The sequence below is a fragment of the Paenibacillus farraposensis genome, assembly GCF_020736845.1.
In the GTDB taxonomy this organism is placed as follows: domain Bacteria; phylum Bacillota; class Bacilli; order Paenibacillales; family Paenibacillaceae; genus Paenibacillus; species Paenibacillus farraposensis.
This window is the reverse complement of record NZ_JAFFQR010000043.1, coordinates 173,015-264,173: the sequence shown is the minus strand read 5'-3', so window position 1 is coordinate 264,173 and position 91,159 is coordinate 173,015. Positions and strand designations below refer to the sequence as shown.

Here is a 91,159-nt window from a genome sequence, read left to right as displayed (position 1 = left end):
ATATACCATGCCTGTATCATATCGGATGCCAAAGGAATTGTCTTCCTTATAATGAGTCGTGGTTTCCCACGCCTTCATCCCGTTTTCTCTTAAGCCTGTGATGGTGATCCCATGCATCTTGGTGGATTTTCCCAGTGGATCATATCGATCGATGAACTGTACGTATAACTGCTCTTCAGGCAGGTACACCCGCTCAGCTGGATAGTCCTCTGTATGCCCAAATAATTGCAAACCATTGCTTAAAACCTGTGTACGCTTGCTGTTTCCTTTAAGTCCTGTTACGGCAATATGACCGCCAGACAGCTTACGTACGGCTGCAATGTCTTTGCCTGCCCCCAAATCCAAATGTACATTGCGGATATCACGACCATATACATCTGCTTCCACCCCTACCGGGCCATCTGATCTGTTCATTAGTGCATAATATCCATTATGGCTACCGACCAGCCACCCTGAGCTCACTCCGGACGTTGTTCGGTTCCACTGTATAACGCCATCTTCCGTATATTTAAGCACAGTGAAAGTCTGCTCCACACGGTTCAGAGAGGAGACCAGAAAGCCTCCGTCTGCAAGCGGTTCCAAACCGAGCCGAGATTGCTGTCCATGGGATATCAGACCCTCTGTTTGTAACGTTTTAGACCATACGACATTCCCATCGCTATCCAGTCGTGAAGCCCGCAAATCCTGTGTCCCGTTCGGTTGAGTATAGTCGATCAAAAATAGCAAGCCACCATCTGACGTTTCACGCTGCACTCCCCTGCTGCCCGTTCCCGGTTGCACGTTCAAATCCTGCTGGTGCTTCCATACGTTCTGCAGAGAGCTGTCCAGTTTACCATATGTAACATGGGCTACACTTGCCTCTGTGTCGTCATCGACATTCAGAACTAAAAATCCGCCTTTTGCCGTGGGCTGGATGTAATCGTAAGCGTTTTCCGTATCCTTGACGCTTCCAATCGCTGCACTGGTTTCAATCTCGGCTTGCTTGGGTACAAGCGCCGCAGACACCTCTGATGCATAGGACGGTGAAGCACTATATCCCATCACACATGCCACCAAAGCAATTCCTGCTGCCCATGAATATACACGTGTACGTAGAAATCGGTTTTGTATCATCTTCAAAACGTTCCAGCTCCCTTCATGACTCTACCTCAGAGATGTTCATAAACCTTGGATGTAATTAGACTACAGACGGTTTCGTTGCCATTTGGAACGGTTGTCACGTGGGCACGGAACTTCAGATGATGCTATACACTCATGAGTTATATATTTACCTCTTCAATCCCGAGCCTAACATTTGAAACTCCATAAGCAGACTACTCAGAGACTTTTCAGCGCTGAATACACGTATATTCTTATTATTTCAGTGCTTGGCAAAGTAGTTGTCACATGCTTTAACGCAAGAATAGAATAAAAGTTTCCTTTTCTTCAAAAATAATAAAGCCCTGCCAGGCAAAAGGAATAAATACACTAATTGTATTTCACCTTTCTGATGTGCAGGGCTTCCAAAACGAATGCCAAATGCTATCTATAGATCAACGGTCTGAAGCGCTTGACTGCGCTGAGTATCCCGTTCAAGGATCGGTTTTAAATATCGGCCGGTATACGACTCTTCAACTTTCACGAGCTGTTCCGGTGTTCCGGTAGCCAAAATCGTTCCACCGCCGCTTCCGCCTTCCGGGCCCAAATCAATCAAATAATCGGCTGTTTTGATCACATCCAGATTATGTTCAATAACCAGCACCGTTTCTCCTGAATCAACCAAACGATGCAAAACCATCAACAATCGGTCAATATCGTGAACATGCAGACCGGTAGTCGGCTCGTCCAAAATATAGATCGTTTTGCCTGTGCTGCGACGATACAACTCAGAAGCCAGCTTTACACGCTGAGCTTCCCCTCCTGAAAGGGTAGTCGCAGGCTGACCCAGCTTGACATACCCCAATCCTACGTCCATCAACGTCTGAATCTTGCGATGAATCTTCGGAATATTTTCGAAGAACTCTGTCGCATCCTCGACCGTCATCTCCAGCACATCGGCAATACTTTTACCTTTGTATTTAACCTCAAGGGTTTCCCGATTATAACGCTTGCCCTTGCACACTTCACAAGGAACGTACACATCCGGCAGAAAGTGCATTTCGATCTTGATGATGCCGTCGCCTTTACAAGCTTCGCAGCGGCCGCCCTTAATGTTAAAGCTAAAGCGGCCTTTTTGATAGCCCCGGACCTTGGCCTCATTGGTTTTTGAAAACAGATCGCGAATATCATCAAATACCCCGGTATAGGTCGCAGGATTGGAACGTGGCGTGCGGCCGATCGGAGACTGGTCAATATCAACGACCTTATCGACATGTTCAAGCCCGCGAATCTCCTTATGTTGACCTGGACGCACCCTCGCCCGGTTCAGATCACGTGCCAGCGTCTTTTTAAGGATTTCGTTTACCAGCGTGGACTTGCCAGAACCTGATACGCCAGTAACAGCTGTGAAAACACCTATCGGGAACTTAACATTCAAATTTTTGAGATTGTTTTCCTTCGCACCGCGAACCTCCAGCCATTTGTCCGTAGGCTTGCGCCGTTCAGTGTTGACCGGAATAAACTTGCGTCCGCTCAAATACTGCCCGGTCAAGGAGTTCGGGTCCTCCATGACTTCCTTCGGGGTCCCCTGGGACATGATCGTCCCACCATGAATTCCTGCGCCTGGCCCAATATCAATGATATAGTCCGCCGCCATCATCGTATCTTCATCATGTTCCACCACAATCAGCGTATTTCCGAGATTCCGCATATGCTCCAGCGCACTGATCAGGCGGTCATTATCCCGCTGGTGCAAGCCGATGCTTGGCTCGTCCAAAATATACAGCACACCCATTAGACTTGACCCGATCTGTGTCGCTAGCCGAATGCGCTGTGCCTCACCACCGGACAACGTTCCTGCCGAGCGGCTTAATGTCAAATAATCCAGGCCGACATTAACCAGGAAGCCTAAACGGCTGTTAATTTCTTTTAAAATGAGATTGGCAATCGAGCGTTCCTTCTCGCTCAGCTCCAGCGTTTGGAAAAAGCGGGCCGCTTCAGTGATGGACAAATCCGTTACATGGGCGATATTTTGTCCCTGTATAGTCACCGCGAGAGTTTCTTTCTTCAGGCGATGTCCCTTACAGGTGTTACATGGCTTGGCACTCATGAACCCTTCAATAAATTCACGGATGCCATCCGAAGCTGTATCCCGATACCGACGCTCCAGATTCGGAATGATTCCCTCGAAGGTCACATAGGCTTCCTTACGTTGACCAAAATCATTTTCGTAACGGAAACGAATCTTCTCGTCAGCCGTCCCGTATAAAATGATGTTCATTTGCTCTGCGGTCAATTGGCTGACAGGAACATTCTGCGGAATATCGTAATGCTCGCATACCGACTGTAAAAATTGCGGATAATAAGTGGAAGTTCCACCGCTCCATGCCTGAAATGCTCCTTCTTCCACACTTTTTTCAGGATCAGGAATAAGCAAATCAGGGTCCACTACCATTTTGGCTCCTAGTCCGTCACAATCAGGACAAGCGCCGAACGGATTGTTAAAAGAGAACATTCGGGGGGACAGCTCATCTATGCTGAAGCCGCAAATCGGGCACGCAAAATTAGAGCTGAAGCGCAGCTCTTCTTGCCCTATAATGTCTACAAGCAGTTGACCACCTGACAGTTTCAAGGCCGTCTCAATGGAGTCGGATAAACGCGCACGCACATCCTCCTTGACCACGATCCGGTCTACGACCACTTCAATCGAATGCTTCTTGTTCTTCTCCAATTCAATCTTTTCTGACAGCTCACGCAACTCTCCATTGACACGTACCCGCACAAAGCCTTGCTTCGCTATATCCGCGAACAGTGTTTTATGCTCGCCTTTGCGTCCCGAAACCAACGGAGCCAAAATTTGCAGCCGTGTCTTTTCGGGATACTGCATGATGCGATCTACCATCTGCTCAACTGTCTGTGAGGTGATCTCAATGCCATGTTCAGGGCAATGAGGGTGACCTATACGGGCAAACAATAACCGCAGGTAATCATAAATTTCTGTAACCGTGCCGACGGTAGAGCGCGGATTCCGGTTGGTGGTTTTCTGATCAATAGATATCGCAGGTGACAGACCTTCAATGGAGTCGACGTCTGGCTTCTCCATCTGCCCGAGGAACTGACGCGCATACGCCGATAAAGATTCCACATACCGCCGCTGTCCTTCCGCATAAATCGTATCGAAAGCCAGAGACGATTTACCCGAACCGCTAAGTCCGGTCAGAACGACAAACTTGTCACGTGGAATAGTCACGTCAATATTTTTAAGATTATGTGCCCGTGCGCCTTTGATGATGATGCTTTCATTCGCCAAATGTTCCATCTCCTTAGCTTAGTTCATGTCGTGCTATGTTCCATTGGGGTATGGTCAAGTGATCTATCGCAAAGAGAACGACCACATGGGCCGCCCTCATTATTGTTAAAGCCATTCAAGTATTACATTTTCAAGGTACTTTCGATTCTAGCTTATTCTCTCCTGTTTAATCTGCCCGCAGTTCCAGCAAAGCGTCACGCAACTCGGCGGCTCGTTCGAACTGCAGATTTTTGGCGGCGTCCTTCATTTCTGCTTCCAGACGCTGGATAAGCGACTGACGCTCCTTTTTGGAAAGTTTACCCGCCTCATGAGGCAGGTAATCATTCTTAGCTTCCGCCACCTTGGTTGCTTCAATGACATCCCGAATCTTTTTGCGAATCGTTTGAGGGGTAATTCCATGCTCTTCATTATACTTCATTTGAATCGCACGCCGGCGTTCGGTTTCTTTTATCGCCTTATCCATAGATTCGGTAATCTTGTCACCGTACATAATAACAAGACCATCACTATTCCGTGCTGCCCGTCCAATCGTCTGGATCAAAGAGCGTTCGGAACGCAGGAAGCCTTCTTTGTCCGCATCCAAAATTGCAACCAGAGATACTTCCGGTAAATCCAGACCTTCCCGCAGCAGGTTGATCCCGATCAGCACATCAAAGGTACCCAGACGCAGATCCCGCAAAATAGCCATCCGCTCCAGGGTCTTGATCTCAGAGTGCATATATCGGACCTTGATACCTACTTCTTTTAAATAGTCCGTCAAATCCTCAGCCATTTTCTTCGTGAGCGTGGTAACCAGTACCCGTTCTTCACGCTCGATGCGAAGCCGTATCTCATTAATGAGATCATCAATCTGTCCCTTGCTCGGCCGCACCTCAATAACCGGATCAAGGAGACCGGTAGGACGAATAATCTGCTGCACCATCGTATCGCATTTTTCCAGCTCGTAGGGACCTGGAGTTGCCGATACGTAAATAATCTGGTTGACCTTATCCTCGAACTCTTCAAATTTCAACGGGCGGTTATCCAGCGCAGAAGGCAGGCGGAAGCCGTGCTCCACCAGCACATTTTTACGTGCCTGGTCACCATTGTACATGGCCCGGATCTGTGGCAGCGTAACATGAGATTCGTCAATGACGACCAGCATATCATCCGGGAAATAGTCCATCAGCGTATATGGCGTTGCCCCCCGCTCGCGGAATGTCAGCGGACCAGAGTAGTTCTCGATCCCGGAGCAAAAACCGACCTCTTTCATCATCTCGATATCATAGCGAGTACGTTGTTCCAAACGCTGTGCTTCCAGCAGCTTTCCTTGCTCCTTCAGCTTCGCTAGTCGCTCTTCAAGCTCACGCTCAATGTTGACTAGCGCCACCCTCATCGTATCCTCATGGGTAACGAAGTGAGATGCCGGGAAAATAGCCACATGCTCACGTTCACCGATCAATTCACCCGTGAGCACATCAATCTCGGTAATCCGTTCGATCTCATCTCCAAACAGTTCTACCCGTATAGCATGCTCCCCTTGGGAAGCCGGGAAAATCTCAATCACGTCCCCCCGTACACGGAAAGTACCCCGCACGAAATTGATATCGTTCCGCTGATATTGAATATCGACCAAGCGGGACAAAATCTGATTGCGGGGTTTCTCCATACCGACTCTAAGCGAGAGCAGCAGGCTTCCATATTCTTTCGGCGAACCCAGACCATAAATGCAGGAAACACTCGCCACGATAATTACATCACGCCGCTCAAACAAAGAACTTGTGGCAGAGTGGCGAAGCTTATCAATCTCCTCATTGATGCTGGAATCCTTCTCAATATACGTATCAGAAGACGGAATGTACGCTTCCGGCTGGTAGTAGTCATAGTAGCTGACAAAATAATCGACAGAGTTATTGGGGAAAAACTCCTTGAACTCACTCGCCAGTTGGGCAGCCAAAGTCTTGTTATGCGCAATAATCAATGTAGGCCGATTCAGCTTGGCAATCGTTTGGGCGATGGTAAACGTCTTACCCGTTCCCGTAGCACCCAATAGCGTCTGATGCTTCTTTCCTCCTGCAATCCCTTCGACCAGTTCAAAAATGGCCTGAGGTTGGTCGCCTTGAGGTTGGAATTCCGACTGAATATCAAAAGTCTTGTTGCTAACAACGATATCACTCATTGCCCTGCATCACCCTTATCGTCTAAAATGAAAACATCATGCTTCTACACCAGTCGACCTGGAACGTCTTTGCCTGTTACTCTATGTCAATATTTCCCGAGCAATGATACTTGGGAAATTTGGTTATATAAGAATGTTTGTTCCCGTATTATACCTCTTTCTTACCGTGGATGCAAACGATAAGTCTTGAATAGGAGTGAATTGTATTTTGGATATCACCATCGTATTGGGCATCATCGCAGGAATCATCGCATTAATCGGCGGTTTCGTATGGGAGGGCGGAGAATTTTCAGGACTGCTTCAGGGTACACCGGCTCTGATTGTATTTGGTGGAACCTTCGCCGCCGTCGTTATTAGCTATCCCGCCTCCAAGCTGAAGACCATACCTACTGCTCTTCGGATGGCGTTTAGCCGTGAGGACAACTCTACCGAGCAATATATAGAAGATTTGGTTTCCATGGCTGCCACCTCCCGCCGATCCGGCGTACTCGCGCTAGAGCGTATTTCCTCGGAGCATCCAAACGCCTTTTTGCGTGAAGGTCTCCAACTGGTCATCGACGGCACCGAGCAGGAGCAGATCAAACAGATATTAGAGCTTGAGTTAGATACGATTGAACAAAAGCATGAAGGATATGCCAAAATATTTGAATCCGCAGGTGGCTATGCTCCTACCATGGGGATTATTGGTACTGTAATGGGTTTGATTCATGTGCTGGGCAACCTGACCGAACCTACTGCGCTTGGACCGTCCATTGCTGTCGCTTTTATCGCAACACTATACGGCGTTGCCAGCGCCAATCTGATCTTCTTGCCTATCGCTTCTAAAATAAGAGCATGCAGTGAACGAGAAATCATCATCCTCGACATGCTGCTGCAAGGCATTATGGCTATTCAGAATGGAGAGAACCCGAAGCTGGTACGCAAAAAGCTGGAGTTCTTTATCCGCTCAGAACAGAATCAGGATCGCAAACCGCTGCGGCGCACACGCGTAGAAATCACCGCTCCAAAGGAGGACTCATTCCATGAGAGCGCGCAATAAGCGCCGTGGGCGTCAAGAAGGCGGAGGCCATCATGACCGCTGGATGATTACCTATGCAGATCTAATCACCCTGCTGCTCATTTTTTTCGTCGTAATGTACGCCATGAGCAGCCCGGATGCCAGAAAATATGAGGTCGTCGTTCATTCCCTCCAGGATACGTTCCGCAAGGGTGATTCTATTTTGGAGCAAGGCTCGGGTATCACGGGGACTGCGGATCACTATACGAGCAAGAATCCACCCGCGGCCAAACAGCAGACATCTGCTAAAAAAGATGCAGGCTCAACCAAGCTGACCACACGTGAGCAGGCATTCCGCAAGCAGGAAAAAGAGCTGCAAAATCTCATGGGTGTCATTCAAAAGTATATTTCGGAAAACAAATTGGAAAACCAGATTTTCGTAGCAGATCAACCGCGCGGTATTGTCATTACGCTGAATGACCGCTTTTTATTCGATCAAGGCAGGGCTGCACTCAAGCAGGGCTCTGCCAGTACGCTATCCAAGCTGGCCAGCTTGTTCAGGGATTTGAAAACACCGATCAGCATCGAGGGACATACGGACAACATCCCGTTCACCCGTACCACGAACTCATCCATCTATAAGGATAACTGGGAGTTGTCCGGTGCGCGAGCGTTATCCGTGCTCCGATTCTTTCTGGACAAGGAACATCTATCGCCCGCCGGATTTCAGTATGCAGGTTATGCAGAGACCCGACCGGTAGGCGACAATAGCACCGAGGCTGGACGACAAAAAAACCGCCGTGTCGAAATCACTGTACTGCGTCAGCTTCAACAGTAAATACCAAAAACCTCCCAAGCCACGTTATTACGTGAACCGGGAGGTTTGTTTAGATACATCTTATCATGTTGCATGGCTTCCGCTCTGATGTAGAACGCAAAACAATAAACCGTACGAACAACGTGTAAAAGAGCGGCGTACAAGATACATCTAGAGATTTTTTGGGTTTACTCTATTTTCTCACTATGTATAGAAGCCAAGGTGAAGTTAAATAAATCTTGTCATGCTGCTCGTAAAATCAATAGGATAAGACAAGCTCATGTTGCTCCTCTTGTATTTGTGAACTTTTGGATATGCTAGGTTTAAAATAGCTACATTTCCAAGTGCCGTACTTATTAAGGAGCCAATCCAACTCCATGGACTTCATTAACACTCTTCGATCCTTTAATCCCACCTCGTTCGCCAAATCATTTAATTCCTGTCGCTTTTCTTCGATGCAGTCCTCCAATTCTTGCAATTTCACTCAATAAACCTCCTATTCAGTGTGGTATTTACATTTATTTTACAAGCTGATACCTTTCCGACAGGTTAAAAATATAGTACATCCCATTTCATCCCTTTAACGGGATAAATGAAAAATGCCGATCCATTGGATCGGCTTAGAGAGTACATAGATAAACAAGCATCAAACCTTTTAATAACGCCTAACAACCAACACCATGTGCAAATAAGGTTATCTCGTTCACTAGATGACTAAGGCTACTACTAAGTCCTATAAACAGCATGAAGAACATTGCTTTTCTGTGCATTGCTTAGTACCTCCTCCATAATATACTGATACTCTGCTTTCTGAATTGTGGTAGCCGCATGTCTGTACTTTTCAAATAAAGCAGTACCTTGCACAAAATTTGGCTTATCATTTATTTTCAAATAGGTCCTTAAGCTCTTCAGTACATAGTTAATTCCTGCTGTATTATTAGAATAGTTAAAATGATATATAGCAATCTGATGAAATAAATTAGCACATATATCTAGACTTGAAGATTGTGGATAGTAACTATCATATAATGCCGAAACTTCATCAACACCCTCTATTTCTTGAGAAAACTCAATAAGCGTATCATTTATTGAGAATCCATATTTATTAGCTGATTCTAATATAGTCAACAAACCAGGTATTATTTCTGGGGGGTTTTTTTTCAAAAATTCTTCATAAGGATGTAGGCTATTAACATCACCCATAAGCATTTGGAGATTAAGTTTGTTAGCCTCAGCCCAAACTTTAAACCTTTGCACCTCTTCTTGACCAACTTCATCCAAGTCATCAAACCAGCTTAAATCTTCATAGTAACGAATATATTCCATAGCCTCTTCAAACAATCCTTGCTTTTCCAAAGCAGCACTTTTGATTAGATAGCCCTGTCCATAATAAACTACCAAATGTCGATCTGTGTTAAGTGGTTTCTTATCTGATTTATTTTTACCTTTATAAACTTTTAATGAGAGGATAGTAGAAGTAACACCTCTTAATTCATCAGCGTATCTCTCAGCTTCTTTCCATTGATGAAGGTAATAATATATATTAGCTATCTTTAATAAACCATCTAATTGATAATCTACCGACAAACGATTCCTAAAGGGTATAAACCTCAAAACTGCCTCCAGGTTCGTTTCTAAATTTTCACTTACTGAAATTGAAAAAATCTTATAATGACTGATTGCCAATCTCTCAGAATGCTGATACTTCTCATTTTCAATGACACATTCATAGAAAGGAATTGCCTCTCTTAACTTCCCTTCTTCATAAAGCTCTTCTGCCAAAGAAAAGATTGTAGGAATGTGGTTAAGATCCTCCATTAATCGAGACAGTACTTTCTCCACACACCGCAAGTTTCCCACTTCAACACAACGTATAAGAAACGGCTTAACTCTTTTCCAATGAGGTCTTCCATCATAAAAACATTCATCAACGTATAGGTCATACAACCAGTCCTCTGGATAATTAAGCGCTTTAGTAATTAAGTCCATTTGTCTCACAGAGATGGGTTTAGGCGGATTGCCGTTAAGCATAGCACTAAATATACCCCGATTAAGCCCCGTGGCTTGTCCAAAACTATTAAACGTATAGCCACCAAGTTTTAATTCTTTCTCAATTTCCGAACGAATTGTGGTTGCTTTTTCCAATAAAGACACCTCCCGGCGTATTCAGATGATTTTAAAAATCACCCTCCTCGACAACCGATTACAATATACTAGAAATTATATGAATAAAATGGATGATGGTCAACCCCTTTTCTACACTGTTTTAATATATTATGGAATTTAATGTTTATTTAACAGTCCCTACAAGGACTTAATAATGAATTATTTAGGCAATTTAATTACCTCCACGCCTGATCTACCTTTGTCTACACTCATAGTATAGGAGTGTGGATGTCGATGGAAACAACGAAACTCATAGGAACAAAAATCCGCCAATTTCGAAAATTGCGTGATATTACACAAGAACAGCTTGCAGAAGCATCCGATTCAACAGGTTCATATATCGGGAAGTTAGAGCGTGGCGAGGTCAATGTGCAGATCAAAACATTAGAGAAAATAGCCGAGGCACTGAACACAAATGTGTTTGCATTTTTTGACTTTAATCCATATGAAGAATTCAAAAGTCAGCCCTGGATATGGGGATGTATTCATATCCTCTCCCAGCAGAGTGAAGCGGAGCAAAATAAAGCTTATCGCATATTAAAGGAACTGTTTGCCTCTTCTGAGAACGAGCTTTCAGAGAATAACACCGATACCCATGATGCACATGGGGAGTTTTAATTTTCGTTTGATTAATATGCATGTAAAATTAAAAGAGCTGTGTGATCTTCTACTCTAGGTAGAGGAACATAGCTCTTTTTGCTCTAAGAAGTCATTTGCCTGATGTTATTTTCCACTGTTTTTATCACTTTTTCATATTCTAACCGTTGTTCTTCGGTTGAATGATCCTTATATTTCTCAAACAATAGAGTGATTGACTTGATATAGTAAGTCTTATCATTTAACTGTGAGGATGCTTTTAAACTAATCAGCATACTATCTATTGCCTCAGTATAGCTCCCTTTATTAAAATAGTATCGACTAAGTTCAAGAAAAAAACGAGAATAGTTCAACATATTAAAATCCAAAGGATAATAAGAAATGTCTCCACTTAGTTTTCTAAATCCATTAATCTGGTCAGAAAACAAAATTAATATATCTTCTATTGAAAAATTGAATGCATTAGCCGATTTCACAATAGTTAACAGACCATGTAAAATTTCTGACGGATTATTTTTAATTAGTTCAACATAAAAGGGAATACTAGCTTGATCTCCCATTAAAATTTTTATATGCAAAAGGTTAGCTTTTGCCCACATTTGAAATTTCAGCGCTTCCAACCTTCCTATCTTATCATTAGGTACCAGATAGGTTAAATTATAATAATAAGGAATTGTTTCTAAAGCCTCTTTATATAAACCTTGTCTCTCCAAAGCACTTCCTTGCAATAGGTATGATTGACCTAAGTAAACGATTAGATGTCTCTCTGTATCAAGCTCCTTGATTTTGTTATTATTAACTTTTTTACTAGCATACTGCTTATAAACATTTGTAGCTAATATTTTCAATTCTTCAGTATAGGTCATAACCTTTTCAAACTTCTGAAGTTGTAAATAAGTATTTGCCAGCATTAATAGTGCGTCTAATTGATAATTTACAGGTAAATTCCTGCGGAACGGAGCAAACTTTATAGCTGCTTGATGATTATTATCAAAATCAGTATTTAGAGAATGACAAAACAAACGATACTGGCTGATTGCAAGCCGTTCTGAGTGATAATATCTTTCGTTCTCTATCACACACTCATAAAAAGGTACAGCTTCCTCTATCTTGCCTCCTTTATGTAGCTCTTCTGCAAGTTCAAATATCGTCGACACATAGGACAAGTCCTCCGTTAGCCTCCACAATACCTTTTGAATACAATCCTTCCTCCCTAACTCCATACAACGCAATAAAAAAGGCTTGATCCGTTTCCAGTGCCCTTTTCCCTCGTAAAAGCACTCATCTATGTACAACTCATACAGCCAGCCCTCGGGATATCCCAATGCCTTGGTAATAAGGTCCATCTGCCGAACAGAGATCGGCTTGGGCGGGTTACTGTTAAGCATGGCACTGAATGTGCCACGGTTAATACCGGAGATTTTACTAAAACTGCTGAAGCTATAGCCTCTTTGTTTCAATTCTGTCTCTATCTTCGAGCGGATCGTAGGTGTATGTTCCATTTCAATCCCCCTCAATAAGTTTTAGACATATCATAAGTGATACTTTATATGAGAACTCCATACTATAAAAAATTCATTCCAATACAAAATCACGTAAATAGTGAAATATATGGTCTATATTCTCACTTTAATTTATGATGCCTTAGATAGAAGTCTTTTTTAACGAATCCCGTGATAATTGAAAAGTTGAATGAAGTACATAACGTTTAAACCCTTCATCCAATATAAATTGAACCTGTGGATCGGATATAGTTAGTTGGACAGATAAAATGAGGGCAAGTTGAATGAAAGCAATAACGAAGGAGCGAAAAACTGGAGATAAAAAAAGAACCGGCAGAGGAGGCTTCCCTGAAAAAAATAAAAACGCTCTTGGGGAAATTGAACTTCCCCAAGAACGCGAATGAAGCTAATTACTTTTTCTTCTGAGATACTTGGATGCTGCTGCTGCAACAATCACAAATACCACTATGGCAAAATAATGATATGAATCAGGGCTGCCAGCATTGTTAAAAGCTTTGACAATCGCATACAATGCCACCAATCCAATGAGACCGACAACGAACTGAATACTTCTTCGTACTGGTTGCTTTGAACGCTTAAATATAAACAGAACAGCAACAAAGCCCAAAAGAGCATATAACATCAGAAAAGCAGTGACAAAAAAAATGGGGTTCATATTCACCTTCCCCTTCTTTTACATTATATACAATATTATAGTAAAAGTAGGTATTTAGCCAAATTTTAGTTCGAATTAACTGTATAATAAATAGCTGGCAGCCAATGCAGATTGAGCGTAGTACCGCGTGAACCGTTATAGTTGTCTAAACTTGAAGCGACTAAATCAGTTCCCAAAGAAACCAAAGCAGCTGCGGCACTGGCAGCCCAAGGTATAGGATTAGGACCCATAATACCACCTATTGAAGCAGCAAGACCTGAGACAGTCAAATATCCTTTAGATTGTTGTTTCAACGAAAAGGACAGTTGTTTGGTTTCGCTTTGTGACATCGTTATTGCTACTCCCCACCAATACGAGTTCGAGGAAGCATTAGGTGTGATTACGTTTGGCGTTTGAATCGGTGCTTGTCCAGACGGAACGATCGTTTGGTTCTCAACGTCTAATTTAGTTTGTCCACTTTTGAGAGATTCGTTGATGATCTGAACACCACTAGCAATATATTCATAAGCTTCATTAGAGACACATCCTTGCCAGCTTCGTCAATGTAGAGTAGACCATCCGCACCCGGTTTAATATATTTTTCCAAGCCTTGGGCAGCTTCCAGATTCTTTTGCAATGTTGCCGTATCGAGATGTTGTAAAGTTACTATAGGAGATTGGCTTTGTTCTTGAAAAGAGTAATTTACATTTGAACTTGCAAAAATTGCACTCGGCGTGACAACAGCCCCTAACAAACTAAAAGATAAAGCGGTTGCAACCAGTTTATTCTTCTTCATAGATAATTCCTCCGATTCAAGATATTTTTTCAGACTAGTGAAAATGAGCCAATTGTTTTAAATCATACTCACGGTTATTTATTTTACCTATCCCCCTTCCCACTAGCTCTAAAGAAATTATAGTTCTTGATGTGTTACAAAAACGATTGCAATAAACATATCATTTCTTTTTTTACAAAATAATCAATAAAAAAGACCAATCCCGTAAGATTGGCCTAATCTGACTGCATATGATTTTGGAAACTCTCAATATTTCATTAATACGAAGTATGATAAAAAAAGAATGGTTGCGTTAAACACGGAGCCTTCTAAACCATTCCTTATGGAATCTACTCAAAAATTAACCCTTCGTCCAGCCGCCACCGACAGCGATCACGACCCCGTGTATGAAACGGGAATCCTTAGACGCAAAGTTTTTCAATCTTCCCTACCGTACTTTGTCCTTTTGAATTAGCTCATAATAGATGCGTGCAGGCTCTGATTCCCCAGTGGATAAAATGTATTCAGCCAATGGGGCACACAGCTTTTGGAGGTAGAAGGAATATAGCAGCTCGGCCGTGTCAAAATGAATGTTTAACACCTGCTTCATCAGTCCTTCAAATTTGGAGTAATCCAATTCCTCCGGGGTAATGTCAAACGGGTACTCAGGAAATGTTTTTCTCTGAATCTCAACAAATTGTTCACCAAGTTTCAGATGATTGCCTGATCGGGCAGCCGAGAAATTCATCATAAAAAAAGATATAAAATCTGTCTCACGGTCACTTAACCCGTAATACTCACACCAGCGCATGAACATCAGCGGTTTTACCATACTTAAATCCCCTTTAACAAAAACTATTATGAATCACACAAAATCCAACAGACCCCATCATATGTAATATATAGGTTAAATCTCATTTTAAATTATGATTCCTTAAACGAATCTTGCTTTTAAACATATCCCCTTATTTCATATCCCTCTCCTTGGGGATACACAACAAAAAAAAGACCTGCTTAACATCTTCATGATGCTAACCAGGTATTCCCAAAAAATCCTCATATTCATATTTATTCTTATTCTCTTCATAGCTGACAGATCACAGGCTGCATGTGAATACATAGGCGGGCGGGACGTTGCAGTTTACCTTTTTAATCTGGATATCGCCAAAAAAGGTGCGGAAAAAATGATGTTTGAGCTTGCTGTACTGGAACGTAATAAATTTGCCTTCCTGCCCCAAAACCTCGGCTGTTTGTCCCAAAATAAGACTGGATAATGCGGCTGGCAAGCTGGTAAAAGGGAGTCCTGACACAATATAATCCACCTTGGAGACCCCATATTGCTGCATATACTGTGCTACATGTTCGGCTGATCCGTGAATAACGTGTACCCGCTCCAGGTGTCCGTACTTGCTTTGTAATGTTTTGTAAAACGATGCATTGGCTTCAATCACCAGAAGTCGTGTTTCCGGTCGCTTGTGTAAAATCAGCTCTTTCGTAAACACACCGGTACCTGCGCCATACTCAATAATACACGCTGCTTTGTCGAAGGAAATTGGTGTGGTAATTTGCTTGGCCAGCTGTCTTGAACTGGGGATGACAGCGCCTACGCTGCGCGGATGCCTAATATACTCTCGAATAAAGTGAATTGCATTCATCTTGTCCTCTCCCTGCTTTGCACTTGATAGCATATGGTTCGTGAATGTATGATATTTCTTATTCATTGTATACCGATGAGAATAGTCATTTCAAGCAGGCTACCGTTTGAATACAAATAGAGAGCAGCACCTTATTCGACTCCAATCCAATAAAGACTACTCTCTCAAAACATCTATTTTTCTATCGTATCCAGGCTTGCGCTTTTTTCTGCCTTCGAAGCCTGTCTGGCTTGGTGTCGCCGAGCACCGATGTGCATGGCAACAATCCGGTAGATCGAGGCTGCCTGTATGGACACGGCCCAGCTTGCATCTTCATCCGGTGCAAGCACAATGCCCAGTTGGTGATGATCGCCATCGTACATGCCGCGCTGTACAAACTTGATTTCGCCTTGAAGATTGCGTACCTCCAGCTTGCAAAAAGCTGAATTGATTCGCAGGGCCTGGTGCAGCTCGGCACGGCTATTCACAAGCACGCCGTTCACCCTGTAAATGACCTCGCCCGGCAGGATGCCCATCGCCTTCGCCGGACTTCCTTCCAGTACAGCAAGAACACGCATTCCCTGCTCCGGATGGACGAACATCGGGCTGAGACGGCTTTCCTCGATGGTGCCATACCAGATCAGCGCCTCATGGGCGAGGAAGGAAAATAACGCTGCTAATAGCATCAGCGGACTCCACCATGCAGCCAGCAGGCTTAGCAAAAGCAAAGCCACGCTGTACAGGAGCAGGCGGTTTGACGTAAGCACCGCCTTGTGTCGTGGCAGCTGGCCCAGCGTCACGCTGCTAAAGCCCATCAGGACTGGCAAGGCAGCCAGCATGTATCCGGCCCCGGCATCGCCGCCGAATAAAGGTGTCCAGGGCAGCATAAAGCCTCCCTGAACGGGAACCAACAGCAGCAGCGGAATCGGCCAGAGGTCTTCCATCCGGTAGCCTCCAACCAACCTCCCCCGTTTGCCCTCAACAAACAGCGGAGCGGCAGCCTTTCCCCCTTGCCAGCGAACCAGCAGCGCCTCAGCCACGTGCAGCGCAGCGACGAGCACCAGTAATGCCGGGATATCCAATCCACGGATGGCTGCAATCGATGTGCCGAGCGCTCCGTCAGGCTGCCAGTCATTCGCCACATTCAGGGCGAATTGAGCGACACCCAGCAGGCCTACCGAGTAGGCCAGGCACAGGTAACGGACGCGTATAAGCATAAGCAGCAGTGTGGTCACCCACAGGCACACGATGGAAGCCGGGCTCAGATGCACGCTGACGAACATTCCCAAAGCGGATAGCACCAGGCCGGCGATCAAACCGCTCCATACGACACGCCAGGTTTGTCCTGCCCAGCTATGTATTCTGGTATGGAACAGCCTGCGCTCCAGCAGCATTTGCCGACGATAGCCAAGCGCGACAATGAGTATCGAGATATAGTAAAACGGCTGTAAAAGCAGATACAAGCAAGCATTCAGAACGCTCCATCCCCATTGTAATGCCCATTCCAAGTTCATTCACACTCCTTATGCCCCTGGCCCGCTGTATAGCGGATCACGTACATTTCATATCCATTTATTTTATATGAAATTACCAACGTAGGGAAGACAATCCGACAGACTGCAAATAAATCCCAACAACAAAGGAGGCTGCTTCCAGCCCCCTTGTTGTAGCCTCACTATTATTATTTCGCTGTGCTCGTCTTCATTTCCTTCCGAATCTCTTCAATCCCCTTCTTGAGTTGATTATCGTTTTTCGGATCACGAATTTTTGCAACCAGCTTGGTTTCCATCGCCGCCGCGGTCTTCGCATCGATGATGCCGCTAGCCTTCAGCTTCGCCTGTTTTTGGAAAGCAATCACAGCGTTTTCTGTCGCTTTGTCGAAATAGCCGTCTTCACGGCCCGGTTTGTAGCCCAAGCCTTGCAGAATCACTTGTGCATTTTTTACATCACTACTGTTCATGTTGTATTTCAAGGACTTCTCTTTGCTCAGCGGTGCTGCTGTGAAGTATTCAGGCTGCTCCACTGCGATATCCGGCTTAATCCCTTTTTTATGAATCCACGTTCCATTCGGCGTTAGCCATTTGGCAATCGTGATTTTGAGCAGGCTGCCGTCGCCCATCTGCTTGTCATAGCTGGTTTGCACCGTTCCTTTACCGAAGGAGTTTTCCCCGATCAGTACTGCACCAGCGGATTGCTGCAGAGCACCTGCCAGAATTTCGGACGCGCTTGCGCTTCCTTTATTCATCAGGAGCGTCACCGGATAATTTTTGCTTGAACCTTTGGATTTCTCTTCTTCACGCTTCTGGTTCTTGTCTTCTACTTGTACAATCGTTTTGCCAGAAGGTACAAATTGCTGTGCAATATTAATGACGACTGATAGCACGCCGCCGGGGTTATTACGCACGTCAATGACGAGTCCTTTAAGCCCTTGCTTTTCCAGCTTCGCCAGCTCTTCTTTGAAGCGATCTGCTGTATTCAGGGAGAACTGGGTGATCGTAATCACACCCACGCCGCCGCTTTCCATATGGGCTGTGACGGTCTCCATATCAATGTTGTCACGGGTAATCGTGTATTCGAGCGCATCAGGAGAGCCGCTGCGCTGGATTTTCACCTTAGCCTGACTGCCTTTAGGTCCACGGATTTTGGAAACGGCCTTGTTCAAATCCATTCCATCCAGTGTTTCACCGTTAACAGACAAAATAATATCTTTAGAGCGAAGCCCCGCCTTCTCGGCCGGAGAACCTTTAATCGGTGTTACGACGACAACTTTCCCGTTTTCCGATGCTACCTCGGCACCAATCCCGGTGAAAGAACCTTCAATGGACTGTTCAAACTGCTGTGCCGTTTCTTTGCCCATATAAGAAGAATACGGGTCGCCTAGCGACTCCATCATACCGTTGATGGCTCCATCCACCAGCTTGGTACGATCCACGTCTTGATAATATTGTCCCTGGATCAGGTCCATGGCTGTCTCAATCTTACGGATATCACTTCTGGAGGCGGAACTACTGCCAGTCACACTTGCCAGCAGTCCCTCGCCCAGAGCGCTATTCCCCACTGTCGCCGTTCCAGTATAAGCAAAAGTGAGCAGACTGCCGCCAAGCAGCCCGATCACCATCAAGAGTACCGCTGTACTTTTTTTCAACATCTAATCGTCCACCGCCTTCTCTTTATCTTGTACCCTTTTCCGTCACATCGATTATCCATTCACGAAGTATACGTTTAGCTTGTACGGAATATGTTAATTGTATCCTACTCTGTGTCTCAATGCACATGTTCTTCATCAGATATAGACCATTATAGCAAAACCCTATCTACAACCGCATTGGTTATAAATAGGGCTTGCCTGATCTATTATAAATAGTTCATCGGATTTACAGGTTTGTTATTTTCGCGCACCTCAAAATGACAGTGGGGTCCTGTGGAATTGCCTGTTGAACCCACCTCTGCAATTTTTTGACCGCGTTTTACCGTCTGCCCTGTATGAACCACTGTACCGCCATTGCGAATATGGCCGTATAGGGTCCATAACCCGTCTCCGTGGTCGATTACAACCGTGTTGCCATAGCCGCTCCACCATTCAGCAACGATAACCACACCGTCTTCGGCTGCGTGAATATCGGTTCCCTGCGGAGCCGCCATATCAATGCCGGTGTGGCCTTTAAGCTTGCCGGTAATCGGATGTACACGCATGCCAAAAGTGGACGAGAGCCGGTAATGAGCTACAGGCGAAGCCAATGTGCCTGTTCCGCCCGTATACGTGCTGGCTGCCGCATGACTGGAGTTCGGGCTACCGCCCGATGACGAAGCATATCTTCTGGCTTCAGTCGCACGTGCAGCCGCTCTGGCGCGTGCTGCTTTGGCAGCCTGTTCCGCTCTAAGCTTGTTCTTCTCCTGAATCAAACCTGCACGTTTGCCCGCGAGGGCTATTAGCATATCATTTTGCTCTTCACTGATTTCATCCGACTCCGCAATATCGTGATCATAGCCAGCGATCAGTCTTTGCTTCTCTTTTTCCTTCGCACTCAGTTCTGCCTTGGCATCCTGCTTGAGCGCATACAGCCTCTTGGCATTTTTGTATTCTGTGTCAAGCTGTTTCTTCTTGCTTACGACCAGAGCCTTGTCCCTTTTATGCTCGTCAAGCAGAATTTGATCCTGTTCGACGATCGTTTTCAGTGAATCGATCCGGCTCAAAAAGTCACTAAAGCTGGTCGAAGACATAAGCACGTCCATATACGAGACGGTTCCATCCGTATACATCAGACGCACGCGCGTTTCCAGCATTTTTTCCCGTGACTTGATGCGATCAATCGCCTCGGCTAACTCTTTTTTCGTCGCACGCAGATTATCTTCGGTTTGATCGATCTGAACGGCTACACGAGTCAGTTGATCACTGACACTGTTAATCTGATCAAGTACAACTTTCAAGTTTTGCACCGTTTTATTTTTGTAATGCTGGGCATATTGTTTATCTTGAGCAGCCTTTTCCCGTTGTTGCTTAGCAAATTGGGTCTGCTTTTTCAATTGGTTCAGTTGTGAATTGATTTCGCTCATGCTTTTGGCATATCCGTCAGAAGGCTGAATCAGCAGTGCAGCTACCAAGGTAGCGGCCAGCAAAGATCCTGTTTTCTTCAACTTGCAATCCCCATCCTTTACCGCAATATAACACCGGGCTTCCCCGTTCTAATTGATATCGATTATGACGCTCACCAAATAAATCTTTATACCTTTAAAAACTTGCGCATGGACAGGGTACTACCAATAATGCCGACCAGCATCCCCAAAATAACCAGCAAAGCGCTCAACTGAATCCAAATACCTTCAAGCGGCATCAGCTTCAACATACTTAGTGCGATATCTCCCTGTACGGCCGCTAGCAGACGATAGTAGCCTGTGAATAAAATAGCCACTGTAATGAGGGAACCAATGAGACCAATCAGCGCGCCTTCGATAAAAAACGGCCATCGTATAAAAAAGTTGGTCGCACCGACCAGCTTCATAATGCTAATCTCTCTGCGTCGTGCCAATATCGTTACACGAATGGTATTCGAGATCAGGAACATGGACATAATGGCCAGTCCGGTTACAAATATAAAGCCAACATTACGGATCAGCTTGGTAATCGTAAAGAGCGTCTCTACCGTGCCTTTTCCATAACGCACCTTCAAAATCGGTTTCTCTGGATGTACTGTATTCAGCTTCTCAATCTTCCCGGCCACAAATGGAACCGTCGTCGGTTCGATAACCTCTACCACAATTTTATCTGGCAGCGGATTACTGTCCTTATCAAAACCCTCCAGCAGCTCTTTGCCGCTGTCTCCCAGATCTTTGCGCAGCTCTTCCAATCCTTGAGCCTTCGTCACAAAGGCCGTTTTACTGATTTCCGGCATGGCCGCGATTTCCTTTTGCAGCGTTTCACGCATGCTTTGATCCACATTCAGCTCCAGAAATACGTTAATTTCGACCTGACTGTCTGCTTGATCAGCCAGAGAGTTGACGTTGAGCACCAGCATGATGAACACGCCTAATATAAGCAGTGACACGATAATGGAGGTAATGGATGCTATAGACATCCAGCCATTGCGGAATATGTTTTTGAAACCTTCCCGCAGATGACGCAAGAAGGTATTAAAAGTCATATCCGTACTCCCCTCTTACCTGGTCTCTTACGATATTGCCATTTTCGATGGCGATAACACGTTTGCGCATGGAGTTCACGATGTCCTTATTGTGTGTTGCCATCACAATGGTCGTACCCCGGAAATTAATTTCGTCCAGCAACTGCATGATTTCCCACGATGTTTCGGGGTCCAGATTCCCTGTTGGTTCATCGGCAATGATCACCGAGGGATTGTTCACGATGGCCCGTGCAATCGCTACACGCTGCTGTTCCCCGCCGGAAAGCTGGGCAGGCTCACGGTTCATTTTTGCTTTCAGGCCGACCAGTTCGAGCACTTCCGGTACCCGTTTGCGAATCAGCTTCTTGGGGGCCTCAATAACCTCCATTGCAAAAGCTACATTTTCATAGGCCGTCAGACGCGGCAAAAGCCGAAAATCCTGAAAAATGACGCCGATGTTACGGCGAACATACGGAATTTTACGCTGCTGGAGCTTCCCGATATTAAATCCATTGACTGAAATCTGCCCCTTGGTCGGTACTTCTTCTCTATAAATCAGCTTCATAAAAGTCGATTTCCCCGCTCCGGACGGACCGACTATGTATACGAATTCATTGCGGTCAATTCTGACCGATACTCCCTGAAGTGCGTGGGTCCCGTTAGCGTAAGTCTTCCACACATCCTGCATTTCAATCACTTGATCACTTCCCGCTGCTTAATCATATTACGTAATAACCTAATGTACATTCGACATATTCCATGCATTTCCTTCGTATTTCATCATACCGTTTATCATTGTAACAAATTTGTTACCTAAATAGTACCGAAAGTTTTATGTACTTGCACATATACATGAATATGATGGCATACGAATGCGTTATCAAGCTTACGAGACAGGAGACAGCTGCATGATGAAAAAAGTTCATTTATCTGTTATTTGGATCTGGGCCGGAATTCTGGCACTGGCTACATTGTGGGGAGGGCTTCATCTGTACGGCGACAGACAGACGCTGCCGGAGGGGGTAACGGTCGGAGGAGTTAATATCGGAAACATGGATAAAACAGCCGCTCTCCGCCTGCTGGACAAAAAACTGGATGCCTTGCAGCAGCGCCCTCTGATCTTGAAGGACCATGACAGCAGCGCGCAGGATATCAAACTTGCCCTCGGGGAAGCAGGAGTTACCTATAAAGCGGAGGCATTCCGCAATGCCGTGAAGGCGCTCGGCTCGAAGCATCTGTGGACTCGTGTACAGACACGCTTTACCTTTGCAAAGGAATGGTCTGTCACGCCCGTCCGGCAGAGCACGGCCTTAAAAGCCCGATTGGGAAGCGACTGGGAGGAGCAGCGCTACGGCATGCCTGTTGATGCCGTGCGCGAGATTGACGCGAACGATCAGGTTCGCTATATTTCGGGGCGCTCTACCCGCCGCCTGGATTGGCCTAAACTGTACTTAGCGCTGGATAAGGCGTTACCCCAGGATTTAACCGAATCCGGGGAGCCGGTGCAGATGGAGCTGCCGTTCCGGCAACTGGAGCCGAATGTCACGGTCGATCGCCTGCGGGACGAAGGGATTGAACGTAAAATCGTCCAGTTTTCCACCAGTCTAGGCAGCAGCTCGGAAGGACGTGTGTATAACGTCAACTCGGCCGCCAGCACCGTTGACGGATTGATCCTCAAGCCTGGCGACATATTTGACTACGGTCAAATCATAGCCAAGGCTGAACGCACCCACGGCTTTCGCGAAGCGCCGGTGATCGTGAACGGACAGCTGGAATCCGGCATTGGCGGCGGAATTTGTCAGGTATCCAGCACCGTCTATAACGCGGCGCTGCGAATCGGCCTGGACATTATTGAACGCCATAACCACTCCTTGCCGGTCAGCTATTTGCCCAAAGGACAGGATGCAACTTTTGCTACCGGGTCTATTAATTTTCGCTTTAAGAACAATACAGGAAAGCATCTACTCCTTCGTGCCGCTGTCCAAAACCGGAGGCTTACCGTTAAATTTTTTGGCACCTTTCCGTCTAATGTGTCCTACGAGCTGGAATCCCGCATCGTTCGTGTTCTTCCCTCACCGGAAAAGAAAATCCGCAACAGTTCTCTTTCTCCCGGCTCCTATCAGGTACTTCGGCAAGGGAAAGAAGGGTATGTAGTGGAAACGTTCCGTATCAAAAAGGTGGATGGCCAAAAGGTGGAACGCACCCGGATCAGCCGCGACACCTACCCTGCAAAGCAGCGTATTGTTGCTGTTCATGATGAAAGCATATCGGCTGAGCAGAAAACGCGCAAACCGTAAAAGACAAATCCCCCTTTAACTGCTGTCTGGATCGGACCAGACAGCGTTAAAGGAGGATTTTGAGATTTTGATGATAGCTTACTTGCTGCGTTTACCCAAAACAGATATTTCTACAGGGTCGCTTTCGCTACCGTCTCTATCTTCTGCTTTGATCACCAGCTTAACCGTTGCTTTTTGAGCAAGCACGCTGATACTAAACGTACCATCGTCCTTGGCTACCGCACTACCGATGGGCAGATCGTTGGAATAGGCAGTTACTTTGGAGCCTGTTGTTGCTATTCCTGTAATTGTGCCTTCCCCGTCATACACATCATTGACTTTCAATGTATTTGTCTTTGCAGCATCTGAATTTGCAGTGGTGCTTTCTGTGTTGGTGCTGATCCTGCTATCCTCTGCCTTAATACCAGACGCAGCGGACGTGTTACCATAAGTGGAATCGGTAACGTTACTATATGTGGAGCCTGTTACCGTTCCACCAGGAGTCGTTGTCAGATTATCCACAGAGCTCAGGTTGTATCCGGATGCCGCATCCAAAATGGCGATCGCTTCTGCACGAGTCAGCGGCTTCAGAGGCCGGAATTTGCCATCAGGATAGCCGTTAATGATTTTTTGTTCCGCAGCTGCCGCTACACTTTTCTTCGCCCAGGATCCGATTTTGGCGGAGTCGATGAATTTAGTAACATCTGCTGCATTACCCGCAGTCAATCCAATGGCTTTGCCCACGATAGCCGCGGCTTCCTGGCGCGTCACTTTTCCATTTGGTTTGAGCTTGTTATCGGCATAGCCGCTTATGTAACCTGCATTCACGGCACTCGTCAGTTCATTGTAGGCCCAGTGCGACGCAGGCACATCTGTGAACGTTCTGCTTCCGTTGCTGTTCACTTTCACACTGTCTGCGTATGTTACGTCTGTCACAGCCGGAGTGTCCACCGTAAATGTACCCAGGCTGCGGTTCAGAAGAACAATAAATTCCGCACGCGTAATCGCTGCATCCGGTTTCGCTGCACTAGCCAAATGTCCTGTAGCCGACCAGCGTTGTATCTGATCCCCTGCCCAATGGCCGCTTGTTGTTTGAGGCGCTGCTGCCGCTGCGCTGAATGCGCTTAAAATAAGTCCAGTACTCAATACACCTGTAACAGTGTTTCTGAACTTCTTCCCCATAATTAATTCCTCCTTTTGATTGGCTTCATCATTCTTTTGTAAACACTTTACCAGAAATCAAACCCAAATAACTCCCAAAATAAAAAAATCGTCCCATATAACCACAACTCACCTAATCCGGGATAAATGAAACTTAGGACCTAACGCCTAGATAGTTGCCTGAATATGTATATAATGACAGGATGTGATCACGCTCTGGGAAAAGAGGTTCTCTTATGGCTCTTATTCAATGTCAGCTTTATTCGGAAGTTCTTGACCTGGCTACCGGTCCAAGGCCGCTAACTAAAAAATTCCCGCAGCCTTCTCTTATCGCAATGCAATGGGAAAAGCTGCGGGATTTCTTTAGGGTCCGGCGGTACGCAAACCAAATGCTGCTCGCCCTCTACTGCACATCACTCATCATGGTGCTGCCGGTGTCTCCGTTGATGAAGATACCTGCGTCTGTGACTTGGGCAGCACTTTGTAGAGGCGCCACTCGCCGTTAAATTCACGCTCAAGCTGAACCCACGGTGCACCTTTTTCATACAAATTCGGATATACCATATTGATTTTACTCAGTGGCATGCCTGGCATGATTTTGGGTACAAGGATATAATCCACATGGCTATCCTGCGGATAGCTTAATGCTTTATTGAACACATAATCGCTTGTAATCAGGAAGCGCTTGGGATACTGACTATACACGATCATGGTGTAAGCCGAGGCCGAGTCAGTCATGATCGTCGACTTCGGCAGATGCTCATCCAGCCAGACGGCAATCTTTCGGTCTGATACCTGCCTCACATAGTTCACATTCCCTGTTCGTGTCAGAAAGCTATTCTCATCCGGCGCAATATCCGGACGAGTCAACGCATAAGTGAGAAGTCCGGCGGTAAGCAGCAGGCTGACGGATACCAGAGCCAAGGCCGCTCTCCGCCATCTTCCCTGAAGCTGGCTCATCTCATACGGCAGCCAGGCCACGGTAATGGGGAACACATACATAAAATAGCGGAACCAGCCATACGAGGATTGCTTCATCATAAGCAAAAATTGCAGACCCGGTACGGACAGGAACAACAGCAGAATAATCAGGGTACCCCATCGGAACAAGCGTCCGCTCAGTAAGCGAATGAGCAAAATAGCAAATAGCGGGATGGAATACCAAATCGTTTTGGAAGCAATAAACTTCAGAGCTACCAGCGGATTGGAGAACATCTCCACGAATTTTTTATCATTCAGCAGTTCTGACGATTGCGCTGTGTTCGAATACTCTGAATTGAGGAAATAAAAAGCATTTCCCATAATCAGATAGTTGAAGAAAATCCACAGCAGTCCGGAAAAAACTACAGGGAGCAGGAGCAGGAGCCAGGTCGCCTCAACTTTGTGCAGCTTTTCCCGCAAAGGCTGCTCGCGCCTTTCCAGATGCCGATGCAAAAACAGAACCGCTATGACGACGCCACATGCCATCGCCACACCTAGAGGAACGGCCTCATAGCGGGTCCAAAACGCCATGGCAAGCGCCAATCCGGATACAATCAGGCTCGCCGTCATTCGGTTTTTGAGCCACAATGCAAATTCAATCACCGTCATCATAATAAAATATATGTACAGCGAATCGCTCAGCCCGTTGGCACCAAACAGTAAGACAAATGGATTTAGCGCATACAGCAAAGCCAGCAGCAAGCTCATTCCTGAGCCAAGCCCTGTTCTGACACCAGCCTGATACAGCAGCATGGCAGTCAAAGCGGCAAAGGTAGCACTAAGGATAACCGCAGCCAATCCATAAGATGCTAATGCCGGAAAAACCGGATACAACACGAGAATCACCATTTCCAGCAGACTGGGCAGCGGATTCCAGATAAACCCGATTGCTCCCAGATGTGGATCATGGCTGTACAATACATAAAATGCGTTAGCTACGCGACTGAGCGCGTCCGTATGCATGTATCCCAGAACATAGCTGAAATATATGCCTGCGGACAGTTCTATCGCAAGTATTAATACAAACAGACCTATAGCTATCCATCTGCTTGCAGACCATTTGCGAAAGGACATTCCTCTCGTTCCTCCTCAAACTTGTTACAGTATTACAGCTATAGCCTTATCCTTCATCCTATAGCCGCATGATTCGATCCGCTATCATACATGAACATCAATTATTGCGGTTCTTTGTGCTCCACTTTGTTTTTTTTAAAATCATGAATTCTCTCTCTGACGCTGTTGCGGAACAGAAAAAATCCAGTATCGGTTCCAGAGGTAATTATGAATGGGCACAATGATGGTCGTTAGCACTTCACCGATCAAGTACGACCAGCCGATCCAGTGAATGGTTACATACATGAGAGCTGCATTCAGCAGCAGACCACAGGAGCAGACCAACGCATACTTCAGAAACTGTGTGCGGCTCCCCTCGCCTGTTGACTCGAACGTCCAGTTCCGATTCAGCATGTACGAAACGAGCAGGGTCACCACAAATCCGATTGTAGTCGCTGTTACCGCAGGCACTTTGAACAGTTCCACCAGCAGCACAAGCACACTGACGTGGATACCTGTACCCAGCACCCCCACAATACCGTATTTAATGATTGGATACTTTAGATATGAACGTCTGATCATGTTGATTAAACTCCCTACCCACCCACATTCGGTCAGCATTTGCCCGTTTTTCTGAAATCAGATAACGGGGCCGGGCTTTGACTTCATGATATATGGCGGCAATATATTCTCCTACCACTCCAATGGACAGCATGAGGACACTGCCAATGATCAAGAGCAGCAATATGACAGTGGTAAATCCGGTTACAGCATCACCCATTAATTTGCGCATCAAGGTTTGAATCCCCAAGACGACGGAAATCAGCATAAAAATGATTCCCATCAGGCTTACTACCCGCAGCGGAACGGTTGAGAACGAGACAATGGCTTCGGCTGCCAACCGGAATAATCCGAACGGACTCCAGCGGCTTGGGCCTTCCTCCCGCGGAGCCACCCGAAACGAAATCTGGGCTTTGCGGAAGCCAAGCCAGGCCGTCATTCCGCGGAAAAACGGCATACGCTCCGGCATGGCCATCCAGGCATCCACGACCTGACGATCCAACAGCTTATAATCTGAGGCATCCTTCAGATTAAAGCCCGTTAAACGGTTCAGCGTCGCGTAGAACAATGAGGCTCCGAGCTTTTTGCCCAGCGACTCTTCTCCCCGAAATTCTTTTACACATTCAACCAAATCGTAACCTTCATCCTGCCATAAACGCACCATCTCTCCAATCATTTCAGGAGGATGCTGCAAATCGCCGTCCATGACGATAATCGCATCGCCCGCGGCGTTTTCCAGACCTGCGCACAGCGCCAGTTCCTTGCCAAAGTTCCGGCTCAGCCGCAGCGCGAGCAAAGAGGGCATACGACGGGACAACTCGGATAACTTGAGCCACGTCTCGTCTTTGGAGCCATCATCTACGACGATCAGCTCATAGCGCGGAGTAACAACAGACAGTACTCCATCAATTACCGTAAGTGAACGCTCCAAATGTGAGCTTTCATTATACATGGGAATGATGACGGATAAAAAAGGTATTTTTGTCTCCATTCTTGCTCCTTCTTTCTTCATATTCAGGAAGATTGAGCCGGGGTATCATCCAAATCGTGCATATCGGTCAAACCATGGGTCGTCTTCTCCCAATAGAACGGCTTGGTAATAAGCTGCCAGGCTGCTTTGACCGCTGCTATACTCATAAGTACCCAATATAGCGGCGAGAGTAGTCCGTATTTGACCATCGCATACGAAAATGTTCGTTCACCGCGCTCTTCCAGCTCCCCGATAACCCAATACATTCCCGCCACATTACTGAATACGAACAAAAAGTTACCAATATAGAATTCCGCACTGGCCAGGTAATACACAAAACCCGGAAACAGCTTGGGAATAAAGGACATTTCCCAGCCAAACCATAAAATAAGCATGCCCCAGAAAATCGGGTTCAGCAATGGCAGCATTGGAGTGGCCAGAATCATTACCTGAAAGCCTAAAAATCCTTTCCAGCCCACTTCGCGCACCAATTTCACCGGATTACGCATGTGAACCAGCCATGTCTGCATATATCCCTTGATCCAGCGTGACCGCTGGCGAATCCAGTTGCCGACGCGGCTGTTGGCCTCCTCCCATGTACGAGAGTCGACAATGGCAGTTTTATAGCCGCCTTTGTACAGACGTATGCCCAAATCGGCATCCTCGGTAACATTGTAGGGGTCCCATGCGTTGATATCTTTTAATACAGATACCCGGAAATGGTTGGACGTGCCGCCGAGCGGAATTGGGGTGTCTAGCTGCATAATACCCGGCAACAGCAACTCGAACCACATGCTGTATTCTTGAGTAAACCAGCGTGTGAGCAGATTTTGCGTACTATTAAAATAATTGAGCTTTGCTTGAATACACGCATAGTTCTCGGGGAGTGAATTGAAGGCCGCAATGACCTTTTTAAGCTGATCGGCGTCGGGACGGTCCTCGGCATCGTAAATGACGACAAAATCGCCGCGCGACCGTATAAGTCCGTAGTTACATGCCTTCGGCTTGGTTTTGGGCAGGCCGTCAGGGACGATCAATGTCGTGTAATAGGCGGGCAACTTCATTTCGCGAAGCAACTCAATCGTTTCAATATCATCCTCTTCGATTAGTAGCCGCACATCGAGCTTTGACTTCGGATAATCCAGCTGCTCCAAATTGCGCAACAGCATCGGAAGCACTTCGGCCTCCTTATACATCGGTACGAGAATCGTATAGATTGGCAGCTTTTTCTCATCCATGGCGTCGACCTCTTCCTTTGTAAAGCGAAGCTGCGCCGCACGCCGGGAACCGAGATAGATAATCCCGAATTTGAAAAGAGTCATAGCGAAATAAAATAGCTGGATCATCATATTGATGATCAGCACCGTTTTCCAACAGTTCCAGAAGAGGCCGAGCAATGTAATTGCGCCCATCGCCGCGAACACCCACAGCTGTCCCTTTGTAAAGGTTGTACGTGCCGAATTGTGCGGCTCTTTTTCCAGCAGGCCGGTTGTGCTCTCCTGCATCATTTCTTCACCGTAAATTTTGCCCCAGAGCTGCTCCATCTCTTCTTTGGTCGCCAGTACCTGCTCTACCGGCATACCGAGGATTTCCTCCAGCCTCTGGCAGCGCTCTTCCGGCAGCGGGTCACTGACCGCCACAATATAACGATTCATATATTGGTGAATGACAACTACACCGTAGTCCATCGCCACCTGCTCGGGCAACTTGTAGGCCGCATCCAGGGCCAATTCCTCACCGATGCGTCCGATTCGGTTCTGTGTGGCAATCGCGCGGTACAAATCCGCAGGCTCCAGCATTTGCAATGATAATAAAATGTCACCGAGCAGCCCGCCGCTCTTCGCCTGAAACTCCAGTGCGCGCTCCAGTTGCTCTGGCGAAATATAGCCGGAACGAACCAGCATATCGCCCAGCCGCTCCTTGGACTCATCCCCGCTAATTTGCTGCTGCAGCTGCTCGGCTGTAACGAAGCCCATCTCCACGAGAATGTCCCCCAGCCTGCCGCCATAACGCTTCTGGTTGCGGATCGCGTCCGTCAGTTGATCCCGAGTGATCAATCCGGTTTCCACTAATTGATCACCCAGACGGGCCTTGCCGTTTCGTCCGCTTTGCTCTCCAGCGTCAATCGCTTCACCTGCTGCGCCAGCCCCGCTGATGTCTGCTCCCATAGCGGCGCCTGCTGCCTGTTCCTGGCGCCCGGAAGCATACTGAACTTGCGCTTCCTGAGCCTGCTCAGCCTGCATGCCTTCATCCAGCAATTGCTCCACTGCTGCTGAATCATCAGCATCTTTGATAGCCTGGATGCGAAGCTCTGTATCCTGAAGCCGCTGCTCCAGCTCTTCAATATGGAAATCAAGCTTGTACAACACCGGGGCCTGCTCCGATCGCTGAGCCTCCAGTTGCTGCTGCAGTACGGCGATCTGCTGGCGCTCTTCTTTTATTCTTTTCTTGGTTTGGCGAATCGAAACTCCGCCAATCTGCCACCTAAGCTTGTCACCCATGGATTCCCGCCCTTTCAATCCAGCGCCGCTCTTCCGCAAGCGCGTCCGCAAGCAGCTGCTTGAGTTCCGCATCCCGCTGCTTTTTCCGTTCCAGCGACGCGTGAAAAAGCTCACGTTCCTCACAAAGCAGTTTCTCTGCTTGTATCCGTTCCTCACTCAATGAGGATACCAATTGTTCGGCGTCAGAAACATGATAACCGATCCATACGCTCTTTAACTGTCGAGCCGTTCTTTTACTTCTCATAATACCTCCTGCATCTTCCCGCCCCTGTCCCGTGAGCATGTTAACTGTTTCGGCAGGCGATACGTCCTTACGCACTCCAGAAAATCCCTATATTTCTCATTTATACCAATCATTTACACATTAACGCAATTTTCCCTATCAGGAAAACACCCTTTCCAGACGGATATCAGTGATGTAAAAAAGGATTCGCTCTAGCATGTTAGTCCTACCATCCGAAACTTAGTGCTATTCTACCATATTTATGGCAGAAATAGGTATACAATTATGTTATTTATATAAATTTTCATAAATATGTATAACTGGGTCTTTAGAACTAGTTAAAATATATTTTATAAATCACAAAAGGCACCGCGAACGGTGCCCTTTATTTAGCTTAAATATGAGATTCCACACCTGGTCTTGCAACCAACCGTGCAAAAATATTTTTTTCTTTTGCTAATTTAGTTCCTGCGTTGATGCTCTTCAAGCCAAGCTGATGTATTCGCCAGGAGTTGTTCACTACGTCCAATGGCTGCCTGTACCTGCCCTGTAGCCGTTCCGCCATATACATTCCGTGCATTCACTACGGCCTCCGGTTGAAGCACCTCATAAATGCGGTCATCGAACAAATCGGAAAACTGCTGGAATTCCTCCAGTGTCAGGTCAAGCAAATACTTGCCGTGCTGGATACAATACAACACGGTTTTGCCGATAACCTCATGCGCTTGACGGAAAGGAAGTCCTTTGCCAACCAGGAAATCCGCAATATCCGTTGCATTCGAGAAATCCTGATTGACCGCCTGACGCATGCGTTCCTTGTTCACCTTCATCGTGGCGATCATCGGTGCGAACAACTGCAGCGCTCCTTCCAGTGTAGCAACGGTATCAAACATGCCTTCCTTGTCCTCCTGCATATCCTTGTTGTATGCCAGCGGCAAGGATTTCAATACGGTCAGCAAGCCAACGAGATTCCCGTAGACACGTCCGGTTTTGCCGCGTACCAGCTCTGGTACGTCCGGGTTCTTTTTCTGCGGCATAATGCTGCTGCCTGTACAAAAAGCATCATCCAGCTCCACGAAGCCAAACTCCGTGCTGCTCCACAGCACCAGTTCCTCGCTCAGACGGGACAAATGCGTCATAATCAGCGAGGCTCCGGCCAGGAACTCTACAATAAAATCCCGGTCACTGACGGCATCCAGGCTATTTTCATATACGCCAGCAAAACCCAACTGCTCGGCTACAAAATAACGGTCTATCGGGAAGGTCGTTCCTGCCAAAGCGCCTGCGCCCAGCGGCAATACATTGATACGCTTGTAGCTATCCTTCAGACGGTCAATGTCGCGCTCCAGCATAGATACATAGGCCAGCAAATGATGCGCAAACAAAATCGGCTGCGCACGCTGCAAATGTGTGTATCCCGGTACAATCGTATCCAGATTGTCTTTGGCCTGTCCAATCAATGCGGCTTGCACATCTTGCAGCATACCTACCAGTGACACTACACGGCCACGCAAATACAAGTGCATATCCGTGGCTACCTGATCGTTACGGCTGCGGCCTGTGTGCAGCTTGCCACCGACCGGGCCAATGGCTTCGATCAGATTTTTTTCGATATTCATGTGAATATCCTCGTCCGAAACGGAAAATTCAATCTCTCCGCGACGGATGCGCTCCCGCACCGTGTGCAGCCCTTCCTTAATGGTGTCGGCATCTGCCTGCGGGATAATGCCGCATTTGCCCAGCATGGCTACATGGGCTAAACTGCCTTGAATATCCTCCTCCGCCAGCGCTTTATCAAATCCGATCGAAGCCGTGTATTCCTCTACCAGCTTGTTCGTTTGCTTTGTAAAACGTCCGCCCCATAACTTACCCATTGCATAGTCTCCTCTCTGCAATACAAGCCGCCCTCGTCGCTTGGACAAGAACGGCCCGCATTCCGTACATTTTTTTGATTATATCATTATTTATGTTTTTTGGTTACGCCCGCATTGACCTTCAAGCGCAAAGCATTCAACCGGATGAAACCTGTTGCATCGCCTTGATCATACGCTTGTGTCGGATCAGCTTCCATTGTCGCAATATCCGGGTTATACAAGCTAACCGGGCTTTTGACACCTGCGCCGATAATATTGCCTTTGTACAGCTTCACACGCACAGTGCCGCTGACATTTTTCTGGCTCTCATGAACCAGAGCCTGCAAGGCCACACGTTCCGGCGCGAACCAGAACCCGTTGTAAACCAGCGTAGCATAACGGGTAATCAAACTGTCACGCAAGTTCATCACTTCGCGATCCATCGTGATCGATTCCATTTTGCGGTGAGCCGTGAACAGAATTGTACCACCCGGCGTCTCGTAGACTCCGCGGCTCTTCATGCCAACAAAACGGTTCTCTACCATATCTACACGACCGATACCGTGCTTGCCTCCCAGCTCATTCAGCTTCTCCATGACCTGCAGCGGAGTCATCCGTTCTCCGTTCAAAGCGACGCAGTTGCCTGCTTCGAATTCCACTTCCAAATATTCAGGCTCATCCGGAGCATCCTCAGGCGCGTTGCTGAGCAAAAACATGTCTTTGTTCTCGGGAGCGCTTGGATCAAACCAAGGGTCTTCCAGCACACCGCTTTCATAGCTGATATGAAGCAGATTGCGGTCCATAGAATACGGTTTGGATGCAGAAGCGGTTACCGGAATACCATGTTTTTCCGCATAGGCAATCATTTCTGCCCGGCCCGGGAACTGATTGCGGAATTCTTCCAGCCGCCAAGGTGCGATCACCTTGATATCCGGCGTCAGTGCTGCCGCGTTCAGCTCGAAACGTACCTGATCGTTGCCTTTACCTGTTGCGCCGTGAGCAATTGCTGTTGCTCCTTCGGCAATCGCAATGTCGACCATTCGCTTAGCGATCAATGGACGTGCAATACTCGTTCCGAGTAAATATTGCCCTTCATACAAAGCTCCCGCCTGGAACATCGGATAAATAAAATCCTTGGCGAATTCATCGCGCAAATCATCAATATATACTTTGGAAGCCCCCGTCGCAAGCGCTTTTTCCTCCAGGCCGTCCAGTTCTTCCTTCTGCCCAATATCGGCGGTAAATGCGATAATTTCAGCATCATACGTTTCCTTGAGCCATTTTAGAATGACCGACGTATCCAGACCGCCGGAATATGCGAGTACGATTTTTTCTTTTGCCATGATTAAAGTCCTCCCCAAATGCTTCTAGCCTTTATCTTTTTTATGCCAGCAAAGCAACCAACAGTGCTTTTTGGGCATGCAAGCGATTTTCCGCTTCGTCAAAAATGACCGAATTCGGACCGTCAATTACCCCTGCGCTCACTTCTTCCCCGCGATGGGCAGGCAGACAATGCAAGAACAAATAGTCCGGCTTCGCCAGCTTGACCAGTTCCTCATTCACCTGGAAGTCGGCAAAAGCAAGCTCACGCTCCTTCTGCTCCTCCTCAAAGCCCATGCTCGCCCATACATCCGTGTAAATCGCATCCGCATCCTTTACCGCTTCTTGCGGACTTTGGGTTATAACGATTTCGCTGCCTGTCAGTTTGGCAATCTCACGGGAAGCTGCAACGACGCCCGGGTCAGGCTCGTATCCGGCAGGACTTGCTATCGACACATGCACTCCGAGCTTCGCTCCGCCGATCAAAAGAGAATGCGCCATATTGTTGCCGTCCCCGATGTAAGCCAGTTTGAGTCCTTTCAGTTTACCCTTCTGCTCATATAAGGTTTGATAATCAGCCAGAACCTGACATGGATGTGCCAAATCACTCAAACCATTGATTACAGGAATGGATGCATAACGTGCCAATTCTTCGACATTATCGTGCCCAAAGGTACGAATCATAATGCCATCCAGATAACGTGACATGACTTGCGCCATATCACTAATGGGTTCGCCGCGCCCGAGTTGAATATCATTTTTGCTTAGGAAAAGGGCATGCCCGCCCAATTGATACATCCCGACTTCAAAAGATACCCGCGTACGTGTGGAGGATTTTTCAAAAATCAGTCCAAGTGTTTTCCCCTTTAGCGGCTGATAGGTTTCTCCGTTTTTGTGCTTACGCTTGATTTCGATGGCCAGATCAATTAAATACTGAATTTCCTCTGCCCTGTAGTCATCCAGCTCAAGGAAGTCCCGGCCCTTCAAATTCACCTGGTGCAGTGCGCCGCTCTGGCTCATATTATCGTCTCCTTTTAAAATCTTCTTATCTAGGATGATTTGACATTTACACTAAGCCACATGCTCCCGAATCAATTCAGCGATAATGGCAGCAGCCTGATCAATTTCATCCTTCGTTACATACAGGTTAGGCAACAGGCGAATGACGTTCGGTCCGGCTGTAATGAACAAAATGCCCTTTTTCTGTCCTGCCAAAACAAGCTCTGCCACCGGCTCTGCGCACTCAATGCCGATCATCAAACCTTTGCCGCGGATCTCCTTTACAAAAGGAATATTTCCAAGCTGCTCTTGCAGGCTGTGGAGCAAATATTCACCCATTTCAGCCGCCCGTGCTGGCAGCTTGTCATCAATTATCGTTTCGATCGTAGCCTGAACCGCTGCCATCGCCAGCGGCGTACCGCCAAAGGTGGAGCCATGGCTGCCTGCTGTGAACGCTTCGCGCAAATATCCTTTACCCAGCATCGCGCCCACAGCGAAGCCGCTGCCCAGTCCCTTCGCCAATGTAAAGATATCCGGCTCTATACCATAATGCTCAAAAGCAAACAGCTTTCCTGTCCGTCCCATCCCTGTTTGCACCTCATCAACAATTAGCAGCAATCCATGCTCGCGGCACAGCTTCGTAATCACGTCCACAAAAGCAGGGTCTACCGGATGCATTCCGCCTTCGGCTTGCACCATTTCTAGCATAATGGCCGCCGTATTCTCATTGATGGCTGCTTCGAGCGCAGCCTGATCATGAAGCGGAATGCTTTTAAACCCGGCAGGCAGTGGCAAAAATCCCTCTTTCACTTTGTCCTGACCAGTCGCCGTCAGGGTTGCCAGTGTGCGTCCGTGAAAGGATTGCGTGAACGTAATGATTTCGTAACGGCCGTTCTGCTTCACCTTTTGGTGATAACGGCGCGCCAGCTTAATCGCTGCTTCATTCGCTTCCGCCCCGCTGTTGCAGAAGAATACAGCATCTGCGCTGCTGTTGGCAGTCAGCAAAGCCGCCGCCCGTTCCTGCCCCGGAATATGAAACAGATTGGATACATGCCACAGCTCATCGATCTGCTTTTTCAATCGCTCTGCTACAGCCTGAGGCGCATGGCCGAGATTGGTAACAGCGATGCCTGACATGAAATCCAGATAACGCTTGCCCTGATCATCCCACAGCCAGCTTCCTTGACCTTTGACCAGTGAAAGCGGGTATCTTGCATAAGTTGGAAAAAGCGAGCTTTCCGGCTGAGCCTTTGCAGACACCTTCTCTGGGTGCACTCCGATTACATCTGTGCTTGGCGATTCTTCGCTGACCAGTGTGCTCGGTTCCTTACTCATTATGTTCACGCTCCTCTTTTTTTCGTTTGGTTATTTGAGCTTCGTTATATCGCCATTACTGCATCCGCACGATGCGCGTTCCAATCGCTTCCCTGCCAAGCACACGGCTTAACACCTGGGGTTCGCTGCCGTTCACAATGACGACTTCTTTTACCTTGCCGTGAATGCAGGCAATAGCCGCTCTTACCTTCGGGATCATGCCACCGTAGATTTCGCCCGTGCTGATCATGTCTTCAATCTCCTGTACGGTGATCGATTCCAGTAACTTTTTTTCGCTACCATTCTTTTTCAAAATGCCCGGCACATCTGTAACGACGATCATCCGGCTGACCCCGAGATGAGAGGCCACCGCACCTGCTGCTGTATCTGCATTAATGTTGTAACGCTGGCCAGATCGATCAATCCCGATCGGTGCAATCACAGGCATATAGTTCATATCCAGCACACCTGCAATAATCGAAGTTTGAACGGACGTCACCTCTCCGACCCAGCCGACCTCTGCCGTATTCGGCACAGGCTTCGCTTCGATTAAATAGCCATCGCTCCCTGACAATCCCAACGCTCGGCCCCCATGCATCCCGATTCTACGCACAATCTGCTTGTTAATGCTGCCTGCCAGCACCATTTCCACGACATCCAGCACGGGTTCAGTCGTTTTGCGCAAACCGTTAATAAACTCCGTTTCGATCCCCAGCTTCGCCAGATACTCGGAAATAGCAGGACCCCCGCCATGTACAATGACAGGCTGAAGACCTTCCGACTGCAAACGGGCCAAGTCGTCAAAAAAGGAATCAGGCAGCGCAGCCAGCGTACTTCCTCCGCATTTCATCACAAAATTACGACGCGCCACTCCCGTATGGCTTGCTTGGTCTACGTGTTCCATTGCCGATTGCATATCCTCTCTCCTTTTCTCCTCTGCACACCCGTGCAATTATTGAAAATGCTTGATTCACACCAATTATCGCTTTTATCCATTCGTATCTGTTTGTTCATTCGCTTAATTCTTGTATTTATGTCCGATATGCAGCGTTAATCCGCACATAATCATAAGTCAAGTCACAGCCCCATGCCGTAGCAGCTCCGTTCCCGTGATGCAAATCAACGATGATCTGTACGGTATCTCCCCGCAAATAGGACAACGCCTCGTCTTCATCAAAAGCAACCGGACTGGATTGGCTCAGCACGATAATATCCCCCAAGCGGATGTCCACCGTATCTGGATTCACCGGCTCTCCGGCACGTCCGACGGCTGCAATAATCCGTCCCCAGTTGGCGTCTGCGCCAAAAACGGCTGACTTCACCAGACTGGACCCGATCACCGTCTTCGCTATCGCCTGGGCAGAGGCATCGCTTACCGCACCGCTCACGGACACCTCTACCAGCTTTGTAGCGCCTTCCCCGTCGCGAGCAATCGCCTTCGCCAGCTCCCGGCAGATATAGGTGAAAGCCTCGGCAAAAGCCTCCCAATCGGGATGCCCTGCATGCAGCTCGCGGTTGCCCGCCAGCCCGCTTGCCATGGCGATCAGCATATCATTCGTACTCGTATCGCCATCCACTGTAATCATATTAAAGCTGGTATCTGTTGCCTGCTTTAATAGTTGCTGAAGCGCCGCCTGCCCGATTGCTGCATCACAGGTCATAAAGGCCAGCATGGTTGCCATATTTGGATGAATCATGCCCGAGCCCTTCGCCGCCCCGGCGATGTGTACCGTCACGCCGTCCACTTCAACCGCTACACACACTTCCTTTTTCACCAAATCTGTCGTCAGGATGGCCTGGGAAAATTGCTCCGCTCCATCGATTTCCCCGTTCATACGATCAGGTAATGAGGATATGCCGCCAAGCACGCGATCCATTTTCAAGTGCTCGCCAATCACGCCAGTCGAAGCAACGGCTACATAGCTCTCCGCAACCCCCAGTTCACGGGCCGCAGCTGCACGCATAGCGTAGGCATCCCGCTCCCCCTGCTGCCCTGTGCAAGCATTGGCGTTGCCGCTATTCACCACTACCGCCTGCAATCGGCCATCCGCCAGACTCTCGCGGGTCACCTTCAGCGGTGCAGCCTGAAACACATTGGTGGTGTACACCGCAGCAGCTGTTGCCTCCACCTCGCAACGGATTGCGCCGATATCGTTGCGATCTGTATTTTTCAGCCCGCAGTGCAATCCCCCGGCTGTAAAGCCGCGTGGGGTTACGATATTGCCCCCGTTCACTACTGTAAACTCTACTTTGCCCATAATTATGTGCCCTCGTTCGCAAGCATATGGGATGTGTGACAGCCGGACTTTCATTCCTCATACTGTCTGCTGTCGTTCCCCGCAGCCTGTTGCGGTTACTTGCTACTTACGGATATACCGGTATGAAGCCCAGCCCGAGGTTCTCCTCCCATCCCATCATCAAATTTAAATTCTGAATCGCCTGTCCAGCGGCACCCTTCACGACATTATCAATGACAGAAATAATCGTAAGACGTCCGGTCCGGGCATCTGCTGAAAAACCAATATCGCAGTAATTCGAGCCAAATACTTCTTTCGTTGCCGGCCATATTCCTTCGCCGCGTACACGAACAAAAGGATGGTCTATATAATAATCCCGGTATAACCCGATAAGGTCCCGATCCGTATAATCACCTTTCAACGTGACATAGATTGTACTCATAATTCCTCGGGTCATAGGAACGAGCTGTGTCGTGAACGTGACCGTAACATCCTCGCCCGCAATATCGCCCAGAACCTGTTCAATTTCAGGAATATGCTGATGCTTGTTAACCTTGTAAGCCTTAAAGTTCTCGTTCATTTCTGCATAATGGGATGTGAGACTTGTTCCCCGCCCGGAGCCGGATACCCCTGATTTGGCATCCACAATCAGCGTCCGATGGTCGATCCAATCCGCTTTCAGGGCAGGAATAATCCCCAGCAATGTTGCCGTTGGATAGCAGCCCGGATTAGAAATAAAAGAAACACCTGCAAGTTTCTCTGCATACACCTCGCTGAGTCCGTAAACCGCTTGCTTGAGGTACTCAGGTGAAGCGGCAGGCTTTTTATACCACGCTTCATACGTTGCACCGCTTAGGAGCCTGAAATCTCCGGAAAGGTCAATGACCTTCAGGCCGGCATCAAGAAGCTGCGGTACCAATTGGGTACTAACGCCCGATGGCGTAGCTGTAAAAACCAGATCGGCCTTGGCAGCAATTTCGTGGATATCGACACCGTCCAAATCCAGCACCACAATATCCGTCAGGTGTGGAAACCCGTCACTGATCGGGGCACCCGCGCTGGACGAGGATATAACAGACACAATCTCCACCTGCGGGTGATGAACCAAAAAACGAATGAGCTCCACCCCGCCATACCCGGTGGAACCGACAATTGCCACTTTTAATTTGCTGCTCACAGACCTTCCTCCATTCCGTCTCTACGAAATATGTATTATTATACAACTCTATTTATATAAATACAATACACTCATGTAATGTTTTACCCCCAAACTTAAAAAAGCACTCCTGCCTATTCTTTTTAATAGACAAGCTATGCAAATTACCGTCCCTTTCTTGTTTAAGAAGATTGGCTCATATATTGGATAACAAAAAACCCCTCGTCTAATAAGACGGGGGCGTCCGGTAAGCCATCCTGTTTTCAGCTTTCCTTTTTGAAACCTTCACCCAGCACTTCACGCGTGTTGCTAATGATCACAAAAGCTTCCGGATCTACTGAGCGGACCAGCCTTTTAAGGCGAGTGATCTCGTTTTGTCCAACCACAACCATAAGTACAGGACGTTCTTCGTTCGTGTAACCGCCTCGTCCTGCCAGTTCTGTCAACCCACGGTCCAAGTCCTGCAAAATGGCCTGTGTGATCGTTTCCTTCTGGTTGGATATGATGTAGGCCACTTTGGAGTAGCTTAGCCCCATTTCTAGAGCATCAATGACCTTACCTGTTACAAACAGGCCAATCAATGCGTACAGTGCCCGTTCCGGTGACAGGGTAAATCCAGCCAGTGTAATCACCGTGCCATCCATGAGCATGACACAAAGAGAAAGGCTGAAGCCCGTATATTTATGAATAATTTGCGCCAAAATAGCCAATCCGCCAGTCGAGCCTCTCCCCCGAAATACGGTGCCCAATCCCAAACCGACTCCAATGCCGCCGTACAACGAAGCCAGCAGCGGGTTCGTTGTCGGAACCGCCCACTCCCTGGTCACATATACGAATAACGGCAGCATAATACTCCCCAGCAGGGAACGCAATCCGTATTTTTTTCCTAACAACAGTACCCCGGCGATAAATAGCGGAATATTCATGGCCCATTGTGTATAGGCAGGTTCCAAACGAAACAATTCCTCGCCCACGATGGACAGGCCTGATACCCCTCCGGATGCAATCCGGTTGGGAAGCAGGAACATATTAAAGGCCAGCGCTGTAATGAAGGAACCGAGTATAATCAGCAAAATATCTGTTGCGTTACGTACGGGGCCACTGGCAGCGATCAAGGGCTTGCGCCGTCTTCGGCGAGCAACGGGAGGATTCAATTGAGACATAAGTTCAAGTTCTCCTTTAATTCAAAATGCCGTATACACAAAAATTCCTACAGTCCGCAGACATCTGATCTACGGTGCTGTAGGAAAACGTACAGGCTATTATTCTGCGTCCAGCTTAATTTGACCGCGCAGGTAACCATCAATGAACGGATCGAGATCGCCATCCATGACAGCCCCTACGTTGCCTGTCTCCACGCTCGTACGATGATCCTTGACCATGCTGTATGGATGGAACACGTAGGAGCGAATTTGGCTGCCCCATGCAATATCAGACTGTTCTCCACGGATTTCGTCCAATTGCTGCTGTTGCTCTTCGATCTTGCGCTCATAGAGCTTGGAGCGAAGCATCGTCATCGCACGTTCACGGTTCTTGATCTGGGAACGTTCATTTTGGCAGGTCACCACAATACCGGTAGGCAAATGTGTAATCCGAACGGCTGAGTCGGTCGTATTAATATGCTGACCCCCCGCACCGCTGGCCCGGTACGTATCAATTTTAAGATCTTCCGTTCGAATTTCAATATCCACATCATCTGCAATTTCCGGCACCACATCACAGGAAACGAATGAGGTATGGCGACGACCGGAGGAATCAAAAGGAGAGATGCGAACAAGCCGATGTACACCCTTCTCCGCTTTGAGATAGCCGTAGGCATTATAGCCCTTGATCAGCAGTGTGACGCTCTTGATCCCGGCTTCATCACCTGCCAGATAATCCAGGGTCTCTACCTTAAAGCCCCGTTTATCAGCCCAGCGTGTATACATCCGCAGCAGCATTTGGCCCCAGTCCTGAGACTCGGTGCCGCCTGCCCCCGGGTGAAGCTCCAGAATGGCATTAAGCTTGTCATATGGCTGGTTTAAAAGCAGTTGCAGCTCAAATTCCTGCAGCTTGCTCATCAGGGCTCTGACGCTGTTTTCAATTTCTCCAGCCAGTGCTTCATCGCCTTCCTCGTCAGCCAGTTCAGCCATCATGCCCGCGTCTTCATATTCCTGACGAAGCTGTTCGTAGCTGTCTACAGAAGACTTGACAGCATTCATTTCAGCGATGACACCCTGGGCCTTTTCGTTATCATCCCAAAAATCAGGCGCGGCCATCTTTTCCTCAAAGTTCGCGATCATTTCCTGTTTGAGATCTAAGTCAAAGAGACCCCCTAAGGTTTGTTAGTTTCTTGCCTATTTCTCGTAAGTCATGTTTTACACTTGCATCAATCATGATGTCATTCTCCTTTAATATATGGTTAGGGGAGTGAAAGCGCGTTGTGAGTTACGGCTGGGTAGAGAAACGCTGCGCAAATGATTTGATCTTCCGATCGCTGTTGCAGTAAGATGCCCTGATTGAATAACACCTTTGAAAGGTGGGCATCTCACTGCAAAGGCGAACGCTGGCGCTTCTCCAGATTCAAATCCTTCGCTCCGCTATCGACCGCCGTAAAGTTAAACGGCTTTTACATAGCCGGCTCTGGTTATGTGAGCCGGATTCACTGCTGAATTGACTGACAAACAAGCAGGCCCCTGCTTGTTTGTCATAATTTTTTTACCTACGAAGACAACCTTGGCGAGTTTAGGAATACTCAACTCTTCCTCCAACATATAGGGATAGCTAGATATTCAAGTTGCCCCTGTATGGCGCAAAAATGGCCGACGGTCAGTAATTGTACTGCCGCCTGCCATTATATGCATTACAGAGAATGTTGTAACTCTAAAAAATATCCCGTCATTCAATTCACTATCTTCTGCGTGGGCGCGCAGGGGCGGATTTCTTTTTAGGTGCAGCAGGTTCGCCACTCGTCGAAATCTTATCTTCATCAACGACAGCCTGACGCTCTTGATTGGATTCAATTTGTGCCTTCATGATGTATGTCGAAACTTCCTCCTGGATGCTGGCGATCATCGCATGGAACATTTCGAAGCCTTCAAATTGGTATTCGCGCAGCGGGTCTGTACCGCCGTAAGCACGCAAGTGAATACCTTGACGCAATTGATCCATAGCATCAATATGATTCATCCATTTGCTATCAACCGCACGCAGTACGATGACTTTCTCGAACTCGCGTACCATATCTTCGCCAATCATTTCTTCACGGCTGTGGTATCTGTCGGTAACTTTCTCGAAGATCATTTCGACCATCTCTTCTTTTTCCTTGCCCCACAGATCGTCACGAGTAAGTGTATTTTCCTCAAGCAGGTTGTTATTCACATACTCTGCTACTTCTTCAAGCTCCCAGTTTTCAGGAATATCATCACTGCAATGTGCTTCCACCACACGCTCAATGACAGGCTTGATCATATCAAACACAATTTCCTTAATGTTCTCCGATTCCAGCACTTCACGGCGCTGTTTGTAAATAATAGCACGCTGCTGGTTCATGACATCATCATACTGGAGAACGATTTTACGCTGGTCAAAGTTGTTGCCTTCGACACGTTTTTGCGCTGATTCGATAGCACGTGTAATCATGCGGCTTTCGATAGGCTGGTCTTCCTCGAAGCCCAGGCGCTCCATCATATTCAGTACGTTATCCGCACCAAAACGCTTCATCAACTCATCGCCGAGTGACAAGTAAAACTGTGTGGACCCTGGATCACCCTGACGTCCCGCACGTCCGCGAAGCTGATTATCGATCCGACGGGATTCATGGCGCTCTGTACCGATGATGTGCAAGCCACCGAGTTCCGCCACACCTTCACCTAGTACGATATCAGTACCACGTCCAGCCATATTGGTAGCGATGGTTACCGCTCCAGCTTCGCCAGCGTGGGAAATAATTTCAGCTTCCTCAGCATGATACTTGGCGTTAAGCACTTTATGACGGACGCCTTTGCGTTTCAGCATGTCAGAAAGCATCTCCGAGTTTTCAATAGAAACTGTACCTACCAATACCGGTTGGTTCTTTTTGTTACGCTCCAGAATTTCATCCACCACTGCATGGAATTTACCCTTCACGCTCTTGTATACCACGTCAGGCATATCTACACGCTGATTCGGCCGATTCGTTGGAATTTGGAGCACTTCCAGACCATATATTTTTTTGAATTCTTCTTCTTCTGTTTTCGCTGTACCCGTCATACCCGCTAATTTGCGGTACATACGGAAGTAGTTTTGGAAGGTAATCGTCGCCAGCGTCATGCTTTCGTTCTGTACGACGATATTTTCCTTCGCTTCAATGGCCTGGTGCAAGCCATCGCTGTAACGACGTCCGGCCATCAGACGGCCTGTGAACTCATCGACGATCAGGACTTCACCATCAGCTACGACATAATCCACATCAAGGCGCATAATAGCGTTAGCCTTTAATGCTTGTACAATGTGATGGTTGATCGTTACGCTTTCCTGGTCATACAGATTGTCCAGACCAAAGAAATTTTCAGCTTTGGATACACCGTTTTCGGTCAAGGCAACGGACTTTATCTTGATATCCAGCGTGTAATCCTCTTCGACATTCAAGCTCTTCACAAAACGGTCAGCTGCGAAATACAGCTCTGTCGATTTTTGAGCTTGTCCTGAAATAATCAATGGTGTTCGAGCTTCATCGACGAGAATGGAATCCACTTCATCAATAATACAGAAGTACAACGGCCGCTGTACCATCTGCTCTTTGTAAAGCACCATATTATCACGCAAGTAATCGAATCCGAACTCGTTGTTCGTGCCGTACGTAATGTCACAAGCGTATGCTTCCTGTTTGGCTTCATGATCCATATTCGCCAGGTTAAGCCCTACAGACAGACCCAGGAAGTTATAGATTTGTCCCATTTCCGCGCTGTCACGCTGTGCCAAGTAATCATTGACCGTAACCACATGCACGCCTTTGCCCAGCAGGGCATTCAAATAAACCGGCAGCGTACCTACCAGTGTTTTACCTTCACCGGTTTTCATTTCGGCAATCTTGCCTTCATGCAGCGCAATACCGCCGAGCATCTGAACATCATAATGACGTTTGCCCAGCACACGCTTGGACGCTTCGCGAACGGTTGCAAAAGCTTCCGGCAGAATTTCTTCAATCGCCGCACCTTGTTCAAGCCGCTCTCTAAACTCTACCGTCTTCGCTTTAAGTTCCTCGTCCGAGAGCTTCTCAAAATCCGGCTCTATTTTATTGATCAGTTCAACCGTCTTCATTAAACGTTTGACATCACGTTCGTTTGTATCACCAAAAATTTTCTTGACAAGTCCTAGCATGGTTTACCCCTTTCACGCAAAACAATTAATTAATAGAATCAATTTCACAATAAGAAAGGGTCCATGATGAAATTGATTCCTGATATGTTTGACAGGCCCGGCTATACCAGCCCATCATGCGATGTTCTTTGCATAAATTGTAACAGTTTGTAGGACATGCCGCAACACAAGTAGCCTCTAGAATTGCATCCGGTTAAAGATACAGAGCAATTGACGCAAGAAAGACACATATAAAAGAGCCTTACCCCGCCAGATTCGCAAGGATAAGGCTCGTCGTTATTATCATTTTCCCTAATATCCATAAAACATGCTTTAATCGGATAAGTACTATTCACTTTAAAATATAAATCACTTTAAAATTCAAAGCTTCTGCTTTTGGGCTATTCCCGTTCGATCAGACCATACTTACCGTCATTGCGTTTGTAAACCACGCTGACCTCTTCGTTATCGATATTGGCAAATACGAAGAAATTATGTCCAACCATGTTCATTTGAAGAATAGCTTCTTCCACATCCATAGGCTTCAATAAGAAACGCTTGGTGCGAACGACCTCTAGCTCATCCAATTCTTCATCCTCAGCTACAGCTACGCCGCCTGCCGGATCTTCCACAAAAAGTGTTTTTAAACTGCCTTTTTGACGGAATTTTCGGTTCAGCTTTGTTTTGTTCTTGCGGATTTGCCGCTCAAGCTTGTCTACCACGGCATCAATGGACGCATACATGTCATCGCTTTCGTCTTCGGCACGGAGTACAAGCCCCGGCAAAGGAATGGTTACTTCTACAGTGTGTAAATCTCTGGTTGTGCTTAACGTCACACTTCCGTCAGATTTCGGGGATGCATCGAAATACTTCTCAAGTCTGCTGAATTTCTTATCAACGTAGTCCTTCAAAGCGTCGGTAACCTCGATCTGTTGACCTCGTACTGTTAAGTTCATAGGGCACGCCTCCTTTGCTCCTTCATTATAGCACATTTGTTAACGCCAAGTAAAAGAAACACCCGATATTTTCGAAGCTTTTTTACAAATTTCTATTTTTCGTTTAAACGCATCAGGTAACCTCATCCTTGGAGGTCGTGTTTAAAATCAGCCCGCCGATTATGCTCCAACGGAGCCGTCATGAACCCGGATAGCTTGGGAATTGACGATGGTTTAATGACTCTTTTTATGTATTTAGAGAAAATAAAAAACCCTTGGAATATATTCCAAGGGCAGTTGCTAGCGTGTTCTCCATTGCTAACCATCTTACCAATTATGTAGGTCGGCTATGCCGGGGATGATTACAGTTTGGTTACGTTAGCGGCTTGTGGTCCACGTGCGCCTTCAACGATATCGAATTCCACGTCTTGTCCTTCTTCAAGTGTTTTGAAGCCTTCCGATTGAATTGCGGAAAAATGTACAAATACGTCGCCGCCGTCGGCAGTTTCAATAAAACCATAACCCTTTTCTGCATTGAACCATTTTACTTTACCTTGCATGCACTAACATTCCCTTCGTCATCAAATGAAGTGAAGCTCTCGCCCACATTTCCGACTATACCATCCAAACTTATCCATTGTCAATTGGAATTGATAAGGTTTCCATGTATAGTTATTCCATATATAATACAATGGCTAAGTAGTCAATAACTAAAAGCTCTTGTCTAATCATATATTAAACTAATTTTTAGTGCCTGAAATAAGAACTTGATAGTTTTTTCGTTTTTGAGCATCTTTTTCTTTGAATTCATTAGATACTTTCATAAAATGTTAAAAAGGCTCTCACCCACACCGTAAAACGTGTTGGAAGAGAGCTTTTAACATTTATTTTCTACGATCCATTAAAATGCTGTCAGGCGTATAGTTAGTTTCATAGGCACTGCGTTGCGATTTGGCCGCTTTCCGCTGGACAAGCCATTTTTGGGCTTCCTGTTTTAGCGATTGCATGTGCTGGTTAATCATTGCATCATAACTTAGAATATATTCTAATTTCTGTTTCTGCTCCGCTGTCATGGTGGTATTTTCCAAGGCATTCAACAGTTGATCTACCTTCATTTGGCGAACTTCGACAAAAATCTCAACTTCCTTATAAGTTGTCTCACTCAGTCGAAGTATAAATTTCTCAGTCAGTTGCTCCAATTGGGATAAGGCTTCATTAAGCATAGCTTATTGTTCCTGAGACAATGACATGCCTGCTGTCAGCTTGTTTACTGTAATCCAAGTTTCACGCAACTCTTGCAAATAACCCAGCACTTCTTCACCTGTCTCAATCTTCTTCTTGATATTGGTTTGAATCAATAAATAGTTCATATACTCATATAAAGCATATAAACTTTTGGAAATATCATACGAGTAGTTTAAGGTGGACATTAGCTCACTAATGATGGTTTGTGCTTTGCCGAGGTTCATGTTGGCTTTAGGAATATCATCTGATGATATCCCCTCAAGACCAGCCTTTACAAAACGAATAGCTCCATCATACAACATGATAACAAGTTGTCCCGGAGTCGAAGTCTGCACCGAGGACTGTTTATATTTTTCATGAGGAGATGAAATCAAAGCCGATCACCCTTTTCTTTACTATTTTAAAAAGTTTGCAAAACTGGATGACTGTGACTGATATTTAGTCATAGCTTTCTCCATTGCCGAAAATTGCTGGTAATAACGGTTTTCTGCATTATCAAGTTGCTTTGTCATCTCTGTAATACTTCTATTATAGTCCTTAAGTTGCTTTTCCATTATACTTTCAGATTTCAAAGTCATAGTAGCATTAGTGTCAAATTTTGACGTACCCACTTTTTTCACTAACATGTCTAACGTAGTATCAAGCTTACTTCTTAGTTCGCTAAAGACCGGCTTGCTGTTTATATCAGCAGAAGACCCAGTGAATATATTCAAAACCTTATCCGGATTTGTCGTCAAAGCTGCCTTCAGCTTTTCTTCGTCAATTTCCAGTTTACCATTTTCGTAGTATTGGCCTGTAGTAATACCGACCGAACTCAGATCCCCTAATTTACTGGAAATAACTGTTCGCATAGAAGACACAGCAGCACTTAAAATGGTATCATTTTTGAGAAGGCCGCTTTTGGCCTTTTCTTCCCACTGCTTAATTTCATCTTCCTTCATATCTTTCTTCTGGTCTGCTGTCAATGGTGGAAAACCGCGGTACTTTTGTTCGCTTACTTTTTTATTTAATGTACTTAATAGGTCATTATAAGTATCTACAAAAGATTTAATCGTCTCCAAAGCTTTTGCAGGATCGGATTGGGTAGTTATTTTAGCCGGTCCTGTGGCCCCCGTAGTCTCTAACAGAGTAAGTTTTACCCCATTCACCGTAAGGGAATCTCCATCAGGAGTGTATGTTTTAGAACTTGAGTCTGTCGTATTGGTTACTATAACTTCGCCCTTCTCGGCCATTTTGACATCAGCAGAACCAATTTGAAATAAATCCATTAGCGTACTGCTTTTAACTTGCTTGTCAGCACCCGTCAATTTGATATTGTTACTTTCTCCATATTCTTTTGCTGTAATAGAGAATTTTCCACTAATTTCATCAAAGGATGCAGTTACGTTCGCCCCTTCTGAATTAATTCGACCGATAACGTCTGAAATTTTATCCGTTTTAAGGAATGTAATGGTTTTATCATTGATGTTTAACTCATAAGTATCAGACGCACCGCTACCTGCAATTTGCTCCAGGGTTGTATCTTTAGTCGCATCAGCCGTACTGCTTCCAGCAGTACGTAGACCTGTAGCAGTCTGCATATTGGACTTTGTTGCCAACTTGTTAACGACCACTGACATAGGTGTAGAGCTGGCAGTGGCACTAGCTTCAGCTTTAATTGCCGTGGTGTTGCCTGTTACTGTGGATAGTTGTGTGTTCATTGCACTCGAATTGTTCATATTTTTAGTACTAATTTTATCTCTAAACTGAACAATTTTACTATTCAGTTCACGATAACTATCACGTGTCCATTCCAACGTCTGTTTTTGTTGATTCAGCTTGTCTAACGGTACCCTTTTGACAGTCATTAAAGACTTAACCATACTATCTATATCCATTCCTGAGAATCCGTTTATACGTGTTGGCATTGTAATACCCCCTATATTTTTTCGTCTATAAGAATCCCTGCAATTTCCATCATCTTTGCCACTAAATCAAGCGTTTTTTCAGGTGGGATTTCCCGAATCAATTCTCCGGTATCTTTATTAAGGACTTTGACCAAAATCTGATGTGTTTTTTCATGTACACTCATTTCCAACGTCGTTGTAGGACCCTGAAGAGCCTTAACAGCTTTATCTATTGCCTTGATGAGTTGCTCATCTCCCATAGAAATCGGGAGACCTTCCCTTTCAAGCCTGGTTAGCTCTGCTTGACTTTTCACCGCTTGTATCTGTTGGCTGTCCTGATTGGCTAAAGCCTCGCTATGATGACTTATCCCTCCTGCATTATCACTCACCGCGTTCATCGAAAGAGAGAACTGTAGATTCATCTTGCAACCTCCGATGGGATTATTTATTATATTTATCGGTTAGCGAGGTTTGATATTGAATAAAAAAAAATATTTTTCAACCATTTCATACATAAGATGATTTAAGCTCTAAGCAAACCATGATAAGGAAAATGCTAAAATCTGAACCAAGGGGATTGTTGGCAACTTTATTCGGGTGGAGAGATAATACTACAGATTACCACATAAAGTTCTCCTACCTAGTACCCGTTATCCAAAACAAACCCATTGAAGCATTTTCTCGTCCAGTTCGCTGCTCTGTTCTTTTTCTCATAAAGTCATTCTTGCTCAGTACACCAAGTTTCAATATCAACGATTCTTATATTAAGTCCTTTATGTTCAACTATTCTCATGATTTCATCTATATAATTGGAATTTGTAACAATAACTGTTGATAATTTATTGTTTTCCAAACTTTCAATTCCAATTATCTTATGCCCTGTTCCAGGTATATAATTGCCTACCTTGTTGGGATTTACATCTATTACACAATCAATATATTTCAATTCCGGGTCAATTAAATTCAAAAATGTTACTCCTTTGGCACCTGCCCCCCATATTGCAGTTTTTCCTCCTCTAGAGTATATAGAAATCTGCTCCAATGCTCTGCGTTTCCACTCAAATTCATTTTTAGAAAACACGATACTACTTGAGTCAATATTTTGTGTGTATGACGAACTTGGCAATTCCCCAGTATCTTCCGCAGGCCTAGCTTCCAGCCACAAATATTGACCATTAAAGATGTGATCTATGCTTACAATCTCAAACCCGGCCAGTTCAAATGCCCTGGAAATCGATTTCCTGTTAAAATATGAACAATGCTCATAAAAAAAATCAAACATAACTTTATTCTCAAAAATCCATTCAACACATGGCGTCTCAAAAAACACTCTGGCATTAGGGGAGTGAATCAATGCTTTTCTAATAGATTTAAGTAGCATCACTGGTTCAGAAATATGTTCAATAACATGCCGACAAAGAACGACATCTGCTTTGATATGGACACTATCTTCATTGTATAGTTTCTTTTCAAATCTCAATTTTCCATCGAGATCCACTTCAGGCCCAATGTAACTTGGGTCAAATCCATATCCAAAATTGTTTCCTGCCTCAACTACTTTTTTTAGGAATCCTCCTTTCCCACAACCAACTTCTACTACATTGAGATTACTTACGCCTTTTTTCGTAACAAGTGTATCCACCAGATCATTTAAATAACTATTAAAATACGACGAGTACGACTGTGTATTCTCGTATTCACTGCTATACACAACTTTGCTTGTATCAAACAGGCTATTATATACAAATCCACATTCCATGCACTCCAAAATTTTCAAGTCGCCTCTTGGAATTTGTCTTGCATCTTCAAAGTTATTGATCAACAAATTCTGGTACACGGGAATATTGCTACGAGTTAGTACATCGTTTAAACTTGATGACTGACAAATTGGACAATGATTATTCCTCACATTTACTTACCTCCAAACAGATTGGACTTCCACCACTGAACAGTTTCATATAATCCCTGTTCCAAATTAGAGGAGGGACTCCAATCGGTATTTTCTCTCAGCCTGGTTATATCAGCAAGAACAATTGCTGGTTCTTTAGCAGAGGTTGGAATCCCCCCCAACTGAATTAATTCTCTGTTGTCAAGAATGTCAGCAACTTTAAATATAATTTCGGACAAGCTTATCGGTTTGCCTGAACCAATATTAACAGGCCCATCCATTTCACTATTTAACAACTTCACTAATGCCCGGGCTGCATCCTTAACGTATAGATAATCACGAATTTGCTGTCCGTGGGAACATTTTGCCTTCTCACCATCCAGTAAAGATAGAATCACTGAAGGAACCAAACGTAGTCGATGCTCACGGGGGCCGTATAGATAAAACATCCGTGCCCATGCACTAGAAATTTCAAAGTGCTGTGAATACGTCATCAACATTTGGTATAGTGAGTTTTTACTCGATCCGTAGATAGTATTATAATTCAGGGGAGTATCAGACTCTTTACATACCCCTTGACTTAAATCATATTCGGCGCAAGAACCCACTCCTACAATTCGTTTACCTCCAGCAATACGAAACCGATCAAATAAAGAAAGACTCGCGCTTACCCACTTAAAATTCGAAGGTGAATTCCAGTAATGCCTTGGTGTAGTGTCCCACGCTAGATGTAGAAGATGCGTGGGCGAAGTGACAATAGAGAATATTTTATCGATTTGATTATCATCGTGTAAGTTAGCTTTCAGCCATGTAACATTACTGGTATTTATTTTGGGATCAGCTTTTGATGTAATGGCGTATACTTCATCTCCCGTAATCCCTAATTCATCTACTACATGGCTTCCAATAAATCCATTGGCTCCTGTTACAATTATTTTTTTTTTCATTGCCGATACCCGTCATAATTCTGGTCTTTTTCTGACATAATTCTCTTTTCTTCTTCAGGCCATTCTATATTAAATTCAGGATCATCCCATCTTACTCCGCGGGCATATTCCGCTTTATACACTTGACTCATCTGATAAAAAACCTCTGTATTATCAGACAATGTTTGAAAACCATGTGCGAAACCCTTGGGGATATAGAGCATCTTGTAATTTTTATCTGACAACTCAATAGAAAGCCACTGTTTATAAGTAGGAGAATCTGGCCTCAAATCCACGATAACATCATAAATAGATCCTTTCGTACAACGGACTATTTTCACTTCTTCGTAGGGAGATGCCTGATAATGTAATCCTCGCAGAGTTCCTTTTTTTTCGTTATAAGAGATATTACATTGAACGAATGAACACTCCAGGCCATGTGACTTAAACTCATCTTGGCACCAGGCCCTGGCAAAATGTCCTCGTACATCAGTTAATAGCTCTAATCCTATCAAATACACCCCTGATAAAACAGTTTCTGTAAATAACATCCAAGTATTCCTCCATTGATAACTAGTCAGATATACATTTCAGATATCCTTCAGGAGCAACGGTTATTAAAAGTTTATCCTCAATATCTCTATCGACAATGAAACGCTTGTTTTCCTTCAAGAATTGTTTAACAGCACTTTTGGGACTATTACCCGCTTTCCACGGACGGTCCTTGAAAAAATGATCCGGCATATCTTCAACAATTGTATCTAATACAACTAAATAACTCCCATTGTTAACTAAAGGAGAAAATACCTCCAACTCTTTAAGAACGTGATCGTGAGTATGGTTAGAATCCAGTATGACCAGAACAGATTTACCTTCTGGAATGAACTCCTTTACTTGATTCATAACCTCAACGCTAGTGGAATCGCCCTCGATTAAATAGACATTACTTGCGAGTGGATGATTTTCTATTGCTTCCCGATTATGAGACCTAATGTCAATATCTATTCCTATGACTATTCCATTGTTACCGATCAGCCTTTGCATGGATGAATGGAAAATAATTGAACCACCACGTGCAATACCTGTTTCAATAATTACATCAGGTTTTACTTCCCAAATGATCTCTTGCAAGGAAATAATATCTTGAGGAAATTGGATAATAGGCATTCCCAACCATGTAAAATTGTAAGTATAGTTATGTTCCGCCTGTTGGAGAATAAAATCATATACAGTATTTCTCAACTTTACATCTGTGGCCTGTTGTTTAATGTTTTCTTTTTTCTCTAACTCGAAACGCTCTCTATTCACTGTCCACACATCCCTTTTCATTTATTCAACAATGTGTATATCCGGTATAGGTAAAATCCATTTACCTCCCCATTCACGTATGAATGAGGTTTGTTCTATTATTTCATCCTTTAAATTCCACGGTAAAATAAATACATAATCGGGTTGGGTCAATTTTAATTTCTCGGGTGAATATACTGGAATTCGTGAACCAGGCAGAAAAGTTCCCTGCTTATACTGACTCCGATCTACTGTAAAATCCAAATAATCACAATCAATACCACAATAATTGATTAAAGTGTTCCCTTTAGCAGGGGCACCATACCCCGCTATAACTTTCCCTTGGTCTTTTAATTCGATAAGAAACTTCATAATTCGTCTCTTTAACTGTTCAATTTTTTCCTGGAACCCTCTATACATCTCAATATTCTTCATTCCAAACTTGGCTTCTTTATCAAGCAGCTCATGAACAGATGCCTGTGTTAGAAAACAAGGGTTCTCTGAATGACTTGCGTAGATGCGAATAGATCCACCGTGAGTACTCAATTGCTCGACATCATATACGGAAAGTTGATGTTGAGCAAAAAGACGAGTAACTGTACTAAATGAAAAATATGAATAATGCTCATGATATATTGTATCAAATTGATTATTCTCTATAAGCCGAAGCAGATGAGGAAATTCCATTGTAATCGTGCCCTTGGGCTTTAGCAATATTTTCATCCCTGCGACAAAATCATTCAAGTCAGGAACATGTGCAAGCACATTATTACCCAATAGTAAATCTGCCATCTTACCTTTCTGTTTTAATGCTTTAGCTATCGGAGTTCCAAAAAAATTCACCGAAGTCTCGATACCTTTGCTCATAGCAACTTTTGCTACGTTTTCTGCAGGTTCGATGCCTAGTACCGAAACCCCTTTTTCTTTGAAGTATTGAAGTAAATACCCATCATTACTTGCAATTTCAACCACCTGAGTCTCGCTTGTATAATGGAATTTACCCATCATATTTTCCACATAATTTTGGCAATGGGTTAGCCAACTATTTGAATAACTACTGAAATAAGCATAGTCACTGAATATATGTTCTGGTGACTCATAATCCTGTACTTGGACCAGAAAGCATTTCTCACAAATATAAGTCCGTAAGGGATACACATTCTCCATTTGATTCTCTGACTTCACATAAGAATTAGCCAGTGGAGATACCCCTAAATCCAGAAAAACATTATTTAATTTTTCCCCACAGCAACGACATACTTCATTTAACATTAACTCATATCTCCTTAGACTTAGGAAGTTTAGCTGCTTTTATTTTTTCATAATTCTTAATTTGCTGTATCGTTTTTTGGTCAATACTATTGTTCATATAATCTAAATACCAGTCCATCGTCCATTCTATCGTTTGATGTATGTTTAACCCAGGCTTCCAATCTAACAACGTCGTTGCCTTTTCAGTATTAAGCACTAATCGTGAAGCTTCATGTACATGAGTTTCAGATTCACATAGCCACTCCAGTTTGTTTCCTAAATGTAAATTACACTCCTTGATTAGCTGCTCAACTGACAAAATTGAAGAATCTCCGGGACCAAAATTCCAAGCCCCTATGAATTTCTCGCCTGACTCCCACATATTCTCTGCCAATAGCAAATACCCATTCAAACAATCCAATACGTGCTGCCAAGGGCGAATAGCATTTGGGTATCTGATTTTTAATAATTTCCCACTAATCACTGATCGTATAATATCCGGAATGATACGATCAATGGCCCAATCGCCACCACCTACAACATTCCCTGCCCGTGCAGAAGACAGCAACTTTCCGCAGTTAGAATAAAACGATTGTTCGTAGGCGGAAGTAACCAGTTCTGAACATGCCTTACTAGCGCTATAGGGGTCGTGACCTCCCAAAGGATTGTTTTCTTTGAATCCCTGTGCCGATTGCCCATTATTTTCATAACATTTATCTGTTGTTACATTGATAACAACTCGAATCGAATCAACGTGCCTTGCAGCCTCTAAAAGATGTACTGTTCCCATAACATTTGTAGAGAATGTTATGATTGGTTCAGCATACGATTCACGTACCAAAGGCTGGGCAGCAAGATGGAATATGATATCTGGTTGGATTCTCATAATAAAAGATTGCAGTTTACAAAAATCTAGAATGTCCCCATACATAGAATCCATATTCTTGGACACTTGAGCGATTTCATATAGATTGGGGGCGCTAACCGGTAGCGGGCTACTATAACCATATACCTCAGCCCCCAAATATTGTAACCATAGCGATAGCCAACTTCCTTTAAAACCCGTATGTCCTGTAATCAGTATCTTCTTAGATTCCCAAAAATTGAAACCCATTTATTCCCACACCTTCCACGGTGCTTTTCTCGTGTCCCATAGTTCTTCCAATTTAACTTTGTCTCTAAGTGTATCCATAGGTTGCCAAAAGCCATCATGCTTGAATGCTGATAATTGATTATCTTTTGCCAATTTCTCTAAAGGACTAAGCTCCCAAACTGTTGTATCATCTTCAATTAGATCAAAAATCTCAGGCTCAAGAACAAAATATCCTCCATTTACCCAGTTTCCATCTCCTTGAGGTTTCTCCTCAAAACTAGTTATTCTATTATTATAAATAATATCTATAGCACCAAAGCGCCCTGGAGGCTGCACAGCTGTCAAAGTAGCCTTAGTTCCGGTATTTCGATGAAAATTGATGAGTTCAGTAATATTAACATCACTAACACCATCTCCATAAGTAAAGCAAAACGTTTCATTTCCTACGTACTTCTTTACTTTTTTTAAGCGACCACCTGTCATGGTTTCCAGTCCTGTGTCTACAAGTGTGACTCTCCATGGTTCGCTTGTATTATGATGTATTTCAGTTTGATTATCCTTCATATTAAAAGTTATATCTGACATGTGTAAATAATAATTTGCAAAATACTCCTTTATTAAATATCCCTTATATCCTAGACATATAATGAAATCATTGATTCCATAGTGGGAGTAAATTTTCATAATATGCCATAATACTGGCTTACCTCCAATTTCAATCATTGGTTTTGGTTTTAAATGTGTTTCTTCACTTATTCTCGTACCATAACCTCCCGCTAAAATAACTGCTTTCATATTCGTCCACTTCCCTTGCAAGTATATTATCTGATTTTGAAAACTGACTTACTCACCAACCAGTGATACGACTAAAGAATTCTGATGCACCGTAAACATCAGTAACATTAAAATCACTCATGTCCAATACAAGCATCCCCGTTGAAGTAAACCCTTTTTGATAGTGTGCAGAACTTTTTTTATTAATACCTCTGCTATAAAATTCTATATTGTCAATGTAGTTATCTACAAACCATTGTTGGAGAGTGGAGTCATCATATAAGCTTTCATAAATTTTTTGCAAGTAAATAGAAAAATTAACATCTGAACAATCTAGTTCATCAGCACATATCTGCAACATTTTTTTTCTATTTAAACTCATTTTTTCACTATACTCCGCTAATGCTTGTTTCATAGTTAAAAATGCCTCTGCAACTGCGACAACCACATTTGGGATATCCGGGGCAATACCCAAGTGATTTACTGTTTTTCCACCGTTTAACACTAAGAAATCTTCCTGTATTGCTTTAGTTTCTGAATCCACGTTTGGCTTTATAAAAGAAATCCCAGTACTTTTGCCTGATGATCCACCAATAGATATAGGTATGTCTATAGAACTAAATTCCTCTTGTATACAAGCCAATGCAAAACCTGAGTATACATCAGGAACAAGCCCTTTAAACACAGTGCCTGTTAAATCTCGTAATTTTAAAACAACATCTCTATGAACTACTGCATTGCAATAAAGCATAGGCAACGCAGCGTACTGTAATTCAAAGTTCAAGACATGGTTCATTATCTCACTATACCTAATTGTATTTATATTTATTTTACCTGCAGGATTATTAGGAATATAAAGCAGATTCTCTTGCCCCACCAACTTGACATCTGGCCAGCAATAAGCAATAGAATTCCACTTCAGTATTGCTTTATCTGTAGAATATAAAATATGATCCAATGTATTAAGTGCATGAGATAACAAACCATCATCAGAGCCTAATACTAATATATATTCTCCTTCTGCCTTACCAATAGCAAAATTGAAATTATCTGTCATTGAAAGCTCATCTTCAGGTCTATAGTACTTTATTTTTGGATCATTGAATTCCTTAATCATATTTTCAGTAAAATTATTGCTACTATTGTCACTAATGACAACCTCATAGTCATAAAAATTTTGCTTAAGACATGTCATGATGGTATATTTCAATACACTATGACTATTTCTTGTTGGTATAACTATGCTAAATCTGCATGCTTTTTTAGGTTGTTTTTTTGATAGTTTATTATATTTATTAATCGCTACTTTCTCTTTATTTTTAAAGGTCTTAGCCTTTAACACATCTCCACTTTTTATCAAAATATCACACATATTCTTATTTAGAATAGGACTGTCATCAAATTGGGTCATAGAGTTTTTATATGCTTTTAGTGACTGATCGTAAAATCCAATATCAAAATAATAATTTGCTAGATTGTAATAATAAATATTCTCCTCTTCAGCATGAGAATTTAAAAGTCCTTTGATATCTGTATATCGATTAGCTATATGAAGTAACCTAAACTCCAAGCAGTTCAATTCATTCTTCTCAAGTAAGAATAATAACTCTGCTTTATCTATATCTCTTAACGAACAATCCTCTAGAATTTCCTGTGCGCATTCAATTAAGTGGTTACTTTTTACCGCAGAATAAATATAGTTCTTTAATGTAAATGAAATTTTGAATTCTTTGTAGGACTCCTTAGCAAGTTTATGATATTGATTTGTATTGGATTCTGCAAAAATCATAGAATATAGCGACTTCAATAAAGGGTTCTGTCCCCTACTTATAATTTTTGACCAAGCTTGATTTAGATCAGCGAGTACTCTATTTTGAGCATGTTTCTCGATTTCCCCATTCAATATATCCAGCAAATTCCGGCATCTGATTTCCCATGTGTTTTTAGATATGAAGTCCATTCGTTCCTGGAGATCAATCTTCTGTTCTAATGCTTCCCTTATATTCTGATCAAAACTTTCATTATCATTACTTGTTTTTATAAAACTTACATCATGATATAATTCCGGCATATTAGTAGCAACCACAGGCAAGTCGCTTATAACATACTCGTACGCCTTGATGGGGTCACAATTTATAATGATATCTGTTTTATCCTGAAATGGAATAATACCGGCATCCATGAAGTGCAGATATCTTCCTAAAATCGCATGATCTTTCACACCAAGAAGGTATAAATTATCTTCTTTTTCATCTAATATGCCTTCCCTAACAGGCCCTATAACAACAAATGATTTATCTTTGTTTGTTCTTACAAGATCATAAAATAGATCTTTGTCAAACCAACTATCAACAGCACCAACGTAACAAATTCTTGGGCTAGGAATACTCATTAGATCATCAGGAATAATATTACATTCAGTTACAGTAAAATCATCAACATTGACAGCATTTTTGGAGAGGAATACATTCTTATTTTTACTCTGCATTGTCTTAGTAAGATACAAAGCAGTACTAGTTGTAGTCACTACATCGGCTCTCTCTAAAAATTGACTCTCAAATTCTCGATCCTCTTTATTACTCCAGTAAGAGTGTTCCAGATCGCTATGATCATCAACACATTCATAAACCACCCTGAACCTACCGCTCAGTTGATTAACTATATTCACATGAGACGGAAGATAACATATAAGTATAACCTCTTCATCCGATTCATTGAGTAATTCTTGAACTATATTACTATAATTGTTTAATAAGTACTTTCCTTCATAATAAACTGAGACAGGAGTGTGGATTTTTATTAGATCATATCGTCTAATGTTACTTTTACTAAGTTCCATTAGCTCGCCAATACCAACATTTTCACTAGATGCATTTCCTTCAGTGAAAGGTTGAATGTAATCAACTGTGTAGCCTAGTTTCATTAATGCTCTTGAGATTTGATGTGGTCGTTGTAGCATCTTCCCCCAAGGACATGAGGACAAAACAATGAACTTCCGTTCAACAGGACACTCTACTTTATCATTAAAGTTTAGTAAGATTTGTTTTATGTCAAACTTTCTTTGTGAATCTTTAGTTTCCCGATATGCTTGTCTATAAAAATTTATAGATTTTTCATATTGCCCTGTTACTTCATATAAGTATGCCAAGTTAAACAGCGTGTCAGCATCCACTGGTTCTATGTTAATACCTTCCCAAAGAAGCTTCTCTGCCTCAACATAATTTCTTTCGATTATGCTAATAATAGCTTTCATGTTTTGAATTTCTATATCTTTTTCCTTTATCAATTGGAACTCTGCGATCAACTTTTTTGAATTTTCTAGATCTCCAGTGTTTATAAGAAGTTCTATATTTCGTTTAAATGCTTTAATCTCTGCATCAAGATCATTAATTTTCCTCACTATCTTTTATCCTCCCATTATAAAATAATAAATTCTCTTGTTTTCTCACTCGTCCTTAGATTTCCAACTATTGACTTCATGAAAGATAGAGACTAATCCTACAATTTCACTTAGCGTAGGAAACACGCCCAGCGTAATGAGCTAGGCTTTCCTCTTCCAGTTTTCAAATATCTCTGCGTATTCTTGGAAAGGAGCGATCCAGCCAATTTTACACACGTCTTTGCATCACCTTTCCGAAGTTCACCATGATCTTCTCCCGAAGACTCATGAAAATCCGTAGATCCGCATAGATACTCGTCGACAGTTAGGTTCGCTGTACCTCCCGTTTCGCACCAAGTCGGCTATGACCCTTGCATCTTTATAGTCATTTTTTGCGGGTGAATTGTCCTCCAGTTCTTTGCTGTTATGCACGTGATGCGGATTGACAATAACCAGTGGGGTGCCTTCTCATCCTTAATATTCAGCCAGCGCAAATCAGTAGTGTCCGATGGGCTCGATGCCGAAGATGACGTCCGTCTTTGGTATGCTCCCTTTGAAGCTCCTCCATCCACTGCCCCCGTTGCTCCAGTCCCTCGCGGGTATTGGAGCACATCAATCCTTTCCGAACAGGAGGTACTCTTTTGTTCAAATCTAATATTAATTCATTACAGAAATGGCCCCTTAGTTAAAGGGAAATAGTGGGGGGCATAATAGTTTCACCCAAAACTATTCGTGATTCCATCGAGCAAGAGTAAAAATCTAAAAAAGGCCTTAATTCATTACCCACGAAGAAAGAGTAAACTTCAGTTTAATGCTCTCTTTGAGATTAAAAGAACTCTCTTTATCACCAATCTTTTCTGATAATAAATATGCTCTTTCAAATGAGCTATAATCAGGGCGAAGTTCTAGCAGTTTAGTATAGAAAAGCTGTGCATCTTGGAAATATTCAGAGCTAAGACAGATATCACCTAATAACTCGATAATTCTCACATTTTTTGGATATTGTTCAAACAGTTTAACCAATAGATCGATAGCTATCTCTTTGAAGCCATAGGCCACAAGGTGCTCACAAGCTTTAACTTTTACATCAACGCCGCCTTGCCACAAATAATCCAGTATCATTTCAAATGTTTCAAACTCCTGTAAACGAATTAGATGTATCAGTGCTCTCTCTAATATATTCTCAAGATGTGATGTTAACTTAACTTCCCGAGAAGGTTCATTCATCACGATTTTGTTTAAGCTTTTTTGTTCCTTTTGGCTTAGATTAAGCAATGATTTGAACCTTTCAAATAGAGCTTCATCTTTGAGGATAATGGATAACAATAAAATGTCCTCTCCATTTTGCTCATCCACATCCGCGATTTGCAACCATAAGGCTTTCGCTCCATCATAATCCCTAGCGTATTGTCGCGCAGTAGCCATAACATTATCTTGAACAGTCACGTTATATTCCAACAGATATCTTTGCAAGAGGGGGTTTCTTAAATGATACACCACTCCTAATAGCTTCTCTAGCTGTCCACTGTTTGATATTGGATACAACTGTTTTGTACTTGAAAATACTTCTTCTAAGGGAACATTGGCTTTCTCTAAAATTCTAAAATATTTCCCCATAACTGGCAGAAAATCATTTTTCAGTTTGAAAGCTTCTGAAATATGCTCATAGCTCTTCATCAAATCGTTTCGTAATTCATACAATTCTGCGAGTCTAAAATGTGCAATATGGCTGCCGTTGCCTTCAGTGACTGTAATACCTCGATCACCCACTTCAAGGCATTTATACATTTTCGCTATTGCATCTTTATAGTAGTTAATTTCCATATAAAACAGCGCCTGAAGATGAATTAAATCTACTTCATCAGGATAAATTGTCGTGGCGTCTTTTAATATAATCAGGGCCTCTTCATATCTCTTTAACTCACCTAAACTTCTACATAATGTGGAAATAAGATCTGGAGCAATTGTAAACTCTTTGCTTAAAGGGTACGCTCTCTGCAAGTACTTGATTGCCTTTTCATGTTCTCCCACCCACATGAACGTCCTTCCCATATTAAAAAGGTTATAGAAAGTAGGATTCTCTTCCACCTCTTTTAACATAAGAGCTAAATTTCTATTTCCCTTCTTTCTGTTTTCCACCATTTCATCTGTGTAGCCAGTATGGAAAATAGTCAGCTTAGCATATGCTTCCTTTAATTTATCTTTTTGTTCCATCGTGTTTAAGTGCTCATGAAGACGATTACTATAATGCAGGCCCTTATTGTTGGCAAAAATACGAATAGCTAAATGAGTTAGCCCTCTATCAGATGACATAACATTATATATTTTTGTGAAATAATAATCCGCTCCAGATTCTATTTCCTCCAATAAATTAGAATTTGCCTCCAAGTATTCATCTGCGTCCAGTATTAAAATATAATCAGTTTTCGCATGCTTAATCGATTCATTGCGAGCTGCCGAAAAATCATTAGTCCATTCTATCTGAAAAATATCACTTGTATATTCTTTAGCGATTGAGATCGTATCATCTGTTGATCCGGTATCCACAATAATAATTTGATGTACTTTATCTTTTACGCTGTCCAAGCATCTTCTAAGATACTCCTGCTCGTTTTTTACAATCATACATAACGCGATAGTTTTCATCATGCATTTCCTCTCATTTCGCATTTACGAATATAATGTATTTACTATTTATATCGGTAAACTCCCGTGCTTTAGTTAGAATTTCTTATGAGAAGAATAGTAAACATTTCGCATTTGCGAATATAATGTATTTACTATTTATATCGGTAAACTCCTGTGCTTTAGTTAGAATTTCTTATGAGAAGAATAGTAAAAAACAAAATAGGTCCATGCTTAGAAAGAGGTGTTTGGTTGTGCGTTTACTGGCGACTGGAGGCTTTTAATTGGGCTTTGAACAAAAAAAGAGTTACTGAGAAATTCTCAGTAACTCTTTCAGTCAAAAAATTAACGAAGCAATTGAAGTACTGCTTGCGGTTGTTGGTTTGCTTGAGCCAACATTGCTTGGGAAGCTTGTGCAAGAATGTTGTTCTTCGTTTGGTTCATCATTTCTTTCGCCATGTCTGCGTCACGAACACGGGATTCAGCAGCAGACAGGTTCTCGGAAGTGGTTCCCAAGTTGTTGATTGTGTGCTCCAAACGGTTTTGGTAAGCACCCAGTTTAGAACGCTCAGCAGATACCGATGTAATAGCTGCGTCCAAAGACGCAAGTGCAGCATTCGCACCTGTTTGAGTAGAAATATTAACAGCATTAATACCTAAAGATGCAGCACTCATGTTTCCAATTGACAATGTAATTGCTTGGTTTGTGTTCGCACCAATTTGGAACACTGCGCTACTGATTCCAGCACCATCCAACAATTTTTTAGTATTGAACTCAGTATCTGTGGAGATACGTGTTACTTCTTTATTCAACTCAGCTACTTCTTTTTGAAGTTCAGCACGGTCAGCATTAGTGTTCGTATCATTCGCTGATTGTACAGCCAGCTCACGAACACGTTGCAGAATGGAGTGAGTTTCGTTCAATGCACCCTCAGCTGTTTGGATCAAGGAAATGCCATCTTGAGCATTCTTGGAAGCCATATCCAAACCACGGATTTGACCACGCATTTTTTCGGAAATTGCCAGACCAGCAGCATCGTCACCAGCGCGGACGATACGAAGACCGGAAGACATTTTTTCAATTGCTTTGTTTGTGTTAGCAGTGTTTGCATTCAATTGACGAGCAGTGTTCATTGCAGAGATATTGTGATTGATAATCATTTTAAATTTCCTCCCTGAAGGTAAATGTCCCACATCCATGTGGTTTTTTGTTGTTAAAGCTATCCGTTGAAGTCGGCCGCCCCTCCGCAATAGCTTGTACTATATATATCGACAATCTCGTCGATCTTTTAATAGCATTTTAGAATTTTTTTTATTTTTCGTTATTTTTATTTATCATCTTGCGTAGAGCGTCCAAATTTAACTGCGTATGGGCCGTAGATTCACGATTGGACTCTTGAATAGATAAATAGATTTCCTTGCGAAAGATGTCCATCTGCTTGGGTGCTGAAATCCCTATACGAACGGTATCGCCCTCTACTCCGAGTACCGTGACCTCAATATGATCCTGAATGATAATGGACTCGCCTTTCTTACGCGAAAGTACAAGCATGATTATTCACCTTCCTTTGAACGGACGGTTTCGTCTTTCTTAACGGGTTGCAGTGAATGTCTGGGCTGATATGTGGTCTGATGCAAAATAACCTGCTTGGCTTGCCTGTTATCTGGATTGAACACCAAAGGTGCCAATAGATTAATCGTTGAGTTTTCTACCTGCTCATGTAATGTTAGTATGCTGCGAACGACTAAATTAGATTCAATCTCCAGTTCTTCCGCTTCGCTATCCGGGAGCTCGAATTCGTATTCAGGATAAAAGATAAAAGGGTCCACCAAGACAAAAGAAAGTTCCTTCTGCTGAAGAGACTGGAGGTAGTAAAAGGGGGCTTCGTTCTGATCAAGCAACACAAATTCAGTCGTCTCTTCAAATCCCGGAATTCCTTTTTCAAAACGATATATTTCTTTTTCATCAACTTCGATGTCACCCCAAATAGATGTCGAGATAATCACAGATATTCCTCCAATATTTAATCAGATATATACACTTCACTACAAAAAAAAGGCTATAGACGGCTTAAACATCTCCTCTATAACCTTAACTTATTTCACATCGTAACATCAATTTCTGGCGGAATATAGGCCACCGATGGATACTGCTGCATATAAATCTCCAGTTTCCCTGGAGTATACTCAATCTCGGGATGATTAACGGTCACATGCATTTCCGATACAGCAGGTGTATATGTAATATCAGGTGCACGTGTTTCAATATGAATATCCACATTATCCATAGATGCAGCCTCTCTAAATTCAGGAAGAACATGTGTTTCTGTATCCGTTCCAAAGACATTGGCTACAGTATTCCCTGGAATATGAATCGCTGCCATCCGGTTGCCTTGCTCCACCTTATGGGCAATTGCTTGTAATAAAATTTGCGGCAACCCTGAATAGATTCGATTATTCATCTTCAGATAGTTGCCTCCGTTATATGCAGCAAAGGCAGCACTTTGATCTATCGTAAGCTGTGGATTGTACTGGCGGATTTCCAGTTGAGCACGTCGTGTCGTTAATTCCATATCAGCCGAAGGCTGCCGAATCGAATACTGCCCAGGGTCTGCATCAATATGCAGGATAGCCGGAGTTTGCCGGATCTGAAGTGTTGGAATGATGGCCATCTATCCCCCTCCTTAACCTATCTTAAGAAATCCATTAATGATGGAGATATTATTTTCGCTCCCGCTGACAAGGAAGCATTATATATATTCTCTTGAATTTTGGAGTTCATTAAAAGCTCGGCGTAATCCGCATCTTCCGTCTTAGACTGCAAGTCCGTTAAGTTCACTTCCAGATCCTTTAAACGACTTTGCATTAGTTCAACACGGTTGGATTTAGCACCCATTTCAGACCGGACCTTTAGCATTTTATCTACCCGTGTATCAATATTAGCTAATTGATCCCCGCTTCCTTTAATGTTACCACTTGCCAAGGCTGCAGATAACTGATTAAAAATAGTAAATAAATTGTCGGCATCCGTACTTGTTCCTACGACTTCATTACCGGTTACATTAATGGGCAAAGAAACATGTTCACCCACTATAAAATTAACACTTCCTGTATCCGTAACAACGGACGCTGCTCCAGATGTATCATGCGTATTATCAGCATTCAAAGGAAAATCGTACGGTTTCTTGTCATAGGTTTGACCATTAAATATATATTTCCCGTTCAATTGGCTGTTCATAACATCAATCATTTGTTCCTTAAGCTGACCAATTTCTTTGTTAATGCTATCCAAAGCAGACTGTGGGTTGGTTTCCGTGGAGGCCTGCACCGTTAGTTCACGTACTCTCTGCATAATTTGGCCGGCCTGGTCCATTACCGTATCATTAAAATCAAGCCACGACACGGCGCTGTCCACATTCCGCTGGTATTGATCATTTGAAGATAGTTCAGACCGGTACCTCAAGGAATACGTAATGCCTACAGGATCATCAGAGGGCTTGTTCAGCTTGCGTCCGGTCGCCAGCTGGTTCTGCGTATTATTCATACGCTCGGAATTTCGATTCAAATTCAGCATAAGCTGTGAGCTCAGCATATTGTTAGTAATTCGCATAATCATATCCCCCCGTAATTAAATATCCACTTGTACCTATAAACACAAGATATTTAATCCCCATTCTTATCTTCCCACTAGACCTGTGGAGTTAATTAATTTATCCAATAATTGATCGAATGTGGTCATAAACCGAGCAGCAGCACTGTAGGCATGCTGAAACTTGATCATATTGGACATTTCTTCATCCAGCGAAACACCGCTCACGGATTGACGCATAGTTTCTACCTGAGATACGAGGGCTGTCGAGTTTTGTGTCTGTCTTGTTGCCTCTTGAGCCTGTATACCCAACTGACCAACCATAGAGCTGAACAAGCTGTCAATAGTAGCCGTATTCCCTGTAGAAACAGAAGTGAAATTGTTTAATTTTAAATTGGCCATCAGGGATGCCACTGTATTATTACCTTTAACCAATTCCTCAGTAGGAGCAGTACCTGTTACACGAAGGGATGATGCAATAGCGTTAGGATTATCTACTATAGCAGTATTTAACGTAATGTTGCCTGCCGTTATCGTCCCGCCATTATTTGAAGCAACAAAAAAAGGTTTACCTGCAACCATGTTGCCGCTAGCATCTTTGCCTTCTTGGGTATAACCCAGTTGGTGCAGACCATTAAGACCTTTAACCGTAACTGTTAAATCCGATTGAAGTGTGCGGTTGGTCCCTGTATACGTCACTCCGTTCAGTACAGTGCCTTCTGGCAATACCGAGCCTTTAGGCAGCGTTACAGAAATATCACCGGTCGCCAATGTGTTGGCGAGGTTATCCATTTGGGCAGTATAATCTGCTACAAATTGATCTCTGGAGAAAATCATTCCATGTACTTCGCCACCTTGCAAATCATTGGAAGCAAAAGCAGCTTGCAAAAACGCACCGTTAATTCCAGTCGTCGGTGTAAATCCAGCTACTAGCGCTTGACCACCCATATTGACATTGTACCCTTGATCGGTATCAGTCACCGTTATATTAACGATTTTCGAGATTTTATCGACGATCAAATCACGTTGGTCACGAAGGTCGTTGGCGTTATCCCCCAATCCTTCAATTTTAGTAATTGATTGGTTCAGATCCGCTATGGAGTTTACATAGCTTTGCAGCTCACTAGCCTTAGCCTCTACATTTGAGGTTAAATCTGCAGATAAATTGCTTAACTGTTTACTCATATGATTCATTGCATCAGTCAATGCAAGTGCATTTTCTTTAACAATAGTTCGTGCAGTCACACTTTCTGGGTCTTTGCTTAAGTCAGACCAAGATTTATAAAAGTTATCTACAACCTTTCGAATCCCTGTGTCGGACGGCTCATTCATAATCTGTTGTAGCTTATCAAGTGTATTACTTCGAATCGTCCAACTGCCCAGCTCAGTATTTTCTCCGCGATACTGACTGTCCAAGAACTTTTCACGAATGCGTTCAATAGCATCAAATTCAACACCTGTTCCCAACTGGCCAGGCACATTAGAGCGGTTAATACCATAAGCTTCCATCGGTATAGAAGCTCTCATCTTAACCGTTTGTCGTGTATAGCCTTCTGTATTGGCATTAGCTATGTTGTGTCCTGTTGTATTTAAAGCTGCAGTTTGTGTAAAAAGGCTTCTTTTAGCTGTTTCTATGGAATGAAATGTGGATGGCACTCTATTCTCCTCCTCGTATCAAGCCTTAGTGTCGAGCAATCCAGGTCGTGCGAGTTGATTACTTTTCTGATCTGGATGCATATAAGTCATCTCCTGATTAGGACGACCTACAAGAAGATCTAGCGAGTAGTCAATAAACACCAACGATTGCTCGATGAGCTTTTGATTGATTGCATTAACTTCCTTTAATTCTGAAAGGGTATGGGATAAGCGGCTCTGCACACTCAGAAGTTTGTTCTTATCTTCAGGATCAAAGACAAGACGTGCCAGCTCGGTTATAGTCAAATTTAGCTGAGACCTAATACCACGTTCACGAAGAAGCTCATACGAAACCTCCATACGAGCTTCCTCCAGCTCCTCCACCTGTTTAAGAAGCCTGGACTCCTGCTTCAAATGCTGAACCAGGCTGTTTATATCATTTTCCATGACAATCTTTTTTTTGCTTTTCGCCAGTTCCAACAAGATAAGATGCTTTTGGTCTAGCTGCTCCAGCACATCAATCAGCCGCTCTAAAGGCATATTTTACTTCACCTAGCTTTCGGAAGACTGCTTGAAGTAAGGCAACAGCTTATCTGCAATTTTGTCTGCATCCACGCGGTAAGTTCCAGAAACCACTTGCTGCTTAAGCTCCTGAATCTTTTTAACCCGGTCTGTATCGCTGCTGCGATTCAGCATTTCCATTGCTTCCGGGGAAATGGAGACCTCATCCTTGCGACGAGACTTCTTTTGCTCCTCCTGGCGTCCTGTTTCCATATTACGCTGGTATGGATTAATCGCTCCGATGCGGTTGGTCTCGTTAATTTTCATAACTTCCACCTTCCTTAGTTATTTGATATGGTCAGAATGTATCAGACGACATAGCGTCGAACATGGTTCGTATTATGCCTTACTTCTTTATTTTGTGCATGGTTGCCAAAAATAAAAAACCGATAAGCTCTATAAAGAATATCGGCGGTATTTGAAACTTTTTGAATAGCTGAATACGTTTTTAATTCCCCTGTACTACATTCCACGAAGTTTATCCATTGCGCTGTAGGTACCTGAACCCAAATTGTTATTTTGATCCTGATTACTGCTTTCACGCGCGGCCTGATGCAGGTCTTTGGTCAGTCTTGTTCGACAAGAATCGCACATGTGTCCTTCACGAATCAGTATTCCGCATACTTCGCAAGGGTACGTCATATTGGGTGCATTAGCAATGGAAATACGTCCCTCACGTATAAATGCCGTGATTTGCTTAACGGATACTCCAGTAGCCTCCGAAAGCTCATGCATATGAATTCCTTTGTTTTCACGTATATGTTTGACACAACTCTCATATTCAAGCTCAATTTCTTTAATACAATTCTGGCAGATTCTTCTGACATTCATAATAAATAGCTTTCCACAGCGAGGGCAGTTATCCAAATTCATCCTCCGCAGCGCTCCTTTCCAATTCCCGGTCTAAAATTACTTTTATCCTTACATTACCTTATACTGAAGAGCCCCGTCTAGCGAATATTCCAAAAAATCCTTGGATTTTACACAACTAAACATTTGGTGCCCTATCATATATTAAAAGTCTAAATGATGATCCCCCTATCAACAAAGTGTTCTTTACATCTTATGTATCAGTATTCAAACGACATACAGGGACCCTACGCTTCCCATCTCCCCCGTGACATTTGTTTATTTATCGTCAAACGCTGCGCTATACTTGAGATTAAAAATAAAATAAGCGCCATTCCAGTTGTTTTCGGGAACAGCGCTCCATTCATTATAATTAAAATAACAATATATGAATATGACGAAATGTAGAAATGCAGGTCAAGCTGAGGAAAAACAGGGCGAAACAATCCTCAGAAGAATTCATGTTCACCTGTACCCCGAATACGATCAGGCAAATACTGTAAATCTAGGGAGTTGGCTCCCATACGAATGCTCCGCACATGGAGTGTGGGGATTCATAGCATATCGTGCAGCTAACATCATCTCAATTCATAAATCACCTGAGATCAAGCTAGATACATTTTTGGAAATTTGCAGCCCAAAAAAAACAAATTGTTTTTACAAATAATTATTCAAAAAAACATTGTTTTAGTAAAGGCCTTCCCGTATACTATAGTCAAACACTTGGTTTAAAAAACACAATTTATATGCATTAATAAACTGAATTATTTATTTGTGTTTGTTTGTGGTACTTGCAGTTCTTGACCCACTTTAATCAGCTTGTTAATTTTGACCAATTCTTCAACAGTTACACCGTATTTTTCTGCAATAGAAGCCAGTGTATCACCATCTTGAACATTTACAGTGATCGTTTTTACAGTAGCTGGTGTTGCTGGAGTTGTAGTTGTTGCAGGTTTTGTTATTGCTTGATTGCTGTTTTCAGTAGCTGGTTGAGCTGGTGTTGTAGTTGCTGCTTCTGCAGTAGCTTTAATACCAAAAACTTTTTCTTCAAATGCTTTTTGTGCTGCTTCTTGTTGTTGAATGATCAGTTGCTCTTCAGCATAATCTTTATCACGATCCCGTCCTGATGCTGCCATTACTTGACCTGTTGCAAGTGGACTCAGCAAGGATACTGCACCTATGCTAACTGCAAGCATACTAGATACTGCTACTTTTTTCATTACGTTTTTCATGATTTTTCTCTCCTCTTTTTAGATTCAAATTTTAATTAACTGCTTTACTACTGAGTGAGACACTCCCAATGTTCGCTCTGTTTGTCGTTAGCTGATCATTTATTGCCAATTCATGTTAGCTATCAACAGATAGAAATTGTACTCCTCTTTTCCAAAAAAATCAACCTCTAAATTAAAATATTCTACATTCATCTCTCACTTCCTTACTTTTTGTTCGTATCTATGTTTTTATTATATCTCTCTTTCTAGCGTTTTGTCAAATTCTGCTGATTGCATGATTTAAAAATAATCCTCCCCTAGCATTTGGGCCATTTTCAAGCCAAGTTCAATCTTTATTTCATAGTTCCTCAACGATGTCATATAACAAACACAGAAAATTTAGACTTATGATCTTGCTAAAGTCAGGCAAAAAATATTCAGATGGATTCCCTGCTCTGCTGCTCTTTCTCCTAAAACACGTGCACACGCCTGTAAAGTGCTCCCTGTTGTATAAATATCATCTACAAGCAAAACAGTAACAAACCGCATCTGACCTGATGCGTATTGAGAATCAGCTTTTAAAACAAGCGACTTCAATAGCTTCGCCATATTAGGGATAGCAGAAAAGGCATTATCCATTGTGTTTATGCGTTCCTTCTTTGTTTTAAAGCTTTGCTTACCTGTATCGTGAGGACGGGCAAGTAAAGACACGAATGGGAGCTTATTCCGCAAGGCAATTTCTTCCGCCAAAACTTGGGCCTGGTTAAAGCCGCGCTCCATCAGCCTTGTTTTACTTACCGGAACACAAGTCACTATATCTGCATTCCACAAAGATCGTGTGAGACCGGAATCGTCTTGGCCTGCAAACTCATGTCTCATCGCCTGATAGGCTCTATTCATGATCTCACCCAGCGCAGAGGCAAACTTTTCATTGCCACGATATTTGAATTGCCCAATCCATTCTCTCATCATTGGCGTATAGCTGGTAGCACTCCGATTACACACATAGTCACGTACCATTCGGACAGGCCTTGCACAATCCGGACAAAATGTCGGACGTCCGCAATGAACACAACGAATGTTGTAAATCCAAGGGATCTGAACCGAACAAGCAGTACAAATGCCATCGTACTCGGAAAAACGCCCTGTAAGAGTACCACAAGCGATACATGTGTGGGATTGACGATGGAGTAGCCAATTCATAAAAAGGCGGGTTTTTGAAATAATGCCCATACCAGAAATGCACCTTCCTTGGTAATTTACGTACCGACATGGTCTCAGGTTTCATATTTCTAAAAAACTTTTTTTATTTATTGCATTTCATGCTTCATTTCCTGAGATAGCCCTTTTTTCCGGCGAGTGTATTCATGCGTTGAATCTGTCTGATCGCTCTCTTTTGACCACGAGTCCATTGAGGAGAAATAAAAATGACACCTCCGCACGGATCATCCTTGGACCTCCCTGCGCGACCAGCCATTTGGACGAGGGAGGCTTCATCAAAAAGGTTACTATCTGCGTCCAGTATGTACACATCGCTTCGTGGCACAGTCACACCCCGCTCCAAAATAGTGGTTGTAACCAGTACACGTATTTCAGTAGCTCGAAATAAACGTACTTTTGCGGTCCGCTCTTCATCCTGCGATGAGGTACCCGCAACGGGAACCTCAGGCAACTGTTTAATCAGCAGCTCCACAAGACCATGAATATGTGAAATTCGTGTCACAAACAGGAAGACCTGCGCTCCACGTTGTATAGATATCTGCAGATGTTGAGTAAAGGCTGTGGGAAGCCTACCTTTTTGCAGCCAGTGTTTGACTGGAGCAGCCCCCAAACGAAATGGGACAGGCAGCGGATGCCGATGAAAACGAACGGGAACTTTGGCATGTGGCAGCAGACCGCGGGAAGCCTCCTTCTGCAGGGCATGCGGTGGTGTAGCAGACAAATAGATAAACTTCCCCTCCGGCTTACATACAGCTTGTGCGGCAAATGCGAGCATAGGATTGTTGTGGTAAGGGAAGGCGTCAATTTCATCAATCACGACCAGGTCGAAGGCATGGCGGTAACGCAATAGCTGATGTGTCGTTGCCAGTGTCAGCTGCCCTCTTTGCCAACGTTCTGCGCTTCCTCCATAGAGCGTTACCATACTCGCATGTGGAAAAGCAACTGCCAAACGAGGTGCCAACTCCAGCACCACATCCCGCCGCGGTGTTGCTACAAGCGCTGTCCCGCCGCGCTCCAGCACATACTGCAAGAGCGGAAAGATCATTTCCGTCTTGCCTGCGCCAGTCACGGCCCAGAGCAAAAAGCGTTCTGCCGCTAAATCGCTGACTTGCCGATCAGCGATATGGCCCGCACTCTCGCCAGGTTTGGGCGAGAGCTGCTCGTTGCAGGCAGGAGCGCTGCCAAGCATAGCGGCAGCACCTGAGCCTCGGCGCACAGCTCCGCCGCGTCTGAACCATTCGCGCCCCCTTGGCCAGCGGCCTTCCGGGCGCAAGCGTCCGCACACCCTGCCGGGTGGTGTGGACAAAAAGCGCAGTGCCGCTTCGGCGGCGGCTCGCTGCGCAGGGCTCAGCCCCCAGCGATCGAGTTCCTCCGCCGAAGCTGCTGCCGTGCACGGCACGACGGGTTTCGCTGCACCGCGGAGCAGCAACGAGCATTCTCGGCTGCGCCCAAGTGCGAGACATGTCTCGCAGTAGGCGCACGCCTTGCGCCCGCACGACGCACAGCTCGTGCGGTATACCATCCCGCTGCCACAACGGTTGCAGCGGAGCTTATGTGCTCGCACGGCAGACCAGCGCGTGCGCGGCGCAGGGGCAAGGCCAGCGGCAAAGCTAAGCCGGCCCTGCAAATATGCAAGCTGAGCAGCTGGACGCCAAGCATGCTCCAGACCTGGAGCTATTTCAGCCAGCAGCGCCTCGGTCTCCGCTACAAGCAGCTGGCGGCCTGCCAGCAAATCGGCCAACTCATTCGCTTGCCGTGCCACACATTCCATATCCAGTGCATCTATTTCACTATGGAGATTCCTTTTTGGAATAAAATATAATGCTCCTTTCATTCCTTGTGTTTCTCCCCCACATTCGGTGCCGGAAATCCAGCCCTCAACTCGATCCCAAATGCATATATGTTCTCTTGCTCCAAATAAAATCGGTTCTGCACCATTGGTCTCCAGCAGCAACTCATTCTTCAGGTGTGCGAGTATGTACCCCCACCATTGCTGGCTCCCCCATTGCTTCATATCCGCTGATTCTTTGAATGTTTCGCAAAGTTTAACTCCCCAAGACAGCGGAATCCGCTCTCCTAATAAGACCCACCTTTCGACAGCATGTTTCTGCCCGTCGTTTTGTCGCAGCCACCATGTCATATCAACTCGAATGTCCACAGATAATCGGAGATTCCATCCCCCTTTATACCTAACTGCATATACTGCAATTTTCACTTTGCATCTCTCCTGTCGCTTACAATCCTTTTCTAATTTTGTGTTACCTGACAACAACAAAAAAGCACACTCCTATGGCTTATAGCCTGAAGTGTGCTTCACATCAACCGGATCTCAACGAAACCCCTTTTGTCTTGCGTATACAATTGCTTATAACTTTTTATATCCGATTTTGACCATGTTGTCCACAATTCCTTGTCATCAAGGAACAAGTGGGATCTCCGCCAACAGGTTAGATTTTCGAAGATCAATAACAACCTGCTTTTCACCGCCCGGCTCCGGTAAAACCGGGTTTCCTGATGAAAAACGGGATGAAATCACTGAAATGTCCATATGACTATAACGCATCATCCGTGTCAGAATCGGCAATGTGTCATCTATGGACTCATCATCTAGTACCGTCACATGTAGCGGCCTCCGGTGTAGCCAGGCAAGTATGCTCAACGAGCGTATCACCCATTCCACACGATCTCCGTTATTGGATGTAATCACAATATAGCGGGTCGCACGATGTTCCGTAGATAATGCATACGCATCTTCGCCATAGCGATAAGCCTGAACAGCCTGTCGTATATACATAAGATGCACGACTGCTGCTCCTACACCGTATATAAGCAATATCAAAACCAAGTGAGCCGTCACGAAGGTTCCACCTCCTCCTATAGCGACAATATATGCCGTATAACAGGAAGAGGTGTCACGGTTATGTACTGGGTTTTCAAAGACGGGACTTTATAACGTAACCCATCCGTATTTGATGGAGTTAATAACCGCTTGTGTCCGGTCGTCGACCTCCATTTTTTGCAGAATACTGCTGACATGGTTTTTGACCGTTTTTTCGCTAATGAATAAATATTCACCGATCATCTTGTTACTCTTGCCTTCAGCCATCAAACGCAGCACTTCGGCCTCTCGGCGAGTCAACGGATTATTTTCGCCTGCGACAAACTTCACGCCTGCTTCCTTGGTATGACCTTCGGCCATAGCTCCAGTTTCATTCAGATAGGTCATCCGACGAAGCTGTTGGATCAGCTTTCCTGTGACCTTCGGATGAATAAACGCATATCCTTCGTGTACCGAGCGAATAGCGTTAATAAGGGATTCGGCCTCCATATCTTTTAATAGATATCCATTGGCTCCCTTGCGCAATGTTTCAAACACGTAGCTTTCATCGTCATGAATGGATAAAATGATTACTTTAACATCCGAGAACATCTCACGCAGCTTTTCTGTTGCCTCTACACCATTTTCAACTGGCATATTAATGTCCATCAGAACAATATCCGGTTTCTCTACGTTACAGAATTCCAGTACTTGAATGCCATCGCCACATTCTCCGATAACCTCAATGTCGTCCTCCATATTCAAAATACGTTTAAGTCCTTCACGGAACAACTGATGGTCGTCCGCCAAGAGAACCTTAATGGGTCTGTTGTTAATTTCCTGATTTTCCATATTGCTACTCCTTTCCCTTTTCCACGTTGGTTGGGATATGAATCACTATCTTGGTGCCTTGATTCTCTGCTGATTCGATCTCCATTCTCCCCTCGAGCAGTTCAACCCTTTCCCGCATACCAATCAGACCAAAGTGACCATGATCTTTACTCTTTTGCTGAAAAAGCTCTGGATTGAAGCCCAAGCCATTATCCTGCACTACGATTTTCACAAGCTGAGCCTGATAGGTTATCTCAACAAGCACATAGGTAGGATACGCATGCTTGGCAGCGTTGGTCAAAGCCTCCTGGATTAGACGGTAAATGGCTGCTTCCATCGCGGAAGAGAGACGGTGTTCCTTGCCCCTTGTTTCAAAAAGGGCTCTAATCTTCGTTTTTTCTTCATAATCCTGCACATATTTACGGAGCGTCGGAATAAGCCCCAGATCATCCAGAGCCATAGGACGCAAATTGAAAATGACCTTTCGCATTTCCTCAAGACTGGAGCGAACTTGTTTCTTCAAGTCTACTATTTCGTCCTGAACCATCTTAAATTCCTGCTTGGCGATCATTCTTTCCACAATTTCCGTCCTAAGCACTAGATGTGCAAGGAGTTGTGCAGGTCCATCGTGAATTTCACGAGAGATGCGCTTGCGCTCCTCTTCCTGAGCCAAAATAATTTTAAGACCAATAAGCTGCCGATTTTTGGCCGATTCGATGATCCGTGTCACATGTCCCAGCTCGCCTGACAAATACTCCAGCACGACACCCATCTGTGAGCCGATGGTCTCGGCGCGCTCGACAGAAGCTTCAACACTTTTGGCCCGTTTTTGAAGGTCATCCCTTCGGGCTTTAAGGTACATTTCCTTCTCGCGGAATATCATCACATCGAGCTGAAGCTGTGTCGCCTTCTCATAAGCCTGCTTGATATCTTCTTCTGAATAGCGGACAAAGTCACGGCTGACCTCAGTCAGCCGGATACGGGACCTCCGGTAATTCATCTCCAGTTGGTCCACTCTTTCAATCGTTTCCGCCGTTTCCTTCAAGACACTCTGAAGCTCCTGATTTAGCGTGACCAGCTCGGTTTGAGCCGTGTCCAATATTTCAAACATCTGATATTTGCTGTTCTCCATCACCTGGATGGCATTTTTAATGACTCGGTCTATGATATCGGCTTGAAAGTCCACAAATCTTCTACTCCAATCCTAGCATTTCAAGTATATATCATACCATATCATGACTGAAGGGTGATGGTCTTCGTTTCTTGTTCCCATTTTACAGTTATCCCTAGTTGCTCAGACACGAGTCTCAACGGGACTAAAGTCCTACTTCTTAGCACCATAGGCGCTACATCCGTGCTCTGACGCTTTCCGTTCAGAACAACCTCTTTTTTTCCTACAGTCAAATCCATCAGTACACCGCCACGCATAATCGTAATGCGCTGAGCGCCCGCATTCCACTTGGCCTGTCCCCCAAAAGCATCCAGCACATACTTGATCGGTACATACGTTGACCCATCGTGAGTTATCGGAGCCGCATCAATCGCCGTCGCTTTTCCTTTCACGTTCATGGATGTTTGCCCGATCGTCATCTGAGCGGTTCCTTTTTTGAGTCCTTCGCTACCCATCGTTCCCGGCGTATTAAAAGAAATATTATCAAAAGCAACATTACCCGTTTTAGCACGTTCGTCCTGACCTTCGGCTACATTAACTACATAGAAACGCTTGATCTTAGCCGGATACGATATATCCAAACCGCTCATGTCTGCGTTAATTGTTTTCCAGCCGTTCCAGTCGATTACTTTCGCCAGATCAATATATGCCGTTTTGCCTTGAGCATCCTCCAATTCTGCCCGCAGCCAGTTCAGGCTCTTATCCCCTCTCACATCCACAGAGATGGATGCGGCTGTTTGTTCGAGCGTTTTTCCAGATGTGCCGTTCAATTGGGCATAAGCATACATTTTGCCACTGCCGTTCGTCATGTCATAGGTCAGCTCCAGCACCTTGGAGTTGGCATGATCTCCATCTCCTTGCACAACGGAAGCTGTCCCGGTAACGCCGGCAGCATTCGAGGTAAAGTCAATCGGATATGAAATATTTTCAAAATTCTCCCATGTGCTTGTGCTTTCCCCGCCTGCAGATAGGAAGACAACTGCACTGAAACCATCATAGCGGCCGATGGCATAGCCCGTTTTCACATCAGGGTCTACCGAATTGACTACAAGCTGGTCGTCCTTAACACTCCCCTTAAAGCCAACAAACTCCCACTTGAGGGCATCTGAGGCAATGCTGACGCTCTGACCATCCCTTGTTTTGGCCGTTACCGGTATAGCCATTTTAGCTCCAGCAGCAAGCCGCCCTGTCCCACTTCCCGCGGTAAGGGATGAAATTTCATCTGCCCCAAGGACAGTTACTTTTGTCGTAGCACTTGCTGAACCACTGGATGCTGTTAACGTAGCCGTTCCTGGTTTAACTCCCTTCACAACGCCGCCACTCACTGACACAACAGCCGGATTGCTGGACTTCCACGTCACTTGTATCTTCGAAGTATCGAATGGATTGTAGTAGCTGTCATATCCTTTGAAGGAATAGCTCCCGGTCTGACCAATCAGCAATGTTTTATTGCCTTTAATGGTGAAGCCTTTAAGTGTCCCTTTAGGAGCATTCGTGTATGCACCTACTCCATTTACGATGCTGCGCTGTTCTGTACCATATTCTGTATCAAACGTAAGCGCCGCTGTCGTATCCCCCAAATCGCGGGTTACCATGGTTGTAGATCCGCCTCCATCGAGGTTCATGCCCTTCCAGACGCCAATATCTATCATAAGTGTTTGCAGCTCGCTCAGGGATACACCACTGCTGTTTTCATTCTTTTCAACAGCAATAATGTAGGCGTAGCGCTTGTCGCTTGAATATCCTAGAGCCGTGCGCGCGCGCGTCCCGCCTATGCTTGTTGTGCTGCGGGAAAACGAGGTTTTCTGGCCGTCATCAACCAATATCGTATGCCCGCCAATCATCATTTGCAGGTTGGAAGGGTCCACTTCACTCCCTGTCGATTTGACGCGAAGACGATAGCTCGTCTCTACAGTTTGTCCCACTGTCAGATGTGCTTTGGCATACTCAGCTGCTTTGCCGTGAGTACGCAAAATATAGCCATCCTGTGGGACTGTCATATTCAACCCAGCATTGTTGGAGACTTGCGTGACCACACCATTTTGTACCAATATCTCAGTGGGCGTTGTCGAACTGTTCTTTGGCCGTTCCACAGCTTTCCAAGCAGGTGTATAAATATACATGGCATTCGAGTGACTATAGCTGCTTCCGCTCGTTTCAGGCGTATACGCTGCCTTGTTCATCCCCGCCAAAGGAAAGGATGACCCATCCCCGGCATTTACCGTACCTTCAAAAGTAAACTGCTCAACCATCGGAGAACCGTCCTTGGTTACAGCAAAGGCATACATGCCTGTTAGATCAGACGGAGTAGACATTAACACGCCCTTGGATACTTGTCCACCAATCGGTGCTCCTTCACTGGAGGTATTAAAATAGTCTCCGTTCACCCCGGCAACCGCTCCGGTTTCTTTTGCCATGCCGCCTGTGCTCTGACGGGTCGTGAACTGGCCATTCTTCCCGGTCATGACGTCCAGCTTGACATACGGATTTTGCAGATCCACCCGAACAATGTCAGCCAGCGCTGTTCCCTTGGAGCCTTTAAAACGATATTTCATCAAAGTTGCACCGGAAGTGATGATTTCTTCGCCTAATTTGACAGTTGAACCGGAGGACGCACTTGCAATGGGTGCAGACATCCAGCCATTCAACGGAATTAGAGCCCCTGTCCCAGCAACCGGCCCCACCCATAGTATGCCTGCCAGCGTCAAAACAGCCCATCTTTTGGCAATTTTTCTGCCATCTACCTTCTCATTTCCCTGTTTCTTATTACTTAAAAACATTTGAATAATTGCTCCCATCTTCATTGTATTCAAACAGACTGTTCCGTACATGTACTCTCTAAATACACAAAGAAAGTCTTCCTATATTAATAGACTTATTTAAAAGGCAAAAGTTACGAAAATCCCGTCAACTAATTCATACATCGAAAAATAACGAATTGACGAACATAATAAGGGCGCAATATAATACATATGAACCATCAAGTTCAAATTATACTAATCAGTTCAGGTCCGATATTATGTGACCTATCGTGGAGGTTTGAAATCATGAATAAACAACGGGCACTCATCGTACTCACTTTATCCCTGAGCATAGCGGTCGCTGGATGTTCAAGCCCGGGAAAAGACGCCACTCTAGGCTCAGCTGCACAGCCAACCGTTGTGCGTACTGCAGTTGTCCAATCCGCTCCGCTCCATACTGCCTATAATTTGTCAGGCACTCTTCAGGCTTATGAGGAATACACACTGGCTTTTCAAAATGGGGGCACCGTAGCCAGTGCTTCCCTGCCTGTCGGGACTGCTGTACAGAAGGGCAGTGTTATGGCTCGTTTGGATGACGCAGACTACAAGCTTCAGTTGGCGCAGGCGACAGCCTCCATCCTGGAAGCACAGGCCGGGATCGAGAACGCACAGGCTAATCTGCAAACCGCAGCCTCTGCGATTCAATCTGCCGATGCCGGCATTTTAGGGGCTCGCGCGAATGTCAACAAGGTCAATAAAGGGGCACGTGCTCAGGAGAAGCAGCAAGCACAAGCTACTGTAGATAAGGCGCAAAGCGCTTATAACAAGGCCAAGGCAGATAGCGAGCGTATACAAAAGCTGTTTGAGGCAGGAGCGGCTACCGCGGCAGATAACGAAAATGCCCGCCTGAACGCTACCTCAGCCCTGAAAGATCTGGAGCAAGCCAAGGAATCCTTGTCCCTTTTGCTGGAAGGAGCCACAGCTGAAGATCATCAATCCGCTCAGGCTTCCTTTCAGGATGCACTTGCAGGTAAAAGCAAAGCTCTTGCTGCCGGCGAACAGGCAAAGGCTTCCCAAAAACAAGCCAGTGCCAACTACGAAAAGGCCCTTGTCGCCAAAGGGCAAGCAGAACTCGCACTTTCACGCACTCGCCTGCTTTCTCCTGTAAATGGCGTTATTTTAGCCAAGAGCGTCAATACAGGCGACCTGGTCGCTTCAGGTCAGGCTATCTATCGCATAGGGGCTATTGACCGTCTCAAAGTATTGCTCCCTGTGCCAGACAGTGAAATCAGGGATTGGAAAAAAGGGCAGGAAGTGAATGTGGTGCTCTACGAAGAAAGCCGCCAAGGTACCATTTCCAACATCTATCCTTCAACCAGTACCAATACGGGAACCGTTAATGTAGAGGTGGTCATCAATAATCCACAGCGAAACTGGTTGCCTGGCCAGGTCATTAAAGCTGCTAATCAGGTGACTGACAAGAACGGCATTCTTATTCCCGCCGAGGCCGTCATTAATACGGGAAACAAGCCTTATGTTTTCAAAGATATTAAGGGAAAAGCTGTTAAAACCCCCGTAGAGCTTGGCGATCAGGTGGTAGAAAATCAACTGCAAATCGTATCCGGCCTTCGTGAAGGCGAACGTATTGTCGTTAAAGGGGCAGGAAGCTTGTTTGATGGAAATCCGATTAAAGCGAAGGAAGGCGGACGCCCATGATTGAATATATCGTTAAAAAGCGAAAAATTACGTTGCTGTTTTTTGTCATGCTTATTCTCGTCGGAGCGTTTGGATTTTTCCAATTACCACAGCAGGAAATGCCAGACGTCACCATACAAAATGCTATGGTAACAACAATCTATCCTGGTGCTTCACCGCAAAAAGTTGAACAAACTGTAACCAAAGAGCTGGAGAAGCGCATTAAGGAAGTAGAAGGCGTCAAAACGATTACATCGACTTCTGGGAACGGATTCTCCTCTATTTTGATTGAATCCAAAAATGGAGTTGATCCACAAACAGTCTGGGATAATATGCGTAAAAAAGTACAAGATGCGCAAGCAGATCTTCCGGAAGGTGCTGAAGTTCCTGTGGTGAATGACAAGCTGACCAGTTCATTTATCGGCTCCTATGCGCTGGTAGCTGACTCCCCTGCACCGCTATATCAGCTCAATGATTTGATCACAACGTGGAAAGATCAGCTCAACACCATACCAGGTGTATCCAATGTCAAGTTCAACGGGCTCCCTGATCAGGAAGTGCGTGTCCAAATCGATAATCAAAAGCTTCAACAGTACCATCTGTCGTGGGGACAGGTCGCACAGGCGATCCAGTCACAAATCGATCGGATTCCGACCGGCGATATTGACTACAACGGACGTACTTTTCAGCTCATTGTCCGGGAAACCCAAAAAGCCGAGGAGCTAAATCAGGCCATTCTGACTCGGACTGAGGAGGGGGCTCCCGTCTATTTGCGAGATGTTGCCACGACCGAGCTGGCACACGCCAAAAAGGAATACTTTGCCTATGTAGAAGGAAAACCTGCCATTACGCTAAGTATTGGAGCAGAAAAGGGCACAGACGTCCCGTCTATGAGCAAAAAGGTCAATGCCAAGCTTCAAGAGTTGGAAAGAACCCTTCCCGATGGGATTCGGCTTGAAACTCTTTTTGCACAAAAGGATCAGGTAGACCATATCTTCGACGATTTGCAACGCGAGACGATTCTAGCAATTGCAGCTGTGATTCTCGTTTGTATGTTGGGCCTGAATATGCTGACTTCTGCTTTTGTCGCACTGGCGATTCCAATTTCGGTTGCCATTGCTATTATCTTTTTGCCTATGTTCGGTATTACACTAAATCAAATTTCGGTTGTTGGTCTGATCATAGTACTTGGCATACTTGTCGATGACGCTGTAGTGGTAAATGATAATATTGAGCGGAGGCTTACGGAACTAGGGGAATCACCCAAAGATGCAGCTATCAAAGGTACTAAAGAAGTGATGCTTTCAATTTTGGTTGCATCACTGGCTACCATCTCAGCCTTTGCTCCACTACTGTTTTTGCAAGGAAATGTAGGTGCATTCATCAAGCCTATTCCAGCCATTGTTTCGCTGACCATGCTTGCTTCCATGATCATGTCGCTCACCATCATCCCCATTTTCCGGGAATGGTATGAGAAACGCAGACAGAATCGTCAACCTCAACGTAAAATGAAGCCTGCAGGCTTGTTGGGCCGGCAGATTCAGTCTTTAAATAAGCTGTATTCACAAAAGCTGATGCCCAAAGTCATTAAGCGTCCCTTGCTGACTGCAATGGCAGGACTCATGCTTGGAACAGCCGCTTATGGATTGGTTCCATTTACTGCAGTCGAACTCTTTCCCGAGTCGGAGGACCCTCATGTCGCATTCAATATAAAGATGCCTATAGGCACCTCCGTTACAGAAACGGATCAGGTTGTCAAAGACACTGCAGACTGGATCAGGAAGCAGCCCGAAACCTCCGAGGTCGTCTACAGTGCCGGAGGAGCTGCACCGCAGCTATTTAGTGATATTAGTAGTTCGGGTGGAGATATTAGATATGATGAAACCGTGGGACAAGTTGCAGTCGTCGGCAAAAAAAATATTTTTGATCTCAACACGACAGTGGATGCCTGGGAACAGCATGTTAAAAGGTCATATCCTGAAGCTTTAATCACGGCACATGTTCCCCGTCTGGGAACCCCGGTAGGCAGACCTGTTTCCATTCGGATTTCCGGTCAGAATCTGAATCAGTTGCAAGCCCTTGCCCAAAAGGTAAAGGAGCAGATTGCCACAGTGAAGGGTACAACCGGCATCGTGGATGATATAGGGATTGAAAGATATGCACTGGATCTGCAAGTCAACAAGCAGGCTATGGATCAATACATGGTAAGCTACACGGATCTGACTCGTACTTTGCTTTTATTAAAAGAAGGAGCGAAAGTTAGCCAATTTGACACTGGCAACGACCTGGTGGATATTAAATTGTATTTGAATCATAGCAATGAGGAGCCTAGCACCCTTTTCCAACAATTAAGTGTGGTCAACTCTGCCGGTGTGCAGATTCCATTAAACCAGCTTGTACAGATCAAGCCTTCATTTGCAATTCAGCAAATCAAGCATTACAATATGGAGCGGACGATTACGGTAGAAGCCGATTTGAACGGGCGTACTGCAAGCGAAGCGATGGTGGATGTAAAAAGCAAATTGGTACAAATGAAGTTCCCTGAAGGCTATAAATGGGAGGTAGGCGGCGAAACATCCGATCAATCCACCATATTCGGAGATTTAGGGAAGCTATCGATCGTTGTAGTTCTACTCATTTTACTTTTGATCACTATGCAGTTTTACTCGCTGTCCATCCCTATTATCATTATGACGACCGTATATCTGGCAGCAGCCGGCGGGATCATTGGTATTTTCTTGACTGGTATGCCTATCGGTTTTATGAGCATCATGGGAATTATTGCTCTTGCAGGCATTGTTGTACGGAACGGAATTGTGTTAATTGAATTTATTGAAGATGCCCGGCACGAAGGAATGGAACTAAAAGAAGCCGTGATACAAGCTACCGCTGCCCGTTTCAGACCCATTTTATTGACTTCTCTGGCTGCTATTGTAGGAATGATTCCGTTAGCCCTGCTGGGAAGCCTTCTCTTCAAACCACTGGCCTTTACCGTCATTTTCGGTTTGTTGTTTTCAACTATGTTAACCTTGTTTGTCGTGCCGTCCTTGTATATGATTTTGGCCAAGTTCAAATTGCGCCGTCAGCTCCAAAAACAACAACACACGGTTATGACACCCGATCAGCCTTTATAAAACGCATGGAGTAATGCGGCGTGTGCCGGACTGGACCCTAAAAGGGGAGTATGTATGGAAAGCAAAAAGAATGATATTCTACAGGCAGCCATTCGGCTGTTCTCCAGAAAAGGCTATTATTCAACATCTGTCGAAGAAATTGCCAAAGAAAGCGGGATGGCGAAGGCATCCTTTTATAAATATTTTCAGGGAAAAGAAGAATTGCCTCTGGAAATGTGTATCATTCTGGAGAACAATATTGAACAAGACATCAGGGCACTTTACAGTAAACCTGATCTTACGAATGAAGATAAGCTGCACGACTTTATTGTACTTTATTTAAGAAATCTGGTTAAAAACAAAGTCTATTCGATGATGGATCTTCCTGAGCCATCCATGCTTATTTTCCAAAATGAACAGCTCAACAGCACCTTCGAACAACATGAATATAAATTGTACAAATGGGTATGCGACTGTCTGATTGATGTTTTCGGATCTGACATTGAAGATTATGTATGGGATATTACTTTTGTGCTTAAAAGTGTTGTATTTGAATATATTCGTTTCTTTGCGGACCGAATGAATGATGAAACTGTTGAGCATCTTGCGCAATTCCTCCTCTACTTAACCAAATCCCTGGTTGCCAGTCTGAATAGTACTGATTTAGCCCCTAATTTATGGAGCGACCAGGGCTGGCTGACTGGAATTATACTAAGCAATCCCTTTGATCAGGGGCGCAGGGTCCTAAGCCTTTTCCACTCTTTAGAAGACAGTATACTGCTGTCTTCATGGAGTTTGGAGGAGAAGCAGGAATACCAGCAAATTTCCACCCTGCTTAAGGAAGAAGCTTTGAAAGCGAGCCCTCAGAAAGGGCTCCTAAAAGCTTTATTTTCGTATTTAGAGCAGCAAAAGGAACTGGAAAAGACTTGCCATTTGCTCAAAAATGCATTGAACCTTAAGCCAAATCCGGACTAACGGTAGTCCAGTGCATTCACGGTAAAGGTATGCTCATTGTGAAACACACCAAAAAAAGACTGTCTCATTGTAATGAGACAGTCTTTTGGGTTTTATTTCAATAAAATTGCGAGGAATTACAGACCCGCTTGTTCTTTCAGTGTTTCTGCCTTATCTACGTTCTCCCAAGGTACATCCAGATCTGTACGGCCAAAGTGACCGTAGGCAGCCGTTTGCTTGTAGATTGGACGACGCAGATCCAGCATACGGATGATACCTGCCGGACGAAGATCGAAATTGCTCCGGATTAACTCAACTAATTTCTCATCGCTTACTTTACCCGTACCATATGTATCGACATTAATCGAAACCGGGGTAGCTACACCAATGGCATATGCAAGCTGAATTTCAACCTTGTCCGCCAATCCAGCCGCCACGAGGTTTTTGGCTACATAACGAGCAGCGTAAGCAGCGGAGCGATCCACTTTGGTTGGATCCTTACCAGAGAATGCTCCCCCGCCATGACGTGCATAACCACCGTACGTATCGACGATAATTTTGCGGCCTGTCAAACCCGCATCCCCTTGAGGACCACCAATCACAAAGCGTCCCGTTGGATTGATATAATATTTGGTTTGCTCATCCAGCAGCTCAGCAGGAACAACCGGTAAAATAACCTTCTCTTTGATGTCTGCTTGAATTTGCTCCAATGTAATATCCTCAGCATGTTGTGTAGAAACTACAATGGTATCGATACGAACAGGCTTACCGTTTTCATACTCTACCGTTACTTGCGTTTTACCGTCTGGACGAAGGTAATTGAGTGTTCCATCTTTGCGCACTTCAGACAAACGGCGAGCAATACGATGGGACATAGCGATTGGCAAAGGCATCAGTTCAGGAGTTTCATTCGTAGCAAAACCGAACATCAAGCCCTGATCTCCTGCACCGATATTTTCGGTTTCTTTATCTACTTCAGCTGGATCACGGCTCTCCAAGGCAGCATTAACCCCTTGAGCAATGTCCGGGGATTGTTCATTTAAAGAAGTTAATACAGCGCAAGTATTATAGTCAAAACCATATTTTGCACGTGTATAGCCGATTTCCTTAATTGTATTGCGAACAATGGATGGAATATCCACGTATTCTGATTTGGAGCTGATTTCACCAATGACGAGAACGAGACCGGTAGCTACCGACACTTCACACGCTACCCGCGCATTAGGGTCATTAGCCAAAAAGGCGTCCAATACCGCATCGGATATCTGATCACAAATTTTATCCGGATGGCCTTCTGTTACAGACTCGGATGTAAACAAATGACGGCCCTTGACAGACATGATCTTTAACCTCCCATAATTAAATTACATGAGGATTTATAGTAAATCCTGACATGATAAGTATTATTCTGGCACCTTCATAGCCAACATATGACAAAAAGGTGTCTTTTTCACATGATTAACAAAAAATGAACCTTTTCCTACCGGAAAAGGTTGTATATAAACCTCAATGCCATAATATCTTATTTAAAACCAGGTGTCAACTCATATTGCTTACAACCGGTTCGTTGTTGAGGTAAGTTTACATGTGGATCATTTTTGACTCACATATAAGTCCCCTAATGGATAAGCTTCGTATTTTTTCTGGAATGTGAGAAATCATTGCAATTTATAATGTACCGAATTCAGACAAGCTGCGCTCGGCAGATTGTACCAATCGCTTTGTTATTTCTCCGCCAACAGAGCCATTTTGTCTTGAAGTTAGGTCGCGCCACTCCACATTCCCAGTCCCCGCAAGCTCTCCCAACTCAGCAGCAAACTCACTGTCTGCCTTGGGCTGTATATGTGCATATTGAGGATTATAGACAGGTAGTCCAAATTCAGCAGCGATCTCATACTTCAAATCCTGTAATCTGGCACGGCTTTCGGGAATTAATTGTCTTTGACCTCTTGAAGCCATCATACACACCTCCATGATAATCTAATGTTTTCATGAAGTTAGTGTGCAGCGATTACAGGTGGCTTAGCCAAGCACAATTTGTTATCACAAGCAGTATTTACGAACAAGAGCAGTTTTACTGTACCGTATATCCGCCTCGCACCATAACCACCAATCCAAACTTCTGCCCTTCTTTTACCTGAATACCTCTTCCTTCTCTAGGAAAAGATAATAAATGGTTCTTTTCGACAGCCTGATTATGAATAATTTCCGTTCCTGACGTAATATCAACGGCACCACTGGCATCCATACTATATACAACAGCATATCCATTACGTAAAATAAATTCCGAGCCAGCTTTGGCAATCAGCTTTTGCCCAGGCTTTACATCAACAACCTTCAACTCTTCGGTCTGTCCTACCGCTGTGGAAGCTTTATCTGTACTAGATGCTCCCGATTTCGTAGCGTTGGAAGCAGCGCTTGTTGTGGGTGTTGCTGTATTGGTCGTTTTACTAGTTGTGCTACTTGCTGGTGTTTCACCTTTGATGGCCTGAGCAATCTTTTGGTCGACGTAGCTTTTGGTTACGACTGGATCATCAGCGGTACCTGGTTGTCCAGAGCTGGAGGCTCCATTTGCTGCGTTGTTCATTAAGGAGCCTGCAACAATACCTCCTCCAAGTAAAACTGCAGCCAACGATACTTTGTAGCGTGATTTCATGCTGATCCTCCTACAGCAAGTTAATGCTTATGTTGGAAATTTTATACTCGATATTATTGACTTGCACCGGAAGCAGCACCTTGTAGAACCCAAGGCTTTTTATAAGCGAACTTATAGGTATCTATACTTGCGAGTAAATCTTCCGCTTGTTGCTCAGCAGTAGTCACTTTCAAATTAGCTTCCTGAACCTGAAGCTCAGTAGCTAGACCGACGTCAAACTGCTTTTTAGCCATATCAGCCGCACTTCTGGCACTTACCAAACCAGCTTGAATTTGCGTATACTGACTTTCCAAGCTTTTGATGCTGTTATAAATTGTTCTGACAGCTTCTTCAAGTGTTCTTTTTGTACTCTCTGTTGCATACTGAGCTTTGTCCACATTGAGCTGTTCAGCTTCGTACGGTGTATTCCCTTGAGTATTAAAATTATAAAGTTTCAAGCTTAACTCAGCTAAATCCACTTGTTGCTCTTTTAACCAAATAGCTGTACTACTTGTGAGTACTTGGCTAACTGTAGTTTCTACATCATCTTTAAATTCAGAATAAACTGGCTTATCTTTTAATTCATAACGCTGTTCTGGTTTATAGCCAATCACTTGATTCAAAGATACATATGCACTATCCAAGTCTTTTTTAGCCTTGTCTAAAGCAGCTTGATTTTGGGTTAGCTGATTGGTCGCTTGGGTAACCTCATAATCACTCGACATTTGATTATCTCGTTTAATTTGCACAACTTTCAGCTTGCGCTCGGCATCTTCAATATTCAAAGCAGCTAATTTAACTGCATTTTGCTTTTGAAGAAGCTTGTTATAAAGATCCTTCACATTATATTCAATGCCTTCTTTGGTCATTTCCAGGTTCTTTTTGGCAGCCTCATAGTTAAGGTTCGTTTGGGCATAACCCTTAAAGGCCTTATCTTGTGCTTCAACACCTGCTTCTGCAGGAACAAAGTCAATATCTTTGCCTGTTTCCTTCATAATCTTACCGGCCTGATCGATATTCACTTCTCCTGTTTTAACTGCAGTGCTATCAGCTATAGCCAGTTTAACTGCATCATTGTAAGTCAAAGAATCACTATAGTAGGTATCATAAGTAACTTTAGTCACAGGAGCTGCTAAAGGCTTACTGGATAAACTGTTGGTTTGATCAGCAGTGCTTCCATTAGCCTGGTTTGAAATCGTTACTGTTCGTACAGTCTGATTCCAATCTACTTTGGCACCTAATGATTGGCTCACAAAACGTAATGGAACGAATACTTGCCCCTTTTGAATTTGAGTTGCGACATCCAGTTGCACAGGCGCGCTGTTTTTATAGGCAAGTTTAGAGCCAACATTTAAAGTCAACGTATATCCATTTTTGGATGCCGTTACTTTTTTAGCTTTGCTATCCCACCCCACTTGCGCTCCCAAGCTTTCAAAAACGCCGCGAAGAGGCACCAAGGTTGTATTTTGACTAATCAATGGGGACTGTGTATATTGCTGAGTTACGCCGTTAATAATAACCTTTATATCACCTGATTGAGCTCCTGCAAGATTGGCAAACGCAGAGGTAAGGGCCAATGTGGACAGTAGTGCCACGCCAAAACGTTTCATAATTTCTCTCCTTTGTCAATAGGGTTAATAAAAGAAAAGGGCTCCAAAAGGAACCCTCTTCTCATCTAATTCAGTTAACTCAAAAGAGTTACTCTTAATTACTTATTGTTTTCAACAGTAACTGTTTTTGCAGTTGCATCATAGTTAATGGATGCATCCAGCGCTCTACCTACCCAAGAGATTGGCAGTACAGTACGGTTTTTGTTAGTTACAGCTTTAACGTCCATACGAATCACAGAACCGTTAACAGTCAACAGGTTTGTGTTCAGTTTGATTTGAGCAACTGTGCTACCTTTGATCAGGGTAACTGTGGAAGTTGCTTTGTCAAACAGGATGTTTTGTGGGGATACACCCAAAGCTTCAGCTGCATAACGTACTGGCAAGTAAGTGCGTCCGTTTTCAGCGTAAGGAGCTACTTCTGCTGTTTTAGTTTTACCATCAACAGTGTAAGAAGTGCTTCCCAGTGTGAAGACAGCTTTAGTGCTAGTAGCACCTGGAGCCGGAGTTCCAATAGTTGCGATTGCTACTTCAGCAGCTGCAGTGTTGTTGTCTTTCCAGTTTTGAGTGTTATCAGTTGCGCCTTTGTATGCAGTGTAAGAAACTGCGCTACCTTTCAGCTTAGCAACGATATCGCCTTGAGCTACAGTACGGTCAACATTCAGCTTAGGAGCCGTGATTGTGATTGTACTTGGAGTAGCACTTTCGCTGTCGATGTAGAAGCTCAGACGGCCTTTGTTGCTATCGCCATAAGTATCAGTAGATACGCTCTTCACTTTAACGTCACCAGCTGTAACTTTTACTTCTGGAGTAGAAGCAAAACGTACGCCTGTTGGCAATTCCAAGATTACTTCGCGGCTACCGTCTTTCTTAACGAAAGCTTCTTTAGCAGCTTCAGTGATTGTGATGTCGCCAATTTGTTGGTCGCCCAGACCGATTGTCAGGCTTGGTTTGGAAGCAACAGCCATAGTAACTGCTTGTTTCACAGTTGCAACCTTAACAGTACCGTTCAGACCTTGGCTACCACCAACTTCAACGTTCAGGTCGCCAGAGAAGCCAGGTTGTGTAGCAACTTCAACGTTTTTCAGTTTCAAAGTACCAGCGTCAGTTGTGCTGTTAACATTTTTGAAAGTCAGTTTCAAAGTACGTTTGTCAGAGTCAGTGTAAGAAACATCTGCTCCACCCAATCCATTAGTGTTCTCCATAGAACCTACGAAGTCGCTTCCTGGGTTGTTGCTTTTAAAAGTTGACTGCCAACGAGCACCTTCAGGCAGACGCAAAGTTACAGTACGTCCATTAACAAAAGATTTAGCAACAGTTTCTTTAATTACAACGTCGCCAATTTTTTGTTCGTCATGGCCAGCAAGGATTGTAGTTGGAGTAGCAACGGAAACGCCACCACCGATTTGACCATAGCTACCAAGTACGAGGGAGCTAACGTCAGTTGTTGTGCTACCGGAAATGTTAGCTGTAACATCGCCTTGTTTAGCGCTAGTTTCATCATCAACGTGGAACTTTACAGGCAATTGGAAAGATGTTTGTTTAGTGCTTTGTTTTTTCAGGGACAAAGTCAAAGTGTCGCCATCAGGTCTAGCAACTACGTCGCCAGAAGCGATATCACCATAAAGGACGGTTGCATCACCAGTAGTATCCCATTTGAAACCACTTGGCAATTTGAATTTAATGTTGTTGTTGTTAGCCAATGAACCAGCAGTTTCTTCTTTAACTTTCAAAGTTGCAGAAAAGTTGTCTTGGCTGGAAACAGTATCAGCTGCGGACAAGGATACTTGACCGGAAGATACTACATTCGCGATTGTAACTTCACCGCTAGTCAAACCACTTGCGGAAGCAGCATCAATAGATACTTTTACAGGTCCGTTGCTAGGTCCAGTAACGTTGATTTTACCAAAGTTCAGGTAAATGTCAGCAGTATCTTTGGAGTTGCTGAAATTCACAGTTACTTTTGCAGAGTTGTTAGTCAGCTTAGTAACTTCTACTGCATTAGCTTC

Annotated in this window: 77 protein-coding genes (1 of these 77 only partly in view); 7 read left to right on the top strand and 70 right to left on the bottom strand. The window is 44.4% G+C overall.

Features of this window, described 5'->3' with window-relative positions; genetic code table 11:
* From JO375_RS08590 to uvrB, 3 genes are all read right to left on the bottom strand, one after another.
* The coding region (locus tag JO375_RS08590; RefSeq protein WP_322098714.1) for a hypothetical protein at positions 1-1,119 on the bottom strand (1,119 nt) is incomplete at its 3' end.
* A gap of 406 nt (positions 1,120-1,525) precedes the next feature.
* Positions 1,526-4,387 (bottom strand): excinuclease ABC subunit UvrA, encoded by a 2,862-nt coding sequence (uvrA, locus tag JO375_RS08585; RefSeq protein WP_229524070.1) that lies wholly within the window; start codon positions 4,385-4,387, stop codon positions 1,526-1,528.
* 166 nt (positions 4,388-4,553) lie between these two features.
* Positions 4,554-6,545 (bottom strand): excinuclease ABC subunit UvrB, encoded by a 1,992-nt coding sequence (gene uvrB, locus JO375_RS08580; RefSeq protein ID WP_229524069.1) that lies wholly within the window; start codon positions 6,543-6,545, stop codon positions 4,554-4,556.
* A 208-nt stretch (positions 6,546-6,753) separates the two neighbouring features.
* On the opposite strand from uvrB, the gene JO375_RS08575 reads away from it, so the two are divergent.
* Positions 6,754-7,584: a flagellar motor protein gene (locus JO375_RS08575; RefSeq protein WP_229524068.1), complete on the top strand. Its 831-nt coding sequence runs from the start codon at positions 6,754-6,756 to the stop codon at positions 7,582-7,584.
* Positions 7,568-8,380 carry a flagellar motor protein MotB gene (locus JO375_RS08570; RefSeq protein WP_229524067.1) on the top strand — a complete coding sequence of 271 codons (813 nt, stop codon included), beginning with the start codon at positions 7,568-7,570 and terminating at the stop codon, positions 8,378-8,380. Before JO375_RS08575 ends, JO375_RS08570 begins: the two co-directional genes overlap by 17 nt.
* 238 nt (positions 8,381-8,618) lie before the next feature.
* Here JO375_RS08570 and JO375_RS08565 read toward each other — a convergent pair whose 3' ends face one another.
* A complete protein-coding gene (locus JO375_RS08565; protein WP_229524066.1) occupies positions 8,619-8,843 on the bottom strand; it encodes an aspartyl-phosphate phosphatase Spo0E family protein in 225 nt (74 codons plus the stop codon).
* Positions 8,844-9,085: 242 nt separating this feature from the next.
* Entirely contained in the window at positions 9,086-10,504 is a 1,419-nt protein-coding gene (locus JO375_RS08560) for a DNA-binding protein (protein ID WP_229524065.1), read from the bottom strand.
* Between the two features lie 255 nt (positions 10,505-10,759).
* Between JO375_RS08560 and JO375_RS08555 the strand changes: the two genes are divergently transcribed.
* The gene (locus JO375_RS08555; RefSeq protein ID WP_229524078.1) at positions 10,760-11,143 is read left to right on the top strand and encodes a helix-turn-helix domain-containing protein; all 384 of its coding nucleotides are present in this window, start codon (positions 10,760-10,762) and stop codon (positions 11,141-11,143) included.
* Between the two features lie 83 nt (positions 11,144-11,226).
* Here JO375_RS08555 and JO375_RS08550 read toward each other — a convergent pair whose 3' ends face one another.
* The 11 genes from JO375_RS08550 to ftsE all read right to left on the bottom strand — a co-directional run bounded on the left by JO375_RS08550 (position 11,227) and on the right by ftsE (position 22,003).
* Positions 11,227-12,624: a helix-turn-helix domain-containing protein gene (locus JO375_RS08550; protein WP_229524064.1), complete on the bottom strand. Its 1,398-nt coding sequence runs from the start codon at positions 12,622-12,624 to the stop codon at positions 11,227-11,229.
* A gap of 406 nt (positions 12,625-13,030) precedes the next feature.
* Positions 13,031-13,300, bottom strand: coding sequence for a hypothetical protein (locus tag JO375_RS08545; RefSeq protein ID WP_229524063.1), 270 nt, complete (start codon positions 13,298-13,300; stop codon positions 13,031-13,033).
* Between the two features lie 65 nt (positions 13,301-13,365).
* Positions 13,366-13,629: a hypothetical protein gene (locus tag JO375_RS08540; protein WP_229524062.1), complete on the bottom strand. Its 264-nt coding sequence runs from the start codon at positions 13,627-13,629 to the stop codon at positions 13,366-13,368.
* Between the two features lie 110 nt (positions 13,630-13,739).
* Positions 13,740-14,075: a hypothetical protein gene (locus JO375_RS08535; protein WP_229524061.1), complete on the bottom strand. Its 336-nt coding sequence runs from the start codon at positions 14,073-14,075 to the stop codon at positions 13,740-13,742.
* 427 nt (positions 14,076-14,502) lie between these two features.
* Positions 14,503-14,886 (bottom strand): hypothetical protein, encoded by a 384-nt coding sequence (locus tag JO375_RS08530; RefSeq protein WP_229524060.1) that lies wholly within the window; start codon positions 14,884-14,886, stop codon positions 14,503-14,505.
* A gap of 265 nt (positions 14,887-15,151) precedes the next feature.
* On the bottom strand, positions 15,152-15,709 hold the full coding sequence (locus JO375_RS08525) for a class I SAM-dependent methyltransferase (protein ID WP_229524059.1): 558 nt from the start codon (positions 15,707-15,709) through the stop codon (positions 15,152-15,154).
* A 173-nt stretch (positions 15,710-15,882) separates the two neighbouring features.
* Positions 15,883-17,202, bottom strand: coding sequence for a PDZ domain-containing protein (locus JO375_RS08520; protein ID WP_229524058.1), 1,320 nt, complete (start codon positions 17,200-17,202; stop codon positions 15,883-15,885).
* A 167-nt stretch (positions 17,203-17,369) separates the two neighbouring features.
* A complete protein-coding gene (locus JO375_RS08515; RefSeq protein WP_229524057.1) occupies positions 17,370-18,836 on the bottom strand; it encodes a S41 family peptidase in 1,467 nt (488 codons plus the stop codon).
* Positions 18,837-19,042: 206 nt separating this feature from the next.
* A complete protein-coding gene (locus JO375_RS08510; RefSeq protein WP_229524056.1) occupies positions 19,043-20,323 on the bottom strand; it encodes a murein hydrolase activator EnvC family protein in 1,281 nt (426 codons plus the stop codon).
* An 86-nt stretch (positions 20,324-20,409) separates the two neighbouring features.
* The gene (gene ftsX / locus JO375_RS08505) at positions 20,410-21,327 is read right to left on the bottom strand and encodes a permease-like cell division protein FtsX (RefSeq protein WP_229524055.1); all 918 of its coding nucleotides are present in this window, start codon (positions 21,325-21,327) and stop codon (positions 20,410-20,412) included.
* The gene (gene ftsE, locus JO375_RS08500; RefSeq protein ID WP_229524054.1) at positions 21,317-22,003 is read right to left on the bottom strand and encodes a cell division ATP-binding protein FtsE; all 687 of its coding nucleotides are present in this window, start codon (positions 22,001-22,003) and stop codon (positions 21,317-21,319) included. Before ftsE ends, ftsX begins: the two co-directional genes overlap by 11 nt.
* A 214-nt stretch (positions 22,004-22,217) precedes the next feature.
* Between ftsE and JO375_RS08495 the strand changes: the two genes are divergently transcribed.
* The gene (locus tag JO375_RS08495) at positions 22,218-23,603 is read left to right on the top strand and encodes a VanW family protein (protein ID WP_322098715.1); all 1,386 of its coding nucleotides are present in this window, start codon (positions 22,218-22,220) and stop codon (positions 23,601-23,603) included.
* Positions 23,604-23,681: 78 nt separating this feature from the next.
* On the opposite strand, the gene JO375_RS08490 is transcribed toward JO375_RS08495, so the two are convergent.
* The 49 genes from JO375_RS08490 to JO375_RS08250 all read right to left on the bottom strand — a co-directional run bounded on the left by JO375_RS08490 (position 23,682) and on the right by JO375_RS08250 (position 79,185).
* Positions 23,682-24,764 carry an S-layer homology domain-containing protein gene (locus tag JO375_RS08490; protein ID WP_229524052.1) on the bottom strand — a complete coding sequence of 361 codons (1,083 nt, stop codon included), beginning with the start codon at positions 24,762-24,764 and terminating at the stop codon, positions 23,682-23,684.
* Positions 24,765-25,163: 399 nt separating this feature from the next.
* Entirely contained in the window at positions 25,164-26,798 is a 1,635-nt protein-coding gene (locus JO375_RS08485) for a glycosyltransferase family 39 protein (protein WP_229524051.1), read from the bottom strand.
* A gap of 141 nt (positions 26,799-26,939) precedes the next feature.
* On the bottom strand, positions 26,940-27,359 hold the full coding sequence (locus JO375_RS08480) for a GtrA family protein (protein ID WP_229524050.1): 420 nt from the start codon (positions 27,357-27,359) through the stop codon (positions 26,940-26,942).
* A complete protein-coding gene (locus tag JO375_RS08475) occupies positions 27,322-28,329 on the bottom strand; it encodes a glycosyltransferase family 2 protein (RefSeq protein ID WP_229524049.1) in 1,008 nt (335 codons plus the stop codon). The genes JO375_RS08480 and JO375_RS08475 overlap by 38 nt, the downstream gene beginning before the upstream one ends.
* A 23-nt stretch (positions 28,330-28,352) precedes the next feature.
* Positions 28,353-30,809, bottom strand: a complete 2,457-nt coding sequence (locus JO375_RS08470) for a glycosyltransferase family 2 protein (protein ID WP_229524048.1) — start codon at positions 30,807-30,809, stop codon at positions 28,353-28,355.
* The gene (locus JO375_RS08465) at positions 30,802-31,053 is read right to left on the bottom strand and encodes a hypothetical protein (RefSeq protein WP_229524047.1); all 252 of its coding nucleotides are present in this window, start codon (positions 31,051-31,053) and stop codon (positions 30,802-30,804) included. The genes JO375_RS08470 and JO375_RS08465 overlap by 8 nt, the downstream gene beginning before the upstream one ends.
* Positions 31,054-31,493: 440 nt before the next feature.
* Complete coding sequence (gene argH, locus JO375_RS08460) at positions 31,494-32,906, bottom strand: argininosuccinate lyase (protein WP_229524046.1); 1,413 nt, start codon at positions 32,904-32,906, stop codon at positions 31,494-31,496.
* A gap of 86 nt (positions 32,907-32,992) precedes the next feature.
* Positions 32,993-34,228 carry an argininosuccinate synthase gene (locus JO375_RS08455; RefSeq protein WP_229524045.1) on the bottom strand — a complete coding sequence of 412 codons (1,236 nt, stop codon included), beginning with the start codon at positions 34,226-34,228 and terminating at the stop codon, positions 32,993-32,995.
* A 40-nt stretch (positions 34,229-34,268) separates the two neighbouring features.
* Positions 34,269-35,225 carry an ornithine carbamoyltransferase gene (gene argF / locus JO375_RS08450; RefSeq protein WP_229524044.1) on the bottom strand — a complete coding sequence of 319 codons (957 nt, stop codon included), beginning with the start codon at positions 35,223-35,225 and terminating at the stop codon, positions 34,269-34,271.
* A 51-nt stretch (positions 35,226-35,276) separates the two neighbouring features.
* Positions 35,277-36,539 (bottom strand): acetylornithine transaminase, encoded by a 1,263-nt coding sequence (locus JO375_RS08445; RefSeq protein WP_229524043.1) that lies wholly within the window; start codon positions 36,537-36,539, stop codon positions 35,277-35,279.
* Between the two features lie 55 nt (positions 36,540-36,594).
* A complete protein-coding gene (gene argB, locus JO375_RS08440) occupies positions 36,595-37,434 on the bottom strand; it encodes an acetylglutamate kinase (RefSeq protein WP_229524042.1) in 840 nt (279 codons plus the stop codon).
* A 115-nt stretch (positions 37,435-37,549) separates the two neighbouring features.
* Positions 37,550-38,776, bottom strand: a complete 1,227-nt coding sequence (argJ, locus tag JO375_RS08435; RefSeq protein ID WP_229524041.1) for a bifunctional glutamate N-acetyltransferase/amino-acid acetyltransferase ArgJ — start codon at positions 38,774-38,776, stop codon at positions 37,550-37,552.
* 106 nt (positions 38,777-38,882) lie between these two features.
* Positions 38,883-39,932 carry an N-acetyl-gamma-glutamyl-phosphate reductase gene (gene argC / locus JO375_RS08430; RefSeq protein WP_229524040.1) on the bottom strand — a complete coding sequence of 350 codons (1,050 nt, stop codon included), beginning with the start codon at positions 39,930-39,932 and terminating at the stop codon, positions 38,883-38,885.
* A 242-nt stretch (positions 39,933-40,174) separates the two neighbouring features.
* The gene (locus tag JO375_RS08425) at positions 40,175-41,074 is read right to left on the bottom strand and encodes a YitT family protein (RefSeq protein WP_229524039.1); all 900 of its coding nucleotides are present in this window, start codon (positions 41,072-41,074) and stop codon (positions 40,175-40,177) included.
* A gap of 99 nt (positions 41,075-41,173) precedes the next feature.
* Positions 41,174-42,287 (bottom strand): peptide chain release factor 2 gene (gene prfB / locus JO375_RS08420; protein WP_229524038.1). Its coding sequence is split into 2 segments (ribosomal slippage): positions 41,174-42,214 and positions 42,216-42,287, totalling 1,113 coding nucleotides; the frame shifts between segments, so codons are not numbered across the junction.
* A 221-nt stretch (positions 42,288-42,508) separates the two neighbouring features.
* Positions 42,509-42,649, bottom strand: coding sequence for a hypothetical protein (locus JO375_RS08415; protein ID WP_229524037.1), 141 nt, complete (start codon positions 42,647-42,649; stop codon positions 42,509-42,511).
* A 151-nt stretch (positions 42,650-42,800) separates the two neighbouring features.
* Positions 42,801-45,251: a preprotein translocase subunit SecA gene (gene secA, locus JO375_RS08410; RefSeq protein WP_229524036.1), complete on the bottom strand. Its 2,451-nt coding sequence runs from the start codon at positions 45,249-45,251 to the stop codon at positions 42,801-42,803.
* Positions 45,252-45,631: 380 nt separating this feature from the next.
* Positions 45,632-46,186 carry a ribosome hibernation-promoting factor, HPF/YfiA family gene (gene hpf / locus JO375_RS08405; RefSeq protein ID WP_229524035.1) on the bottom strand — a complete coding sequence of 185 codons (555 nt, stop codon included), beginning with the start codon at positions 46,184-46,186 and terminating at the stop codon, positions 45,632-45,634.
* Between the two features lie 341 nt (positions 46,187-46,527).
* The gene (locus JO375_RS08400; protein ID WP_229524034.1) at positions 46,528-46,725 is read right to left on the bottom strand and encodes a cold shock domain-containing protein; all 198 of its coding nucleotides are present in this window, start codon (positions 46,723-46,725) and stop codon (positions 46,528-46,530) included.
* A gap of 324 nt (positions 46,726-47,049) precedes the next feature.
* Positions 47,050-47,388, bottom strand: coding sequence for a hypothetical protein (locus JO375_RS08395; protein ID WP_229524033.1), 339 nt, complete (start codon positions 47,386-47,388; stop codon positions 47,050-47,052).
* Positions 47,389-47,391: 3 nt separating this feature from the next.
* A complete protein-coding gene (gene fliS, locus JO375_RS08390) occupies positions 47,392-47,784 on the bottom strand; it encodes a flagellar export chaperone FliS (protein ID WP_229524032.1) in 393 nt (130 codons plus the stop codon).
* 21 nt (positions 47,785-47,805) lie between these two features.
* Positions 47,806-49,317: a flagellar filament capping protein FliD gene (gene fliD / locus JO375_RS08385; protein WP_229524031.1), complete on the bottom strand. Its 1,512-nt coding sequence runs from the start codon at positions 49,315-49,317 to the stop codon at positions 47,806-47,808.
* 11 nt (positions 49,318-49,328) lie between these two features.
* The gene (locus JO375_RS08380) at positions 49,329-49,718 is read right to left on the bottom strand and encodes a flagellar protein FlaG (RefSeq protein WP_229524030.1); all 390 of its coding nucleotides are present in this window, start codon (positions 49,716-49,718) and stop codon (positions 49,329-49,331) included.
* Positions 49,719-50,014: 296 nt separating this feature from the next.
* Entirely contained in the window at positions 50,015-51,205 is a 1,191-nt protein-coding gene (locus tag JO375_RS08375) for a class I SAM-dependent methyltransferase (protein ID WP_229524029.1), read from the bottom strand.
* Between the two features lie 2 nt (positions 51,206-51,207).
* Complete coding sequence (locus tag JO375_RS08370; RefSeq protein WP_229524028.1) at positions 51,208-52,131, bottom strand: NAD-dependent epimerase/dehydratase family protein; 924 nt, start codon at positions 52,129-52,131, stop codon at positions 51,208-51,210.
* Positions 52,128-52,661: a dTDP-4-dehydrorhamnose 3,5-epimerase gene (rfbC, locus tag JO375_RS08365; RefSeq protein ID WP_229524027.1), complete on the bottom strand. Its 534-nt coding sequence runs from the start codon at positions 52,659-52,661 to the stop codon at positions 52,128-52,130. The genes JO375_RS08370 and rfbC overlap by 4 nt, the downstream gene beginning before the upstream one ends.
* 22 nt (positions 52,662-52,683) lie before the next feature.
* Positions 52,684-53,418: a cephalosporin hydroxylase family protein gene (locus tag JO375_RS08360; protein WP_229524026.1), complete on the bottom strand. Its 735-nt coding sequence runs from the start codon at positions 53,416-53,418 to the stop codon at positions 52,684-52,686.
* Positions 53,419-53,439: 21 nt separating this feature from the next.
* Positions 53,440-54,669: a class I SAM-dependent methyltransferase gene (locus tag JO375_RS08355; RefSeq protein ID WP_229524025.1), complete on the bottom strand. Its 1,230-nt coding sequence runs from the start codon at positions 54,667-54,669 to the stop codon at positions 53,440-53,442.
* 4 nt (positions 54,670-54,673) lie between these two features.
* Positions 54,674-55,762, bottom strand: coding sequence for a CDP-glucose 4,6-dehydratase (rfbG, locus tag JO375_RS08350; protein ID WP_229524024.1), 1,089 nt, complete (start codon positions 55,760-55,762; stop codon positions 54,674-54,676).
* Positions 55,763-56,536: a glucose-1-phosphate cytidylyltransferase gene (gene rfbF / locus JO375_RS08345; RefSeq protein ID WP_229524023.1), complete on the bottom strand. Its 774-nt coding sequence runs from the start codon at positions 56,534-56,536 to the stop codon at positions 55,763-55,765.
* Positions 56,537-56,588: 52 nt separating this feature from the next.
* Positions 56,589-59,915, bottom strand: coding sequence for a glycosyltransferase (locus tag JO375_RS08340; protein ID WP_229524022.1), 3,327 nt, complete (start codon positions 59,913-59,915; stop codon positions 56,589-56,591).
* 264 nt (positions 59,916-60,179) lie between these two features.
* Positions 60,180-60,326: a hypothetical protein gene (locus JO375_RS08335; RefSeq protein WP_229524021.1), complete on the bottom strand. Its 147-nt coding sequence runs from the start codon at positions 60,324-60,326 to the stop codon at positions 60,180-60,182.
* A gap of 339 nt (positions 60,327-60,665) precedes the next feature.
* Positions 60,666-62,519, bottom strand: coding sequence for a tetratricopeptide repeat-containing glycosyltransferase family 2 protein (locus JO375_RS08330; RefSeq protein WP_229524020.1), 1,854 nt, complete (start codon positions 62,517-62,519; stop codon positions 60,666-60,668).
* 345 nt (positions 62,520-62,864) lie between these two features.
* The gene (locus JO375_RS08325) at positions 62,865-63,680 is read right to left on the bottom strand and encodes a flagellin N-terminal helical domain-containing protein (protein WP_229524019.1); all 816 of its coding nucleotides are present in this window, start codon (positions 63,678-63,680) and stop codon (positions 62,865-62,867) included.
* A gap of 151 nt (positions 63,681-63,831) precedes the next feature.
* Positions 63,832-64,071: a carbon storage regulator CsrA gene (gene csrA, locus JO375_RS08320; RefSeq protein ID WP_229524018.1), complete on the bottom strand. Its 240-nt coding sequence runs from the start codon at positions 64,069-64,071 to the stop codon at positions 63,832-63,834.
* 2 nt (positions 64,072-64,073) lie between these two features.
* Positions 64,074-64,526 (bottom strand): flagellar assembly protein FliW, encoded by a 453-nt coding sequence (fliW, locus tag JO375_RS08315; protein WP_229524017.1) that lies wholly within the window; start codon positions 64,524-64,526, stop codon positions 64,074-64,076.
* A 95-nt stretch (positions 64,527-64,621) separates the two neighbouring features.
* On the bottom strand, positions 64,622-65,191 hold the full coding sequence (locus tag JO375_RS08310; protein WP_229524016.1) for a DUF6470 family protein: 570 nt from the start codon (positions 65,189-65,191) through the stop codon (positions 64,622-64,624).
* A gap of 17 nt (positions 65,192-65,208) precedes the next feature.
* Positions 65,209-66,129, bottom strand: coding sequence for a flagellar hook-associated protein FlgL (gene flgL, locus JO375_RS08305; RefSeq protein ID WP_229524015.1), 921 nt, complete (start codon positions 66,127-66,129; stop codon positions 65,209-65,211).
* A 66-nt stretch (positions 66,130-66,195) separates the two neighbouring features.
* Entirely contained in the window at positions 66,196-67,764 is a 1,569-nt protein-coding gene (gene flgK / locus JO375_RS08300; RefSeq protein WP_229524014.1) for a flagellar hook-associated protein FlgK, read from the bottom strand.
* 18 nt (positions 67,765-67,782) lie between these two features.
* Positions 67,783-68,283 (bottom strand): flagellar protein FlgN, encoded by a 501-nt coding sequence (locus tag JO375_RS08295; protein WP_229524013.1) that lies wholly within the window; start codon positions 68,281-68,283, stop codon positions 67,783-67,785.
* Between the two features lie 12 nt (positions 68,284-68,295).
* Positions 68,296-68,571 (bottom strand): flagellar biosynthesis anti-sigma factor FlgM, encoded by a 276-nt coding sequence (gene flgM / locus JO375_RS08290; protein WP_229524012.1) that lies wholly within the window; start codon positions 68,569-68,571, stop codon positions 68,296-68,298.
* 195 nt (positions 68,572-68,766) lie between these two features.
* Complete coding sequence (locus JO375_RS08285; RefSeq protein ID WP_229524011.1) at positions 68,767-69,177, bottom strand: TIGR03826 family flagellar region protein; 411 nt, start codon at positions 69,175-69,177, stop codon at positions 68,767-68,769.
* A 740-nt stretch (positions 69,178-69,917) separates the two neighbouring features.
* A complete protein-coding gene (locus tag JO375_RS08280) occupies positions 69,918-70,385 on the bottom strand; it encodes a LysM peptidoglycan-binding domain-containing protein (RefSeq protein WP_229524010.1) in 468 nt (155 codons plus the stop codon).
* A 384-nt stretch (positions 70,386-70,769) separates the two neighbouring features.
* On the bottom strand, positions 70,770-71,333 hold the full coding sequence (locus JO375_RS08275) for a ComF family protein (RefSeq protein ID WP_229524009.1): 564 nt from the start codon (positions 71,331-71,333) through the stop codon (positions 70,770-70,772).
* 358 nt (positions 71,334-71,691) lie between these two features.
* A complete protein-coding gene (locus JO375_RS08270; protein WP_229524008.1) occupies positions 71,692-73,800 on the bottom strand; it encodes a helicase-related protein in 2,109 nt (702 codons plus the stop codon).
* Between the two features lie 201 nt (positions 73,801-74,001).
* Positions 74,002-74,442: a hypothetical protein gene (locus JO375_RS08265; RefSeq protein ID WP_229524007.1), complete on the bottom strand. Its 441-nt coding sequence runs from the start codon at positions 74,440-74,442 to the stop codon at positions 74,002-74,004.
* A 90-nt stretch (positions 74,443-74,532) separates the two neighbouring features.
* Positions 74,533-75,255 (bottom strand): response regulator, encoded by a 723-nt coding sequence (locus tag JO375_RS08260; RefSeq protein ID WP_229524006.1) that lies wholly within the window; start codon positions 75,253-75,255, stop codon positions 74,533-74,535.
* Positions 75,256-75,259: 4 nt separating this feature from the next.
* Positions 75,260-76,420, bottom strand: coding sequence for a sensor histidine kinase (locus tag JO375_RS08255; protein WP_229524005.1), 1,161 nt, complete (start codon positions 76,418-76,420; stop codon positions 75,260-75,262).
* Between the two features lie 47 nt (positions 76,421-76,467).
* A complete protein-coding gene (locus JO375_RS08250) occupies positions 76,468-79,185 on the bottom strand; it encodes a stalk domain-containing protein (RefSeq protein WP_229524004.1) in 2,718 nt (905 codons plus the stop codon).
* Between the two features lie 267 nt (positions 79,186-79,452).
* Here JO375_RS08250 and JO375_RS08245 point away from each other — a divergent pair, with 267 nt between their 5' ends.
* The 3 genes from JO375_RS08245 to JO375_RS08235 are packed head-to-tail and all read left to right on the top strand — an operon-like array spanning position 79,453 to position 84,929.
* Positions 79,453-80,862: an efflux RND transporter periplasmic adaptor subunit gene (locus tag JO375_RS08245; RefSeq protein WP_229524003.1), complete on the top strand. Its 1,410-nt coding sequence runs from the start codon at positions 79,453-79,455 to the stop codon at positions 80,860-80,862.
* Positions 80,859-83,975: an efflux RND transporter permease subunit gene (locus tag JO375_RS08240; protein WP_229524002.1), complete on the top strand. Its 3,117-nt coding sequence runs from the start codon at positions 80,859-80,861 to the stop codon at positions 83,973-83,975. Before JO375_RS08245 ends, JO375_RS08240 begins: the two co-directional genes overlap by 4 nt.
* 54 nt (positions 83,976-84,029) lie before the next feature.
* Positions 84,030-84,929: a TetR/AcrR family transcriptional regulator gene (locus tag JO375_RS08235; protein ID WP_229524001.1), complete on the top strand. Its 900-nt coding sequence runs from the start codon at positions 84,030-84,032 to the stop codon at positions 84,927-84,929.
* Between the two features lie 116 nt (positions 84,930-85,045).
* Here the strand turns inward: JO375_RS08235 and metK are convergent, their stop codons facing one another.
* From metK to JO375_RS08210, 5 genes are all read right to left on the bottom strand, one after another.
* Positions 85,046-86,248 (bottom strand): methionine adenosyltransferase, encoded by a 1,203-nt coding sequence (gene metK, locus JO375_RS08230; protein ID WP_229524000.1) that lies wholly within the window; start codon positions 86,246-86,248, stop codon positions 85,046-85,048.
* A gap of 328 nt (positions 86,249-86,576) precedes the next feature.
* Positions 86,577-86,867, bottom strand: a complete 291-nt coding sequence (locus JO375_RS08225) for an alpha/beta-type small acid-soluble spore protein (RefSeq protein ID WP_229524077.1) — start codon at positions 86,865-86,867, stop codon at positions 86,577-86,579.
* A gap of 115 nt (positions 86,868-86,982) precedes the next feature.
* Positions 86,983-87,564: a hypothetical protein gene (locus JO375_RS08220; protein WP_229523999.1), complete on the bottom strand. Its 582-nt coding sequence runs from the start codon at positions 87,562-87,564 to the stop codon at positions 86,983-86,985.
* Positions 87,565-87,617: 53 nt separating this feature from the next.
* On the bottom strand, positions 87,618-89,153 hold the full coding sequence (locus JO375_RS08215) for a stalk domain-containing protein (protein WP_229523998.1): 1,536 nt from the start codon (positions 89,151-89,153) through the stop codon (positions 87,618-87,620).
* 98 nt (positions 89,154-89,251) lie between these two features.
* Positions 89,252-91,159, bottom strand: partial view of a copper amine oxidase N-terminal domain-containing protein gene (locus tag JO375_RS08210; RefSeq protein ID WP_229523997.1) — the 3' portion only. The gene runs 447 nt beyond the window's last position; 1,908 of the gene's 2,355 nt are visible here — the last part of the coding sequence; the start codon falls outside the window, past its right edge; it ends in the stop codon at positions 89,252-89,254.

Bases quoted from the DNA above. Each gene is read 5' to 3' on its own strand.
- uvrB (WP_229524069.1), bottom strand. From the start codon at position 6,545: ATGAGTGATATCGTTGTTAGCAACAAGACTTTTGATATTCAGTCGGAA.
- JO375_RS08570 (WP_229524067.1), top strand. From the start codon at position 7,568: ATGAGAGCGCGCAATAAGCGCCGTGGGCGTCAAGAAGGCGGAGGCCAT.
- JO375_RS08555 (WP_229524078.1), top strand. From the start codon at position 10,760: ATGGAAACAACGAAACTCATAGGAACAAAAATCCGCCAATTTCGAAAA.
- JO375_RS08550 (WP_229524064.1), bottom strand. From the start codon at position 12,624: ATGGAACATACACCTACGATCCGCTCGAAGATAGAGACAGAATTGAAA.
- JO375_RS08545 (WP_229524063.1), bottom strand. From the start codon at position 13,300: ATGAACCCCATTTTTTTTGTCACTGCTTTTCTGATGTTATATGCTCTT.
- JO375_RS08540 (WP_229524062.1), bottom strand. From the start codon at position 13,629: ATGTCACAAAGCGAAACCAAACAACTGTCCTTTTCGTTGAAACAACAA.
- JO375_RS08535 (WP_229524061.1), bottom strand. From the start codon at position 14,075: ATGAAGAAGAATAAACTGGTTGCAACCGCTTTATCTTTTAGTTTGTTA.
- JO375_RS08530 (WP_229524060.1), bottom strand. From the start codon at position 14,886: ATGGTAAAACCGCTGATGTTCATGCGCTGGTGTGAGTATTACGGGTTA.
- JO375_RS08525 (WP_229524059.1), bottom strand. From the start codon at position 15,709: ATGAATGCAATTCACTTTATTCGAGAGTATATTAGGCATCCGCGCAGC.
- JO375_RS08520 (WP_229524058.1), bottom strand. From the start codon at position 17,202: ATGAACTTGGAATGGGCATTACAATGGGGATGGAGCGTTCTGAATGCT.
- JO375_RS08515 (WP_229524057.1), bottom strand. From the start codon at position 18,836: ATGTTGAAAAAAAGTACAGCGGTACTCTTGATGGTGATCGGGCTGCTT.
- ftsX (WP_229524055.1), bottom strand. From the start codon at position 21,327: ATGACTTTTAATACCTTCTTGCGTCATCTGCGGGAAGGTTTCAAAAAC.
- JO375_RS08495 (WP_322098715.1), top strand. From the start codon at position 22,218: ATGAAAAAAGTTCATTTATCTGTTATTTGGATCTGGGCCGGAATTCTG.
- JO375_RS08490 (WP_229524052.1), bottom strand. From the start codon at position 24,764: ATGGGGAAGAAGTTCAGAAACACTGTTACAGGTGTATTGAGTACTGGA.
- JO375_RS08485 (WP_229524051.1), bottom strand. From the start codon at position 26,798: ATGTCCTTTCGCAAATGGTCTGCAAGCAGATGGATAGCTATAGGTCTG.
- JO375_RS08480 (WP_229524050.1), bottom strand. From the start codon at position 27,359: ATGATCAGACGTTCATATCTAAAGTATCCAATCATTAAATACGGTATT.
- JO375_RS08475 (WP_229524049.1), bottom strand. From the start codon at position 28,329: ATGGAGACAAAAATACCTTTTTTATCCGTCATCATTCCCATGTATAAT.
- JO375_RS08470 (WP_229524048.1), bottom strand. From the start codon at position 30,809: ATGGGTGACAAGCTTAGGTGGCAGATTGGCGGAGTTTCGATTCGCCAA.
- JO375_RS08465 (WP_229524047.1), bottom strand. From the start codon at position 31,053: ATGAGAAGTAAAAGAACGGCTCGACAGTTAAAGAGCGTATGGATCGGT.
- argH (WP_229524046.1), bottom strand. From the start codon at position 32,906: ATGGGTAAGTTATGGGGCGGACGTTTTACAAAGCAAACGAACAAGCTG.
- JO375_RS08455 (WP_229524045.1), bottom strand. From the start codon at position 34,228: ATGGCAAAAGAAAAAATCGTACTCGCATATTCCGGCGGTCTGGATACG.
- argF (WP_229524044.1), bottom strand. From the start codon at position 35,225: ATGAGCCAGAGCGGCGCACTGCACCAGGTGAATTTGAAGGGCCGGGAC.
- JO375_RS08445 (WP_229524043.1), bottom strand. From the start codon at position 36,539: ATGAGTAAGGAACCGAGCACACTGGTCAGCGAAGAATCGCCAAGCACA.
- argB (WP_229524042.1), bottom strand. From the start codon at position 37,434: ATGCAATCGGCAATGGAACACGTAGACCAAGCAAGCCATACGGGAGTG.
- argJ (WP_229524041.1), bottom strand. From the start codon at position 38,776: ATGGGCAAAGTAGAGTTTACAGTAGTGAACGGGGGCAATATCGTAACC.
- JO375_RS08425 (WP_229524039.1), bottom strand. From the start codon at position 41,074: ATGTCTCAATTGAATCCTCCCGTTGCTCGCCGAAGACGGCGCAAGCCC.
- secA (WP_229524036.1), bottom strand. From the start codon at position 45,251: ATGCTAGGACTTGTCAAGAAAATTTTTGGTGATACAAACGAACGTGAT.
- hpf (WP_229524035.1), bottom strand. From the start codon at position 46,186: ATGAACTTAACAGTACGAGGTCAACAGATCGAGGTTACCGACGCTTTG.
- JO375_RS08400 (WP_229524034.1), bottom strand. From the start codon at position 46,725: ATGCAAGGTAAAGTAAAATGGTTCAATGCAGAAAAGGGTTATGGTTTT.
- JO375_RS08395 (WP_229524033.1), bottom strand. From the start codon at position 47,388: ATGCTTAATGAAGCCTTATCCCAATTGGAGCAACTGACTGAGAAATTT.
- fliD (WP_229524031.1), bottom strand. From the start codon at position 49,317: ATGCCAACACGTATAAACGGATTCTCAGGAATGGATATAGATAGTATG.
- JO375_RS08380 (WP_229524030.1), bottom strand. From the start codon at position 49,718: ATGAATCTACAGTTCTCTCTTTCGATGAACGCGGTGAGTGATAATGCA.
- JO375_RS08370 (WP_229524028.1), bottom strand. From the start codon at position 52,131: ATGAAAAAAAAAATAATTGTAACAGGAGCCAATGGATTTATTGGAAGC.
- rfbC (WP_229524027.1), bottom strand. From the start codon at position 52,661: ATGTTATTTACAGAAACTGTTTTATCAGGGGTGTATTTGATAGGATTA.
- JO375_RS08355 (WP_229524025.1), bottom strand. From the start codon at position 54,669: ATGTTAAATGAAGTATGTCGTTGCTGTGGGGAAAAATTAAATAATGTT.
- rfbG (WP_229524024.1), bottom strand. From the start codon at position 55,762: ATGGGTTTCAATTTTTGGGAATCTAAGAAGATACTGATTACAGGACAT.
- rfbF (WP_229524023.1), bottom strand. From the start codon at position 56,536: ATGAAAGCAGTTATTTTAGCGGGAGGTTATGGTACGAGAATAAGTGAA.
- JO375_RS08330 (WP_229524020.1), bottom strand. From the start codon at position 62,519: ATGATTGTAAAAAACGAGCAGGAGTATCTTAGAAGATGCTTGGACAGC.
- JO375_RS08325 (WP_229524019.1), bottom strand. From the start codon at position 63,680: ATGATTATCAATCACAATATCTCTGCAATGAACACTGCTCGTCAATTG.
- csrA (WP_229524018.1), bottom strand. From the start codon at position 64,071: ATGCTTGTACTTTCGCGTAAGAAAGGCGAGTCCATTATCATTCAGGAT.
- JO375_RS08310 (WP_229524016.1), bottom strand. From the start codon at position 65,191: ATGGCCATCATTCCAACACTTCAGATCCGGCAAACTCCGGCTATCCTG.
- flgL (WP_229524015.1), bottom strand. From the start codon at position 66,129: ATGCGAATTACTAACAATATGCTGAGCTCACAGCTTATGCTGAATTTG.
- JO375_RS08295 (WP_229524013.1), bottom strand. From the start codon at position 68,283: ATGCCTTTAGAGCGGCTGATTGATGTGCTGGAGCAGCTAGACCAAAAG.
- flgM (WP_229524012.1), bottom strand. From the start codon at position 68,571: ATGAAAATTAACGAGACCAACCGCATCGGAGCGATTAATCCATACCAG.
- JO375_RS08285 (WP_229524011.1), bottom strand. From the start codon at position 69,177: ATGAATTTGGATAACTGCCCTCGCTGTGGAAAGCTATTTATTATGAAT.
- JO375_RS08280 (WP_229524010.1), bottom strand. From the start codon at position 70,385: ATGAAAAACGTAATGAAAAAAGTAGCAGTATCTAGTATGCTTGCAGTT.
- JO375_RS08275 (WP_229524009.1), bottom strand. From the start codon at position 71,333: ATGAGAGAATGGATTGGGCAATTCAAATATCGTGGCAATGAAAAGTTT.
- JO375_RS08260 (WP_229524006.1), bottom strand. From the start codon at position 75,255: ATGGAAAATCAGGAAATTAACAACAGACCCATTAAGGTTCTCTTGGCG.
- JO375_RS08250 (WP_229524004.1), bottom strand. From the start codon at position 79,185: ATGTTTTTAAGTAATAAGAAACAGGGAAATGAGAAGGTAGATGGCAGA.
- JO375_RS08245 (WP_229524003.1), top strand. From the start codon at position 79,453: ATGAATAAACAACGGGCACTCATCGTACTCACTTTATCCCTGAGCATA.
- JO375_RS08240 (WP_229524002.1), top strand. From the start codon at position 80,859: ATGATTGAATATATCGTTAAAAAGCGAAAAATTACGTTGCTGTTTTTT.
- JO375_RS08235 (WP_229524001.1), top strand. From the start codon at position 84,030: ATGGAAAGCAAAAAGAATGATATTCTACAGGCAGCCATTCGGCTGTTC.
- metK (WP_229524000.1), bottom strand. From the start codon at position 86,248: ATGTCTGTCAAGGGCCGTCATTTGTTTACATCCGAGTCTGTAACAGAA.
- JO375_RS08225 (WP_229524077.1), bottom strand. From the start codon at position 86,867: ATGGCTTCAAGAGGTCAAAGACAATTAATTCCCGAAAGCCGTGCCAGA.
- JO375_RS08220 (WP_229523999.1), bottom strand. From the start codon at position 87,564: ATGAAATCACGCTACAAAGTATCGTTGGCTGCAGTTTTACTTGGAGGA.
- JO375_RS08215 (WP_229523998.1), bottom strand. From the start codon at position 89,153: ATGAAACGTTTTGGCGTGGCACTACTGTCCACATTGGCCCTTACCTCT.